A 112,746-nucleotide genomic window follows, 5' to 3' on the forward strand; every position below is an offset into this window, starting at 1 on the left:
CAGTCTAACAAGACCATGAGCAATTAAAGACTCAAGCAAATTTTTCTTCATTGGCATCAGGCATTGGCATGAGTGGTCTCGCCCGTAACTTCTGAAGGCACAAGGCAAGGAGGTGACTGGGAGCGATTCCGTACGCAGTTCCACCATTGAAGGTTGCAGGAAAGGTTTCGCCATCGCCATCGGGCCGTGGTACATCACCTCGATCCAGAAATCGACTGCGTGATTTACAACGGGGCCATTCCCGACACCAATCGTGAACTTCAAAAAGCCCGTGAACTCGATATTCCCGCACTCACTTATTTCCAAGCCCTGGGAGAAATGTCTCGCGACTACCGTGTGATCGCTATCGAAAGCAGTCGGCAAAACCACCACCACCGCCATGCTCACCCACATTTTGGAAGCCGCCGATAAGAAGACCCCACCGTTATTGTGGGCGGCAAACTCAAGAATTCGGAAACAAAAAATGTGCGCGTGGGTGAGAGCGATTTATTCGTCGTGGAAGCCTGTGAATACCGCCGCAACTTCATGAGTCTCAATCCCGACCTCCTGGGCATCACCAATATCGAACTCGACCATCTCGATTACTTCAAAGATCAAGCCGATTATGAAAAAGCCTTCAATCAACTCGCTGCTCAAAGTGAAGAAGTGCTGTGGCCGGACGATTTCAGTGAATACGAAGGGGAGGTGGGAGTGCCCGGTCAACACAATCTTGCAAACGCCGGCCTCGCCGCCGCGCTCGCGCGCCGGCTCGGCTGCCCCGAAGGCGCCATTGCCCAAGCCTTGAGCGACTACCAAGGCGCTTGGCGCCGCTTCGAATTTAAAGGAGAAACCCTTTACGGAGCAAAAATTTACGACGACTACGCCCACCACCCCAGCGAAATCCGTGCGACCTTGGAGAGTACCCGAGAAAAATTCCCAGACGCTCGCCTCGTAGCCGTTTTTCAACCCCATCAATACAGTCGAACCGCAGCCCTGCTCGATGATTTTGCCGAAGCCTTTGAAGACGCCGACGAAGTGCTCATCCCCAATATTTATGCTGCCCGCGACACCGACGAAGACAGGCGCGCAGTTTCCGCCGAATCCCTGGTCGATGCCATTGCTCAGCATCACGACAACGTTCACCACGAAGCCGGCCTCGAAAACACCGCCTCTTACCTCGAAGACTCTCTCGAAGAAGGCGACGTGCTCATTGTGATGGGCGCAGGGGATGTGAACACGATCATTCCTTCTCTTTTAAACGGATGAAGCTTTATCTCTCTTCGTACAAACTGGGCAATGAAGCCGAAACCCTCAAAAGTGGTTATCTTCCACGCAAAAGCGAGTGGGCTACATTTCCAACGCGTTAGATTCCGCCGAAAACGACGAAGAGTGGCGAACTGAATTTACAGGCGAAGACAAAAAAGAACTTGAAAACTTAGGCTTGAAAGTCGAAGAACTTGATCTCAAAAATTATTTTGGCCAAAAAGAGAAACTGCGTGCAAAACTTCAGCAGCTCGATATGCTATGGGTGAGTGGAGGCAATACTTTTATTCTAAGGCAGGCCATGAAACTCTCAGGTCTAGATGAACTTTTACAAGAACTTCGAGGGAATGCTTCTTTTGTTTATGGAGGCTACAGCGCAGCAGGCTGTGTTTTATCTCCAAACCTTGAACACCTACAAACGGTCGATGACCCCACCCAACACCCTTATGCGAATTTTAAAGAGACAATTTGGGAAGGACTTGCTTTTATCGATTATGCTTTTTTACCTCATTATGAATCCGACCATCCTGAATCGGCAGACATCGATAAAGAAGTCGCTTACTGTGAGCACAACAAAATCCCCTACCGTACACTTCGCGATGGGGAAGTGATCCTTCTCTTTTAATAACTCACCACATACAAAATGTCCCTCTTCTACAACCGCACGGAGACCGCTAAAGAAATAACGATTGTTTATAAATACCAGGCTCTCAATTACATTGTAATTTTGGCCCTCATTTTCATGCCAGTATTAACAGAGCCCTTTCTTTCTCTCATTTTATTAGCAGTCATTTCCATAACCCTACTGGCACAAATTATAGGGAAGTGGTCTCCAAACCAAGAGATTAAACGGGCCATGAAAGAGGGGTGCGTCAAAATGTCCGGTTCAAAATTTTCCCTCAAAAATCCACTGACTGTAAGAATTGAGAAATAGTTTATGTAAAAATCAAACTGAATGAAGCAGTAATCCTTATCTCCTAGCTCTCCCCGCTTTGACCCTTTATAGAATTCAAGAAAAAAAAGAAACAACTGGCGCAAATGTTCACGGAGCTCAATCAAGACGACGAAACTTTAGCCTTGGCAGAGGCAGGCATGGGGGATTACAAAGCACAACTCACGATCAACTAGAGCCCACCTCTAAATCCTCGGCCTCACTGTGCTCTCGTCTTTTTTGTCTTCCACGTCATAACCGAGCGCCGCGAGTTGATTGCGTAAATCGTCGCTTTTTGCCCAGTCTTTTCGAGCACGAGCGTCAGCACGCTCAGCGAGCAAAACCTGCGCCTCTTCGCTCACGATAAAATCCACAGGCAAAACATGCAGCACTGCATTCACGGCCTCCAACGTGGCCTGTACCTTTGTGGGTTCGGCCTTCATCCATTCATAAATCACCGAAAGCGCGCCTGCCACATCCACATCGTTGTCCATTTTTTCTTTCAACGCCGCAATCAGGGTTACCTCCGCTTCAACCGAGCCATCCAAATGATTCAAATAAAATTCATCCATGCCTTTCAAAGCGCTGCGGGCTTGCTCCAGCATTTCAATCGAATATTCAATGGGGGAGCGGTAATGTGTGCCCAATAAAAAGAAGCGCACCACACGAGGATGATAACTCTTAAAAATTTCCTTCAGCGTGAAAAAATTCCCCAGCGACTTGCTCATCTTTTCGCTGTCCACCGTGATGTAACCGTTGTGCATCCAAATGTCCGCAAGCAACTCACCGCTGGCCGCTTCACTCTGAGCCAATTCACATTCATGATGAGGGAATTTTAAATCCAGCCCACCGCCGTGGATATCAAAATGGTCGCCCAAAAGCGTAGAACTCATGGCGCTGCATTCAATGTGCCAGCCTGGACGCCCATCGCCCCAAGGGCTTTTCCAAAACGGCTCACCTTCTTTCTTGAATTTCCACAGCACAAAATCTTGATGATTGCGCTTGTCTTTGCGTTCTTCCACTCGAGCCCCTGCATTCAATTCCTCCAACTTTTGATGAGACAATTTTCCATACGCAGGAAAAGTCGTGATATCAAAATACACACCGTCTTCCAAAACATAAGTGCAGCCTTTTTTTTCAAGCGTTTGAATGATGGAAATCATTTGCGGCACAAATTCAGTCGCACGAGGATTGTGCGTAGGGGCTTTCACGCCCAAGGCTCCGTAATCGGCTTTGTATTCAGGAATGATACGCTCAGCCAACTCATCCACACGGATGCTTTCTTTCGCAGCCCTATCGATCATTTTGTCATCGATGTCAGTGGTGTTGAAAGTAAAAACCACTTCGTAGCCTGAAAACTCCAAAAAACGTCGAATCACATCAAAAGCCACGGCACTGCGTCCATGCCCCAAATGCGCAAAATCATACACAGTGGGGCCACACACATAGATGCCCACTTTTTCACCAGGCTTTTTTTTAAAAGCCACTTTTTCACCTTTCAAACTGTCATAAAATTGAATCATAAATAGGCATTGATGAGGGAACGGATGATTTGCATCAAAAGGAGCAAAATGAGCGGTGAAAAGTCCAGCATGCCCATTTGTGGAAGCACGCGTCGCAGCGGAGCTAAAAAAGGCTCCGTGCATTGGTTTAACAGTTGTACCAAAGCGCCTTCGGTTCTAAACCACGAAAAAATCACCCGCAAAAAAACAAGCACAATCAGCAGGTCGATGAGAATATTGAGAGTTTGCTTTAAAAAATCCATACAAAGATGTGCATGGATATTAGAGGTTAAGTCAAAAAAAAACCAGAGCTATGCGCGTGCACGTCGTCTCAACATCACATAACCGAGCGCCCCCAAAGTGCTGAGCAGCACCAAGGCATTCATGGCCGGTCCCGTTTCAGGAGTTCGATCCACATCTTGATCCAGCGTCGTAGACACAGGGTAGGTGGGCACCGTACTGCTTGGAGCACTTGCGCCTTCTTTCATTTCAGGCACCCCAAGCACGGCTTCACCCGCTTCACTTTCATTGCCCTCCACATCCACCGCTGTCACGGTGAAATAATAAAGTTCATTGGAGAGCAAATCACTGATGGTCCAATGTGTGGAGGAATCGGTGGTTTCTGAAACGGCAAAGAGCGCCGCTGGGGAAGGTCCGTAATAAACACGATAATAAGCCAAAGGGAGCGTACTTTCAGGGGTCTCCCAACTCAAAGCCACTAAACCGGGTCCACCGGTCGCACTGAGATTGGTCACGCTGTTCACCATTTTTTCCAAAGCGGGTTCTTGAACGGGCTCCTCATCTTCCACAGGTTCTTCTTCCAAGCTCACTTTCAAAAGAGCTTCATCTCTATATTGCACCTCATTGCCTAAAGCATCCGCAAGCAGCACATCAATAGAATACTCTCCCTCCATTGAAGGAGCGACAAGCAAAACTTCATATTTTCCAGGACTGCTGCTTTCTTCCATACCGTACACTTCACCTTCAAATATCACAGAAGCCTCTTCCAAATCGGCCTCGCTGAGCACCACCACTTTCACATTCCCCTCGGGTTCCACTCCATTTTCAGGATCCATGCTGAGGGAAACCAATTGAGGAGCAGTGCTGTCGATACGCACGCTCTCGTTGCTCGATCTTTCCACCAACGCACCCTCTTCATCTCGAATTTCTACATAAATTTCATAATTTCCATCCTCTAAATTTTGAAGAGTGTAGGCAAAACTGTTGTCGAATTCAATATCCGCTTCACCGGCTTCTTCTTCATTCACAAAAATAAAAGCATGGTGGCCGTATTCCGCTTCACCTTGAATTTCAAGTGTGCCGGAAGAGTAACTACCCGAAGCAGGACTGATGAGTTCAAAGTCTCCTTCGCGAGCAAAATCGGTGGTTTCAAAATCGGGGTTGTAATCGACGCTAGCGTCTTCTTCATTAAGCACTTCCGTGCTGGCTTCGCCGTTCACTCGCACGTTGTCGAGGTCAGTCACGCTCAAAGTTTGCTCCCCGAGAGTGACAAATTTAACGCCCAAACTGAAGGAGTGTTCGCCTTGGTCTTCCGCCAAAAAAGTATAATCGTTGGGCAAGTCGGCCTGTTCATCACTCGAAGAAAAACGAATGCTTCCCGTATAATCTGTCACGGTGAATCCTTCTTCATCAATGGCTTTCACAGTCACACTCAAAGAGTCACCCGTGAGACTTTCATCGTCAAGCCCAAGAATCACAAAGGCATCCACAGGCCCACTTTCAGCGAGTTGCACAGAAGGTTCTAAGAGCAAGCCCTCCGCAGCCACTTGAGCCGGACCCAAAATGGGCTGACCTAAAGTGGAGTCAAAGAGTTGAATTTGAGCAATGCCTTCCGAGGAACCCAGTACCGAAAAGTTCATTTGTCCTTTTTCATTGGTCACAAATTCCGAACTGAACACTTGGACAGAAGGGGAGTCGGCAGTGGCATACAGGGCATGTCCCATCACAGGATTGCCATAGGCATCTTTCAAAAGCACGTTCATTAAAGTGCTTTGTCGACTGGAGAGGACACTGCTGCTGAAATGAATGCGAGACTGAGCAAGATCGGGTTCAGCCGCCACCACCTCAAAACTTTGGGCAGCAGTGAAAGAGTTTCGTTTTTTCTCATAACCCGCTTCCAAAGCATAAGTCCCAGCGCTTTGAAATTCATTGCCGGGCAGGGTTAAAGTTCCCTGACCTTTTTCGTCCAGTTCTACAAGATAAGTTTTTGCGAGTCCATTCACACTGGTCAATTGCACCTCCACGTCCGCTTGAGCTTCACCTTGCAAGATCACTTGTAAATCGCTCCCAGCCACGGTTTCATCCACTTTGGCCAGGCGCAGTTCCTCCGCAGGATGCAGCATTTTCAAGCCCCCGAGCAGCGTCAAAACACCCAACACGACCGCAAGAAGGCGCAAAGTTTTGTTTTGAAGAAGGAAAGAAGCTGCCATACGTACTGAGTTCAATCCGTCCATTATAGCAAAAAATAAGCAAAATCACAAGTCTCTAGAGGCCTCTAGAGAGTAGAACCCGCATTGTGCCAATCGGTAGAGGAAGTTTGAGTACTGGAGTTTTCACAATGTTTCAGCACAATCAAAGTCATGTCATCGAGTTGAACCTCTCCTTCCATAAAACGTCCCACATCGATGGCGATCTTTTCAAACAGTTCGTTGGGAGTGCTTTCTTCACTCGCTTGGTTTTGAATAAAATTCGAAAGACGAGCAAGTCCATACACTTCACCTGTCATGTTTTTAGCTTCCACAATTCCGTCGGAATAAAGCACCACAAAATCATTTTCTTCCAGCACCAAATTTTGTTCTTGCACATAGGCCTTATTGTCCGCCAGCATGCCCACCGCAATCCCACCCGCTTTCAAACTTTGAATCTGCCCATTTTTAGGTTTAAAATGGATCAAATATTCATGACCGGCACCACTCCATTTTAGAGTATGCTGATGAGGCAACCACTCCATTAAAATCATGGTCATGAACATGGTCGGTTTGAGATGAGGTTTCAAATATTTATTCAAGTTCACCAAAATATCCGTCAGCGAATTTTGAAGATCAATAAAGGTCTCAAGCAGTGCATCCACCATCACCATCACAATTCCCGCCGGAATGCCGTGCCCGGTGGAATCTCCAATATAAATGAAATAACGCTCACCCTTTTTATAAAAGTCAAAAGTGTCTCCACCAATTTCAGAGGCAGGACGAGTTTTGGCACTGATGCAAAGCCCGGGAATGGCAGGGGCTTCTTTAGGGATCAGCAACTGTTGAATTTCTTGAGCCGAATCCAATTCTTTGCGTAAACGTTGATGGTTTTTGACTTCACCCGAAATATTTTCAAGATTCCGCGTCACTTCGTTAAAGAAGTGAGCCAAAACACCCACTTCATTTTGCTTGGTGGTCATCACTCGATGGTAGGGCCTACCGGTGAGCAGCGCCTTCATTTCACGGATGATTTTTTTGAAAGGAAGCGCAATGAATTCATAAAAACCCAAGGCAGCCAGCACCGTAAAAAGACCCAAAGCAATGCCCAGACGTCCGCTCTCAGAAACATGTTCGGCAGTGAGAACCCAAATCGCCGCGCAAAACACACTTAAAATAAAGAGGAATAAGACATAAAAACGAAAGAGGTGGCGGCGGAAGAACATCGAACTCCATTATAAGGAGTTCTAATCCGTCGAATCAAGTACCTTTTGAACCTGATGGGCCTCGTGATGGGCTGAAATTTTGGAATAAAGCAGAGACAAAGTCTCCAAATGTTCTCGACTGAGGTCCTGCAAAGTCTTCCCTTGGTAGGGGGCTAAAATTTGATGAATGGTATCTGAAACATAATGATGAAAGGCAAAATTCACCTCCGCTGCAAAGCGACTCGACAAAGAGCCCAGCACCGAATTCATTTCTTCAAACCATTCGTGACTGGGGTCCAAAAAACGATGGATGAGACTGGGAATCACCTCTACATCTTCCAATTGAGCCAAGGACAAAAGAGCGGCTTTTTGCAGATTTTTATCTGAGCTGGCAGTCAGCTCGTGCAAAAGACTTTGGGCCGGTTTATAAACCACTTCGCCGGCAGCAACAACGCCCGCTCGCACGAAATCTTTTTTGGGACTTTTGAGCATTTGCTCCAAATGATGTACTAGAGTGCTGTGCATAGATTCATCCTTCCACAAGGCCACCAAAGCCGCGGCTCGCACTTCAGGGTCTTTATCGTCCAAAGCAGGAGCTAAATAATATTTCAAATTGGGATCGCTGAACAATTTGAGCATGCGAATGAGCTTTGCCCGATGAGCAGAATCTTCGTTGAGTCCACGAAGTACAAAGTCCGTAAAACGCTCCGCATTCATGGTGAAGAGACAATCGACGAGCGCTTCCCTCACAAGAGCATCTTTTTCCAAAAGCAAATGCGCCTCCAAAGTGTGGAGCACGCGAGTGCGAGTGAAAGAATGAGTGAAGGAAGGCTTTTTTAAAATTTCAAAACCATTCAAAGCTTGAATCACGGCAAAACGCAGACGATCGGAGGGAGAATCGAGCAAAGTGAGCAAAGTCTCCACGGCTGTCACATCTTCTCTAAGCCCCAGGGTATGGATGATTTTTTCTTTGAGCACCAAGGGTTCTTGTGGCCGTTTCAAAATGCGTTGCAAAGAACTAGCCAACGGACCGTGGCCCTTTTGACCTAAAATTTCTACCGCATTGAGCCGAGTGGATAAATCCAATTTATGGCTGAGGTTGTGTTCACACATTTCGGTGTAATGGCCAGACATGCGGCGTAGGAAAAAGCCCATGGTGGCAGCAAAAATCAAAATCAAAACGTTGAGCCCCAAAACCATGCGAGCGTCCTGAAACAGCAGCGTAATGCCGAGCACGCAGCCGGTTCCCAAAAGAGCTCCTAAAGGCTTGATCAAACCTTGCAAGACTTCCTTTGCATCGTCTCTGAGTTCATGAGGAATGGCATAATAAGTGGAGTCGTAACCGTTTTTAAAGAAAATATTGGTGAATTCAAAACCTCCCTTTACAAGAGCCGCACTGGCAAAACTGTAATGATAAGTCATGGCGAGTACATTCAAAATCACTCCAATCGGGTGCAGTAGCATGCTCCAAACCACTCCCAAGGAAGTGAGCACCCGGCTGGCCGCAATGAGCTGAATAAAAAGAGCCACTGAATAAAAAACCATGTGCAAAGTTCCCAGTCGAGTCGTGAGATCTTCTTCGTAATGTTCACTGTGAGCCACGGCATTTTGTAAAGCATTCGTGTATTGAAATTCCACAACATTCATCACGGCCAAATGCAAACACACCACAATCAAAAGTCCTTTCAAAAAAGGAATTTTCTTGAGTTCTCTGAGTCTATTCAATAATTTTTTAGGAGCATGCACTCGGCCCTGTTCCAATTTAGGCACTTCTAAAGTTCGAGGATTGAAGAGCAGCACTATGGGCACAATAAGGAGTAGCAAAATCACCCAAAGCACCATGAATTTGTAAGCCGGAAAACTGTGCGAAAAAGTGCTGAGCAAAAATCCACCGATGATTCCTCCTAAAGTTTCAGCCGATTCAATCACGGGGAAAACACGTTGGCTTTCTAAGGGTGAAAACAGCTCTTCATTGAACAAAGAAATAAGAATGCTGAGCTGAGTGACAAACACCGCCTGGCCAATCATGTAAAAAACAAAAAATATGCTGTTGCCTTGAGGTAGAAATGCGACGGATGCAATCAAAAAAGCCGCAGAATAAAGCACGGTGTAAGTGATCAAAAGTTCCCGCCGTACACGGTGCAAAAGCGGGCGGTAAAGCACGGTGCCCAGCATGGCCAAAAGAGCATTCCCCAGAAAGAAAACCGGCAAAAGCTGAACCCCAATTTGACTCAAAAAAGTGGCTAAAAGAATGGTCGAACCAATAATAAAGCCGATGCGAGTCAAAAAAGTCATGCTCCAACTCACCAAAAGGCGCGGCCATTCATGATTTTGCAGGTTGAGTATTCGATTGAGAGTGGCGAGCATGGATGAAATAATTCATAGTATTATAACATATTTTTGACAGAAATGGAAGGGCCGCCCTGTCCTTCTCCTCAAAACTTTGCTAAAATTCCAGACGTGCTTGCTTTCTTAAAAAAAGATCCAGTGCGTTTGGGGGTTATTCTTTTGGCCCTTTCTTCCTTAATCAGTCGTGCATTGGGGCTGCTCAGGGACTTGGTTTTTTCCTCGATTTTTGGGGTAGGAACACAGGCTGGTCCTTTGGCCCTGGATGCCTATTTTGTGGCCTTCAAAATTCCAGACTTTCTCTACACGCTGCTCATTTTTGGAGCCATGTCCGCCTCTTTCATCCCGCTTTACACGCAATTGCGCAAAAAAGAGGGACAAGACAAGGCCTTCGAATTCACCAGCCAAGTGCTCACCGGTTTGATGGGCCTTTTACTCTTTTGTTCGCTGCTCGGCTGGCTCACCGCTCCTTATCTCATTCCTCATTTGGCTTCCGGTTTCGACCCCCAGCTTCAATCCTTGGCCGTGACCCTGACTCGCATCATGCTTTTATCGCCTATTTTCATGGGACTCAGCAGCATTCTGCAAGGAGTCGAAAATGCCAATAAACGCTTTTACGGAACCGCTTTGGCTCCTGTTTTTTATAATCTTAGCATCATTTTAGCTGCGCTCATTTTTGGCCGCACTCATGGAGTTTACGCTTTGGCCTATGGAGTGGCTGCCGGCGCTTTTTTACATTTTTTAATTCAAATTCCCGGTGTCTATGCCAGCGCTTACCGTTATCGTTTTCACTTCAAATGGAAGGACAAAGCATGGAGGGAATTTCTCGCCTTGAGCGTTCCACGCCTGCTCGGCATTTCTTCCATTCAATTGGCTTCCATTGCAGACGTTTTTTTAACAAGCTTTCTAAGCGTGGGGAGTCTTTCGGTTTACAACTACGCCTTCAACTTGCAAAGTTTGCCCTATGGAGTGGTGGCCCTTGCCGTATCCACCGCCGTTTATTCCAGTTTGGCAGAGCAAGTCGATGAACCTCAGCAGTTTATAAACTCCTTGCGACAAAGTCTTTCTCAAATTCTATTTTGGGTTTTACCGGCAGTGCTGGGCCTATATTTGCTTCGAGAGCCATTGATTGAACTGCTTTTAGAACGCGGCGCTTTTGATGCCGAGGCCACGCAGCGCACTGCAGAAACTTTGAAAATTTTTGTTTGGACCGCCTTGCCACTCAGCTTCATTCCCCTGTTCACACGAGCTTTTTATGCCTTTAAAAAAACCTTTTTCCCGGCCAGCGTGGCTTGTGTATCGATGGCGGGAATCATCCTTTTCAACAGCCTGGGCATTTTCGTTTACGGAGGGGATTTAAAAACCTTAGCCCTGGGAAATGTGCTGGGAACGACTTTGAACGCCTTGCTGCTTGTTTTAGGTTTAGCACAGCACTTCAAACGATCCCCCTTGCATTTTTTGGATGCAAAAAAACTCAGCATTCAAATCACTTCCTTAGCCGTAATGATCGCGGTTTTGATGCAAAGCGAATCCCTGCCCTTACTCCTGCAAATAAGCCTGGCCGCGGCGACTTATTTGGGACTTGCACTCTTATTGAATACGGCCCTTCAAAAGAAGATCCGGACCTAGTTTTTTATGAGTCACCTCTTCAAGCGTGAAGGGCAAATCTTCGTCTAAAAAATCCAAAGCTTTTTGGCCCAAAAACACCGGAGCCATGAGCAATTGAACTTCATCCACTGCCTTGGCTTTTACAAAAGCCGTGAAGATTTTTTGCCCCCCTTCCACTAAAAGAGAATGCACATTCTGCTCCGCCAACACTTTCAAGATTTTTTTGATGGAATTTTCTTCCAAAACCAACACATTTTCGTCGCGAAAAATCTGCAAAGCAGAGGGGAGGGGACGATCATCTTTTAAAATCACACGCAAGGGGTCCCGTCCCGGCACCTCACGCACCCCCAAATGAGGATCATCAGCGAGCACGGTGCCCGCTCCGACCAAAATGGCCTGATGTTCATGGCGCAAACCATGCACATAACGTTTGGCCGCCGCGCCGGTGAGCCAGCATTGTTCACCCCGTTTGACCGCAATTTTTCCATCCAAACTCAAAGCCGCTTTAAGGGTCACCCAAGGGCATCCCGTTTCATGGAAATGATAAAAAAAGCGATTGAGTTCTCGCGCTTGTTTTTCCAAAAGTCCCACTTCCACTACGACTCCTGCCTCTCGCAAACGAGCCAGTCCTTTGCCCGCCACTTTAGGGTTGGGATCTTCGGCGGCCACCACCATTCGCTCAATTCCACTCGCGAGCACCGCCTCCACACAAGGAGGCGTTTTTCCATGATGGCAACAAGGCTCCAAAGTCACATAAAGCGTTGCACCACGCGGATCCAGCCCCTTCGCCTCACAGTCTCGCAAAGCCTCCACTTCAGCATGAGCCGCACCGTACTTCGTGTGATACCCCTCACCGATGCGCTTCCCGTCTTTCATCAAAATCGCACCCACCATCGGGTTCGGCTCGGTCCAACCCCGCCCTTTTTCAGCCAAACGCAAAGCACGGTTCATCACCCACGCATCAGGAGGGATCTGGATCATACGTGATTCAATAAATGACCCAATTTATCTTTTTTTGTTTTCAAATAGGCACGACTGCTGGCTCCAGGTTTAATTTCTAAAGGCACTCGCGCCGTCACTTGAAGCCCATGCCCCTCTAGACCCACGATTTTTTGAGGATTGTTGGTCAGCAAATGGATGGTATTTAAGCCCACATCTTTGAGCATTTGAGCTCCAATGCCGTATTCACGCAAGTCCGCTTTGAAGCCGAGTTTCTGATTGGCCTCCACCGTATCCATGCCTTTGCGCTGCAAAACATAAGCCTTGAGTTTATTGATGAGCCCAATGCCACGCCCTTCTTGTCGCAAATACAAAAGCACTCCTTCACCTTTGGCGGCAATTTGCTTCAAAGCGGCATCCAATTGTGCTCCACAGTCACAGTGTTGTGAATGAAACACATCCCCGGTCATGCACTCGGAGTGAGCCCGCACGAGAACGTTTTCTTTTCCCTCCACCTCTCCTTTCACGAGCAAGATGTGTTCGCTGGCATCAATGGCATTGCTATACACCATGATTTTAAACTCTCCATAGTCGGTCTGTATGAGCGTCTCCACTTCACGAGTCACCAAGTGCTCCTTGAGTCGTCGATACGCAATCAAATCTTGAATCGTGATCATCTTTAAATCATGAGCTCGAGCAAATTCCAATAAATCGTCTCGGCGAGCCATTTCACCATCGTCTTTAATGATTTCACAAATCACACCTGCCTCCGAAAATCCTGCAAGGCGAGACAAATCCACGGCCGCCTCGGTATGGCCCGCGCGCACCAAAACCCCTCCTTTGCGAGCTCGAAGAGGGAAGAGGTGACCCGGCTTCACAAAATCGCGAGCAAAGCTTTCAGGGGAAGCAAGGGCTTGAACCGTCTTCGCACGGTCACTGGCCGAAATTCCGGTCGTGGTACCCGCCTTCACATCCACCGAAATCGTGAAGTTGCATCGGCTGGTCTCTGCTTCATCACCCGTCATGGGGGGCAAATCCAAACGATCGGCATCTTCGGAATTCATGGGAACACAAATCAGTCCGCGCCCAAACTTCATCATAAAATTGATGTGAGCTGGAGTACAAAGCTGCGCCGGCATCACCAAATCTCCTTCGTTTTCACGATCTTCGTCGTCCAGAACAATGAGCATTTTGCCCTGACGGAGTTGGTCGAGTGCATCTTCAATGGAGGTCCACATAGGACGCCACTATACCTCAAAGCGCCAAAACCCTTCAATCTTTTCACCGCTGAGCAAATCCTTAATCAATTTTTCAGGATTTTTTACAAAAGCTTGAGTCAAAAGGGCAAACTCTTCACGGAATTTCTTTTCCTTACCTTCCATGATTTTTTCGATGATGGCATCGGGCTTGCCTTCGGCTTTGAGCTGTTCCGTCCAAATTTCCTTTTCCTTAGCAACGAGTTCAGATGAAATGTCTTCAGGGGAGAGGTTTTTGGGGTTCATTGCGGCCACGTGCATGGCAATGTCGCGCACCGTTTCTTCGTCACCGCCACTGGCAGAAACAATCACTCCAATGCGGTTGTTCAGGTGGGTGTAAGCTGCAAGCTTGGGTCCACTCACCACTTTTTTGTCGCTGATCACCACTTTTTCTCCCATCGCCATTCCAAGTTCAGAAATGTCTTGGTCAAAATTGGCATCTTCCCCTTCACGGAGCAGTTTTTCAGCAAGCTCCTGAGCCCTTTTCAAGAAATCAGGGTTTTTCGCTACAAAATCGGTCTCACAACCGAGGGCAATCATCGCGGCTTTGTTGTCTTGTTGCACGATGGAAACCACTCCATTGGCCGTGGCACGATCGGCGCGTTCAGCAGCCTTGGCGGCTCCTTTTTTGCGCAAAATTTCAATGGCCATTTCTTCATCGCCATTCGCTTCTTCTAAAGCGGACTTACATGCGGACATAGAGACCCCGGTTCGTTCACGGAGACTTTTGATTTGATCGATAGAAACTGACATAGGTTTTTAAAATTCAAAAATTAAACAGTAGGAGCAGCCGGAGGCGTAGGTTCAACAGGTTTAGGTGCCTCAGGTGCAGGCATCGGAGCTGTGGCCACGGGAGCTTCTGGGGCTTTCACAGCTTCGGGCATCGGAGCTGGAGTAGGTTCTGGGGTTGGAGCCGGCTCCACAGGAGTTGGAGTAGTCACAGGTTCAGGGCTTGGGGCTGGACTAGCAACAGAAATGCTGACAGCCACGGGGGTGACTACGGAAGCAGCTGGGGCAGCAGGGCTCTTATGAAACCACTTTTCAAGCGGAATCTTTTGACCGATTCCAGAAGCGAGAGGAAGCACGGCTTGTTTTCCATTCCAGGCTTGCCAAAGGGCAAACAGAGTCATGAGGGTCATCAGTACACGAGCTGCCCAGAAAATAAGACCAAAAAGGCCCAGCATGCCAATCGGCATGACAAAAGCAAGAATTTGAAGCACCAAATAAATCGCCACGTCCACCGCAAAAATGCCGGCAGCATTTTTAGCATGCCAAACATAAGAGGGATTGTCCCCGTGTTTCATCATGGTCCAAATGAAAAGAGGACCAATGTAAGCAACGAGAGCGTGACCATCCTTTGCAGGAGTGGGAGCAGGCATTTGTAAAGTTTCAGTCATAAAGCGTGGATTTAAGAATTATTTACGGTTTTTTCGAAGCCCTTCTTGAACAGCACCGCCCAGTTCTCCAACAAAGAATTGGATAGCCTTGATGGCATCGTCGTTTCCAGGAATCACATATTGAATTCCATCGGGATCGGCATTGCTGTCCACCACACCCACGACGGTGACCCTCATTTTAATGGCTTCTTGCACAGCGATTTTATCGCGGTGGCAGTCGAGCACAAACACCGCATCAGGCATGCGTTCAAGAGACGCCACACCCCCCAGCGCGTTTTCCAATTTCTCAATTTGCTTGTTGAATTGAACCACTTCTTTTTTGGTGTACTTGTCGAAACCGCCGTTTTCACGCTGTTCCTTGAGGTCGAGCATGTACTTCACACGAGAGCGGATGGTCTTGAAGTTGGTCAAAAGACCTGGAATCCACTTGGAAGTTACAAAAGGCATTCCGCATTTTTCAGCGGCCTCTTGCACAATTGCCGTGGCTTGAGGTTTGGTGCTCACAAAAAGCACTGTTTTTCCATTCATCGCTGCAGCGGTGAGGAATTCTTTGGCCGCCATCAAGCCTTGATAGCTTTGATTGAGGTCAAAAATATGCACTCCATTTTTTTTGCCGTAGAGGTAAGGAGCAACCTTAGGGTTCCACTTTGCGGTCTTGTGACCGAAGTGAACGGCATTTGCAAGCATTTCTTGCATGACTTTTTTCTGATCGGACATGGTTCCTTGGGGTTAACGCTTCGCACCGTCACTTTCCACCGAGGATCCCCTCAAAGAGCAGGACAGGAAGGCAGAATCAGGAGCAAAACTGAGATAAATACACGCCGATTATACTCATTAACTCCTGTTTTGCAAGTCCCCCTAGCATTTTCAAAAACAATGTGTTACAATTATGAGATTTAAAACTTTAAAAGGTTCCACTCCTATGCCCGATCAAACAAAAAAAGAAATTCCCATCAATGACGTTGAACGTATTACGAATACGGTCAATAGAATTCCAGTCGATCTAGATGTGAAGGTAGCTTTGGAAGGGAAACTAGACACCAAGGGCCTTGCCGATGTGAAAGCAAAGATAGGGATACCTGATACTTGCAAGCTTACACTTGTACAGAATGGAACCTTTACAAAGTTGCTCACCAAGGTGCTAGGGGAAGATGATTTCAGTCAATTGAATCAGAACCAAAAGTATTTTTTGGCAGTTTTAGAACTCATCCTAGAGCAGCAAGGCTTAAATGCGGGCAAAGTGCTTCCAGAAGACGAAATTTCTTTTGATTTCACTCGAGGAACTTTTATATGGACTAGAGGTGGAGAATACCTCGATGGAGGAGATTTACATCTAAAAAATCGCGCTGAAGCTATAAAAGCCACTTCCAGCGATATACAAGCTCTGAATGAAAAGTTGTTGAAAGAGGGAATACTCACCGAAGCCTTAATGGCATACAAGGACGACCCAAGTTTTCAAGCCAGAAAGAACTATCTAAAACAAGAAGGTTTTTGTGAACTAGTCAACGCATATTTACTCCATAAAAATCCGACTGCTCAAGCAATAAGCCCAGAAAATTATAAGGGCACGCCTGAACAAAATTTAGCCTATTTGCAAGCTTATTTGAATTTTGCAGAAAAATATCGCCTCCTTCCAAATACAGGAGGAGTTTCACCAATGTCTGCTCTAGAAGGCAAAGGAGAGGAAGTGCCAGTCATACGATTGGAACTAGGAGTTATTGAGGGCAAAGCCCCCGAAGTAGCAGTCCCCGAAGTAACAGTTGAATGGGAACCAAAGGAGGGACCATTCATTGAAATTCAGCCAGAGGATGTAGAGAAAGTAACAGACTTGGATGGCAATTCTTACAAAGAACCTGAGCCTAAGGGAAACGATACTAAACAAGAAGGAGAAGGGAAGAAAGATGAAGGGAAGAAGGGAGAAGGAACGGAGGGAGAAGAAAAGAAGGAGGAAACTCCTTCAGGTGAAACTCCTTCAGGTGAAACTCCTTCAGGTGAAACTCCAGAGGAACCCGAAGACCCTGAAGCCACTAGGGAAACTAGGAAAACAACGAATGATGCAATACAGGCCCCATTTATTCTAGAAGAATTCGATCCATACGCAGACGAAGAGCAGTTACCCGTTGGCACTAAAGGGCAAAAAAAAACAATTGTACCGGAAACTGCCGAAGCCATTGAAAGCATGAATCCACTGAAGGCAGAATGGGAAAGCATCACAGACAAGTTTAAGGAAAACTATCCTAATGCAGGGATACAAGTAGCTTCTCTCGAAGAGGTACAATTGACCAAAGACCAATGGTCTGAGTTAGGAATTCAAAACTCTGAAAGAAACGGTATCGATAGAGAAAATTCAAAAGTAGTTCTGTTGAAAGGTTCTGGAGGAGAGCGCAAAGTCTTTATTATTGTTCAAGAAGGAGGGGCATCCTACCTCGACAAAGGAGTCACAGCCGTGATAGAACGAGGACCAATTCCCCCTCGATACATCCGAGGAAGTCAGGGAGAAACGATTACTTACCTCCAAGCCATGGAACAGATTTCAGAGACAGAAGGATGGAGCGTATTAACCGGATTAAATCTGGCCGCTGAAGAATTGGGATTGGAAAGATCGCCTTCCGAAGGAGATCAAGAAGCTTGGGCAGATCCGTGGAAAGTCATCTCCAAACTGGAAGGTTATGCAATGGAGGCATATACTTCCCCCAGTGCAGGCCTGCTCCTAAGACTGGACGAAGCAAAAGAGGAATTAGAAAAACATGAAGTCCAAGCAGCTTGGGAGAAAACATTGGGGGCAGATCTTGCCACACAGAAAAGAGAAGAAGCGCTCAAACTGATCAGACAGACGGAACTTCAACCTGCGATGCTTACTGTCAAAGCCGGCTCAACAATTTTCAATAAAATTGTTGAAAAAAGAATAGAAAGGGAAATAAATAAAGAAGATAAAAAGCCAAAACAAGAAAATGAACAATAGAAAAGTAAAGCTTTGTAATCAAGCCCCCTGCCCCCTCCCCGCCACCATGGATCCACTCCCTCAAGAACTCGAACAAACGGTGCCTCAGGCTCAAAAAGAGCTGAGTACGGCCGAACAAATTCCTTTGGATGAACGTCCGACGGAGATTCGCATTGCCATTCCAACTCAAGCCTATTTTCTTTCGGGTATTCGAGATTTTGTAGTCAATTTGACCAAGAATCTTACGGGTTTTTCGTCTCAATGGGCTTATCGCTTTCAAGCTGGTGTGGATGAACTGTGCAACAACGCCATCGAACACGGCAGCAAGGCTGGGGAGTTCATCAAAATCACTCTCATCAGCACCAAAAATAAATCGCTAGAAGTGATTGTAGAAGACACAGGCACGGGTAAAGACAAAATCACAGCAGAACAATTGACCGCTTTGCTTCAAGAGCGCCGTCAAATGATGGGCACTCAATACCTCGGTTTTCGCGGTCGAGGCCTGCCTAAAATCGTGGGGGAATGGACCGACGAATTGATTTTTGAGAACACCGCTGAAGGTGGAATTCGCGTAAAAGTAAAAAAATATTTACGAAAGGAAGAGGACAAGGTAATCTCATCCCAGCAAAATTCTCCTAGCCATCTCTACGTATGACCGACGTTCAAATCACCATCGAAGATCTTTCAGGTGCCCCTCAAGGCAAAGTGCTCAAGTGGATTCGCATTGTGGGCCAATTGGATGAAAGCAACGTGGATGAAAAAGCCAAAGCCATTTATCAAATCATTGAAGGGGCGCCTCAAGGGCTCAGCTTGATTTTTGACTTCACAGGTTTGGAATACATGAACAGCAAATCCATCGGATACTTGACCGATTGGTACAGCAAAGTTTCTGCCAATGGAGGAAAAGTGGTGATCGCCGCTGCCCGAGAAAACATTCTCGATATTTTACAAGTGGTGGGACTCACTCAACTCATTCCCGCTTACGCCACGCTTGACGAAGCAAAACTGGCCGTGCTTCAGTAAGCACCGATGCAAGCTTCATTCGATTCATTAAAGGTTGCCTTGGTGTGCGATTGGCTCACCGTTTTTGCTGGAGCAGAGCGAGTGATTTTAGAATTCCACGAACTTTTTCCAAATGCGCCCATTTACACCACGCTTTATAGCGCTAAAAATTGTCCTCAATTTGCCAAGGCTGAGGTGCGGGAATCCTGGCTGCGCTTCATTCCAGGGGCACGCCGCTTTCATCGTCTCTTTTTGCCGTGGATGCCCAAAACCTTTGAGACCCTAGATTTGGATGGCTACGACTTGGTGCTTTCTTCCTGCCATTCCACTTCTAAAGGCATAGTCACTTCCCCTCGAACCTTGCACGTTTCGTATTGTCATTCGCCCATCCGTTATGTGTGGGATCAATCGCATCGTTATCAAAAAGAATTCAAATCATTTGCTCCTTTTCGGTTTTTATTCTTGCCTTTTTTGAATCGCTTGCGCATCTGGGACCGTCTTGCTGCCGAACGGGTGGACGCTTACCTGACCAATTCCCAGTATGTGGCGCAGCGCATCCAAAAATATTACGGCCGCTCCAGTAAGGTCATTGCGCCTCCGGTGGATCTCTTTAAATTTTCACCTTACGAAGGTCAAAGGCAAGATTATTATTTGGCCGTGGGACGACTGATTCCTTACAAGCGTTTTGATTTGATCGTAGACGCCTGTCGAAAAGCCGGTAAAAGTTTAAAAATCGTCGGGACAGGGCCTTCCTTAAAAAACCTTAAAAAACGTGGCTCGGAGCAAGTGGAGTTTTTAGGCAAAGTGAGTGACGAAGAGTTGAAAACCATTTATCAACATGCAAAAGCCCTCATTTTTCCTCAACTGGAGGATTTTGGCATCGTGCCATTAGAGGCCATGGCCTGTGGCACGCCTGTCTTAGCTTACAAAAAAGGAGGGGCGCTAGAAACCGTAACGGAAAATGTTTCAGGCCTGTTTTTGAGGAGCAAAATGTGGACAGCTTGGTGGATGCCATCCATCGTTTTGAAAAAAAAGAATGGAAGCCTGAAGAGGTGGCGAAAAGCGTGGAATCTTTTTCTTCTTCTCGATTCAAATCGGAACTTCGTCATTTTTTAGAAGCAGAATGGAATTCTCATCAGAGCCGCTTGCATGACTGAACCCCTCTGTATCGCCATCGATTTGAGACCTCTTTTGGATCCCAACGAAAGTGGAGTGCAAGTTTACGTGCGCAGCATTGTGAAACGCCTTCTTCAAGACAGGTCCATCGACTGGCTGCTCTTTTACCAAGCACGCAAACCTTGCCCACGCATCCATACCTTGTTTCCACAAGTGCTGCACTTGCCGCATTCCAATAGCAAGTTTCATTTGGCCGCCGCGTTGCATTTTTCCAAACTGCCCAAAAAGTATTTCCCAAAAACGCCCGACCTTTTGTGGATGCCCGACCGGCGCCCTTTTTACCGGTGCCCTTTCCCGGTCGTAATGACCGTGCACGATCGAATTCCAGAGAAAGACCGCAGCAGCCTTTCTTTAAAAAGTCGCCTTTGGCACCGCCTTTTCCCTTTAAAACGACTTTTAAAACTCAGCGATGGGCTCTTGTTCCCCAGTTTAACGGTGGCCCAAAGCCTCGCTTTCAAAGGTCCCAAGGAAGTGACTTACGAAGGAGTAGAACCTTTTGTAAAACCCAAACGTCCTCAAAGTTTATCCAGCGCCATAACGGCTAAAAATTTTTATTTGGCCCTCAGCCCCGCCGATCCTCGTAAACGCTTGGAATGGATCGCAAGAGCCGCCGCTCGTTTCCCAAAAATGAATTTCGTAGTGGCTGGTTTGAAACCCAAAGACTCACGTTTTAAAAAGCTCGAACTCACTCGCCACAAAAACCTCCATTTTTTATCTTTTGTGAATGAAGAGGAGAAAACTTGGCTCTATAAAAACGCCAAAGCTCTTTTGGCCTTGAGTCGAGCCGAAGGGTTCGACTTGCCTGTCCTCGAAGCGGTGCGGGCCAAGTGTCCCGTTTTGCTTTCAAACATTCCTGTGCACCACGAGCTTTATAAAAATGCCGAGTGGATTCAAACAGAAGAAGATCTTTGGAAAGCCCTTTATTTGGGGCAAAAGGGCAAACTGAAAATCCCAACTCCTCGTGGCAACTACAACTGGGATTTCGCAGCTCAGCGCACTTTACTTTTCTTTTTGCGCGTACTCCGTCACGAAGATGGAAAGCGTGGTCGCCACTGGCACAGCCATGATCATGCCCACGACACCCAAAGTTTCGAGCCCAATGAGCATCGCTAAAATAATGATGATGGGGTTGAGCCCAACGGCTTTTCGCATGACCAAAGGCACCAGAATGTGTCCTTCAATTTGTTGCAGCAGCGCAATAAGACCAATCATCCAAACAGCCAACCAAGGGGATTCGTTAAAGGCCACTAAAACGGCTGGAATTCCTGCGGCAACGGGGCCCACGACAGGCAAAAGTTCTGCAATACCCGTCATCATGGCCAAAGTGAGCGCATTGTCCACACCCAAAATCAAGAGTCCGATGAGACTCATGCCAAACATCAGAAACATGAGCGTGAGCTGTCCTTGCAGCCAAAATCCAACCTTATTTTGAACTGTTTTGATTTTGTGAGCAATGTAATCTCCATGCTTGGAAGGGAAGAGGGAGATAAAAAATTCGCTCACCGAGCGTTCGTTCACCACCAAGAAGAAGGTGAGCACCAAAACCATCACAAAGTTGATCACTCCATTGAAAATAACTTTAATCGCTCCGAAAGTATTGCCCGCCACAGCTTCCAATTGAGTGGAAAGATTTTCCAAAGAACCTTTGATTTGGGCCACCACGGTTTCACGATCGATTTGATTCAAAAAGTCTTGAATGGCCGGTTGAATACTTTCTCCAAAAGGCAGATCCAGTTCATTGCTGCTCAATTTGTCGAGAATGGTCGTCAAACTGTGTGCAAGCTCAGTGAGCTGGGTGGCCACCAAAGGAATGAGTTGCGAAATGAAGAACACCAAGAGGAACAACAGTAGTAAATACATGCCCAAGACGCTGACCGCTCGAGGAACATGTCGTTTTTCCAAGAAATCCGCTGCCGGATTCAAGGCAGAAGCAAACAAAATGGAAATGAAGAACAATATAATAACAGAACTGATCTCTGCCAAAAACTTACTCAAAGCCATGAGCACCAAAACAGTAATGGTCGCTTTGGCCACGTTGCCAATCGAGAAGTAAATGAACGTTTCTCCTGGCTTCGCTTTTTTACTTTCAGGGGCATGAGGCTTTCGTACTGGATGCAGTTGAGCCTCACGTTCATCCTTCAAATTCTTTAAAGTTTTTCTTAGACTTTTTAGATTTTTACTGGTGAATTGAATGAAGTTTGAAAGATTTTTTTCCATGGCTATTGGGTTACAAGAAGAAGAAGAGCATTGACAATGAACCAAGAAACCAGCACCAAAACATAACCACCAATCGCATACGTAATAATGGTTTTTCCTTTTTCTTTGTCTTCAGTGACGGCGCCCAAAATATAATAATATCCACCCACCACAATCATCAGCACCACCAAAATACCCGCCACATTGATGACAAATTCCAGGGCATAATTGATGAAATAAGGCAACATCCAAAATTGCATGTTCCCAGATTTGAGGGCGCAAGTGAGCATTTGCTCGGAACTTACGACAAAGCCATCAATCGTCTGAGACTCAGGCATTCCGTTATAACCATTTTCTGCATAGTCGGCAGTCCAAAGCTCCACCATGTCAAAACACTGCGCGATGCTTAAATTGTCCGCAACAGAATCGTCCCCTCCCGGCAAAAGCCCTGTTGCCGCTTGGCTGAGAGGAACTCCAAAAAGCATCAAAATAAAGACGGAAAGAGGAAGGAACTTTTTAAGAAAATTCATGCAAGTGCGTGTGAATTCACTTTAGAGGCTAAGTCAAAAAAAGACCAGGCCTTTGGGCAACCCTTCTTCAAAAAGCACCGTGCCCAATCGTAGCAAGGTGGCCCCTTCCTCAATTGCCAAAACATAATCTTGACTCATCCCCATAGAACATTCCGGCAAGGCTCCTTGCAAAGACTTTAAAAGCCGAAATTGCTGACGTGCAAGCTCAGGTTCACGAGTGGCCATGCCCATCACGCCTTCCACTTTGAGGCCCGGCAAAACCCAAGCAGCTTCCAATAAATCCTTAAAAGCTTCAGGGGAAACTCCACTGCGTTGCGAAAGGCCCGACACATTCACTTCAATATAAATGCGCAGAGTTTTTCCCAGCTTCAACGCCGCATCCGAAAGTTTTTGTGCCTGCTCTAAATTTTCTACGCTTTGTACCCCATCAAAAAGTCGAGCCACGTCCTTAATCTTGCGCGATTGCAACTTGCCAATGAAGTATTTTTCAAGCCGCTCAAACCTGTCACCAAGCAAAATGCGTAGCTCCTCGAATTTTTCCGACGCCTCTTCCACCCGATTCTCTCCAATGCGAAAAAGCACGGGGTTTTCGCGCAGCAACTTCACAATTTCAGCCGCGCTGCGTCCTTTAGTCACGGCAAGCACCTTGTACCTGGAAGAAGAATCCGTTATCATCTGCAATATATGTCAGCTGTCGTCGCCATTGTAGGCCGCCCCAACGTGGGCAAGTCAACCCTCTTCAATCGTTTGGTCGGTAAACGCCGTGCCATCGAATCCAATATTCCCGGGACCACTCGCGACCGTCTTTACGATAAAACTCTCATCGATGATTATGAAGTTCTTCTGGTGGACACGGGGGGGCTGGAACTGGGTAAAGAAGGGGAAAGCATTGAGGCCAGCGTGCAAGAACAGTCCCACATCGCCATCGACGGCGCAGACGTGATTCTTTTTGTGGTGGATGTGCGTGAAGATCCCACGGCCGAAGATTTTCATGCCGCAGACCTTTTGCGCAAATCTAAAAAACCCGTATTGCTTGTAGCCAACAAATGCGACAACCCTCGTTTTGAGGAACAACGCTACAATCTTTACGAACTCGGTTTTGGCGAACCCATCCCTGTGACCGCGCTGCACTCTTTTGGCATTGATGAACTCGAGAGTCGCGTGGGCGACGAACTCAAGGATCAAGGCTTTGAACGCGATGAAAAAGCCGCAAAACCCCATGAAGAACGCATCCGCATCGCTTTTTTAGGCCGCCCCAATGTGGGCAAGTCCACCATGGTCAATGCCCTGTTTGGTAAAAAAATGGTCGTGGTTTCAGATGTGCCCGGCACCACCCGCGACGCCACCGAAATCGACTTTGAATACAAAGATTTCAAATTCACCCTTGTGGACACCGCCGGCATTCGCCGTCGCGGAAAAATTGAACAAGGCATCGAAAAATACAGCATCCTGCGCACCATGCAATCGGTCGACGAAGCCGACATTTGCGTGCTCATGCTCGGTTTCGACGAAGGCATCACCAACCAAGATTGCCACGTCAGCCAATACATCCTCGAACAGAAGAAAGGACTCATTCTAGTTGTAAACAAAATGGACCTCGTTGACCCAAAAAAACGAGATCAAGGGGAGCACATGTTTGTGCACCGGCTCAAAACCAAAATGGCTTATTTGCCCTGGGCACCTGTCATTTTTGCCTCCGCGCTCGAACGTCGCAACATTTTCCAAGTGCTGGAACTCAGCGCCGAAATTTCAGAGGAGCGCCGAAAAACCGTTCCAACGAAAGATCTTCGTGTGTGGCTGCAACTGGCGCTCGACAAACATCCACCCAACATGTCCCGAGGTAAGCACCGCTTCACCGTCTCCAGCGTAGAACAAGTCAGCACACAACCTCCGACTTTCGTCTTTCGCTGCAATTGGCCCGAAGTCATGCACTTTTCCTATGGACGTTATTTAGAAAATGGCCTGCGCGAAACCTTTGGCTTTGTGGGAACCGCCCTCAAACTCATTTTCCGCAAACCTGGGGATGAAGGCAAGCAGCACAGAAAGGATGAAGCTGCGGTTGAAGCCGACGACATTGTACTGACCGAAGAATTTGCAGGCAGCGAACTTCCCACCGAAGAAGAATTGGCTGAAGGGGAGGAGGATTTTTTTGAGGAGCAGTAGGGACTACGTCAAAAATTATGTTGACAGTAAGTGTAAGCTGTGCTTTAATAACAAACCCTAGCATGCGGCCCTGCATCAACTCAAAAATCCGATGAACTCAACTAAAAACATTTACCACAATTTAGACCAAGCAAATGCAGCCCTAGCTATGAGCTTAGCTCCTATAAGAGGCGCTAGGGCTGAAGAGCCTTTTTATGAATGCTCTAGAGCATTCAACGCTCTCTTAAATGGAGCCATCCAAAATGCACCTCATGTTTTAGGTGGCGTGGAAGTAGAGTTTGTGGGCCTGGACAAAAGGGATAGTAATGTCCCTCGTTGGCTACAAGCCATTGAGCAAGATGTGACTCAACCCGACCCTGTTCGTGAAGCTGCCAAAGAAGGCCGCGTCATCATGCCTTTGCCCTTGGTCGTCGTAACCAGTAGAGCAAGTCATGGTTCAGGAGTGAGAGCAGATGCCATGGCATCGTTCGAATCGATTAAAGCAGACTGGATCCACCGCTCTGGGGAGGGGCTTCCAGCCATGAGTCTAGCAATGGAGCCTCCTTTATTTGGCACAAAGCATACAAGCGTACCAATAGGTTCTGTAGAGGCTGTGCGCTTTCTTCCATTCGGGGAATTCAACTTTTCACCCGCTTTGAAACCCTATGGTGGATTGGAAGATCGAGGCACTCCATTCACTTATTATATCAAATCGGTGGGCTTTAGGCCGATAAATGACACTACATTGAACCATCTTGACGACACGGCGAAACCTATAGTGGCAAATTGGTTGACCTGTAGGCCAGGCAACTATCGTCAAGATCCCAGACCTAAAATGATTATCCTTCCCGGAGAAGAGTCCCGGTTGCTAACGCTTGATGAAACCATTAGTGACCTCAGAGATCCTCGTGGTATGGAGGTCCGCACAACAGTGGTGGACCAACTGGTACATGGTCAAAAAAACCGAATAGATGAGGACCTGGTCAATGAGATTCGTGACAAGGAAGGCCTGAAGTGGTCTACAATGACGCGCGAAGAAAAGAGCGCGCTTCTTGCGCCGTCTAGGAGCCCTGTCCACTCGGTTCAAACAGTTCAAGGGAAAAGAGAGATAGTGGAATACTTGTGGCGCAGTACGCGACAGTCTCTTGCCTAGGTGGCTCCTGAAATGTTAAAATGAACTTGCCGATCCGCCCAGAGTCACCAGAGCTAGCCCCGTACTGAACAAATCGAGCTTAGCAAAGCCTTTGTCAAAAGTCTCTGAATAAAACATGAATCGCAGATTCATGCAAGGGGCACCATCGAAGATGGTTTTGCTGAAATGATATTGTGCAGAATTAGCGGCCCTAAATCATCTTCTCCACCTTCGCACGCCACGCCTCACGCACCTCAAGCCGTGCATCTTTGTCATGAAACTTGAGCATGGAGTCCGAAATCACCGTACCCCTTTTATCTTCCAGCTCATGAAACTTCGCCAGCGCGCGTCCCCACTGTTTTTCCCGGCACCAACGTTCCACCTTGTCGGAGTCGAGAAGCCACTCAAGGAGGCGATGTGCAAGTTTAACCCATCCGCGGCTTGCCCTAAAGTAGCGTTTGCGTCGAACAGGCGCAGCAAAATAAGTGGAAAGCCAAGGCCAATTGAGCGCAATAAAATCCTCATAAACACTATAATCTCCCGCCACAGGCTGTAAGCTTTGCGCCCAAAACCCTAAGTAAATGTCATAAGGTTTCAAGAGCAGGGGGCTCAAATCCAGCGCTTCTTCCGTCACATAAAAACTCAAACAAAAGCGCTCGCGAATTTTCTGTCCATGCCGCCGAAGTCCAAAAAGAGAAGTCAGTAGCGTCAAAGCCAGACGGGCCGTAAAAAGTCGCCCCGGCTCAGCCACCACAAACAAATCGATGTCGCTGTTTTTGCGCGTGTCGCCCATTGTCACGCTGTTGCACACCGCAACGAGTCGCACAAAAGGGCAGAGTTGAAAAAGCCACCGCCACCGTGCCACTTTCGCAAAAGCGGCTCGAGTGCGCGCCTGTTTTTCCTCCCACTCTTTCCAAAACTCAGGGTTCCAGTGAAAACTCAAAAAGCCCTCGCGACGCATCACATAAGAGCTGTCTTTTAAATAAAGATCCAGGGCTCGCTCATCTGGCTTCTGGAAAAGCAAATAGTCGCTGAGTTCCTCGCGCGTCAAGGGCACTTCAAAAAGATCAAAATAGGCGAGGGTCGCCAGCACCGACTGTTTCACCGTCAATTGTTTAGGAAGCTCCATTGCCATACACGAGGTTCTTATTTTACCATGGGTATATGGCAAAGTCCCACATTGAATCACTTTTGGAAAAACTTCCGCAAACCCCGGGTGTGTATAAAATGAAGGATGAGGAGGGGCGTATCCTTTACGTGGGCAAAGCCAAAAATTTGAGTCGTCGTGTGCGCTCCTACTTTCGCAAACAGCAAAATCGCCCCATGCGCACGCAAAAATTGGTGGAGTGCATCGCAGACCTCGAATGGATCGAAGTGGGCAGCGATCTCGAAGCTCTTTTCCTAGAAACCAACCTAATCAAGGAATATCGGCCCAAGTACAACATCTTGATGAAGGACGACAAAACTACATCTACATCAAAATCACTAAGGAAGATTTCCCACAAATTCAACTGGTGCGGAAGGTGGAAAAGGATGGCGCGCGTTACTTTGGCCCCAAAACCGCCGCCGGCACCGTGCGCAAAACTCTCATGCTCCTGCAAAAACTATTCATGTTTCGCAGCTGCGACCTGGGCATCACCTGGACTCCCGACAGCGAATTTCCCGAAAAAGGCCTCGCCACCGTCACAAAAAAAACCATCGCCTACCCCTGTCTGGATTATCACATCAAACGCTGCGCGGCCCCTTGCATCGGAAAAATCACGCCGGAGGACTATAAAAAATCCATCGACAAAATCAGCCTTTTCCTCGAAGGAAAATCCAGCGAAATCGAACAGCAACTCAAGGATCAAATGGCCCTCTGCGCCGCTGAAAAACAGTTTGAAAAAGCCGCGCTGCTCCGTGACAAACTCCTTGCGCTTCAAGAGCTCATGGTGCCCAACAAACAGGTGGTCACTTCACCCGAACAGGACAGCATGGACGTTTTTGCCTTTGTGCTCGAAGGGGGAAAGGCCTATTTCAACCTCTTCATGCTGCGTGAAGGCAAGCTCATCAATCAAGAAAACTTCATTGCAGACGCCTTTGGTTTTGAGCCTGGGGAGGAGGAGCAAGCCGTGGAAGTCATGGAAGCTTTTCTTTACCAATATTATGGCAAAGCCACCGATTTCCCCAAACGGTGCTGATTCCTCACGAATTCGAAGAGCCCGACTTTCTCGAAGATTTTCTCAGCAGCCAAGCCGACTGCCGCGTTTATGTAAAAGTGCCTGAGCGGGGTCGCAAGCACCAACTTCTCGAACTTGCCGAAAAGAACGCCCGCAGCTTTCAAAAGCAGCACAAAGCTCGCTGGGAAGGCTTTGAAGAACGCGATGAAGAAGCTTTGGAGGAACTGGCAAAATACCTCAGCCTCCCCAAAAAACCCAAGCGCATGGAATGCTATGACATTTCCCACCTGGGTGGTTCCGACACCGTGGCGAGTATGGTGGTTTTTGAAAATGGAAAATCCAAAAAGAGCGATTATCGTAAATTTCATCTCAAATCTTTAGCAGAAGGGGAGATCGACGACTTCAAATCCATGAAAGAAATTTTGTATCGCCGCCTTTCTTATCTCTACCGGGCACCCGCCGGCCTCACTTTTAAAAAGGCCGCCAAAACGCACAAGGCGGGCATCGAAGAATTGCTCACGGAGTGGCGCAAAGAACCGCAAATCGTGGGCAATGAACTCAGTGAATTCACAGTGGCGCTCAAAGATAAAAAAGTGATAGCTCTCCTTCGCCTCACCGAAAGCAGTCCAGCTTGCTACCTGCAAAAATCGCTTTACGTGCTGCCGAGCGAACGTGAACAAGGCATTGCCAAAGCCCTAATGCGCTGGACCTTCGACCACAAAAAAGCCAAACGTGTTTACCTGAGCTGCGACGAAGATAGGTGCGCGTACTACAAAGATTTTGGCTTCGAAGAAGTCAAAAAAATACCTGAAGAATTTCTACTCCAACTCGAGACTGAACCCTATATGAAGGTCAAAAAATACCTGCTGGCTTACGACCCCACCAAGCACAAAGATGCCTCTTTTGAATCTAAACCTGACCTCATTGTCATCGATGGGGGAAAGGGCCAACTCAGTCACGCTCAAGAGAGTGCCCAAGAACTCGCTTGCACCATCCCTATGATCGGTCTCGCCAAACGCGAAGAGGAGGTCTTTGTGCCCGGCAAACCTTTTCCGATTTTAATGCCGAGCGACTCCAAAGCTTCTTACCTTTTGCAGCGCATCCGCAATGAAGCCCATCGCTTCGCCATAACCTTCCAACGCTCCACCCGCAAACAACACCTCACTGAATCCGCCCTGGATAAAGTGAGTGGCCTCGGGGACGTCGGAAAAATGAAACTTCTGGAATACTTCGGCTCCGTCGAACAGATCAAAAAAGCCAGTGAAGCCGACATCGCCAGTGTGGTGGGCAAAAGTTTGGCAGGGAAGATTTTGGAGGAATTATATGAAGAGCTTGATGTTTAGTACTATTCATAGTACTATTCATAGTATTATTAAAAGCACTAAATACAGTATTATGAATAACACCCTCACCGCACAAGAACTAAAAACCAAAGGCACACAAATTTTAAAGGAAAGGACGAAGAGATTTAAAGAAGCAGTTGTATCCGTCCGCGGGAAAAACACTTACGTGGTTTTAACCATAGAACATTACAATCACCTAAGGGAATGTGAATTGGAAGCTGCTTTAGCAGCAACTGAAAAAGATATCTCTGAGGGTAATTTTAAGATCAAGAGTATAGAAGATCACATCAAAGAATTGAGACATGCTTAAATTACTTCTAACGGACTCATATCAAAAGAAGGCTAAGAAGTTTTTTGCAAAAAATCCTACAGTTCTCAATTCATATGAAAAAACATTAAAGCTTTTGTGCATCAACCCTAGACATCCTTCATTGAGACTCCATAAGCTCAAAAGAAATTTAGAAGGACTCTTCAGCGTATCAATAAATATTTCTTACCGACTTCTCATTTACTTTATTTTTAAAGATGATCAAATTGTGCCGGTGGACATTGGCTCTCACGACGAAGTATATTGAAGGCAATTTAACCAATCCTATGAACCTCACCGAACTCCAAGAAAACCTCAAACAGGCCATGCTCGCAAAGGATGAGCTCAAAACCTCTGTGCTTCGCATGCTCAAGGCTGAAATCATGAAAATTCAAACGGATGGATCTGGCACCGAAATCACCGAAGAAATCATTCAAAATACTCTCCAAAAACTGGTGAAACAACGCAAAGACGCCGCTCAGCAATTCAAAGATGGTGGTCGCCCCGAACTCGCTGAAAAGGAAGAAGCAGAAATCGCACTTCTACAAGCCTATTTGCCCGAGCAAATGTCCGAAGACGCCATTCGTGCGGAAGTCAAAGCCACCAAAGAAGCACTCGGTATCACCGACAAAAGTGGCCTTGGAAAGCTCATGGGGGCTCTGATGGGCAAGCTCAAAGGCAAGGCGGATGGAGGACTCATCAAGAAGATTGTGGAAGAGGAACTTTAAACGTTCCTTTTAAGCCACACTTTTTTCACCGCAGGAATCGTGAGCGTCGACAAAAAGAATCCGACACTCGGCACGATGGCGTTCACGAAAATATTTCCAATCCCCGTCGTCCAAAACACCAATACCATCACGGTGTAGGTCAAAATCAAAACAAGCACTTTGCGCGTCCAACTCGTTTCCCATGCCTTATCGGCCTCCACTTTTTTATTGCGGGCCTTGAGTTGATCGATCTCAGACAGTAGGTCTTCTATCGTAGCCATAAGTTTTGGTGCCGAAAGTGGGGGTCGAACCCACACTCCCGATGAAGGGAACGGGATTTTGAGTCCCGCGCGTCTGCCAGTTTCGCCATTTCGGCACGGGCGCAAAATTACAGCATTTTTCCGTGCAAAACAAGAAGCATTGTGCTATCTTGCCCGCACACTTATCCACTCGCTATGGCTTCAAAGTCCAACAACACTCAAACTCTTGTAATCGGTCTCAGTTTTTTGGCCGTCGGTCTCATCTTAGGCCTGATGCTCGCAAATAAAGTGGTCGTCGACAGTCAAAGCACAGAAAGTAACGAGACGGTGAATGTGGAACAACTGGAAACAGTTTCCGTCAGTGAAGACGATGACGCTTCCATCGGTTCTGATGATGCACCCGTAACCATTATTGAATTCAGCGATTTTCAATGTTACTGGTGTGGACGCTTCCATGCAGACACGCTTCCTTCTCTCCTTAAGAACTATGTAGATGCAGGCATTGTGCGCCTCGTGATTCGGGACTTCCCCGCGGGAAGCCACCCTGAAGCCAAGTTGGCCGCTCAATCGGCTGAATGTGTGAGGGCTTATACTATGGAGGAAGATCCAGACCTCGCGTACTTTGAAATGCACGATCTTTTATTCAACAATCAAACCGCTTGGTCCGGCAAATCCGACGCCAAGGAGCAACTCATTGCCTTAGCTAAAGACAATTTGGACGTCGACATTAAAAACTGTCTCGATACAGAAGAGATGCAAGCAGAAGTGGAAGCCGATTATGTAGCGGGTAGGAGTTATGGCATAGGCGGTACGCCCACTTTCTTCGTGAACGGAAAGAAATTGGTGGGAGCTTGGCCTTATGAAACCTTCGAAACCGTGATCAAGGCCCTTCGCTAAATCAAGATCAAAATTTAATCCGAATCTTATGTTTTTCGATGAAGTGTCCCTAGAATTGGAAGGAGGAAAAGGCGGCAATGGAGCCCTATTTTTTCACCGCGAAAAATACGTGGAAGCCGGCGGGCCTGACGGAGGAGACGGGGGCAATGGAGGCAGCCTGGTTTTAGAAGCGGATGAAAACTACAACACCCTCCAGCACTTCATGGGGAAGAAGCATTACAAAGCTCACAATGGAGAAAATGGCTTCAAAAACGATATGGCCGGCCATGCAGGGGAAGACTTGGTTTTAAAGGTGCCCGTGGGCACTCTTGTGCACGATAAAGAATCGGACGAAGTGATTGCAGATCTCGATAAAAATGGTCTCAAACTCAAAGTCGCCGCAGGGGGGCGAGGGGGTTACGGGAATGGACACTTTGGTTCCAGTACACGGCAAGCCCCCATGTTTGCGGAGCTCGGAGACATTGGGGAATTTCGCAGTGTACGCCTGGAGCTCCGCTTGGTTGCGGATGTGGGTCTAGTGGGTTTTCCCTCCGCAGGCAAATCGACCCTCATTTCTCACGTCTCAGCAGCCAAACCCAAAGTGGCGGCTTACCCTTTCACCACCCTCATCCCCAACCTTGGAGTGGTGCACCTAAGTCAATTCGGCGGCAGCGAGCAGCAAAGTTTTGTGATCGCCGACATGCCGGGAATCATTGAGGGCGCTTCCGAAGGCAAGGGGCTGGGAGATGCTTTTTTAAAACACATTTCGCGCACCGCAACCCTTGTATTTGTGCTCGATCCTTTCTGTTACGAAAACCTCACTTTGATTCAGCAATTTGAAATTCTACAAAAAGAACTCAAAGCTCACAATCCAGCCCTGCTTAAAAAAGATTATTTCGTGGTCATGAATAAAATCGATTCCATCCCTGAAGCCGATCGTGAAGCTCTTAAAAAAGAATTCCTCAAAGCTTATCCCAAACTCAAATCCAAGTTCCGACTCATTTCGGGTGTCAGTGGGGAAGGTTTGGAAAAATTCATCTTTGAACTCGAAAAAACCGTCAGCGAAACGCGTGAAAAAAATGAAACACCCCGTACCGTGAATGAAGATTTTATGGAATACGTGCCCACACGTTTTGTGGATGAAAACAACTTTGACGTCGAAGCAATGTACGAAGTAGACGCCCTTACTTTTGAAGAACCCGTCTTAGGTCAAATTCTAGATGCCGAGACCTTGCCCAAGCGTAATCTTTATAAAGTGACAGGAAAACGCATCGAACAAATTTCCCGCATGACCAGTCCAGAGTACCCCGATGCCATCATGCGCGTGGCCGACGTTCTTAAAAAAATGGGCATTCATAAAATGCTCATTAGAAAAGGAGCCATGAACGGAGATTTCGTTAAAATAGGGCCACGCTTTTACGAATTTCACGAACTTTAATACCCATGAAAGTGATCTGCGGCCTGGGGAACCCAGGGGAAAAATATGAAAAAACTCGCCACAACGTGGGCTTTCGTGCCCTGGATGCTTTTGCTCAAAAAAACGAATTTCCACCTTTTGAATTGCGTGGCAAAGCCTGGATCTCTGAAAAGGGGCAAGGTTTTAAAAAAGTTCTGCTGCTCAAACCGGTCACATTCATGAATCTTTCAGGCGAAGCGGTTCAAGAAGTGCTACAATTTTATAAACTGGAACCCAAAAACTTGCTTGTGGTTTACGACGATGTCGATTTGCCACTCGGCACCTTGCGTTATCGTGAAAAAGGTTCTGCGGGCACTCACAATGGAATGAAATCGCTCATTCAAAATCTCGCAACCCTCGACTTCCCACGTTTGCGCATCGGCATTGAATCTCGAGGTCAAAGCGCTCCCGAGCAAATGCCCCTGGATGCCTTTGTTCTGGCTCCTTTTACCGAAGAAGAAGAAAGCGTGCTTAAAAATGAAATTCCCAAAGTCTGTCTGCAAATGGAAGAATGGCTCGTAAAATAAAATAAGCTTGCAAAGGCCCATATTTTTCCTTAAAGTAACCCAGCATTTATCTAAATTCTTATGTTCGCAGTCGTTTATTTTGGAGGTAAGCAGTACAAAGTTCGTGAAAAAGATGAGCTTGAAGTGGAAAAATTAGATTTGGAAGCGGGAAAAAACTTCAAAATCAACGAGGTGCTTTTGATGGCGGAAGAAGATGGGAGTGAAGTGAAGCTCGGCATGCCTTTTGTGGTTGGGGCTCATGTAGAATGCCAGGTGGTGGAACAAGGTTTGGGTGAAAAGATCCGTGTGTTCAAGATGAAAGCCAAAAAGCGTTATCACAAAACTCAAGGGCACCGTCAAGCTTTCACGGCCATTAAAGTCTTGAAAATTTCTGCGGTAGAAAGGAAGACGTCTGTTCCAGCAAAAGAAGAAGAAGACAAAGAGGTGAAAGCCGAGCCTAAAGCAGAAAAGGTAGAAAAAAAGACGGTGGCTAAGAAACCAGCAGCTAAAAAAACGGCGAAAAAGGATTAAAGGTCCTCTAAAGGCTAAGGCAAAACACTTTTCCTGGTTCTTGCTATTGACTTGCAGATTTTTTTTTGGTCTAATATCTGGGATATGGAAACCAACACAGAATCAAACAGCAGCTTCGAACATTTAGGACTCCATCCCAAACTCCTCGACGCCCTTCAACGCCTCAAACTCAGCACTCCTACGCCGATTCAACATCAGGCTATTCCTGTGGCAACCGCCGGAAAAGACATGATAGGAATTGCGCAAACCGGTACGGGTAAAACCTTTGCATTTGGATTGCCCATGTTGCAACGCTTGATGGGTGGCACTGGTTTTCAAGGATTGATCTTAGTTCCAACCCGTGAATTGGCCATTCAAGTGGAAGAAGGCCTTCTTAAAGTGGCCGGACATTTGGGACTGTGCACCGCTTTGCTCATTGGCGGAGCCCCCATTTTCAAACAAAAGCGTCAACTCAAAGCTCGGGTGAATGTTATTATTGCAACGCCTGGACGACTCATCGATCATCTCAAGCAAAAAAACTTAAATCTCGCCAAGGTGAGCATTTTGGTTTTGGACGAAGCGGATCGCATGCTCGACATGGGTTTTGAACCTCAAATTCGTGAAATTTTAAAACAAGTACCTCAAGAACGCCAAACCATGATGTTCTCGGCCACCATGCCCGCCAACCTCACACAAATGGCACACTCTTACATGAAGAGCCCACTCCGCATTGAATTGGCCCCTGCGGGAACCGCTTCTGAGCAGGTGGAACAAGCTTTTCTAGTGCTTCCTAAAGAGGAGAAAATCAAAGAACTCAGAGCTTTACTCACCACGTTTAAAGAGACTGTTTTAGTTTTCACTCGCACCAAGCACGGAGCCTCAAAGCTCACTCGCGCTTTGCAAGACGCCGGATTCACAGCGGCTGAAATTCATTCCGACCGCACGCTCGGTCAAAGGAGAAAGGCCTTGGAGGGATTTAAAACAGGTTATTATCGAATTTTAGTGGCCACCGACATTGCCGCTCGTGGCATCGACGTGAAGGAAATTGGAATGGTGGTGAATTTCGACCTGCCTGAAAATGCAGAGGATTACGTGCATCGCATCGGACGCACGGGCCGAGCAGGCCACGAAGGGGTTGCACTTTCTTTTGCCACACCTGATCAACGCAAAGATCTAGAACTCATTCAACGCCTGATTCGAAAGGAATTGGACGTGCATTTTAGAGTTCCCTTTGAAGCGCACGCTCCTCGTTCTCGTGGAGCTAAATTTCGACGCAATCCTCGAGGGGGTTATTCCGCCGGAACTTCATCTAGACCTTCTCGCTCTCGTGGAGCTTCCCATCATCGTCGCCGTCGCTAAAGCCAAAGAAAGGACGAGGACAATGCATTTGACTCCGACTGACTTTATGCTAAGATTCAGTCTTTAACACCTCTTATGCAAACTAAAAAACGCCTTTCATTCTTTGCTTTGGCCTTGAGTTTCGTTTTAGTCCTTCCGGTTCAAGCGGTTTCTTTGACCAGCACCTCAGAGGGTGGTTACGCCATTCAAGAATTTGTCGGAGAATGGACTTCTGATCTTGCTGGAGCCAGTGTGGCAGCTGCAGGGGACGTGGATGGTGATGGTTACGATGATTTTTTGGTAGGTGCTCCTCAAAATAGTGATGCCGCTACTAATGCAGGGGCTACTTATTTAGTGTATGGCCCTATTTACCAAACGGCTAACGAAACTCGCATACCCAATTTTCCATTATTGGGTGGTAGCTCAATAGTTGCAGAATTCTCTGGTGAAGCGGAGTCGTCTTATTCAGGTTCATCCGTAGCGGGCGTAGGAGATGTCAATGCGGATGGATACGACGATTTTGTGATTGGCGCTTACGCTTACTCCTCCGGAGAAGAAACCTACGAAGGGGCAGCGTACCTTGTGTATGGGCAATCCACCCGTTATACCTCTGTTTCCTTAAGCTCTAGTTCTGTCGTTCGTTTTCTTGGGGAGGCTGAAAGTTCAGCTGGAACTTCAGTTTCGGCTGCTGGTGATGTGAACAACGATGGCTATGAAGATTTTCTTATTGGAGCCCCTTATTACAGCAATACCAATGGTTGGGTTGGAGCCACCTATTTGGTTTTAGGACGAAGTACGCGCTATCAAGATAGAACTTTAGGCAGTGCCAACTCTATTAAACGTTTTGTAGGAGCCACCACGGACAGCCTTTCAGGCACTTCGGTGGCTGGGGGTGACATTGATGCCGATGGATACAGTGATGTCATCATTGGAGCTCCAGCAGGTAGAGGTGCTGTTTATGTGGTGTACGGAGGTGCCAGCATTGCTTCTCGTTCTTTATCTGCCACCTCTGTTTATAAATTTGTGGGTGAAAATACGGGAGATAACGCTGGAGATGAGATTGCTTTTGCGGGAGATGTGAATGGTGACGGTTATGGAGAAATTTTGGTGGGCGCTCCACTAAATAGCGATGGTGGTTTGAATCAGACGGGTGCGGTCTATTTAGTGTATGGAACTTCAAGGCAAAATGCCACTCGAGTGACAAGTTTGGGTTCAAGCTCCATTGTAGAGATTATGGGAGTTGACCTGCAAGAACGCCTTGGTGAAGGTGATTTGGCAGGGTTGGGTGATTTAAATGGAGACGGCTATGGGGAGATTTTGCTCGGTAGCCGTAGTGTAGACTCCTCTGTTGGAACCAATGCGGGTGCTGCCTATCTTTTATATGGTCAAAGCGCTGCTTTTAGCGCAATGGCCACCACAGACCCTCTTTTCACTGCTTTCAATGGTGAGCTTACGGGTGACCAAGCGGGATCCAGCGTCTCTTTTGGAGGAACTTTGATCAATAACGATCTTTGTTTCATCGTTGGAGCACTAGCTAATGACGACTCAGGCTATAGCAATGCCGGCGCGGCTTATGTAATTTGGGCGGAGTAATTAAAAAATTAACTTATGAAATCTCAAGAATTCAATGACAGGCTTCGTGAAGGAGGTATACATCCGGATGAGAATCCAAAAACACTTACATGCACTTTAAGAAAACTGTTTTTCCCTCAAACTGATGATGAGAGGATTTTAAGATCTTTGTTATGTCCACAGGTATTTCCAACCAATAGTCCTTTTAACGATAATTTTGCTCAACATGGTTCACCTATTGCAACAGTTCGAACATTAATAAGTAGCGTGTCAGCTCTGAAGGGTAACAACCATGAAGACCAACCGTGTTATCGAGAAGGTATTCCAGAAAAATTGCTGAACCAACTTTATGCAGAGGGTATGGAAGCAGTTAAGCCTATCATAGAGAAACCCTTACAGGGAGATTGCCCTCCACCAACAGAAGAAGATTTAAAGAAGTTTTTAACTGCATTGCCAGAGAATGTTTATCAAAATCTTCAAAAGGGAGAAGCTTGGTTACTTTTTACCCCATTGGGACGAGGGGAAGAAATGCGGAAGAGACTATTTGGCTTTGCTGTAAATTGGTCTGTTCATCCAGAGCACAATAAAAGCTATATGGGGATCTTGGTACAGCGTTCCATGCTAGCTGGTTTAGATGAAGTTTCAACTTTGGTTGGTTTATCACCTTGGGGTCATTACGCTGCAATCCCAACGTGGGGGATTACTTGCATTCCAAAACCTAGACCTATGCCCGACCATTCTGGTGTTGCTGTCATTCAGAAGAGGTTTCTAGCTGAATCGATCACCAATCCACAGTCGGCCTGGGTGTGTTTGAACAGAATCATGCGTGAAATATATTCCAATAATGAGATAATAGATGCAAGAGTTCCCATGTATGTAGAACTAAAAACAGACTGTAGGTTAATCTTAACACGAAAAACGTTGTTCCATTATGAGCAGTATTGTCACGACAGATCGGGTCGCTGCTCGTCATCCTCTACTATGATTAACAAATGCGAAGATGATCATGTACCGTTGACTTTAATCCTCGAACGTCGCCCCTTGAATTCAAGTGACTTAGAAGAGGTAACGCAACTGCAAAGCAAAATAGATGAATTAAGAAACAGCCCAATCGTTCACCAACTTGGTTCAGTTGACACTCCGGAAGGGGAAATATCAGTGGTCAAACCAGTGGATCCAAGGGTTAAAGCAATAATAGACGACATGCAATCGGTACAATTTACTCGGGCAATACAGAGATTGGAAGCATTAAAAGCTCAGCATAGAGGATTCTTCTCAGCTTGTTTCGTTAAGTCAGAAAAGCCATTGACCACACCTGAAGCGGAAAATCCAGTTCATGCCATGGTCATTGAACGATTTGGTTGGACATCTCCTCGGGCTGAATTAAAAGCTTCTAGATCTTCAATTCCACGGATAAGAGAAAGCTTTCGAGGCAAGCTTTTATATTTCTTGCACACACATTTACCCTCTCCTGAGCGTCTTGATACAAGTCTCTCAAGGCGGTTGCTATCTGGTTCTTATGGAGCAGAGTGGGATCGAGTCGAGCCAAACAATCTGGCAACTCAAATCGTAGGACAAATTTCTGAGGGAAAACTGGGAGCGTCTCGCTTACATGTCTCGAATGGGCTGGGGGCCACAGCCCGTTCATTTAAGGCAAGACCGGCTTTCAATATTAGCTTGCGGCAAGCCTTCTTACTTGGGGGTTCCTCTTGAGAATGATGATATCCTTAAGTTCGGATGGGGCTCCTTTGGCGTTGATCCAATAAGTGCATTGTCTGAGTTTGGGTTCACTATACCTGATTGGCATCAATATTTGAAGCCTGCTGTCTATTTCAACATGCTAACACCTGCTATAGACCCCCTTGGGCGACGGGAGGCAATTTATTGTTCAGAGAGAGAAAGCCTAGTAGTGTATCCTTATACTAATCTAACAGATCCGTGCGTGAGATTGGTGTATGGTGCAGAGCTAGTAGACAAATCTATTCTCAGTTATAAGAGGATGAATAGTCAATTGGTGGAGTCTTACCGACCTTTATTATCAATTCCCTTGAGAGACATGCCCTCGGTGAGTGTGCATGTAGAAACCAATTCAAGCTTAAGAGATGAAATAAAACTACCCTTACCTCTTACTTGTGCAGTCAGGTAAAAAACAGTGGATAGCAACTGAGCTTGGACGCATTTTCTTAAAGTCGCAAAAAATCATCAATTTCCCCCATTACTTTGCGCAATGCAGCAGTGAATGTTGGCAAATATTGTTCAACCGTTTCTAGTAAAGCTTCGAACCTTGTAGGCGTGAGTTGTTCAGGAAGGAGTGGAGCCCCATGGAGACTCGGCTGAGAAGGTTCAGGATCATCTGTAAGAGATGCAGGGTTTGAAGGGGGTTGAGGATTAGAGGTGCGGTCAGCACAGTTTTTTCTGATTCTCATAAGTTCTATGGCATCGGTATCTCCTGCTGTTGCTAATTTTTCCACCGTATCCAGTGAGAGAACATTATCTCCAGGGACTTCCTCTTCTAGCAATGCGTATGCTCCGGCTAGGTTAAATAAATTTGGTGAAACCGCTGTGATAGGTGGGGGAGTTCTTCCTCTTAAATTTGTAGTCTTGGGAGCCGGAGCTTTTAACGACATCACTAGAGTAGGCTCATCAGGTCCCACTACACCTCTCCCTAGTAGACCTTCATCCCCTTCCAAACCTCCAAAGACACCTGTTTCTTCACTATCTCCTTCCGCTTCTATTAAAGCAGTAGCCAATCTATTTCGCGTATTTTCAAAACTCAAATATCTTTCAGTAGGAGATAAAGACTCCTTACCTTCCCTCAGTCTTATTTCATTGATTTGAGCGTAAATCATTCCTAAAGTTACTCCTTGTATCGAAGGATCTTTTGCCATCTTCTCTGCCAGCTCCTCCAAAGCAGCCTCAACTGCATCACGAGACGCGCCCAAAATTTTCGCATAAACCAAAAGATCATCCGGTCTTTCACCCTGACCCCTCCCACCGTCCTCAACATGACTATCCAAAGCAGATGCCATACACAAACGGTTAGCTTATCCTTGAGTATAGAACAACCGAACCACATGTCAAATTTTTCTTCGCAGGTGCTTTCTCCGCAGAACTAATACCCTTTTGAACTGCCTCTAAAAATCCCAATAACCGAAATCAAAGCGGCCAAGGTGGCTACCAAGAATACGACGGAAAGCACAGATTCCGAAACAGGCCATTCATAAAGACGGGCCAAATCGTAGTAAACGTAAATGCCAAAGGTGAGGGCAAGGCCCATCATGTAAAAGCGTCCGCGCACAGCAATGAAGAGCGCCAAAATAGCGATGACAAGCTCCAAAACAATGGAGAGGATGGGTATAGTATTCATTTTTATGAGTGGACTAGAGTATTATATCAAAGTGAAAAAGTGAAACAATTAGATTTTAACCCTCTCACGTATGGCAGAACTCAAAACTAAAAAGACCAAGGCAAGTGTCTCTGCATTTTTGGCTGCAGTGGAAGATGAGAAAAAACGTAAAGACTGCCAAGAACTAGCGAAAATTTTCGAAGAAATAACAGAGGAAAAACCGGCCATGTGGGGGGACAGCATTGTGGGCTTTGGTTCTTACCATTACAAATCTGAACGAAGCAAGCAAGAAGGGGACTGGCCACTGACGGGATTCTCCCCTAGAAAGAAAAACATCACCCTCTACATCATGTGCGGGTTCAAAGACCAAGAAAAGTTTTTGAAAAAAATAGGAAAACACAAAGTGAGTGGCGGGTCCTGCCTTTACATCAAACATTTATCGGACATTGATCTGGGAATATTAAAGGAACTTATCAAAGCTTCCTTAAAAGTCATGAAGGAAAGATATAAACTTGCTGTATTATAAAACCCATGGACAATACAAGAATTTTCGCCATTTCCTTTGCCAGCGTTTATCCGCTTTATGTTAAAAAGGCAGAGAAAAAAGGCCGCTCAAAGGCAGAGGTGGACGCCATCATTTGCTGGTTGACGGGCTACAATGAGCAAGAACTGGAGCAGCAAATCAACAAAGCGCTTGATTTCAAAACCTTTTTTGCAGAGGCACCGCAGATCCATCCCAACGCCTCAAAAATCACAGGGGTTATTTGCGGTTGGCGTGTGGAAGAAATGAAGGATAAACTCATGCAAAAAATCCGCTATTTGGACAAATTGATCGATGAATTGGCCAAAGGGAAGGCCATGGAAAAGATTTTGAGGAAATAGAGCGAGTCAATTTTTCAGAATGCGATTTAAACCCAAAGCCAGAAGATAGGGAAGCACTAAAAGGATCCCAAAGGCACTCAGCCAAGTCCAAATCGTAAGAATGGGGCCGTAGTAAGGGTCCCCGGGGAAAAGGAATTTTCCGTCTTCATCAATCAAAGCGCACAGAGAAAAATAGTATCCTTGAGTGGAGTCCCAAATAAAAGTTTCACAAGGGAAGATTTGCAAATGGGTAAGGCTCAATACAAGGAGAAAGGCAAGAACCAAAGGGATGAAAAACTTAAAAACGCGTTTTTTCATAAAAATTCTGAATTAAAGCTTAGAAGAACAGCATAAAATTCCTCGTCGCTGGCTTCCTCTCCCTCCAGACAAGCATTGGGATGCGTTTTCCAATAAGGAGAATTTTTCATATTTTTTCGAGTCAGACGTTCACCCATGGCTCGATCGCTCACTCCTTCAATCGTCATGAAAAATTGAATGCCACCTTCAAAGATTTCGGCACAGTCTTTGATTTTGCCGTCACTGCCTAAACAGTACTGGCAAACCTGACCGAACTCAGTAGCGGTGCCAAAACCGTGCGCCTCATCCAGAGGCATGGAACAGGAAGCACAAGTGTTCATAAGTAGAGTAATTTAAACCTGATGATTCACAAAACTCTGGAACCCTCCATACGCCATGCGATTCATGTCCATCGGCATTTCCATGTCTTTGTATTGCTCCGGACTCATTTCAGGATCGGCCATCACTTTGGCGTTCACTTCATCACGATGTTCGCGTGACTTGAAAATGATAAATGAAAACACAGGCACTTCCTCTACACTTGTTTTGAGCATTTCAGGAAAAGTCATCATCTTGCCCATGTCTGGATGGTCTTCAGGCATCTCCATCTGAGGAGGCGTCATGTCCTCACCCACGCATTCATAATACGCCAGAGCGCCATGCTTCATCCAAATCTTTCCACCGAGGGAAGCCATTTGTTTATAAGCATCGAGTTTATCCTTTTTAATAGCCAAGACAAAGCCATCAACGTAGGGTGCCATAGAAAAAATAAAGAATACTAGCCCCATGCTATACTGAACTCACAAATTCGTAAACCAACTTCGCATAGATTGGGGATTACTCTCCAAAGCTATTGGCTGGCCACTCGGGTCTAGGAGCTGTTAACATAAATAGAGGAGTGGTGTAGAGTGAAGTTACTCTAACCCTAACGCCATGTACCAGATGCTAACGGATGAACAGTTCAAACTGATCCAGCCTTATTTTCCAAAGCCCAGAAAGCCTGAAAAGATTCCACTGAAACGTTGCATGGATGCCATTTGTTATGTACTTAAAACAGGGTGCGCATGGAGACAAATGCCCTACGATTACAGAGAAAAAGAGAATGACTGGCACACGATTTATACAAGATACAAACGGTGGAGCGAATCTGGACTTTTTGGACAAATGCTTAGAGCACTTGAAGTAGCAGATGTACTTCAAGTGCGAATAGCTTTCCTGGACAGTACAACAAATAGAGCGCACCACAGTGCAGCGGGAGCCATGAAAAAGGGGCCACAAGCGTTAGGCCGAAGTAGAGGTGGGTACACTACAAAAATTCACATGATTGCTGGAGATCCAGATCATGGGATGCACTTTGTTTTAACAGGTGGTGAAGTGAGCGATGTGAAAGTTGGAAAACAAATTTTGAGAGATTATTCGTTTCCAAAAACAGTAGATCATTTGGCTATGGACAAAGGTTATTCATGCTACAAAGTTCTGGAGCTGTGCAAAGAAAAAGGCATAACTCCAGTCGTTCCTCCAAAGGCAAAAATGAAATTTCCGTGGGAATACAACAAGAACATTTATGCCTACCGCAACGAGATTGAACGCCTATTTCACCGAATGAAAAATTACAGAAGAATTTCAACTCGCTATGACAAATTAGACCTGATGTATGCCTCCTTTATCTCCCTCTGCCTTGTGGCACTTTTACTCAAAGTCTTATGTTAACAGCTCCTAGTACCCTTTGGCCTGTTTCATTGTAGTGCCTCTTGTCGTGAGACACAATTGTGGTGTTTCAGGCTAAATGAGACATTTGAGGCAGTATAAAAAGGAGATGGATTATTGATGAATCGAAGTGGTGGAATTATTTTTCATGTGCTAAACTGAGCCAACTCTTTGCCCCCTAAATGAACATAATAACTTTTCTTCGCTCTTTCAGGATAGGGCCATTCGCGATTTTTGATTTTGCTCTTACGTACTTAATAGCCTATGCAGTCGGTCCATATTTGAAAAAAATTGGAATTCCTCTTTCTCGTGAGCAATTCATGTATTTGATATTACCGATAAGCCTTATTGTTCATTACGTTTTTAAGCAGGAGACCCCTTTAACCCAAATGGTGCTTATGCCAAATGATTATTTCATTTGGAAAGGGGTTATCGTTCTTATGATAGTAATGGCTATTGTAAGACGAAAAAAGTAACAGATATATTTTAAATTTAAAACGCTATGGGAAAAACCATTAAACTAATTGCGTCAATACTCCTCTGCGAAACGGCTGGAATTATAGGTGTTGGATTTACAACGTCAGCTATTCCAACTTGGTACGACGCCCTCAATAAACCCTCTTTTAATCCACCATCGTGGATATTTGGTCCGGTATGGACGGCGCTCTATTTCTTTATGGGTCTGTCTCTATTCTTAGTATGGATTAACCCTTCTAAGACAAAACAAAAAGCTTTCCTCTTCTTCTTTATCCAACTTTTACTGAATGCAATATGGTCTCCGGTTTTCTTTGGCTTGCGATCCACTTCCATGGGTTTGATCGTCATTATTTTTCTATGGATTTTCATCCTGCTAACACTAATCCACTTCTACAAGATATCTAAACCCTCCGCTGCACTGCTAGCCCCATATTTTCTGTGGGTAAGTTTTGCAACCGTCCTCAATTTTTCAATATGGCAACTTAACTTATGAGATAGCCTCTAGTACAAGTAAATGGCAAAATACAAGAAGGGTATACCTATGAACTTGTTGAGCCAGAAGTAAAGAATTTTGATCCCGAATTCAAACCGGAACTTACTCCAAAGCTCACAATTAAATCCTTTAGCCGCGCCTCCATGCCAAAAAAATTATTCTCTAATCATAAAAAAATGAATATACTCTGGATGATAGCCATCATCGCGGCTGCTCTCTTCTTGGTCTGGGTCGCCTTCGGTTACTTCGGAAGCCGCGTAGAAACACTCTCTTACACCGTTTTGAGCAGCGACAAAGAATATGAAATCAGAGAGCTGCCGGAGCACATCATTGCCGAAACCACGGTCAGCGGCAATTTTGACGACGCCAGCGGGGAGGCCTTTAACATTCTGGCCGGATATATTTTCGGGAACAATGAAAAGAAACAATCCATAAGTATGACCAGTCCGGTGGTTGAAAATGAATACAAAAAGATCGCCATGACTGCCCCGGTTGTTGAACAAGATTCGGGGGCAAATCAAAAGATTTTTTCATTTGTCATGCCGGCCGAATACACAATGGAAACACTACCCGAGCCATTGGATAAAAGGATCACCATAAAAAAAGTGGAAAGTAAAAAAATAGCGGTTCTCACTTTCAGCGGTTTTTATTCTGAAAAGAAAATTAATGAAAAAAAACAACTGCTCAAACAATATCTGGATCGTGATGGCCTGGAATATTCCACCGTATCTTGGGCGGGTTATAATCCACCCTGGACTCCGCCTTTTATGCGCCGACTGGAGGTCTGGGCGGAGCTAAAATAATTTTTAAATATGATAACACTCGATTTCATTGGCCTATTTATTTTTCTTGCCGGGTTTGTCATAGGCCTCGGGGCGGTAACGGTCATTGATATTCATGGTTTTCTGGGAAGAAAGTCCGCCTATTGGACCGAAGCAACCACACGAACACACAAAGTGACCAAACCGTTGATCTGGATTGGAATAATACTGGCGATCATAGGAGGAGCGATCTTGTATCGACATCAATCCTTTACGGGTGTGCCTTTCATGCACGCAATTATCGCGGTGATATTAATTTTAAACGGAATTTTCTTATCATTCAAAGTCAGCCCATTTCTTCTGCAGCAGGAAAAAGAAGGAAAAGCCGGAACACTGCTTCCAAAATCATTACAGAGAAAAATCGTGGTAAGCTTGATTGTTTCCGATCTTGGTTGGTGGGGAGGGCTGCTTTTGTTTGTCTTTTATCTGGTGAATCAAAACTGATATGCGAAAAAGATAGTCATTGTGAATGACAAGATGCAAAAAAATTACAAATATGTTTTAACTGAGCCTGTCGGAAAAATTTTTGATCCCGAATTCAAGCCGGAACTTACTCCGAAACAAATGCTGGAACTTGGTGTTTTTGGAGGTAAATATATGACCGATTGTCAAAATGAATTCCCCGCAGATTGGTTTGAAAAAGCAAAACTTTGCTCAACCCATCATGAAGCGAAATTAAATTACTTTGGAATAAATGCGTCACAAGCTCTTTCCGTTTGGCAGAAAAAAGGCTGGATTTATCCTTTAGATCCTCGCGGATGGTTCCAGTGGTATTGCCGTTATTACATGGGACGACGCATTGAGGAGGAAGACCGAAGACAAATCAAAAGATGGAAAGCCATCCAAAGACACATCGCACAGGTACGAAAAAACTGCCTAAAAGGCGATTTAAATTGCAGACCAAAACAACGACAAGCCATTTTGCATTGGGCTTATGATTCTAGAAAAATATAAATGCATAGCCTCTAGTACCATTGTAGACTTTCTTATCCTAGCGTTTCTTGTCATGAGTCACAACGGCGGCCTTTCAGGATAAATGAGACATTTGAGACAGTGTAAAAAGGGTTGACGTTAAAGCACTTATTGCAACCTATTTGCAATAGTATTCAACTTGTCGCATTCACAAACATCCGATATGATCCTGCCATCCATGCACTCGATCAAATCGATTAATTCGCCCTGGTTAGAAAACTGGAGGTCCACGCGCCAATCAGCACAGTTGTCTCAAAATCTTGAAACGGAAATATTAATTGTAGGAGGGGGTATTGCCGGGCTTATGACTGCTTTTTTTGTGCTTCAAAAAACACGAAAAAATGTGGTTTTGTTGGAAGGAAACAGAGTCGCTCACGGGGCAACAGGTCACAATGCTGGCCAGCTGGTGACTTACTTTGAAACAGACTTTTATCGCCTTGTTCAAAACTATGGACTCACCTTGGCTGCTAAAGCGTATCAAGATGTTTTAAGCGCGTGGGACCTATTAGAGGAAGTACAAAAAATCGTCCAGTTCAAAACTCCAATCCATATTTTTACGGGGTATGCAGGGATCTGTTCAAAGGAAGAGCTGTATGGTTACATGCAGAACCGTTTGTTGTTCAAGGAGGCAGGTCTGCAAACAGAGGCAATATTGATTTCCAGTGAATACAAAGGCCTCAAATCCATTCCAAAAAAATACGCCTCTACATTTGCATGTGTACCACCTGGACAACTGATGAATCTCTTGCAAACAGAAAACATAAATTATTTTGCGGCAGGAGTTGCCAAAGCTGGAGTGACCAACAGCGCTCATCTCACCGAAGAACTCGCCATCTTCTTAACGGAAAAGTATCCAGATCGTTTCAAGATTTTTGAACACAGCATAGTGGACCGTTTGAAACTGAGAGAAGATGACGCGGTGGCAGAAGTTCGCGATGGACATCATGTGCAAGCTAAAAAAGTAGTTTTATGCACAAACGGATTCGAAAATATCAGTATATTAGATCATGGCCAATCAGATTTAGATACACATTTTCATGAAAGTGTGTATGGGGTGATAGGGTATATGGCCGCTTATGTGGAAAATGTACAAAACGAGGCCACGGCCATCACGTATCATGATACAGATTCAATCAAAACACGCAGTGATGCAGAAATCGTTCCTTATTTTTATTTGACGCGTCGGCCTCATGGAAACGAAGCGCAAAATAGTTTGGTGTGCCTTGGCGGTCCAGAAACTCGTCTGGAAGACAAAAAAGATTATCATGCTCAAGATCATGCTTATCCAGAAATGGCGCTTGCTGATTTAAGTGATGGGCTTAAAAAAAATTACGCCCCTGTCCCCAAAGGAACACTACGCTTTAAGTATGAGTGGCATGGCCTCATGGGATACACCCCGAGTGGACTACGTTGTGTGGGCCCCGAACCCTTGAATCCAGTATTGCTTTATAATCTGGGTTGCAATGGAGTGGGAATCCTCCCCTCTATTTTTGGTGGGAAGAGGGTCTCAGATTTCCTGCTCCATAAAAACTTAGACACATCGATTTTTGATCCACAAGCTACAGCATCTAAAGCTAAAAAGGGGCTTTGCCAGTGATCAAAACCGCCAAATAACAAAGATAAATAAAGATCATGACACCTCCTTGCCATCGTTCTATAACGTGTTTTTTTCCAACAAACATGATCAAGAACAAAACCAAACTGGCAGATATGGCCACCAAAATATCAAAATTAGAACTGTCACTGAAGGGCAAAGGACGAATGAGCGCACTACAACCCAGAATCCAAAATATATTAAAAATATTAGATCCAACGACATTCCCAATAGCAATATCAGTTTGTTTTTTATAGGCCGCAACTGCTGAAGTAGCTAATTCTGGCAACGAGGTTCCAATCGCTACAATCGTTAAACCAATGACAGATTGACTGATGTTGAATGCTTCAGCCATTTTCACCGCTCCATCCACAATCCACTTGCCTCCAACTAAAAGGCCCAAGAGGCCCATAAGAATATATAGCGAAGATTTTAATATGCTGAGTTTCTTGATATCCGTCTCACTGCTGACTGGGCCCGTCACCTTTGATATCCCAAAGGTGTAATACAAAAAAATAATAAAAAATGCGATGAACACGAGGCCATCAATCCGCGTCAGTCCCGAGTTAAGATCCCCGTCAATCCATGCATCGTTTGCGAGTATGCCTAATAAAATAGCGGCCAATAAACTGAGGGGAATTTCTTTCCAAACCGTATTCTCTTTAGTCGCCAGTGGATAGATTACAGCAGCAATCCCTAGTATAAGGAATATATTTGCAATGTTACTCCCAAGTACGTTTCCAATAGCGATTTCTGTATTTCCTTGCGCACTCGCTAGGATATTCACAATCAACTCCGGTGCAGAAGTTCCGAATGCTACAATAGTCAAACCAATCACCAAGCTTGAAATATTGAATTTCCGAGCTACTGAAGAAGCTCCATCTACCAAAAGATCCGCCCCCTTAATCAGTAAAGGGAACCCAAGAATGAACAGAATGGCTGAAACCATAGAGAAAGGAAAATTTTTTGAGAGCATGCATGAAAACCTTTTAACCATCAAGTTTATTTTTCATACTTCATGAGAATTGGCACTCGGGAGTGACCCAATAAACTGTTAAAACCTACTTCTGCCGTCCGTACCACTCTTGGGAGAAAGGTACGATTGAAAACACCAACGGAAGAATCCGTAGGTTCATTCCCAAGGGAGCCGATCTGTCCAAGTATTCAGCTGCAGACGTACAAATCGTTGAGGACTGGTTAAACCACACCCCACGAAAATGCTTGAACTACCAAACCCCCTATAAAATCATGCAAAAGAACCTGCGCTTTATTTCAACTCATCCAAGTGGTGCATTTGAGGGGTAAATGCAGGAAAGACATCATTTGGGTGTTAAGACATATTTTTTTTACATTGCAATACAAGGCGCTTGAGCTGCCTCCAGCTTCTTCTTAGAATCCGGTTTGCCTCTCACTTATATTCATGAAAAAATACCTCGTCAAAAATTACATGCGGGACAAAGTTGTTACTTTGAATCCTACGGATACTGTTAAACACGCCGTTGAAGTGATGCTGAATCATAAGACGAATGGGTTGGTGGTCATCGATGATAGCCGTCATGTATTAGGAATCCTTTCCAGTTGGGATGTCATTGCTTATTTAGTTCCAGATTATTTGGAGAACGATAAACATCTTGCTTCTTTTGAAGCAGGGGATGTTTTTGAGGAGCGTGTAAAAGAGATCCAAAATGATTCGGTTTCTAAGTTTATGTCCAGTCATGTTCATACCACTCGTCCGGAACATTCTCTCATAGAAGCAGCCACTCTTCTTTCGGAATTCCAAATTAGGCAATTGCCGGTTGTCGATGAGAATGGAATTCTTGTGGGATATTTGAATCGTACGGATATCAAGAAGGCTATCGGAGACGTGCTTCACCTTTCTTAACATTCTCTAACATCCATTTTGCTATGACATTGGATTTTACTCTGATTGCGGCTTTGATAATCTTTGTGGCTACCTATGGCCTGATTATTTCTGAAAAAATTCACCGCACTGTTTTGGCTCTTTTTGGGGCCGTGCTCATGATTTTATTGGGTATTATCAATCAAGAATTGGCTCTTGAATCAGTAGATTTTAACACCTTGGGTCTGCTTATAGGAATGATGGTGATTGTGGGAATCGCGAAGGATTCAGGCATGTTTCAGTTTGTAGCCCTGTGGGCGGCTCGTTTAGCAAAAGGGAAGCCCATTTCCATTTTTCTTTTACTCGGTTTTATTACAGCACTTTTTTCGGCATTCTTGGATAACGTGACTACCGTTCTTTTGATGGTTCCTGTGACTTTTGTGGTTTGTAATAACCTAAAAGTCAATCCTATGCCTTTTTTAATTGGGACTATCCTCCTCTCGAACATTGGAGGAACTGCCACGCTTATTGGAGATCCGCCCAATATTTTAATCGGAAGTGCTGCTCAGATTCCCTTCAATGATTTTTTGATTCATCTTGGACCAGTGATTTTAATCGTAACCTTTGTTACTTTAGCCATGCTTTATGGAATTTATAGGAAAGAACTAGTTGCTACTAAAGAAGCTCAGCTGTCTATTCTGAGTTTTAATCCTAAAGACGCGATTTCTGACTATCCTCTTCTTTACAGGTCTCTTTTTGTACTGGCCTTAGTTCTGATTGGTTTTTTCACGCACTCCATGACGCACTTTGAGGGAGCTACAATCGCATTGGGAGGAGCAGCTTTATTATTGCTACTCACCTTGAATGATCCTGAACATCATTTAAGAGATGTGGAGTGGACCACCATTTTCTTCTTTTTGGGATTGTTTATTCTGGTAGGGGGTTTAGAGAAGGTTGGTGTCATCCATTTTTTGGCAGAAAAGTTAGTGGAGGTGACGGATGGACAGCAGGTTCCTCTCACCCTTTCTGTGCTGTGGGGTTCTGCTTTCTTTTCTGCCGCTATCGATAATATTCCCTTTGTAGCCACAATGATCCCATTGATTCAAAGTATTGGGGAATTTTCTCCCGGAGTGGACGTGATGCCTCTTTGGTGGGCCCTTGCTTTAGGGGCGGATATTGGCGGAAATGCAACTCTGGTGGGAGCTTCTGCGAATGTGGTGGTGAGTGGGCTTGCTGGTAAACATGGTCATCGCATTGGTTTCTTTCAGTATATGAAAATCGCCGTTCCTTTAACCCTGGTTGCGTTGCTTATTTGTACGGTTTATATTTATCTTCGTTATTTGATGTAAGCTTTTCTTTTGCAGATTTCTCCTAATGCCACTGCGCCTCAGGGGAACGGGAATTGAACCCTTTGCTGGACTTCCAAGGAAAGATCATCCTTAAACAGGGGTGATCTTTTACTTCGTACAACGAAAATTCGAGTATCTATCGCCATAGCTACTCGGGTCATAGGCTTTCAAACTGCCCGTAATGGCTGGCCACTCGGGTCTAGTATCCAAGCAAATGGGTGACAAGAATTTTTATCCCTAGAAAGATCAAGATGATTCCTCCAAGCTTTTCTGCATAAGAGGAAAGCGTTTTTTGGAATACTCGACTCAAACAAAGTCCTAAGAAAGACATCAAAAGCGTGACCACACCAATCATCAAAATACTACTCATAAAGTCGAGGTCAAGAGCATGAAATCCAACTCCTACAACCAAGGCATCAATGCTGGTTGCTAAGGCCAATACTCCGATTGTTCCAAAAGAGAGAGGCCCTGACTTTTCTTCAATTTCATGCTCTTTTTTAAGATCAAATATCATATTTACTCCCAAGCCGCTTAGAACAAAAAAGGCAATCCAATGGTCCACAGGCGCAATCCATCCTTCAAAGGGCATTCCCAGAAGATAGCCAAAGGCAGGCATCACCATTTGAAAAACAGCAAAACTGATCGCAGCAAAAAAAAGCTTTGGGAAGGATCTATATTTGGAGCTTAAAGCTATTGAAGCAGCACAAGCATCCATGCTGAGGCCAAGGGCAGTGAGGAAAACAACATTCATAATGGAATTAAACCTAAATAAAAAACTCGGGTCTAGTAATAGGAGCTATTCCCAGAGACTCCATAAGGAGTAAACCCAGCAAAGTTCTCCGCATGCACACCCAAGCTGGCATTGCGGGGAGACACAATTGTGGCACTTCGGGCTAAATGGGACGTTTGTCTCGTACAAGGACTTGCTAATGCTCCTTCACATCTATTCCATCCAAAGAGAATGTCCTGCTAGAATGCCAACGTTTTTTCTCAAACCCATCCCACGAAAAATGATGGCATTTCTAAACTCAGATAAACTTGCCCCCGCTCTAGTTATTCTTGGGTACTTTTTAGTCATAGGTCTCATAGGTGCCTACAGTCACCGCTTTTTAAAAAAAACCGCGGAAGATTATTTTTTGGGAGGAAGGGCCACCAAAACTTTGGTACTGCTCTTCACCATGGCGGCCACTAATTTTAGCGCCGTCACCATTTATGGATTTTCTGGAACGGCCTACCGCCAAGGTTATAGTTTTTTCCCCATCATGGCCTTTGGAACGGGTTTCATGGCACTCACCTTTTATTTTATCGGTAGACGCGTATGGGAACTGGGAAAAGAAAAAGGCTACATGACCCCCCCTCAGCTCATGGGAGATGAGATGAAGAGCCCTTGGCTCCGCCGTTTAGTTTTTTTGGTGATGCTTGTGTTCTCTCTCCCCTATATCGCTATTCAGCCCATCGCCGGAGGGTACACCCTAGAAGCGCTCTTGGGCATTCCCTATTTTTTGGGAGCAAGCTTAGTAACGGGTATGATTCTTCTTTATACATTTTGGGGAGGATATCGCTCCGTTGCGTGGACCGATGTGGCACAAGGCATAATTATGCTCACGGTTATGCTGCTTACCGTGTGGGGCATCGCGGAAGCAGAGGGGGGGGTTGTGGCAGCCAACACAGCGGTATTTGAAAAAATGCCGGAGCTTTTTTCCCGTCCCGGTGCCGGTGAAGTTTATACTCCGGCGCTATGGTTCAGTTACATGATTCTTTGGTTTTTTTGTGACCCTCTATTCCCACAACTGTTCCAACGATTCTTTGTGGCTAAAGAAAAAAAAGCTTTGAACCGAACGATGATTTGGTACCCCCTCGTGACTGGCGTTTTCTTTTTACTACCCATGGTGATAGGAGTTTTAGGTCACTTGAGCATCCCCGGCCTAGAGGGCAAAGAAGCCGATAGAATTTTCCCGATGCTCGCAGAGCTGCATTTTTCTCCGGTCACTGCGGCCTTTATTGTAACAGCAGGTCTCGCAGCACTCATGTCCACTATGGATTCACAAATGCTCACCCTCAGCTCCATGTTCACTAAAGATGTTTATGAACCACTCACCGGTCGGCCAGTGAAGGGCAATGGTGTGGGTCGAGCTTTTAGTGTGCTTTTAGCTGGCCTGGGTTTGCTCATTGCCTACTTCAACCCGAGCTCAATCCTGCAGATAACAACAGAAACCTTCACAGGGCTTGCAGTTCTCTTCCCAGCCTTAGTGGCCATTTTATATTGGCCACGTACCCATGCTGGGGCTGCTTGCACTTCGATATTGATGGGAGAACTCTTGGTTATTTTGTACCATTTCAAACTCTTACCAACGGGCGGCTTTTTATCAGTTATTCCCATCTTAGGATGCACCACAGTGATTTTGGTCTTGGGAAGTTACCTTGGGAAGGCAAAACCTCGTACCCTACCCAAAGTGCCTAAGTCCACTTGGATTTGGGGCATGCTTTTTTACAGGGATTTTTGCTTTATCCTTAGATTTTTGGAATTGGAGTCAGACTCCTACTTTATGGGGGGGCTTGCCTCTATGGGTGTGGGCTACTTTAGCCTTAAATGGGATCACCGCATTGGCTTTTTGGGTCTTGAGTTCAAGGAAGCAAATCAAAGAAAACTAACACCTTTTCTCAGGATTGAAAGTATCTTTATAGGATACTCGTTGACTTTTGGAAAGTTTAAAAATTCCCACATGGATCGTTCAATGGGAAATACAAACTGCACGTGATGGCTGGCCACTCGGGTCTAGTACCCTTTTGACCTGTCTCATTGTAGTGTCTCTTGCCGTGAGACACAACTATGGCGTTTCAGGATAAATGAGACACTTGAGACAGTATAAAAAAGCTAGGAAGAACGAGCCGCCCACCGAACTTTGGTAGGTCTAAATCCTTGTCGCTCATAAAAATGCAGAGCAGACTCGTTCCCCACAGCAGCGCTGGTCCAAAATCGCCCCACTTGCCGTTCAGCAGCCCAGGTTTCAGCAGACTTCAAAAGACTTTTTCCATAGCCCTTGCCGCGAACTTTTTCGAGCACCATGAGTTCCAAAAGATAAGCCGAGCCATCGTCCTCCAGTTCCACCACGCTGAACCCCAGCAACTCTCCAGCCTCAAACACCCCATAAGCCGCCGCCGTCCCGTCTTGAAGTTTTTCATCGATCTCTACAAGGTAAGCATCGATTTCAAAAACCGCCGGATCAGCAAAATACTCAGTATCCAATTGATAGTGAAAAGCTTGCTGTTCAAAAAGCAAATCTTTGAACTGACGAACATCAGACAAAGGAACTATCTCCGGACTGACAACATGGACTTGAGGAATTTTCTCAATAAAAAGAAGCCGCTTTCGAAAGCCAGCGGGAGCTTCCACCTCTAGCGGTAAGTCGATTTGAATCCATTGTTTGGAAGCTGCAGGGACAGTAAAATCCGACCCAATTTTTTGTGACAAATCCAAGTACAAATAATCCGAAAAACTCAGATCGGTGACGAAGATGTGAACAGTCTCAAAAGGATGCATGCATCCACTTTATTCTTTTAGCAAAGAGTGGTAAACTCCTAACCTGTTAATAACAGACTATGCCAGAAAGACCAAATAGATATGATCGCCACATGAATAAAAAAGCTTTGGCAGCAAAAAAAACTTCTCCAGGTAGGCCTTCTTCCTGCAAAACACTTCTGAATTCACCAATATTCTCTGCAATTTGCTCAGGGAAAACCACATGAAACGGTGTCCCAATAGATCGGGCAAGAGTGGCAAGAGTGGCGCGTTCATTGAGAAGATCAGAAACATTCCTTGATTGCAGTGCTGGGAAACGGCCTGGAGAATCACTCATACCAGTTTGATCAAAATGGGGATTATTTTATGTTTTCTTTACAGATAAAACAAGAGGTTATTTCAGTTCGAAGAACAGATTGACACTGCGGTACTAGCACTTCATAAGGAGTAAAACCAGCGAAGGCTCCGCATGCACGTCCAAACCAGCCTTGCGGATCACAAGGCTTTGTCATGCAACTGATGGCTGGCCACTCGGGTCTAGTACCCTTGGGACTGTCTCATTTTACCTATTCTTGCCGTGAGACACAATTGTGGCGTTTCAGGCTAAATGAGACATTTGAGACAGTATAAAAAGGGCGACTCAAATTTGTTTTATTTGACAGTTCATAGTATAACCACTAACCTAGGTAGTAGGTTATTTAACAAATCTTATTTATGATGGACCCCTACAAAACCAAAGCAGAGCTTGGTACTAAGAAAGCTCTTGGTCAGCTCAAGAAAGTCCTTGAAATGATTGAACAGGAAGCCTACTGCATGGATATTTTGCAGCAAGTGAGTGCCGTGGAGGGACTACTCGCCTCCGTCTCTTCCCTCGCCTTAGACAGTCACCTCCACACCTGCGGAAAGCGAGCCTTCTCTAGTTCAAATGAAAAAGAACAGGAGAAAATCATTCAAGAACTCCTTTTAGCATTTAAGAAATCAAAAAAGTAATATGACTCATCAAACCTACAAGATTAAAGGCATGCACTGCGCCTCCTGCGCTGGAATCATTGAGCGAACCTTTAAGAAAACGGAGGGAGTTAGCTCCGCTGAAGTGAATTATGGCACGGAAACCGCAAAGGTAGCCTTTGACGAACATAAAGTGCATGCAACCGACCTTTCCAAGAAGATCGAACCCTTGGGCTACTCTTTAGTTCTAGAAGACCATTCTAAACATACAGGGATCGGACAATCGAAAGACGACAAACTGAAGGAACTATCCGAACTAAAGAACAAGGTCATTTCAGCCATCCCTCTGGCTGCTTTCAGCATTGTGCTCATGACTTGGGAAATCCTTATCCAGTTTGAAGTGCTTCCAGCTATGCCCGAAATTTGGGGGGAATTCTTCCATCATCTTTTGCCCTTGATGGCGACCTACGTTCTATTTGTGGTCGGTAAACCGTACTTACTGGGCTTCTACCGCTTCCTCCGCTACGGGAAAGCCAATATGGACACTCTGATTGGAATCGGAACTGTGGCTGCGTACCTCTACAGCTTCATCATAGCCGCCTTCGAGGAACCTCTCTCCGCGTACATCAACACCGAGCATAGCTACTACGACGTGACCATCGTTGTGATTACTTTTATTACTCTCGGTAAGTACATGGAGGCACGCTCAAAACTGAAAACGGGAGATGCCATTGAACAACTTCTGAATCTTCAGGCTAAAACAGCCCTTGTGCTCCGTGACGGCAAAGAAGTCGAGCTGCCCATCGACCAAGTGCTTCATGGGGATCTGATTATTGTGAAGCCTGCAGGTAAAATTCCCGTGGATGGCGAGCTAACCGAAGGCTCTTCCTACATTGACGAATCGATGGTCACAGGAGAACCCATGCCCGTGCATAAGACCATCGGCGATAAGGTAGTAGGAGGAACCATGAACACCAGCGGGTCTTTCACTTTCAAGGCAAGCAAAGTGGGAGCTGAAACCATGCTCGCGCACATCATCAAGATGGTGGAAGAGGCTCAAGGCAGCAAAGCGCCTATTCAAGCCTTAGCAGATAAAATATCCAGCGTCTTTGTACCCGTGGTACTTGTTTTTGCTTTCGTTGCCCTTGCAGCTTGGCTCATTATTGGAACGCAGTATCTTGGCTTCTCACAAGCCCTCTCCTACGGGCTGGTTTCTTTTGTAAGCATCCTCGTCATTGCGTGTCCTTGTGCGCTTGGACTGGCAACCCCAACCGCTATCATTGTGGGGGTGGGGAAAGGAGCCAAGGAAGGAATTTTAATCAAAGACGCAGCCACCCTTGAAAAGCTCCATAAGGTGAATACGGTGGTGGTGGACAAAACAGGGACCATCACCAAAGGCAAACCTGAACTCATTTCAATCCTCAACTTTTCCAAGAAAAGCGATAACGACCTCCTCACGATTCTTGCTTCACTCGAAAAGAAATCGGAGCACCCCATTGCGCATGCTCTTTTGAGTGCTGCGACCGAGAAACACCTGACTATGCACACGGTCTCGGACTTTGAAGGGATCAAAGGGAAAGGTCTCAAAGCGTCGATTGACGGCACGGTTTACTACGCAGGAAACGAAAAGCTGATCCACGATCTAAAACTTTCTTTTGACCTCCATGTGATTGAGAAAGAAACCGCAGAAGGCAAAACACCCATCGTTCTTGCAAGCAAAGAGGAAGTCCTTGGAATAGCTCTTGTTGCCGATGCTATTAAACCAGAAGCGAAGAAGGCAGTAGCCCAGCTCCACAAGATGGGACTTGAAGTGGTCATGCTGACGGGGGACAATAAAAACACTGCCAACTTTATAGCCAAGGAAGCGGGAATCGACACCGTGGTCGCTGAAGTGCTTCCCGAAGATAAGCTCAACACCATTAAGAAACTCCAAGCAGAAGGAAAAATTGTAGCTATGGCGGGAGACGGTGTGAATGACGCGCCAGCCCTCGCTCAAGCGGACGTGGGTGTTGCGATGGCAACGGGTACAGACGTAGCGATTGAGTCGGCTGGAATCACCCTCCTTCATGGAGACATTTCCAAACTGGTGAAAGCCATCCACCTCTCAAAGATGACCATGCGAGGAATCAAGCAAAACCTCTTCTGGGCTTTCTTTTATAACATCATAGGCATCCCCTTAGCGGCTGGAGCCTTCTACCCCATCTTCCAGTGGCTTCTAAGCCCCGTGTTCGCAGGACTCGCTATGGCGTTCTCCAGTGTGTCTGTAGTGGGAAATTCACTACGACTTAAGGCTAAAAAGTTATAACAACTTCCTATGATAATGAATCGAATTGAGTTCTGGCTCATGAACAACCCCATCCGCGCGCTCATTCAAAGATATGAAGCAAGCCGCATGCGCCATATGACCGACTTCAAGGGTGGAGAAGTCCTCGAAATAGGATGCGGGCAAGGAGTGGGGACATTATTGATCGTCCGACTCTTTAAGCCTCGGAAAATCACTGCCCTTGATCTTGATCCAAAAATGGTTGAAAGAGCGAAGCGAAAAGTTCGGCTTTCACACATTCACTTTGAACAAGGGGACGCCTCTGCCCTAAGGTTCAAGGAAGAGGAGTTCGATGCAGTATTTGACTTCGGAATACTCCACCACATCCCTAACTGGGAAGATGCGCTAAAGGAAGTCCATCGGGTACTAAAGCCAAAGGGACTGTTCATTTTGGAAGATTTATCGATAGAAAGTTTCAAACTGCCACTCTTAGGATGGGTTTTAAGGGTTCTACTGGATCATCCCTATAAGCAGATGTACAAACGAGAAGAGCTTTTGGATTTTACGAAGAAAAATGGCTTTAAGATTGTAGCAAAAAGAATGAATCCATTTTGGTTCAACCTTATTTTAGAGAAGGAATGACATTTGAGAGACTCTTATTTCTAGTAATTAGATGCCAAATTGGCTAATCTACTTCCATGAGAAATTTTAGAGTTTTTCTTGTCGCCTTTCTCTTCCTCCAGATTTTCTGCCTGATGCAGTTCAGCGTGACAATGAACCATGCTAGAGACATGGGGGACCACTGCCCTGTAGAACACTGCTTGGCTCACAGTGGCGAAGACAGTCCAGCACTCAATACTTTCAATCCGCCCGATCCTGTTGATAAAGCTACTTCTTTCGACGACGGTGACTACTTAACCTACGCTGAACCCAAACTTTTAATTAAAAACCCTAGAGAACTCTCTAGTTTTTTGCTTCAGACTCAAAACATCGTTTTAAGGTTATAGAAAGTCAAACCAGCTTTCTTATTCCTTAAAATGTCTGTTATGAAGCATTTTCTAACTGCCAAAACTTTCCTCTACATAGCTTGGATTCAATCCTTGCTCGCCCTTGTAGGAAGCCTCTACTTTAGTGAAGTCATGGATTTGCCACCCTGTGTACTTTGTTGGTATCAACGCATCCTCATGTATCCGCTCGCACTCATTTTTGCCATTGGCATGCTAAGAAAAGATCAGGGCTTGCACCTTTATGTCCTCCCATTCTCGATCTTGGGCTTTGCCGTCGCCGTTTACCATAACCTTCTGTATTGGCAAATCCTCCCTGAAAGTGTTGCGCCTTGTGAGGCAGGCATTTCCTGCACCACCAAATTCTTTGAATGGTTTGGCTTCATTACTATTCCATTCATGTCCCTAACCGCATTCACCGTCATAACGGTTTGCATGCTTTTATTCAGAAAATTTAACCATAAATAATATGTCAGAAGACTCAAAAGTCATTACAGGAATCTTAGCCTTCACAGCACTCATAGTGATCGGCATGTTTTTATTCACCTCAAACACGGCCTCCAACTCTGTAGAGGAAGTCGCCAGTACTCCTCCAGCCGATACTACTCTCTTAATCCGTGAAGACAGCCAGAAGATCGAAGCCAGTGATGATCGAATAACCATTGTAGAATTTGCTGACTTGGAATGTGAGGCATGTAAAATTGCCCATCCCATCTTGAAACAAATTCTTGATGAGTATGAAGGTCAGGTGAACTTTGTGTTCCGTAACTTTCCCTTTCACAACAACTCTGTGCTAGCAGCAAAATCGGCTGAAGCAGCGGGAGAGCAAGGGAAGTTCTGGGAGATGCATGACCTTCTCTTTGAAAACCAGATGGAATGGGGCGAAAAAACCACTCCTCAAACCGAACTTTTCATCTCCTATGCTGAAGAACTCGGTTTAGACATTGAAGCCTTTACAGCAGTTATAAACAGCACCAAATACGAAGACAAGATTCTAAGGGACCAAGCCGATGGAAAAGCCTTGGGAGTGAACAGCACTCCCACCATTTTCTTCAACGGGCAAAAGCTCGATGGCATCCCAAGTGTTGAAGAACTCGAGGCTTTAATCGAAGCTGAACTCAAATAACATGCGAGGCATATTTTCTTTTTACAAGAAGCCCTCTGTTGTTTTTCTGACCTTAGCTTTGGGTGTTTTGCTTTCCTCTCTCTATGCGTACTTTCTTGACACACTTCCAGGCAGTGATCCGAATGGTCTCGCATGCATGGAGGGAGGAAACCTTACGCCTTTCAACTTAATATACGGGGCCATTCTAAGTTTCCTCGTGAGTGTCTTCGTGGTTGTTTCCCTCTTTTCCTACAAACGAAAAAGAAAAGGAAGCCTCTTGAGTGGTTCTGCCTTCAGTCTTTCTGCAATGCTCGCATTTTTGAGTGCATTCTGTACCCTTTGCGTATTTCCAAGCCTCGCTTTTTTTGGGGCTTGGGGTCAGTTTGAGCTTTCTTACATCGTACGGAGGCGTACTGAAGATATTAAGCATTCTTTTTATTCTAGCTGCCCTTTATTTGATGGATCGAAGACTCCGTATCGCTTGCGACTGTTAAAACCCAAGGTAGAGGAGCACAAAGAAAAGACACGCTATGCCTATCCTATAGAACCCAAAGGCACTGAAGGTTTGCTTCCGCAGCGTAGCGAGCAGGAACTTGATGCTCACGAGTGCCATGAGGAAGGAAGTGAAGAACCCCACGCTTAGCAGCGCGATTTGGTCGGATGTGAAACTTTGAGCGTTTTTATAAAGATCCAAGGTGGTGGCTGCAAGCATTGTGGGCACGGCTAACAGGAAGGAAAATTCAACGATGGTTTTCTTTTGTAGACCAAGGAGTAAACCACCTACGATGGTAGCGGCTGATCGAGAAACTCCTGGGATCATGGCTACCGACTGGAAAAGACCTAGGAGGATGCAAGTTTTGTAGGGAATCGAAGATAGTTCTTGGGTTTCTGTACTTTTCTCCCTATGAGTTCTCTCAAAGATGATCAAAAGTAGTCCTCCAACGAGCAGTGCCCACAGCATTACGTTGAAGTCCTCGAGAAGATACTGCTTGACCAGTTTATAAAATAGCAAGCCTAAGATTCCTGTAGGCAGAAAAGCCAACAGTAGGCGGTTGATAACCTCCCACTTGAGAAGGCTCTGCCAGTAGAGAAAGACCACCGCTAAGATAGCTCCTAATTGAATGATGATCTCAAAACTTTTCAAATACTCACTTTGATCGAGTCCGAGCAATTTGCCCGTAAGAGCGAGATGCGCGGTTGAAGATATGGGAAGAAACTCTGTAAAGCCTTCAACCAATCCTAAAATGAGTGCGTGCAGTAAATTCATAGTTTAGCAGTCACACATTTTTTCTTCCTTCAGCGTGGTATACCCCTCCTTGAAGGTCAGACCGGTGAAGAAAATGCCTGCAAAAGCATCTGCCCACCATAGCTCAAAGAAGTAATTCAGTCCCAGACCCACAAAAAGTGCAACGGACATCATGGTACAGATGAAGGTCTGCTGTGAATCTGCAACAAGACTTTTACTGTTGAGTAGCTTTCCAACCTTTCGTTTGGAGTGGGCTAGCCACGGCATGATGATCAAAGACAAAACCGCAATTACAATTCCAACCGCACTCGGCTCTGGACCCTCCCCAAGGTAAAGGTCTCTCAAAGATTCAAAGAGGATATAAGCCCCCAAAAGGAAGAAGCTGTACCCAACGAGCTTTGCTGCCTTCTTCTCGATCTTCTCTTCCTCTACTTCACTCACCGTCCGCTGGGTAAATCTCCAAATCATGACACTGCCTGAAAGAGATTCAATGAAGCTGTCTGCACCAAAGCCTATCAAGGCAATGCTTCCCGTCCCGATGCCCAAGGCAATAGAAATAATACCCTCCACGACGTTATAAATGACCGTGAAGTACGAAAGGAACCGAGCTTTTCTTTGCAAAAGGTGTTTCATATCAACATTTTTCTAGGTTACATTCTTCCTTGCCCCTTTCAAGCTCCAGCGTGGCATGAGGGATGCCATAAGATTGGAGGAGTAATTGTTTGGCGTCGCACTTAACTTCAAACACACGCTCTTCAGAAAGAGCATTTTCCACTATGAGATGGCTGGTTAGAACGCTTTCCTCTCCATCCAAAGACCATACATGAGAATCGTGTACAGTCAAAACACCCTTAATACCGAGCAGACTCTTTTCAATCTCTTTGATTTTCAGGTTATCTGGCACTCCTTGCAGGAAAACTTTTACCACGCTTTTGAGGTTCTTTAAAACTTTAGAAAGGACAAACAACGTGATTAAAATGGAAAGAATTGGATCAAGAATGTGGGTGTCTTGAATGCTCATAACGATGCTAGTCACCAACACCGCTACCCAGCCCAAAACATCCTCCATCATATGCCATGTAAGAACCTTTTCGGTGAGTCCCTTACCTGACCTTAATCGAAGAGCAGTGAGACCATTGAGCAGTATTCCAACGACTGCCAAAATGAACATACCCTTAGCATCGGTGTGTTCGGGTGCGAGCAAACGAGGAACCGCTTCTGAAAGAATAAGCAGCGAGCCACTAATGAGCACAATGCTGGAGATGAAGGCTCCAATCAGAGAGAAACGCTTATATCCATAGGTAAAAGACTCACTCCGAGGTTTCTTGGAGACTCTTTCAAAATACCAAGATGTGCCGAGAGAAATGCTGTCGCCAAAATCATGCATGGCGTCCGAAAGGATGGCTAAACTGTTGGTATAAAGCCCACCCACCAGTTCGATGCAAGTGAACAGGATGTTGATACCAAAAGCGATTTTGATGTTTCCTTCCGTACTGTGGTGATGTTTTTCCATTTTTGAATGGATGATAGCAGATCACGCTACTTATTGAAATTGCTTTAAAACCAAAAAAAGCTAGAATAAACAGGTGAAAAAAATGACACAAAAAATTCTACTATTCCTTCTTATCGGACTCTTTGGTTCATTTTTCTGTGTCAAATCCATGGAGGGAATGCACAGCCAAGCCTTGGAGGATTCTACCTCGTTCGAGCAAAATTGTTGTGACTCACTGCACAGCCCATCAATAACAAAGTTATTGCCAAATAATCTTACTCCACAAATAGTTCTCGCTTGGGTTCCTGTTTATTTGTTCACAGGTTTAATACTTCTCTCAAAAACATTCAGAGAAAAGTTTTCCGAGTCACCTCCATTAGCACTTTCACTGGCTCGTTTCTCAAAAGGCGTAGTTCAAAGGGAGTGAAGTTTTTGACTTCTACTCTCTTTAAATTTAACGCCTTTTATGATGAAAAAAAGTAAAAACCAGTTTTCAAAAATCTTACCGCTGTTAACAGTCCCCGTTTTAGTTGGGATTGGTGTTTTGCTCGGGCAGCAATTGGGAAACGGACAAGTGATTGAAGTTGCCCAAACTACAAATCAAGCTCAAGCACCTTCGCTTGCACAAGTGGAGAATCCACCGGATGCTGATAATGATCCTTTCATAGGATCAGAAGATGCCCCAATTACAATGATAGAATTTTCAGATTATCAATGCCCTTTTTGTAGGAGCTTTTTTGATGAAACGCTGCCTTTAATAAAGGAAAATTATATCGACAAAGGTTTGGTGAAATTTGTTTATCGAGACATGCCGCTGACTTCTTTAGGTCACACGGACGCACTGCCCGCAGCCAACGCGGCAGAGTGTGCGCGAGAACAGGGTGGGGATGAAATTTACTTTGCATACCACGACCTTATTTTCGAGGGCGAAAATAAGCTGGGATACGGAACCGTTCAAATTCCAGAAGAGAGTATCTACTCCTACGCAAAGGAGCTGAGTCTAGATGAAGATGCTTTTAGGGAATGCCAAGAGGGGGAAAAGTACTATGACGAAATTGCGGCAGACTCTGCAGCAGGCAGAGCGGCAGGAATGAACGGGACTCCAAGCTTTGTCATTAATGGGCAAATCATGGTGGGAGCCTATCCTTACGAAACTTTTGAGCAAGTACTTAACGATCTTTTAAAATGAACATGACAAACAAAGAGCTCGTGAAAATCATCCTAATTTCAGCGGCAGTCTTCCTTGTGCTGGGTGCAGTGACTGCAGTTTATGAAAATCCATTTTTCCAACGCATGACTCCTTTGTATTGGTTTGATTATGTCTTCCTAGGTCTGGAGTCCATGCTGATGGGGCTTTTTTGGGGGATAAATGCACCTGCTTGTGCGCTTAAAAAAGCAGGATTCGGAGGTGTGTTTGGGTTCCTGGGCTTCGCGTGTCCTGTTTGTAATAAGTTGCTTTTATTACTCTTTGGTTCCGGACTCTTGCTCACCTACTTTGAACCTATCCGGCCTTTTGTCGGAGCGCTAGGAATAGTGCTTATAAGTTTTGCAGTTTATAAAAAACTTTCATTGAAGTCATTAACGTTGCAAAGCCTCTAAAAATTTAATCCAAATTTCATGTCATCATTTTTTCAAAAACGGTGGGTCCAGGATACGCTTGTTTATGGAACCATCGGAATCGTCATCTTTCTCATTATTTTTGGCATAGTAAGAAGTTTTCAAAAGGTTACAAATCCGGTCACAGGTGCCGAAGTTCATTGGCATGCTCCGATTTCCTATGAAGCATGCGGAGAAACTTTGAATTTGAGCGATTCAGGAAGTCACAGCATCATCCATGGTCACGATGATGATCAAGTTCACGTCGAAGGACTCGTTTTAAGTGAAGAAGACATCACCTTAGTTCAGTTCTTTAAAAATGCAGGTTTGAGTATTACGAGCGCAAACCTAGAAGAATATAAAAACGGTGACATCTGTGAAAACACTGGCACCCCTGGCCAAGTGAGTTTTGAAGTGGATGGTAAAAGTTACACAGATCCAAGTCAAATCATCATTCAAGACAAGCAAAATATTCTCGTAAAATTTGAATAATGAAAGGCCTACAAAAAATTCATGAAGAACCATTGCAGTGGCTGTATACCATAACTTTAGCAGCGATTATTTTTTATTCTTACTATCTAGTAATGAGGCTTTTACCAGGGGTTGGCAGCACTCCAGCCTGTCTCGTGGGAGGGTCACTCACTCTTCAAAATCTTATTTTTTCCGCCCTCCTCAGTTTTTTGACAGCTTTGATAATATCTGGATTATTTCGCCTCTATTTAAAAAGGAAATCCATGATCAAAAACGTAAAGACTGGGTCTGTAATGGGATTTGGATTCTTGCTTGGTTTCTTCACAGTCTTTTGTACGCTTTGCACCATTCCAGTGATATCTGTTTTCGGCTTTGCCGTGGGTCTAGGATTTCTCACAACCTACAACCTAGCATTTAAAATACTCAGCCTAGTACTAATGTTCATGGCTTTAACATTACTCGACAAGCAGTTGAATTTTTGCGAAACGTGCGTACTTGACGGTGATACACGCAATAGGGTATAGGGGTATTGGCTATTAACCACTTCCTATGATCAATCAAACTATTAAAAAAAGATCGATACATCGTGTAAAAATTCTCATGGGTCAATTTGAGGCCTTACTGAGGAGTATAGAAAGCGAAGAATATTGCACGGAACTCCTCCATCAGTCTCATTCCATACAAAGCTCTCTTAAAAGCCTGGACAAACTTCTGCTCGAAAATCATTTGAATTCGCACGTTAAACATCAAATGCAAGATAAAAAACAGCAAGAAAAAGCCATCAAAGAACTTATAGAAATATATACTTCTTCACACCGTTAAACTCAAGAAGCATGAACCTTGAAAATTCAAAAATCTAACTTTTCATTATGAAAAAAACACTTTCACTCCTTCTTGGCACCGCTCTATTTTTGAGTGCTTGCCAAACAAAACCTTTAGACGAGCCACAAGAAGAAAGCTCACTAGACAAAAAAATCTACGTTGCCGTAGAGAATGATAATCAAGTAGCGGTAGTGGATCCTGTATCTGGCCTGGTGACAACAAGAATTGAACTCTCAGGAATGCCCCACAATGTTCAAGTTTCTCCAGATGGAGAAACGGTTTGGGTGACGGTCAATGCAATGGAAGAAGACGAAGCTGAAATGCATGGCAACGACGACGCTCTTGGAACAGAAGACCAACTTATAGTTATATCTACAAAAACGGACGAAATCATTCAGCAAATAGATTTGGGTGCTGACCTTCATCTGGCTCACGTAGTCTTAAGCCCCAACAGTGCATGGGCCTACGCCAACGCACAAGAAGCAAATAAAGTTTTTGTAGTGAATGCACAAACCTATACGTTTGAAAAAACAATTGAACTGCCTGAAGATGCAGAGCCACATGGCCTGCGGATAGATCCACAAGGCGACTTAGCTTACCTTGCTTTAATGGGTGCCAAAGGCATGGGCATTCTAAATTTAGAAACCGAAGCGTTTGAAATCGTTGATTTTGGAGACGCCGTGGTACAAACCGGAATCACTCCGGACGGCAAATACGCCTTTGCTTCCTTGTACTCCACCAAACAATTGGGAATCTATAATGTAGAAACAAAAGAAACGAGCACGGTTCTCCTTCCTGATGCCAAGGGGCCTGTTCAAGTCTACCCAACTCCCGATTCTCGCTATGCTTATGTGGCAGACCAAGGTTACTACTTTGACCAGCCTACAAGCGATAAAGTTTACAAAATCGACCTAGAATCTAAGGAAGTAGTTGCCACCATCATCGCAGGAGAAGGACCTCATGGCGTGGCTCTTTCCTCCGATGGCTCCGAAGCATACATCACGAACATTGTGAGTGGAGACCTCTCCATCATTGACACTAAAACCGATCAAGTAATTAAGACCATCGACATTGGTGAAGCCCCAAACGGCGTCAGCGTGTGGGAAAGGGATATAAGTGAACCATCCGTTTCACTGACCCCAGTTGACTCCATTTCCCATCCCCACGGTATAGCGGTGGATCTCGAAGACTCTAATAAAGTATATATCGCTACCCATGAAGGACTACTTCTACTCCAAGACGAAAAAGATTTGTATCGAATTGGAGAAACCACGAATGATCTCATGGGCTTCACCATTGACGCAAAGGACCCAACAACTTTCTACATCAGCGGTCATCCCTCTTACGGAGGAAACATTGGTTTTCAAAAAACAATGGATGGTGGAGAAACTTGGCAAAAAATATCAGACGGAATAAATGGACCGGTTGATTTTCATACCATGACCGTGAGTCCTATTGATTCAAACACAGTTTATGGATTATTCAGTGGGCAAATACAAAAAAGTACGGATGGAGGGACATCGTGGACGCTCCTGAATAATCAACCAGAAAAAATCATCGCGCTTGTAGCAGACGTGGTTGATGCAAAAACGGTCTACGTAAGTACTCAGCAAGGGATTTGGGTGAGCACGGATGGCGGTGAAAATTGGAACGAACTTTCCGGTCAACTCAAATCCAGCGTAGTCATTTCTTTGTCGCAAAATCCAAAAGATGGGGCTCAAATGCTAAGCTTTTCAGACACCTTAGGTCTAGCCTCAAGTAGTGATGGTGGGAAAACCTGGGCCTCACTAGCGGGCGCGCCCAATGCGGTTCTTTATTTTATCGCCTTTTCAGCAAGCAATCCTGAGACGGTTTATGCCATCGATGAAAACAACCAAATTTACAAAAGTGAGGATAGCGGACTCACATGGGAGAAAATCTATTAACCCTTTTTAACTCTATGAAAAAATTACCGCTTTTCATCGCCCTTCTCGGTATTTCCCTGCTCACCGCTTGTCAAACGAGTACCAATAAAACAGAGGACGAAGTAGTCACCGAACTGCCCCTGGCTTCAAGTACATCCATCGTAGAACTAGCAGATGGAGACACTTACAATCTCGAAGCCTCTTTTGTAGAAAAGGAAATCGACGGTTCCGTTTATAAAATGCTCGCCTACAACGGCTCCATTCCTGGACCAACCCTCAAAGTTCAGCAAGGCTCGACCATAACCGTCAACTTCACAAACAACACCGATATTGAAACCACGCTTCACTCACATGGCGTACGTCTCGACAATGCTTTTGACGGTGTCCCCGATGTGACTCAGGAACCCATTCAAACTGGAGAAAGCTTCACTTATGAAATGCGTTTCGATGATGCTGGAGTATTTTGGTATCACCCCCATTTGAGAGAGGATTACGCACAAGACATGGGTCTTTATGGAAATTATATCGTGGTGTCTGGCCCTAAAGACGAATGGTCTCCAGTCAACCGAGAAGAGACGCTTATCGTGGATGATATTCTTATCGACGACGACTCAATCGTCCCTTATTCACTTCAAGAAGTCACTCATACCCTCATGGGACGTTTTGGAAACACGATGCTCGTCAACGGAAGCACCGACTACAACTTAAACGTTAACAAAGGAGAGGTACTGCGTTTTTACATCACCAACACGGCAAACACACGCGTTTTCAACTTGAGTATTCCAGGCGCACAGGTGAAATTGGTCGGAGCCGACAATGGACTCTACGAGCGCGATGAATGGACTGACGAAGTTTTGCTTGGGCCTTCCGAACGTGCAATTGTAGAAGTTTTATTTGCAGACTCAGGCGAGTTTTCGATCGTGCACAAAACTCCTGAAAAAAACTATACCATGGGCAAGTTTCTTGTTTCCGACGAAGAAGTCACGGAGTCTTATGCAGCTGATTTCAATACACTCAAGACTCATCAAAGCACTATCGCAAGCATTGATCCCTACCGAGATAGCTTCTCCAATGAACCAGATAAATTTTTAACCATTGATTTAGACATGAAAAGTATGGGAGGCATGCACTCCATGCACGGAGGGGGAATGATGGAAGACTCCATGATGAGCATGAGCGACGGTGAGCCCATCGAATGGGAGGATACGATGAGCATGATGAACAGCACGTCCAACACAGACACATTGGAGTGGCAGCTCATGGATGAGGAGACCGAAAAAACAAACGAAAACATCGATGACTGGAATTTCAAACAAGGTGACCTTGTAAAAATTCGTGTCTCAAATCCGGACGACACGATGCACCCCATGCAGCACCCTGTGCACATTCATGGGCAACGATTTCTTATCTTATCCACCGACGGTGAGCCTTCAGGCAATTTAGTTTGGAAAGACACCACTCTTATCCCAGCTGGAAGTACGGTCGACCTTCTGGTGGAAATGAGCAATCCGGGCGACTGGATGCTTCACTGTCACATCCCCGAGCATCTTGAAAGTGGCATGATGCTGGAATTCAAGGTTTCCTCACTTTAATTCTTTAATCCTAAAAATATGAAATTCTCAAAATTACTACATATCATCAGTGTTTTAGTGGGACTCACCGGGGTACTCAGCTTTGCCGCTGCCATCCTCGGTGGAGCTGATAACCTTGTGTTCGGAATTACAAAAGCAGACGCTTTAGCTTGTACGGCCATTCTTATCCTGATTGCAATTTGGGCTCAGATTGCAACGATTCACCACATGATGTTGGAGAAAAAAGGAGAGCTTATTTAAGGAGAGCCTATAACTTTTATTTTATGCACAAACACAACGAAACACATGGTAACCATATGGACTGGATGATGCTAATGTGCGCTGTTCCTATGATAGTGCTTTTAGTGTCGGGAGAAGCGAGCGGAAAATTAACAATAGTATTTGTGATCGGGCTGGGTATTTTTCTTCTGGGACATTTCTGGCCCATGATCAAAAAACTGTATCATTAACCTCAAAATATGAAACTAGGAATCGTAATTTATTCAAACGACGACGAAACGATCTGGAACGCCTTCCGTTTCGCAAATTTTTCACTTAAGGAAGGGGATGACGTTAAGGTTTTCCTACTGGCAAAAGGAGTCGAATACGAATCGCTTGATGGCGAAAAGTTTAACATCAAAGAACTAGCAAAATCTTTTGTCGACCACAAGGGGCAAATTTTTGCTTGCGGCACTTGTTTGAAATCCCGCGACTCGGAAGGTTCTGACCTGTGTCCGATGTCAACGATGAAAGATTTATATGAATTGGTGAAAGAAAGCGACAAAGTCCTTTCATTTTAAATACAAGATGAATCAAATCATTCCACTATTAGTTTTTCCGCCTTAGTGACGATAAGTCACGGGGCTGCCTTGCTCTTGGCAAAATCTCAACAGAACTACTCTTATAAAAAGCGGGAGAAACTATGGCAGATCCACTCTCTTATAAACGGCTCTTTGTGGGTAGTCTTACTAATCTGGATTTTACTATTTCAATGGACGGCACTTCACAGCGTTTACCCTTCATGGATGAGAGTAATTGGATTGATTACGCTAATAGCAGGCCTGTATTTAAGCGTAAAATCAAGAATACTCCTTGGACGCCATCAAGCCATGGGCATTAGGTTTTTCTTGCCTGAAAAAGCTACAAAAATCACAGGCTCACTTTACAGTTTTCTGAACAACCCCATGTACGATGGCTTCATTTTTATCTTTATTGGGCTGGGTTTAATCCTTGGGATCAAGATCGATTTCTATTTAGCAGCTTGGAGCTTCCTCCTACTGAACATCTTTCTCGCAAGTATCGAAAACTATAAATGGAGATGTAGCCCATTCTAAGTACCACAACGTCAAATAAAAATCCTGATGAGTTGGCTACAATTTCGGCACGATTGAGAATGAATCTCTAATCAAACTGAATAGTTCTTTCCTCCTGACGAGTACTGAAAAAACCGTTTTCATGTTTGACCAAGATGGACTTCGGTTTTGAGCCTAGGATTGGGTTCTCCTTGATGAGAAAAACAAAACAGTAAGCGGCGTCGCCTTGAGATGTGATGACTCTGGCTTTCAACTTGCCTTGTCGGATGAGCTTCCGCACAGTTTGATGTTTAATCTTGAAGTAGTGATCCAGTTCCCACATTGAGTACCACGAGTCTTTGTCCTGACAGATTTTCCCAGGCACTACCCGCTTCTCCACAGCACGCTGGCAGACCAAGCACTTGATTCCATATTTATCGTACCAAGTCTCTTCGTCGCTCACATATTGACCGCAGATGAAACAAGTATATGGGCCACCATTGATATGGAAGCCTTTAGGCTCATCTTTCAGCCTCAGTTTTCTAGCACGCTCTACCTGAGCCCCTTTGAGTAGAACTTCAAAAAGGCCTAAAAGCCTACTTCCAGACTCGTAAGCTTCAGCATGAGAAATTTCTTTTCCGTACTCCTTTTTATAAATTTCCTGAAATTCACGGACAGCTTCATCAGATAATTTCATAGAGGTTAAAAGTTAATGAAATAAATTTAGCCCTAAAACAGCACTAATAGTTTTTTCATAAGCCTCCTGACATTCTTTCTCGTCTTCGCAAAAAGTAACCGTCACATTGAACCTGTCCTTGTCCTTGTTTTTGGTGTGTTTGGTCATAGGCGTGAACAAACCGTGGTATATTTTAGCAGGATTACCATAAAAACGTGACCAAAATCAAAATCAGCAAGGATGAACACATACGAATGGAAACATTCGTAGAAGTTATGAAAGAAGCTGCTGCCTCAAAATACAACGAAGAACATCGTCATATATCTATGACCGAAGAGATATTGACTAATACGGTGATAAAAAGTGAGCTTCCTAACGAGGAATCGACGAGTCACATCTGTTCTAAAATTCGTCCCTTTCTCCTGACGGACGATCACTACTCAAAGATCATAAAAATCTTACGGGACCTTATTGGAATTGAACCCGATGCGCAGAAAGAAAAACATGAAAGCCAACTCTTAAAATCTGAAAAGATTTTGAAGGAAAATTACAAACATAAAGAACTAAACACGTTTACTTTGTATATGTATGGCAAATATGTGAAAGCAGATTCTGATAAAAGAGAAATAATAAAACAAATGCCCCATATGCTTGAAGTTGGCTTCCATAAAAGTCTCGGCTTGGTGTTTAGAGCATTAGTAAATTTAGCCAATTTATATGAATTCCTAAAAAAAGAGCATTCATTTGAAGTCACAGAATCAGAGCCCAGAAAAACTACCCGCACCTTCGGTATATAAACTATTTATTATGAAAATAGGCTTAACGGAAGTCATTCAGATACAGGAAAGTATAAAAATCACAACTGAGATAAGCTCGATTATTTATTTAAATGAATTTCTGAAATACAAGGAGGCTTATGAAAGAGATGGTAGGAGTGAAATGTTGATTTTTACATTAATTTTCCTTCAAATTTATATTGAGTGTTTTCTCCATCAAAATATGAGGCAAATAATGGAAATGGAATTTGAGTTCAAAAATCCAGATTTATTTAAGCAATGGGATTCAAAGGAAGAAGAAATGTATGTAGGTAAAAAAGTAAGCTTTTTTACGAACTTCTTCTTCGCTAAGGGGGAAAACATAGAGTCGCTGGAACTTATCAAGGATTCTTTAAGAGAGATCGGGGGCATGAGGAATAAGATTGTACATGGATACAAATTAAGGAGAGTGGTTGTGAACGGAAAGACGGAAAAATCTGAAACTCTTTCTCTGTTGAGCGAAGAAAGTTTGAGGGAATATTTACATTCAGCCAATACACTTGGTAATGCTTGGAATACTCTGTTAGACGAGGTCGCTAAAAAATGTAGGGCCCTCAGGTCAGTAGGTGACTTCAAGTTGGCCCCGTTCAAAATTGATCAATAAATAGCCCATGTCATATCCATCGCACTTAGATCAATTCCATATAGACCGTAATACAAAGGCTTTTTACAAATCGCAAAGTTTTCGGAAATTATTAAATTCCTTCGAGGATTTCACGAAGAAAGAAGAATTCCAAGAGTTTATCTTGGGATTAAGAGAGAAATACAAAATTCCGCCAAATGGATTCTTAATTAAAGGTAGTACTTGGACTACACCTCCAAAAGAATGGATAAGTGAAATGTGGAGTGTTGAACATAGAGAAGTTCAAACTGTTATAAAAGAATTCTGTGAAAACCAACAAATCCCCAATAAAGACTGGAAATTTGTGATCGAACAATACTTGTTTTTTAATAAGATATTCTTATCACAAGAGCCAAACTCTCATAACCTGTGTTATGTCACAGACATATCAACAAGAAAAGATTCCTTAGGACAAGATTTGACGGAGGATTTAATCATCGCCTATCCAGTAGGGTTGTTGATTAGTCCATATGCCTCGAAGAGAGACATTTTGGATTACATCGAACGGATTTTTACCACTGAGATTAAGCCTCTACAAGAAAAGTATGAGAACGAAGATTCTTTTATAGGGAAAAGCCGCCAAAAAATGACATTAACAAAAAAAAGAGCCAACTTAGTTTGGGAAAATCAGGATAAGCCTCTAAAAGAAATTGCAGAACTCATTAAGACTGTATTGGGAACAGATATAGATGTAGGCACAGTCGGAAAACTCCTCTCATTGGAAAGAAAAAAACGTAAGAAACAAGTGTAGGTCACTTGTTTCTTAGATCAGGAATTAAGACAGATGTAGGTTCAAAATGTCTTAATTTTTACTATGCAGAAAAAAATACCGTTAGAAATCGTTCACATAGACGTAGAGGCCCTCAACCCTGCCCCTTACAATCCCCGTAGATGGGACAAAAAGGCAGAAGCAGATCTTACGGACAGTATAAAAAGATTTGGACTCATAGATCCAATACTCGTTAATTCCGCCACCGAGAGACGCAACATCGTGATCGGAGGTCATTTCAGACTGAAAATAGCCAAGGAATTGGGCTACAAAGAAGTGCCTGTGGTCTTTATTAAGATCACAGAGGAGGAAAGAGAGCGGGAACTCAACCTTCGACTCAATAGGAATCAAGGAGCCTGGGATATGGAGTTACTACGGAATTTCGATATCTCACTCTTATTGGATGTTGGATTTGATGATTCAGATCTCCAACACATATGGGACGACGTGATAGAAACGGAAGACGACAACTTTAATGTAGATGAGGAACTCAAGAATATTACGCCTTTCGTTCAGGATGGTGACCTCTGGGAGCTTGGAAGCCATAGATTGATTTGTGGAGACTCCACAAACAAAGAAACGTTAGACAAGCTTCTTGAAGGAAGAAAGGTGGGGTTCGTCACAGCGGATCCTCCATACAATATCGGACTGGATTACAACAAAGGCATAGGGACCAAAGGAAAGTATGGCGGAACCAAAGTGGATGACGATAAAACAGATACTCAATATGAAGAGTTTTTAGAAAACTGCCTAAGCAATGCGAAAGACCACACTCTTCTTGATGCCCACTTCTTTTGTTGGTCGGACGAAAGGTACATCGGCTTGATCCAAAGGGTTTATCAAAAACTAGAAATAGGAAACAAGAGAGTTTGCATCTGGCTGAAGAACAATCAAATGAGCACTCCACAGGTGGCTTTTCATAAAGTCTTTGAACCTTGTATCTACGGCATTCGAGGAGACCCATTCCTATCCCAGTACCACACAGCCTTCAACGAAGTGATGAACAAGGAGGTGGGTACAGGAAATAAACTCCATGGAGATGTTTTAGACATGATGAGTGTCTGGCTCGAAAAACGCCTCCCCTCAAACGCGTATGAACATCCAACGGCAAAACCACCGACTCTTTATGAAAAAGCTATTAGACGGTGCACAAAGCCAGGAGATTTTATCTTAGAACTCTTTGGCGGATCAGGCTCAACCCTCATCGCAGCAGAACAACTCAAACGCAGCTGCTTTCTAGTAGAGCTAGACCCCCTCTTTTGCTCATTAATCATCAAACGCTATGAAAAACTCACAGGACAAACCGCAAAAAAACTCAATTAAAAAGGGTGATCTCTTCCAGCTCGGAGAACACACCTTGCTATGTGGTGACTCAACAAAAAAGTCAGATGTAGAGACTCTTCTCAAAGGAAAAACCGTAAGACTCCTCCTTACAGACCCACCTTATGGTGTCGCCTATGTCGAAGGAAGAATGGAGAAGTCAAAGCAAGAGCATAAGGTGATACAAAATGACCATCTCCAATCCGAAGAAGATTATTCCAATTTCTCAAGCCATTGGCTCGAGGCCATAAAGCCCTATTTGGAGGCTAAAAATTCTTACTACATTTTCAACAGTGACCGGATGCTGTTTAGCCTCCGAGAAGGGATTAAAAGTCAGGGGTTCAAGATGTCACAGCTCCTTATTTGGGTGAAAACGGGAGCGGTGATCGGAAGATTGGACTACAACCCACAGCATGAACTCATTGCCTATGGTTGGCTTGGAACTCATGAAGCATTAAAAGGAAGAGATAAGACAGTTTTAGTCGCACCAAAGCCGCTTAAGAATGATCTTCATCCAACGATGAAACCAGTCTCTTTGTTGCGACGGCTTGTTTTAAATAGCACCACGAGAGGAGACACCGTTTACGATCCCTTCTTAGGAAGTGGGTCAACGCTTATAGCCTGCGAGCAGACAAAAAGAAGATGTATCGGAATTGAGATCGAACCAGATTATTGCAAAGTCATTATCGATCGTTTTGAAAAAATGACAGGTTCGAAAGCGATAAAATTAGCCCCTCATCTATGAAAGATTCAATCACCTTAAAGACGGCAGAAAATAAGCAGACTCTTTTGGAGCATCTAAAGAAAACTCCAATTGTACAAGTTGCTTGTGAGAAAACTGGCATAGCCAGAGCCACTTATTACCGCTGGAGAAAAGAAGGTGAAAACTTCGCCGACGAGGCAGATGAAGCTTTATCTGCGGGAAAAAAGATCGTCAACGACATTGCCGAATCACAACTCATGAAGGCAGTGAGGGACGGGAACATGACTGGGATTATCTTCTGGCTCAAAAACAACCATCCAGATTACAAAACGAAAGTTGAGGTCTCAGGGAAATTAGAAAATCAGAACAAACTTTCTGCGGAGGAAGAAGCGCAGATAAAAGCTGCCCTCGGTCACGGAGGCTATTACAACTCTAAACACTATAAATATGACAAAAAATCACGTTCCAAAAAATCTCAAAACAATAATTAAAGATAGGAAGCTACGAAGAGCTATGACGTTTGAAAGTCACTTCATGTTTTTCCATGTCTATTTCAGCCATTATATCGAACATGCCACGGCAGATTTTCAAAAAGAGATGTTCGCACTGACAGAAGATCCAAAGGTGAAAAACATCGTCGTTGTAGCCTTTCGAGGATCGGGTAAGTCCACCATCATGAATACGAGCCTTCCCCTGTGGTCCATCTTAGGCAAACCCCAGTGCAAACACGTGATTATTGTGGGCCTGACCCAAGACCAAGCGAAGAGACATTTAAAGAATATAAAGCAGGAACTTGAGAGCAACGAATTGCTAAGAAAAGACTTGGGACCCTTCAAAGAGATTGAAAACGAATGGAGTGCGTACACATTAGAAATTCCAAATTTAGGAGCAAGGATCACTGCCGTTTCGGTAGATCAAAGTATCCGAGGCATTCGACATGGGGCGTATAGACCAGACCTCATCATATGCGATGACGTAGAAGATCTAAGTTCCACAAAAACCTTAGAAAGCAGAGACAAGGTGGATGAAGTGATTACCAGTGAAATCATCCCATCTGGTACCCCAAAGACACGACTTGTGGTGATTGGGAACCTTCTACATGAAGACTCGTTCATCATGCGTTTAAGGAAACGAATCGTGAATAAGGATTTCAATGGCGAGTTTCGTGCTTATCCCTTACTTGATGAGGCTAATAAATGTCTATGGCCTGGGAAATTTCCAAACCAAGAAAGCATTCAAGATGAAAAGACGCGAAGCGGAAAAGAGTCCTCATGGCAGCGGGAATACATGCTTAACATTGTGACAAGTACGGATCGGATCATCTTCCCAGAGTGGATTCATACTTATCCAGAACTTCCTGAGAAAAGCGGTAGAAAAAGTAAATTCAGAAAACTTTATACTTCAGTAGATTTGGCTATTTCTCAGCACGACAGGGCAGACTGCACGGCAATGGTGACGGCACAGGTGCATGGCTATGGCGAAGAAATGATCATTTACGTTCTACCGAATCCAATCAATTTAAGATTAACGTTTGAAGAAACAATCAACACTGCTAAAGGCCTTCACGACAACCATAAATCCACGCTGATAGTTGAAGACGTAGCCTATCAAAAAGCAGCAATAGAGACTTTGAAAGGAAGAGGGTGCATCGTTGAAGGCGTTACTCCAAAAGGAGATAAAAGCTCCCGCCTCACTTTGGTTTCCTATCTCTTTGAAAGAGGGCAAATACTATTTCCTGAGCAAGGTTGCGAGCGTTTAATTCAACAGTTACTCAATTTTGGATTAGAGAGACATGATGATTTAGTGGATGCACTAACGATGCTTATTTCATTTGTATCTCAGGAACAAGAAAAATCAAATTTACTGTTTGGATTCTGGAATATGGATGGCTCATCTAAACTTGTATATCGAGATCATGTGGAATACACAGATGATTATGGTGGCACCAGAGAGGTCTGGTACGATGAGAAAGCTTAAAAAAGCGGGCTGGGTATCCAGCCCGCTTTTAAGGTAGAGACTTAGTCTATCGTGATTTCCCAGTCCCCATCGGCATCCACATTCATAATGTAATCTCCTGCATCTAGATATTCGGCGGTGTCTCCGTCAAAATCACCAATCTCATTGGCAAGGTAAGCTACGGTATCCCCATCAGAATCTAAGAGATGAACAATGAAGTTGCTATCTCCAGAGTGGCTCAAATTGAATGTTTTAAGGCCAGCAGTCGAAATATGGAAGACTTGAGTGGCAGCATTCCCTTCTCCGCTGAATTCTGAAGTGGAGGTGCTGTCATTGAAGTCGACTTGGTCCCAATCAAATGTCCATTCTCCATCCGCTTCAACATGAAGGACATAAGTACGCTCATCCACATATTCTGCTACAGAGCCTTCTGTCTCCCCGATCTCATTGGTAAGATAGCTAACGGTCTCGCCACTTTCATCAAGCAAATGAACGATGAAATTGGAATTTCCGTCGTGAGTGAAATTAAAAACGGAAAGACCTTCTTCTATCTTAATAAAGTCGGTGACGGTTGACCCCTCACCACTGAACTCTTTGGTATATTCGGCATTTGAAGTGTCTCGCGGCTGTTCAATTTTGACTGTCCATGAACCGTCATCTCCATCAACTTCCAAAACATATTCCCCAGCTTCTTCTATAGAGACGGCAGTCACACCTTCGTAATCGCCAATCTCATTTGAGAGATACTCTGTTGTATCTTCAGTAGTAGAAAGGAGATGAACGATAAAATTGCTATCTCCATTATAAGTGAGAGTGACAACAGCCAGGCCTTCTTCGAGGTCAAAAGATCCAGTTACCTCAGAGTCAGAACCAGAGAAAGTGATATCTTCAATAGAAATGACTGGCTCTTGAACAACAGGTTCCTCAGGTGTGTCAGTTTCTTCTGGGGCTGTTTCTTCAGTCTCAATCAAAGAAGTGAGGCCTTTCACTGTCAGGAAGTTAGTTTGAGCAGCTTCGCTAAATTCACTTACAGCCATTTCTTGTACCACCAAGGTACGATAAATGTTTTCTGCCACTCCGCTACGATCCATCTCTCCTGAAGGACTGAAGTTTCCACTGGTCGTTTCAAGTAGGTTTAAGTCCTTTGCAACATAGACGTAAGGAGCGTACCAAGCGGAGCTGTCGGTGTCGCTAAATAGGGTCGAAGAAACAGTAGTGGGAAGCATGGAACTTAAGCCCAAAGCATTCACCAGCATTTTGATGGCTTCTACTTTATTCACCGTACTAGAAGGTGCAAAGTTTCCGTCAGGATAGCCATCCACCCACCCTTCTTCATGGGCATAGCAAACGTACTTTGCGTACCAATCAGTGGTGACATCTGGGAAACAGTTCTTGTAGATGTTTGCATCTGGTTCTATTCCTTGTCCTGAGACCAAAACCTTCATAAGTTCCGCTCTATTTATAGTTTGATTTGGCTTAAAGCTGCCGTCTGAATAGCCTTCTAAAGTCCCAATGCTGACGAGGTATTCGATGGCAACGTAATTGGTGTTGCTGGAAGCGACATCCTCAAAACTAGAGGCTGATGTGTTAGGGATAAAAAGAGCCGTCATAAGAACGGCTAGGAAGCCTTTCTTAAGATATTTATAGACCTGTGCCATAGGATTTGGGGTTAGGAAACAAAAAAGGGCACCTAGGTCGCCCAACAACACTTGCTCCGCGAGGAGTAGCCGATATTGGCTAGGTACCCGTCATTGCCCAATATCTGGGTTTGACGAGCAACAAGCCTCGCGGTAGGAGCTGAAAAAATGTGTTGTAGAGCGACAGGAGAAGTGTAGCAGGTACAACTAAAAAAGAAAGTCAATATTAATCTGTTAAAGATAACTCTAAGAGTTAAGCTCAATGATGTTTTTTGCCCTTTGGTAGAGTTGATCAAATGTGATGATCTCAGGTGAGGACAGGTTTTTCCTAAAATGCTCGAAACAAGATAATTTATCTGGATTTAAAACCTTCCCACCTGCATCTAAGAAGTCCTTCTCAGTTGTGCCTATAATGAGAAAGGATTTTGGCTTAAATTGAAAAACTTGCTGTCCAATAAGATTGCCATCTTTATCTTTCAGATCAACGATCTCACCTAAATGATTTTCAGATATTCTCACATACTGGTGACACTGTGACACTGCGCCGATAAGTTCAGAACTTGGTGCCCATACTCTGCTAGTCCTATACATCTTCTCTTCCAAAAGAGGAGTTTTATGAGTCTTAATTTCAACAATATTTAGAAAATTAATAAGTCCCAATGTTTTCAATATCCCATCGGGTCTCTTTCCAGGATCATTAAAATCTGCACCTCTTAGCACCTGCTCAAATTTGCCTTTTTCTATCGGAGCATTAAAGACATATTCTAAACCATAGCCAAATATCCACTTATTTTCTTCGAAAAAATGCTGCCAAACATCTTCATCTTTTGATTTTCCCCACTCAGTTTTCTTTGCCTCAAAGAAAACATCATCTGTAAGAAGCCCTTTAAAAGTATCAAGCGCAGACCGTTTATGGGCAATGTTGGTAACATCCCCTTCTTGGACAGAGCTGTTTGTGGCAAGTTCAGCTAAAATCCTTTGCCCCTTAGTGTCCGCTAGTATTGTCTTAAGGTGCATCTTGAGCGCCGCCTCATCCTGTATGATGCTTGCATCAAGAATGAGAGATTTATCTGCGATTGATTTTAAATCGAGTCCACTGAAAATTTGAAGTAGAGCTAAAATATTTTCGAAACCCATCGTAGAAAAGTTCATTTTCTCAACAGTCTTCCCAGTAGCTTTAGTCAACTGGACCCCTGTAATTTTCTCGTCATTAAAAATATAAGTCAGACGAAGCTCGACCCTTTTGGAGACTTGAAGCTTTACATCGTAGGGATCAGTTCCTTCATCAAATACAACACTTATATACTTGCCACCTCCACCAGGAAAATCTGAAGCATAAATACGGCCTTCCTTTCGATTTTGAAGGATGGAAGCAATCTCAAATGCGGCAACCTCTGCTTGACTGGGTAGAGTAATCATATTTTTTAGGCAATCATATGTGTAGCAGATTTATGCTTAAACCACTAGCTCTAGCTATCACGATCCATTGTGTCATCTATGTGGGCAGACCTTAACCCATATAAGATATGACAGACAACTTGGTAGATCTAAAATACTGTCTTTACGCCCGTAAATCCTCGGAGTCAGATGAAAGACAGGCCTTGTCGATCGATTCACAAATTACTGAGATGGAGACCTTAGCTAGAAGAGAAAACATTAAAATTGTCGACATTAAAAGAGAAAGTAAGTCAGCTAAAGGATCTGGAGAACGTCGAGCTTTTAACGAGTTGATCAAGGGGCTTGAGATGCAGGAATTCAATGCAATACTAACCTGGCAGCCAGATCGATTAAGTAGAAATGCGGGTGACCTCGGTTCTTTGGTAGATTTAATGGACCGTGGCTTTCTAAGACAAATCAGAACTTTTGGGCAGACTTTCACGAATAACCCCAACGAAAAGTTCTTACTGATGATCCTCTGTAGCCAGGCAAAACTAGAAAATGATAATCGTGGAATCAATGTAAAAAGAGGCCTTAGAGCAAAGTGTGAGCGTGGAACAAGACCTGGTGGGGTTCCAATAGGCTATAAACTAATCCGAAGTACGAACTTCAGGGAATCAAGTAAAATCATCGTAGACGAAGAGAGGGCTCCTTTTGTGAAAAAGATGTTTCAATACGTGATTAAAAATGACTTTAGCGGAAGACAAGTGAATGAATTTCTATCAGATGAAGGATTTCGAACAAGCAGTGGGAAAACGATGGCCTTAAGCGCAACCTATCGAGTCTTTAAAGAGGCATTTTATTATGGTGAGTTTGAATTTCCGAGAGGCAGTGGGAATTGGTACAAAGGTTCTCATACTCCACTCATCACAAAGGAAGACTTCGTTGAAGCAAACAAAAGACTGCAAACGACTCCCAAAGGTAAATGGGGAAGGAAAGAATTTTATTTCAGTAAACTGTTCAAATGTGGAACTTGCGGATCTGGAATAACTGGCGAAGAAAGGGTCAATCGTTTCGGTAAACATTACACTTACTACAAATGCAATAAATATGGCGGTAGAGGAAGATGCAGAGAAAAATACATTCGTGAAGAAAACCTGATCGAATCCATTGCAAAACTTGTTGATCAACTCCGCGCAGATCACTTTCGGCTTAGCTCCAGAGTTGAAAGAGAGGTAGAGAAGCTCAATGATTTAAGGAAAATTTCCGGCGATGCTATGACCAATCCATTAACAACACAAGACTACATCGCTTATATCCTTAAAAATGGCACAGCTGAGGAAAAAAGAGATCTGTTAAGGTGCGTAAATGGAAAGCTTTTTCTAATAAAAGGTGACATCCAGCACAATTACTAGCAATCAATAAACGGGAGTGCTAAAATCGCTCCATGCTTGATGTAATTATTTTCAACGTTGAACTGGGGCAAAGCATTTTCTTTTACCCAAGAAATAATCCTGAGTATGGAATGTTTGTTGACTGCGGACATACACAGGATTTTCACCCACTAGATTTTTTGCTTGAGGCAAATTTGATCCATTTGAATGAAAACGTACACACTTTAGGAAATTTGACCCTTACCAATTACGATCATGATCATTTTTCTGGATTGCCATACCTTCTGGAAAAGACAAATATCTGGACGGTAAGACTGCCCAAGAATATTCACGAAGATGAGCTGGAGAAAATTAAACCGGAGAAAACAGAGGCACTAGAAAAAGTGTGCCATTTGAAGCGAACCTACACGGGAAGCGCAGAAAATCACGTGCCACCCTATAAAATCAGCACTTTTTCTCTTGAGAAAAAAGATTTCCCCGGCGCAGAAATCAACACGAATCATCTTAGCCAGGTTGTTTTTGTGGAATATGGAGGAAGCACGATATGTATTTCTGGTGATCTGGAAGTGCCAGCGTGGGAAAAAATCTTAATGGATAGAGAAGTCAAGGAATGGCTCCAAAAAACCGATATTTATGTTGCGGCCCACCATGGTCGGGAAAATGGTTATGCTGAGGAAATTTTCGAACATTGTTCTCCAGAATGCATAATTTTATCTGACAAAAAAATTATGCACGGTACTCAGGAAGGAATGGTCCAACGTTATTCAAATCGAGTCCTTGGTGACGGTGTTGCTTTTAACAGGGGCTCGAGCCGAAAAGTACTAACGACCAGAAGTGATGGACACATTTGGATTCGATTCAAAGAGGGTGGCGTTCGGGAATATGCATCAGTATAAAAATCCATGAACTACTCCCTAAAAGCACGTTACTTTCCGGCCGTTATATCGATTCTACCAATCGTGGTATTCAACTACTTTTATCTAAGCCCCTACATCGCAGGCCTTCTCAACGACTTCAATGGTGTTTCGCTCGTCGTAAGCAACGTTTCAATACCAGCAATCGCCATATACTTCGTGGTTCAACTTAATCGCTTCACGTCCAAGGAGTTATTTGAAAAAAGGATATTTAAAGATGAATTGCACATGCCTACGACCAATTTAATGCTATTCTCAACCAAGTTTCTTACGGACGGTTTAAAAGAAGCCTTACATAGAAAGATAACGCATGACTTTGGTATAGTACTTCTGGGAAAAACTGAAGAAGCTGGGAATGAAAAATTGGCCAGAAAGAAAATCGTAGAGGCTATGGGGCAAGTGAGATTGAAGGTAAAAAATGGAAGGCTCGTTTTACAGCACAATATTGAATATGGTTTTGTAAGAAACTTGCTTGGTGGCTCGATCCTTGGAGTTCTAAGCTCAATATGGAATATAATTTTCTTCGATGAAATCAATCATAATGATTTCGCCTTTAAGGTTTCTGCAGTAATGCTGGTAGCCTTCACACTAATTCTACTTTTCAACAAAATTATTATGGAGTCTTTTGGCTACAATTACGCAAAAGTACTGATAAACGAATACCAGCAGAGCTAATGCCAATACTGCCCAACACACAGAGGTTCACGGGATGCGAACCCTATAAGGCTTCCAAATAGTTCAGCAGAGAGGCCAGTCACACAAAATCCGCCTGCCCTTTTGCCTAGGTGCATGGGTATTGAGTGCTAATAGTGCCCTATTTGGCTGGGGCGGTAGGATTCGAACCCACGAATGGCGGGACCAAAACCCGCTGCCTTACCACTTGGCGACGCCCCACCATGTTCCGCCGAAGCGGGCACTAAAAAGTGCGGTGACAATCTAAACAAAGGGAGGGGGCAAGTCAATTCCTAATCAAGGTCTTTATCTGAGATTCTAAGGCTGATTGAACTTGATTCATGTAATCCGCAGGAATCTTTGAAAGATCCAATTCCTCCAAAGGCAAATATTTCAGCGGGTCCACTCGCACCCCATCCTGCCACACCTCAAAGTGCAAGTGAGGTCCTGTGGTTCGCGCTCCGGCACCCATGCTGCCCGGATTCCCGCCACTGTACCCGAGCAACTGTCCTCGAGTCACATAATCGCCAATCGCCACTGCCGGCGCAGAAATATGTCCATACAAAGTGACCACTCCCATGCGATGAGCCACCGTAATATAGGCGTAACGCGTGGACTCTGGATCGTAAACCACATTTTGAACCACTCCTTCTGCCGGAGCAAAAATGGAAGACCCCTGTTTGGATCGAATGTCGAGCGCATAATGGTCCACTCCAAACGTAGCCTGATACCCACCATCATGAAAAAAAGCCGTCAAACCGCCCGCCGGGGGGGTGGGCCAATCCAAATCCAATATGTTGGAGGCATCGGTCACGCTGAATTCCGCTGCCATGTCTGCTTGAATTTGAGCGATCACAGCTTTTTGATCTTCCGAAAGCAAGGCATTGGAGTCTGCAAGTTTTTTCTCAAGCAGATCAATATTGTTTTGATAAATGCGAATCTCACTTTCCAAATCGCCTTCGCGTTGATCCGCAGAGCCGAGCATGGCCTCCAAAATGGATTTTTCAGCCTGAGTCTCATCCAAAATTTCACTTTGATGCATTTTTTCCACCTCAAGCGCGGCCAATTCTTCCATCAATTTCACTTCACTTTCACTCAGTTCACTTTGTTTTTGACGGATGGCCTCCCAATGGTCACCCAATTCCTGGGTGAGTGCCGTCAAATTTCCAATGTGTTTTTTGGTTTCTCCGGCCACGACATTCAAATAAGTGATTTCTTGCAAAGTTTGTGAAACCGAGTCGGGGCTGGCCAAAATCTTAACTGGATTCACCCCTTCTTTGTTGTAATAAACATCGCGTTTCATATACAAGAGCATCATCAGCTCTTTTACGATTTGTTTTTCTTCTTCCCTTTGAATTTCCAAATTTTTAACCTTATTTTGCAAATCTTGCAGCTCCATATTCTTGGCTTCTTCTTGAGTTTTAACGTTTAAAATCTGACGCTGCGTGTCTTCAATTTGTTCCTCCAAATTCTCTAGAATTTTTTCCAAATTGGCGATGGATTCAAGGGCTTCCTCCATGTTTTTTGAGCGGTCTCCAAGTTCTCCTCCAATAAGGTGTAGCGATATTGAATTTGAGCCACTTTTTGCTTGAGTTGCAGCAGTAAAGTGTTTTGTTCCACAATGCCCGTCAGAGTTTGTGTACTCACGCCTTCCGCCTCATCAGCTCGAACAGGAGGGACAAAGAGGGAAAGCAATAGCCCCAAAATCACGACGATAGCAAAGATCTTTTTCATTTGTGTTTTAATCTGTTGATGATAACACAAATACCTCAGGAATTCAAGGGACCCAGTCCCAAATAACGTTCAATCAATTTCACGTTCGCCGCCGGAAAGGCCATATCTTTCAATTCCTGAGGAGGCACAAAGCGCCACTCGCTGGCGGCCGTAAGGCGAACCTGGTCGCCAAGAGGTTCAGCCAAATAACAGTGCAAATCCACCTGATAGCGAGTGTAAGCGTGTTGCAGATTCATGAGGAAGCGCAAAGGACCTAAACTCAAGCCCGTTTCTTCTAAAACTTCACGTCGCAAGGCCTCTTCAATGCTCTCACCGGGCTCCACTTTTCCACCTGGAAATTCCCAAAGCCCACCCATCAGACCTTTTTCATGCCGTTTTTGCACAAAAACTTTGCCTTCTTTTTCTAAAATCGCAATCGCCACTTGAATTTTCACCTTGCTGGGCCCGGGACCCTTGTTTGGCAAACTCACTACCGTGCCGGCTTCAAAAGCCTTGCAATGTGCCTGAACCGGGCAGCTCGAGCATTTGGGATTTTTAGGTGCACAAATGAGGGCTCCGAGTTCCATGAGTCCTTGATTGAAATCCCTAGCCTGACCCGGAGGCAATAACTCTGCTGCTCGAGTCCAAAAAAAGTTCATGTTTTTCTTCACATCTCCTTTAAAATTTTCCAGACGACTGAGCACACGCACCACATTGCCATCCACTGCCGCTTGATTTTGATTGAAGGCGATGCTGCAAATGGCTCCTGCGGTGTAAGGTCCAATGCCGGGCAAGGACAAAACCACCTCAAAATTCGAAGGAAAAACACCGCCGTGTTTTTCTACAATCTGCCTCGCTGCTTTTTGCAAATTGCGAGCGCGGGAATAATAACCCAGCCCTTCCCACAGTTTCAGCACCTGTTCTTCGGGGGCCGCCGCCAGTGCTTCCAAGTTTGGAAAAACCTTCATCCAACGGTCAAAATAGGGGAGCACGGTCGCCACCTGGGTTTGCTGCAGCATGATTTCTGAGATCCAAACCTGATAGGGCTCGTAATGAAGCCGCCAAGGCAGCTTTCTTTGCTCTGTTTTGAACCAAGATAAAAGATCGTCTTGAAACATGGGAGCAGTGTAGCACGAATTTCAGCTTGCAAAACGCTCAAAATACCCTTAAAATCCACCCGCTTATTGAAGCGAAACTTATTTTTTCCCTACTATGTCACACAAAAAAGCTGGAGGTTCGAGTAAAAATGGACGCGATTCAAACGCGAAGCGCCTCGGCGTGAAGCGTTTTGGAGGGGAAACGGTAACAACGGGCACGGTTTTGATTCGTCAAAAAGGAACAAAATGGCACCCCGGTGAAAACGTGGGAGTGGGGCGCGACTTTACGCTCTTTGCTTTGACCGACGGAGTGGTGTCTTACGCTGAAAAACGCCTTAAAAAATTCGACCGTCGCAGCAAATTCAACACGGTGGTGAGCATCCTCACAAAATAATTGCTTTTCCTCCTGGAAATGAGTATTCTTTGAGGGATTTTTAACGTTTCACGCCATGAAAACAACTCTAAATCCTTTAGCTGCAGCCCTTTCGATGGGAGTCGCTTGGGCGATCAGCCTTTTTGTGATGACACTCATCGGCTCTCAAACGGGCTTTTTGGGCAACTTTTTGCATATCTTGGAAGACGTGTATCCTTGGTATGAATTGTCTCCAAAAGGGGCCGTTATTGGCCTGGTCTGGGGCTTTTTAGATGGATTCATTGGGGTCTACGTTTTGGTTTGGCTTTACAACTTTTTCGTTAAAAAACTCAAGTAAATGTCTTTGGAGTCCTTTTTCGGTTTAGACACGCAAGGAACAGCTCCGGGTAGTGCGGAATCGCGCGAAGCGTTTCAGGAAATGATGCGTGAAAGCGCAAAAGCCGCAGCCGCCATCGGAGCGCATCAGGCTGCCCAAAAAAAGCAAGAAGACAAGCTCGCAAAAGTGCTGATGAAAATGTTGAAAGATCCCAAAAAAGCAGACATCGTTTTTTTGGTCATCAAGCTTTTGCAAGAAAATGTTCCAGGAGCTTTCGTGCTTGCCATGCTCTTGATTTCAGATTCGGAATTGGAAAAGAACTTTTAAAAGACGCAAACCAAGACTCAACTGAGAAAAACAGCGATGCGGCTGAACTGACTCAATTTGCAGGGGAAGCTCTAATTCCTGACTCCATAAAAAAAGAACTCAATGCTTGGGGTGAAGCCATTCTAAAAGCAGGTCTGCTCATGCCTGGCAAAACTTTGCAAGGGGTGCTCACTCCCGATCAAAAACTCAAATCGCTCATCCTCGACTTGCTCCAATTTTCACTTGAGGAATACTTCCACCGTCACGGACTGGAATTCTCTGAAGAAAAAATCCGTGAAGTGGCACTGCTCAGCATTCAAACAGTGCTCCTCAAACTTCGGACAATGAATCAAGAAAAATCAGACATCGAAATCATTGAAACTCCGCTCAAAGATTAACCTCCACGCAAATGGCTTCTCACATCGGAATCATGGGTCTAGGCACCATGGGCACTGCCTTGGCACGCAATATCGCCTCGCGCGGTTATAAAGTGAGCGTATGGAATCGCTCTCACGAAAAAGTCACCGATTTCATTTCAAAATACGGGGATCAATCTTTTTATGGAGCCGAACACATCGAAGATTTCGTGGAAAGTTTGGAAAAACCTCGAAAAATCATCATGCTGGTGCCTGCTGGTGCGCCCACCGAAGAAGCTCTTCAAAACGTGACTCGGGCCTTGGAAGAAGGCGACTGTTTGATGGATGGAGGCAATGCGCACTTCAAAGACACGGAGCGTTTCCAGGCCCAGTTGAAGGAGCAAGGCATTATTTTTTTGGGTTGTGGTGTGTCAGGCGGAGAGCAGGGAGCACTCTACGGTCCTAGCCTCATGCCCGGAGGGGAGCGAGAAGCCTATGGGCATTTTGAAGAAATCCTTTCTAAAATCGCCGCAGAAGATTTCAGTGGCAAAGCATGCGTGGCCTACATGGGCAAGGGAGGAGCCGGTCATTATGTTAAAATGGTGCACAACGGAATTGAATATGCCGAAATGCAAATGCTTGCGGAGGCCTATGATTTGCTGACACGCATTTACAAATTGCCTCAGGAAGAATTGATCGACATTTTTCAAAGCTGGGACCGTGGCCCCTTGGATTCTTTTTTAACCGGGATCACGGTTGAAGTTTTAGAGAAAAAAGAAGGAGAGAAACCTTTGCTGAATTTGATTTTAGACAAGGCGGGGCAAAAGGGAACGGGTCGCTGGACCAGCGAAGAAAGTTTGGCTTTAGGTGCGCCAACACCCGCCCTCACCGAGGCTGTTTTCGCCCGCAGTTTGTCCGCTTTAAAAGAGCTGCGACTCGAATTGGCTGAAAAAATTGTAAGCACCGACTTAGCGCCCTCCCTTTTGCTTTCAGATTTTGTAAACGACTTGGAAAAAGCTTTGCTTTTGAGTCGCACTTTGAATTTTGTTCAAGGCTTGGAACTGCTGCGACTTGCAAATCAAGAATACGACTATGAATTGAATTTTCCAGAAATCATTCGCGTGTGGCAAGGGGGATGCATCATTCGTTGTGAGCGGCTCAAAGACATGCACGAAGCCTTGCTCCAAAATGAATCTCTTTTGCAATCGACTTGGTTCCAAAAAACCATGCAAGAAAATTTACAAAATTTAAGGCGAATCGTCTCCACCGCTGCCGCTCGTGGCATTCCACTTTTCGTGCTCGGAGCCAATCTGACTTATGCAGAAGCTTTGCGCAGCGCGGTGCTTCCGGCTCGTCTCATTCAAGGGCTTCGAGATCGCTTCGGTGCGCACGGCTTTGAACGTGTCGATCAGCCCGGTCACTTTCACGCTCAATGGTAAAAATGCCAAAAAAAGAAATCCCATTTCAAATCGCTAAAACGCCATTCACTTTGGTGATTTTTGGCGCTTCGGGTTCATTGGCCAGGCTCAAATTGTTCCCCGCCATTTATGAATTGCTCAAAGAAAAACGTCTGACCAAAGAATTCAAAATTGTAGGCTATGCCCGAACGCCCATGAGCAATGAAAAATTCAGAGCCTTTTTCTCAAAATCCATTCATGAACACAATTCTAACGTGGATGAAAAACTGCTCAAAGAATTGTTGAGCCAGGTTTTTTATTTTTCAGGATCTTACGAAGCCGCTGAGGATTATCAAAATTTTAAAAAAGAATTGGAGTCGCTAGAACAAGAAAAAAAACGCATCCGCATCGCTTATTTTTCAGTGCCACCCACCGTCTTTCCGGCCGTGTTTGAAAATTTGGCCAAGGTTAATTTTGACACACCCAAGACCTCCTTGCGTCTGGTCATCGAAAAACCTTTTGGCACCGATTTGAAAAGCGCCAAAACTCTGCAAAAACTTTTAAAAAAACGCTTCAAAAGCGAACAAATTTTCCTGCTGGATCACTACCTGGGCAAAGAGGCCGTCAGCAACTTGCTTTCGCTGCGTTATGCCAATTCCATTCTCACTTCCTTGTTGAGTTCCGAATACGTCGCCAACATTCAAATTTCAGCGCTTGAAAGCAAAGATATTGAAGGTCGCGCCAACTATTTCGATCAAGTTGGGGTTTTAAAAGACATGATCCAATCTCACCTTTTACAGGTCTTGGCATATTTTGCCATTTACGCTCCACGCGAAAAAACGGCTGCTGCCATTCATCATGAAAAAGCACGAGTGCTGCGAGGTGTGACTTTGTATCCCTTGGATGAATCCGTCGTGCGTGGACAATATCGCGGTTATACAAAGAAAAAGGGGTTCCGATCCACTCGCAAACCGAAACCTACGCGGCGCTCAAACTCAAGCTCAAACATGGACTCTGGAAAAACGTGCCCATCTACATTCGTAGTGGAAAATCCTTGAGCCAAAAATGGACTGCAGTAACGATTGAATTCAAGCCCAGAAAAGCTCAGAGAGAGACGCCCAATCTTCCACCGAATCGCATCGTGATCCAACTTCAGCCCTATGAAAAAATTGAATTTCATTTGCTCACCAAATTGGGCGGAAAAACATTCGACTTCCATGAACTCACCACCGGTCGCCCTATTTATTGCAGCGGCGATTGCTTGGTGGAACACGGGCGTTTGCTCCTAGATGTACTCGAAGGACGACAAGATCTGTTTCTCAATTTTGAAGAAATTTTTGAAGCTTGGCGCATCGTCGATCCCATTCAAAAAACTTGTGATCGTATGAAACGCGACCACTGCAAATTGCACATTTATAAAAAAGGCGAGCTGGGCCCCAAAGCCGCCGACCAGCTACTCAAAAAAGATGGATTTAAATGGTTTAACCCTGAAAAATGACCCTACATTCTTTCAGCGACGAAAATGACTTTTGGAAGGCGACTTTGAAGAGCAGCTTGAAAATCATTGAAGAGGCATTGAAAAAGCACGGCCAAGTGCGCATCGGCTTAGCCGGAGGAAGCACGCCTAAAAAACTCTACGAAGACTTGGCTCAAGAAAATTTACCCTGGCAAAAAATCACATGGATTGTAGTGGATGAACGTTATGTGCCCGACGAAGATCCAGAGAGCAATCGGCACATGCTGCGCCAAGCTCTGTTTGAGCCTGCTCACATTCCGCATGAGAATCAAGTCACTTTTGATATCACTTTGAGTCCTGAAGAAGCCACAATAGGAATGAGTCAAAAACTTAAGCGTTTGGAAGAGGCTCGCATGCCCCTCTTCGATTTGCTCATTTTAGGTGCAGGCAAAGACGGTCACATCGCTTCACTATTTGAAGGTGATCCTCATTTGCACACCAAGGAACTGGCCTACACAGTGCACGCTCCAGCTGAATATAAAACCACTCAACGACTCACTCTTTCTTTAAGAATCCTCAGTCATTCCACTCGTGGGCTACTCTTGTTGAAAGGGAAGGAAAAAAGATCTGTACTGAAAACCCTTGAAGGGGAACCCATTCTTCCTCTCACAGCTTTGAAAAGTCTCACCGCAAAAGTACCTACGGAAGTGTTTTTTTGCCCTTAAAAGAGGGCTTTAGTGGCTTCCACAACAGCCTCAATCCCGAGTCCCGCTTTCCCATAGAGTTCATCCGAGCTTCCCGACAGTTGATACTTTGAAACGCCCAGTCGCTTCACGGGTACCAGAACTCCCGCTTCAAACAAAGCTTCTTGCACAAAACTGCCGAGTCCGGTGTCAATATTGTGATCATGCACCGTCACTACGCGTCCCGTTTTCTTAGCGCTGGCCGCTACTGTTTCGAAATCAAAAGGGATGAAGCTACTCACAGCAATCACCTCGATGTCGCCACCCAGTTGTTCTGCCGCCTTCAGCGCATAGATCACCATGGGTCCGCTCGCGACGATCGTCGCTCGCTTGCCCTCTCTAAGCACATCCGCCTTGCCAGGGTTAAACTCATAGTCACCCGCAAAGAACGGAGTGCCATCTTCGCGCAAAATCACAGGGATTTTGGAACGCCCCATGCGCACATAAACATTGCCAGGATGACTCGCCACGTAACGAATAATGCGGTCGCATTGGTTGGGGTCGGCGGGTTCAAAAATCTGAGTGTGAAAAAATCCAGCAAAGGAACTGATGTCATCAATCGCTTGGTGGGTCGGTCCATCTTCGCCAACCGAAAGTCCGCAGTGCGTGGCCACCATTTTCACATTGGTTTCATTGATGTCGTTGACACGCGCTTGATCCTTAGCACGACTCGTCATGAAGGCACCGAAAGTGCTGCAGAAGGGCACAAAGCCGCGCAGTGAAAGTCCACCCGCAGCGCTGACCATATGTTGCTCCGCAATGCCACATTCAATGTGCCGCTGCGGGAAAAGTTTTTTCACACCATCGGTTTTCACACTTTCCGCAAGGTCTGCCGTCATCGCCAGCACATGCGGATTCAAAGTCGCAAGCTCAGCCAGTGCTGCTCCATACGCACCGCGGCAGTCGGTCATCACATCGGCGGCATAGGTTTTAGCTTCGCCTGGATTCACCGGCGCCACTTCCACGTCCATAGGAGTTTTGATCGCGATCTTCAAGCCAGCAAGCCCTCTATCCAAAACCCCCTGTTCTTCTGCTGAAAGTTCAATGATCCCTACCGCCGCAGCTGCTTCCTCTTTTTTAGGAGATTTTCCATGCCAGTCCGATTTTTTTTCCAGACCTTTGCCTTCCATGAATTCGATGCCTTTACCCATCACGGTTTTGCCCAAAATCACGCTGGGTCGGTCCGTCACTGCCTCTGCCTCTTGAATAGCTGCCCACAGCGCTTGCAAATCATGGCCGTCGACTTCTTGCACGTGCCACCCGGCCGCTTCATAGTGACCGCGAATGTTGATCGGCATAATCGCCTCCAGTGAATCCGTGAGTTGCACTTCGTTATAGTCCACAAAGAGCAGCAAATTGTTGAGCTTGTATTTCGCAGCAAAATTCATCATTTCATAAGCTTGGCCTTCTTGTTGCTCCCCATCACCCATCAGCAAAAATACCATTCCCTCCCGCTTCGCGAGTTGATCTCCAAGGGCGAAAGCGCTCGCTACGCTCGCGCCAATCCCCAGCGGCCCCGTTCCATAAAAAATACCAGGAATTTTGCGGTTCACATGCCCTTCATAAATATCCGTCGGACGTCTGAAATTCGAAATCACCCTTTCTTTCGGAATCACTTTGAGTTCCGCCAAAACCGAATACACAGCCGGTGAAATGTGTCCGTTCGAAACCACCACCGCTTCGTTGCTTTCCGCAATGCGCTGGGTGTAAATCAGCGAAAGGTAGTCGATACACGACAAAGAGCCGCCCGGATGCCCCGATTGCGCCTGAGCCACCATCCTCAGAATGCTTTGACGACAGGACTTGGCGAAGGCCTGGGTGAAAGCGATTTGATCGGAGGAAAGGGGAGTCATGAGGGCCTAAGTGAGGAGTTGCCGAGTGAGCTTTTTGCTGAGCTCCACTCCCGGTTGGTCGAACGCGTTTATCTTATAATACTCGCCCAAAAAGGCAATGCTACATTCAAAAAACATGAAGAGCTGGCCAAGTTCATAAGCATTCACTTCCGGAATTTCAATCGTGAGGTTGGGCTTTTTATACTCTGAAACCGCCTGGCGTGTGCCCTTCAATTCTGTCGCCATGAGTTCTGCAAAACGCAGTCCCGACAAATAACGCATTCTAGTATTGTCGACTTCTGGAATAAGAGGAGAGTCTTGATGCAAAACTTCGAGGAAGCAAAACAGTTTATCCGTCGGACCTTCATTATAAAGTTGCAGTTGAGAGTGTTGATCCGTCACACCCAGCGCCGTCACCGGTGTGAGTCCGCGCCCCTCTTTACCAATGCTTTCGGCCAACAACTGCCGGTACCAATCGGCCAAACTGTGCAGCCGCGTAGAATAAGGCATCATCACGGTCATGGGGATGCCTCGTTCCCATTCCAGCAAATATTGCACCGCAGCCATTTGAAAGGGCAGGTTCAATTCCATTTCGTGAGCCTCAAAGTTTCGCTCCATGTCTTCCGCTCCTTTCAAAAGTGCTTCCACATCCAGACCTAAAAGAGCAGCAGGGAAGAGGCCCACCGGGCTCAGCACAGAAAAGCGCCCCCCCACACTTTTGGGAATATCGAGCATGGGAATCCCCAGCGCTCGTCCCATTTTGCGCAGCTCACCTTCTTCAGGATCAGTGATGAACACAAAATTGTCCTTCGAAACTTTTTCTTTAAAATAAAAATACTGAGCCATGGTTTCAGGAGTCGTGCCACTTTTTGTAATGACCACAAACAAAGTTTTATCTAAGTTTAAAAGGCTTTCCACCGCCCCCACGGTGTCTAAATTGTCGAGCACAAAAAGACGAGGTCCCGCTCCAAAATTCCAAAAAGAACCCAAAAGCGCATCGCGCAAACAAGTCACTCCAAGGGCGCTTCCGCCAATGCCAAGCACCACAATGTCTTTAAAACGGACCTCCAGTTTCTTTGCCAGTTTTAAGCTCGAAAGCAAAGCGCTTTTAACTTTGGGCAATTGATGAAAACTTTGTTCTCGTCTGAAAAAATTCTCTAAAAAAACAGGGATTTTGGCCTCCTCTTCTTTCAATTTGGACCAAGGAAGGCCATGAAAACCAAGTTCAATGAGGGCGTCGAGTTTCAGTTTCATCGTTGGGTGGATTTCCAATCTTTTAAAAATTTTTCAAGCCCCACGTCGGTCAAAGGATGGTGCAAGAGTTTTTCAAAAACACCATAGGGAAGGGTCACAATATCTGCACCCATGCGAGCCACCTCCGTAACCTGGCGAGGATGGCGCACGCTGGCCACCAAAATTTCAGTTTCAAAGCCGTAATTGTCAAAATTTGGATGATTTCAGAGACCAAACTCAGTCCATCTTCTCCATTTTCATCCAGCCGTCCAATGAAAGGGCTCACATAACGAGCCCCCGCCTTTGCTGCCAAAAGTGCCTGATTCGCCGAAAAAATCAAAGTGACATTGGTCGAAACTCCAAAACGCCTCAACTCCCTCACGGCTTGGAGCCCCTCTACCGTCATCGGCACCTTCACCACGATGTTCTCAGCCCATTTGGCATATTTCTTGCCTTCTTCCACCATAGTTTTTACATCTTCACTCAGCACTTCCATGCTCACGGGCCCCACGGCTTGCTTGCAAATGGCCTTCAAATGCTTTTCCACATTCACTTTCCCCTCCTTAGAAAGCAGAGTAGGATTGGTCGTAACGCCATCCAAAATGCCCCACGCCGAAACCGTTTCAATTTCCTTCAAATTCGCAGTGTCTAAAAAGAGTTTCATGGCACGGGATGAGAGGTACATTGACCATAGCATTTCTTCCTAAATTTTGCTATAATAAAAAGATTAATTTCATCACCATGGATCCACTCCCCTTTGAATTGCAAGAAGAATTGCTCCAAAACGAATTTCGCGTCACCATTTTTGGCTCCGCAAGAGTCAAACCCGAAGACCCCGTTTATAAAGACGTTTTCAATCTGGCTAAAGGGGTAGGGGAAATGGGGGCTGACGTGATCACAGGAGGAGGCCCAGGCCTGATGGAGGCGGCCAGCATGGGACACAAGGCCGGGGATAAGGAAAATAAATTCAAAAGCATTGGGATCAACATCGTGCTGCCCTTCGAACAAAAACCCAATCCAGGTTTAGAATACGTAGAAAATCATGAACTCTTCTCAACCCGTTTGGATGAATTCATGCTGCTGTCGAACGTCGTGATCGTCACACCCGGTGGCATTGGAACTTGTTTAGAGCTTTTTTACACTTGGCAACTTTTGCAAGTGCGTCACATTTGTCAAATGCCCATTGTCCTGGTGGGAAAAATGTGGAGAAAGCTTGTGGAATGGGTTATAGACAATCCGCTCAAAGATCATTATCTCGATTCCAAAGATCTGCATTTTGTGGTGATCGTAGACAATTATAAGCAAGCCTTGACTGTGGTAAAAGAGGCTAAAAAACACTTCGACCAAGGCACCCATCAAAGTTGCCAAAATTGGCAGCAGTACGGGAAGAAAATCCCCAAGTTGGAAGCTTTCCTTTCCCAGAGTGAGAAGGAGTAGAGCTGCATTTGGACTTCCCTCATGCTTTTAGGTTGCCAAACCATAAAATTGCTGTAGAGTCTTTGGGCAGCCTCTTTAAAAGCACCCTCAATGGAAATTCGAAACATCGCCATCATCGCCCACGTAGACCATGGTAAAACCACCCTCGTGGATGCACTTTTGAAAGCCGGCGGTGCCTTTGAAGCCCATGAAACCGTAGAGATTTGCGTGATGGACAGCAACGACCAAGAAAAAGAACGGGGCATCACCATTTATGCTAAAAACTGTGCCATCTCTTACAAAGGGACCAAAATCAACATCGTGGACACCCCAGGCCACGCCGATTTCGGATCGGAAGTGGAACGAGTGCTCCGCACTGTGGACGCTGTAGTCCTGGTGGTGGACGCCTACGAAGGCCCCATGCCTCAGACCAAATTCGTGCTCCGCAAATCCCTTGAACTCGGACTCAAAGTGCTCGTGGTCATCAACAAAATCGATAAACCCACTGCTCGCCCTGATCAAGTGCTCAACGAAATCTTTGACCTTTTCGTGACTCTTGGTGCCAACGACGCTCAGCTCGACTTCCCTTACATTTACGCAATCGCTCGTGAAGGAGTGGCCATCCGCCAGCTCACCGATGAACGCAAGGACATCACCCCTTTGCTCGACTTCGTGCTCGAACACGTGAAGCCCGCACCCGCAGACCTCGAAAAAGCTTTTCGCATGCAACCTGCTACCTTGGCCTACGACAACTTCCTAGGTCGCATGGGGGTGGGACGCGTCTACGAAGGAAAAATTCAAACCGGAAAAATGGTGACTATCATCAACAGAGATGGGGAACGCCGCCAAGCGCGCATCAGCAAACTCTTCACTTATAAGGGCCTCCAACGTGTAGAAGTGTCAGAAATCGTAGCCGGAGACATTGTAGCGATGGCCGGAATCCCTGACATTGACGTGGGCGAAACCATCGCCAGCGAAGCCACTGCCGAAGCCCTTCCTTCCATCGGAATCGATCCTCCATCCCTCGCCATCGAGTTCATGGTGAACGATTCCCCTTTTGCCGGTAAAGAAGGGAAATTCGTGACCAGCCGCCACATCAAGGAACGCCTCGAACGCGAAATGGAGACGAATGTGGGACTCAAAATCGAAGGCGTGGACAACAGCGACACCATCAAGGTCTACGGACGTGGAGAAATGCAAATCGCCGTTTTGATCGAAACCATGCGTCGCGAAGGCTATGAGCTTCAAATATCTCAGCCCGAAGTCGTGATGCACCAAGAGGAAGGCAAACTCATGGAACCGATTGAAACCGCCGTGATCAACGTGCCCGATGAGATGGCCGGAAAAGTGATCGAAATGATGGGGAAACGAAAAGGAGAAATGAAGAACATGCGTTCTGAAAATGGAAACACGCTGCTTGAATTTGAAGTGCCCACTCGTGGGCTGCTCGGCTTTCGCTCCGTGTTCATGATTGTGACCAGTGGGGAAGGAACCGTATACCACTCTTTCGAACGTTTTGCACCTCACAAAGGAACCATCGACAAGCGCAGCGTGGGCTCCATGATTTCGGGTGAACCGGGAACCGCCATGGCTTATTCCATCTGGAAACTTCAAGAACGTGGACCTTTCTTTATTGGACCTCAAACTGAAGTTTACGAAGGCATGATCATTGGAGAACACAACCAAGGCACCGACATCGTGGTGAACGTGACCAAAAACAAGAAACTCACCAACGTGCGCGCTTCTGGTACCGACGAAGCCCTCACCCTGACCCCCGTCATCCCCATGACTTTGGAACGGGCCATCGAGTACATCAAGGACGACGAACTTGTAGAAATCACACCAAAAAACATCCGTCTTCGCAAAAAATACCTAAGCGAGAACGAGCGAAAACGTTTTGGGAACAAAAATGCATAGAAATATGCCCTACAAGACACGCCAACTCATTGCCGATCTTTGGACCTACATTCAACCTTACAAGCAACGCTTTTTTGCGGGAAGTTTTTTAAGAATTTCCAGCGACGTGATTTGGCTTTACCCACCTTGGGCGCTCAGCCAGATCATCAATTTTGCGACCACTTATGAGTCCGGCCAATCCTTGCAAGAATTTTGGATGCTCTGGGCCAGCGTCTGTATTTTGGCCGTTTATCATTATTTGACGCACGACGGAGCCAAGTACCTCATTTATCAACTCTCAGAACGGATGCGTCTCGATGCCATTCAAAAAGCAGTGCGGCACATTTTTAAATTAGATCCCGATTGGCATGAAAAAGAAAACAGTGGAAACAAAATTCAGCGCATCCACAAAGCAGGTGAAAGTTTGGATCAAATGATGCGGCTTTACGTGGATCTTTGCATCGAATCCACCATCAACGTCATTGGAATCACCATCGTTCTTTTAACAATGGGAACTTGGGTGGGAGGCATCATGCTGCTGTTCTTTCTGACCTATTATTTAATTTCGCGCAAAATGATGCACAGAGCCTCACAGCGTTCCTTGGAATGTAATGTGGAATGGGAACAATACGAAGGCGTGCTCTTTGAATCAGTGAACAACATCGCCACCATTCGTTCGCTTGGATTTTGGAAACCCATCATGGCCTGGCTGCAAAGACGATCAGTGACCCTGTATGCCACCATTCGCCGCCGCATTTTTTGGTATCGCACGCGTTCCGCCACTCTCAATTTATGGAGAGAAGCGTTTAGACAATGCCTCATTTGGTACGTAGTTTTTCAGGTTCTTCAAGGCCATTTGGAAGTGGGCAGCATCGCCCTTGTGCTTTTGTATTTTCAAAAATCACCGATTCCGCCAGTGAACTTTCGGAAGTGGCCTATCAATTCGAATTGGGCCGCATTGCCCTGATGCGTTTTCATGAAATGCTCGATGCCCTTCCCACTGCAGAACTTTCCGGCACAGAAGCGTTTCCTAAAAAGTGGAGTCAACTCACCGTGAACCATTTGAGTTTCGCCTACGAAAGCAACAAGGTTTTAAAAGAGCTTTCTTTCACCGTGAAGCGCGGTGAAAAAATAGGGATAGTGGGTCTTTCGGGAGCGGGAAAATCCACTCTTTTTAAATTGCTGCTCAAACTTTACGACCGCTATGAAGGTTCCATCACTTTTGAAGGACAGGAGCTCAAAGACATAAAGCGAGAATCTTACCTGCAGCATTTTTCTTACGTTCCTCAAGAAACAGAACTTTTCAACCTTTCTTTAAAAGACAACATCACCTTGGCCTTGGATCAGGAAGTGAATGAAGAACATTTTAAAAAAGCCATCGAAATCGCTCACGTTAAAGATTTTCTTCACAAATTGCCCAAGGGGGTCGACTCTTTGATCGGTGAAAAAGGAGTGAAACTTTCGGGGGGCGAGAGGCAGCGAGTGGGCATCGCACGGGCCGTTTATAAAAATCCTGAGCTGCTTTTTTTTGGATGAAGCCACTTCTCATCTAGATGCAGAATCGGAATCCAAAATTCAGGAAACTCTGCATGAATTTTTTAAAGGAGTCACGGCCATAGTCATTGCACATCGCCTCTCCACACTCAAAGAAATGGATCGCATTTTAGTGCTATCGAAAGGTCAAATTTTGGAAGAAGGAACTTTCAAATCCTTGCTTGAAAAGAAAGGGATTTTTCACAGCTTGTGGGAAAAGCAAGCGCTTTGAGATGGCCTCTAGTGTAGCTCTAATAATCACTCGGCTTATTCAAAGGGGAATAAGCATTTTCACCATTGTCCAAAACCGTGATGAAGCGATAAATGACTTCGGCAACCTCTGCACGGCTCATGGGCTCAGCAGGTTCAAAAGTGGATCCTTCTAAGGGGAAGATGTTTTTTTCTTTGGCATAAGCCACATAAGGAGCATACCAAGAGAGCTTGTTCACATCTTCATAAGGATTTTCTACAACGGCAGGATCGACATTCACATCCAGCACATTGAAGAGCATTTTAAGGAATTCCACGCGATTCACCCCTTGAGTGGGTTTAAAACTTCCATCCGAATATCCTTCCACCACGCCCAAAGAATGGGCAGTCGCGAGGTAGGGGTAATACCATTCTCCTTTTTGAGTGTCTGAGAAAGTAACCTTCAATTTAGAACTGACAGGTTCTTCCAAGCCCGAGAAAATAAACTTCAAAGCCTCCACTCGCGAAACCGTGCGGCTGGCTTGAAAAGTGCCATCGGGGTAGCCCTGAATGGTTCCCTGACGGTACAAATAATTCACGGCTTCATAAAAATCATCGTCTTCTGAAAAATCATTGAAAAGACGAGCTGTCAATACTTCAGAAACGCCGGTTTTAAGTCCATGTTTGAACTGAAGAATCACGCTTTCGCTCGATTTCCCGACAAAACGAATTTCCGCAACGCCGCGATCAAAATCTTCATTGCGCACCTGGTCGGGTTCCAGCGTCCCATCTCCTTGGAGCAAAGAAATCTCAATGGTTCCATATTCTTCAAAATTCACCACTCGGTTTCCATCTTTATCCAAAGCTTGAACTTGGATGATTTCATTTTTACCGGGTACAAAAGTTCCGTCGTGAACAATGGAAAAGTGGTCAAAATCCCCTTCTTCAGCCAGCAATTCTATGTCCGAAGAGTCCACACTTATGCCTCCAAAATGTGCACTCACGCTCACTTTGCCCTTGCGATCTCCATACACTTTCACGGTGGCCTCACCATCATCAAAGGCATAGCGATCCAAACTGCTGCGATTCAAAGAAGCCACGGAGCTGTCTGAGAGGCTCACATTCACCGTTCCCTCAAAAGTCGCGTCGTCTTCAACGACTTCTCCTTCTTCATCGAGCAAATAGAGGTGCACGGTTTCTTGCTCACCCACTTCAATCAAAGAAGGCACTTGAATCAGCAAACGAGAAAAATCTTCCCCTTGGATTTGTTCTGGGGCAGCCTGCGGCTCTTCTTCTTTGGGTTCTTCAGGGTCTTCCTCTTGCACCTCATCCTCTTCGTCTGGCTTCACTTCGGGTTCGTCGTCAAAAGTCGCCTCAGAGTCCAAGTGCTCTTGAACGAATTCCATCGGATTTTCTGTATACGCATAAAGATTGTCTTGCCCCACTCCATAGTTCACCGCATCCCAAAAATCATAGCCAGCCGCACTGGCCTGCGCACTGGTGAAAGGCCAGTAAGGGTGCCAAGGGGCAGAGTCGTTGTCGATTTGAAAATGCAAATGAAAAGTGGTTGCCGTTCCGGTATCTCCCACTTCTCCTAAAATCTCCCCTTTATTGATTTTACTGCCTTCACTCACAAAAATTTGATCCAAGTGAGCATAGGTCGAAAAAAGCGTGGTGGTCTGGCTGGGACTGTCGGGATTGGGTACACCGCTGTGTCGAATCACCACATAATTCCCCCAACTGCCGGAGCTACTGGCCGTCTCAACCACTCCATTGGCAATGGCATAAATCGGAGTGTCCTTAAGAGTTTTGATGTCCACGGCGGGATGACTTCCACAGTCTTCTCCACACGAATTGAGCTCATAGTTCCCGGCATAAGGCACCGAATAGGTGATTTGTGCATTGCGAATTTTCTTATCTTTGTCAGACCAACTCAAACCTTCCAAAGGCACAGTCAAAACGTCATTGTCATACTCTGGAAGAGCCAAAAACTTGGAGGAAGGAAGTTCAGAATAAATCAGCGCATTTTGCCCGCTAGAAAGATTGCTCCAATCGGGCACTTTTTGTATGGGCATCACTGTGCCATCAAAAGGATCTTGCTTCACCGTGCTGCTCACAGAGCTGAGATAATTGTCTCCGCCGCCAATACTCACGGTAAAAACCGAAGTGGCGAGCAAAGACAAAATTCCCAGCCAATGACGGCGATTTGCGGTGGCTAAGAGTAGGCGGACTTTTCCCATATTTGTTTTTGTTTATATAAATCTATAAATTATAGCGGATTTCCATTTTTTTTTCAATGCTACAAAGGACCCACAGTCCCGAAGAAACCAAAGCCCTGGCTCGGCAGTGGATCGCGGCTCACCCCACAATAAAGCTTTGGTTTTTAAAAGGGGACTTGGGGGCGGGCAAAACCTGCTTTGTAAAAGGCATCGCTACTTTTTTTGGAAGCCCAGAAAATCAGGTTAAAAGCCCCACGTTTTCTTTCATTGAAGTGCACGACAACTGGGTGCATGTGGATCTTTATCGTTTACAGGAAGAAGACGTTTTCTTAAACCAAGAATTGGAAGAGCATCTGCAAGCCGGGCGCACATTGTTCATTGAATGGCCTCAGCGCCTACTCAGTTGGCAAAATCGTCCGCATGCCGAAATTCAATTCACTCATCAAGGCGAAACGGAGCGGGAATTGAAGCTCACTCTTCTTTCTTAAGCGCGGCTATCCTTTCATTCGGCAAAGAGAGCGTCTTTCGTCCAGTGGAAATTTCTTCGCGTTGATAAGCAAACTGCATTTTAGCCGAGTAACGAGCCTCAACAATAGCATTCAAAAGGCTTCGCGTTTGAGGCCCCAAATAACCAGCACCCGCATCACTTTTAGTCGCCACTAAACCTTGAGCTTGTTGAAATTTAAAGAGGGCATGTTCGGTGCTTTCCCCAAAATAGCCGGTGGCAGCTAGGCGTAAATAGCCCAAGCGATTCAATTCTTCCTGAAGCAAAGTCACACTTTCTCCAGAATCTCCCAAGCCCAGCGCATTCGAAAAGAGGATTTTTTGCTCATACAAATCATGATGTTTCATGAGCAGATTCTCTCCTTGTTTTTCTTCCAAAAGATTCGCGCCTTGTTCAGGATTTTTGATCAAAGCATCAAATTGGCGACGGGTCTTGATGCCAAAATGGCCGGCACCCAGTTCATCGGGGCCCGCGACGATCCCAAAATCCAATTGAAAGGCATAAATGGCCTCAGCCGTGGATGCGCCATAAAATCCATCTGGTTCCATGTTCAAATAACCCCACTCTTTTAAATGAGTTTGCATCTTTCGAATGGATTCACTGCTTTTTCCAAAATAAAGATCATCGGGGAATTCCAAAGGGCTTAAGAAGATTTGAGTGGCCAAGTTTTCAACACTGGAATAGGCGTCAAAATAGACCAGTTCCTCCAATTCTTCATTCATTCCATAAACATAGACTTCCACAGTGCGTTTCCCCCAACCCAGGGCGTCTCTAAGGCCTTCGTCGCCCTTTCCCATCCAAACATCCAGGCGGTCATAACCGTTCCCTCGGTTCCCAGCCGTCACAATAGCCCCTCCTCGATCGTGCACAGAGGTCAGACCAATGCCGGGAATATACATTTTCGTTCCAAAAGCATAAGTTTTAGGTGCGGCAATCATTCCTGGGAAAACCGGAGTTCCATCCGCTCCGTTGGTTCCATTTCCATTGAGGCGAATATCACCTTCATAGGAGCCCGTCACATAATATTCCTGACCCGGTAAAGGCGAGTAATAAGCCGTAATGATGAAGGTTTGCACGGTGTAATCCGGTTGATCTGCAGGTGGAGGAGGCACTTCGGTAGCCTGAGCAGTCGCTTCCAAAACGCCCGGGCAAACTTGCAGGGCGAGTACAGCAGCTATATAGAGCAGTGCAGAGCTTCGTTTGAACTTCATTTTTGTTTTGGTTTTATTTTTGAATTTCTTCTAATTATAGCAGAAAACTCCCTTCTCTGCCGCCAAGTACTGTAGACAAATATAAGGAAAATGCTCAAATATTCCCTGCTTCACTCTGTTTTTTTGAGAGGGTCTCTAAACCAAAGTCCCCAATCTTCTAAAGATTTCACGTTCCACAAATTCCTTATCGCGCCCAAATTTTAGGCGAGAGAGTTGCTTGTAAGCCTCGGCGGCCTCGGCATCGCCTTTCTCCAAATAAGGGTTCACAGGAATAATACTGAACGGCTTTGAAGGCTGAGTATCGATGGAAAGTTTCATCACAGCCTTGAATTTATCTATGTTGATCAAGTCTTGATCGCTGAAGACCGGGGCCATTTCTTTGGCCATGTACTCGGCATCCTGGGCGCCAATTTTATAAGCCATCATGCTCCCCACGTTACCGAAGATGGCATCTTTAAGGTTTGCGCCCTTCTTGCCCTTGTCTTGCTCCAACTGAGCCAGATACTGATGGGCCATCACAAGCCCCAGGCGGTATTTACGCGCTTCAGATAAAATCACTTCAATAGAGTCGGTCACATAGTTTTGGAACTCATCGATGTAAAGAAAGAAGTCGCGACGCTCCTCTTTGGGCAAGCGCTGACGACGCAAGGCAGCCACCTGTAATTTGGACACAATGATCATACCGAGCAGTTTACTGTTGATGTCTCCGGTTTCCCCTTTGGACAGATTCATGAGCAAAATTTTGCCCTTATTCATGATTTCAGCAAAATCGAAGGCACTGCGGGTTTGACCAATAATATTGCGCATCAATCCATTGGTCACGAATTGACCGAATTTGGCCGCAAAATAGGGAATCATTTCTTGCTTTTCACGAGCACCGGTCTTGGCCATTTGCTGCTCCCAGAACGATTTCACAATGGGGTTTTTCAAATCTTTGGTGCGTTCGTATTGAAAGTCGTCATCGGTAAAGAGACGCACCATGTCGGTGAGACAGCCTCCGTCTTTATATTCCATCAACGTGAGACAGCCGTTGCGGAAATAATCCTGAATACGAGGGCCAAAAATCTCTTCGTCAAAAAGTTTGATCATAATATTCATCGCATCCAGTGCCACCATGTCGCGCTCTTCCGGGCTTTCTGCTTCAAGCAAGTTGAGGCCCATCGGTCGCTCCAAATCGGCTGGATTGAAATAGATCACATCATCGGCACGCTCACGAGGAATGAAAGGTAAAATGTCATCAATGAGCTGCCCATGCGGATCAATGATGGCGCAGCCTTTTCCATTCTTAAAATCTTGGCGAATCATCACCTGCAAAATCGAAGATTTACCAGTACCTGTTTGTCCAATCACGTAAAAGTGACGAAAGCGATCTTCATTCTTCATGTGAATTTCGGTGCTCACTCCACGATAGATGTTGTGACCCAATAAAATCCCTTCTTTAGGAACGTTGGCAGGCACAGGGGCAATCTTATAATTCTGCCAATTGATGGTGGGTGCTTTATTGTAACGAATATTGGGCAAATGAAACACGCTGACGATTTCTTCCGGACACAAAATCATCTTATGCACATGAAAAGGTTTGCGCATGTCTCGCATCAAAAAACGCTGCACAATGGGGCCAATGTAATTTTCTTTATGATGAAAAGCATTGTTGTCGGTGGTGCTGTACTGAGCAAAGGCCCCTTTCATGCTCGAAAGCAGAGCCTCCGCCTTATGATGGGAATCGGAAACGGCAATCAGGCGCAGCACCGCTTCATAACCGATTTGAGTGTTCTTCTCTTCAATCGCCTTCACCTGTTCATCCACCATCGGCGTGGAGCGATTGGGGCTGTCGTGACCGGCCACAGCTTCCCCTCTAAATAGAATGCTGAGCATGTCTCCGAACCAAACAAAAGGATTGAGAGAATGAAAGAAACCACCATGCTTGCCCTCTAAAATATTTTTAGCTTCTTCACGGCCCTTTTTTTGCCAGCCATTTTTAAGTGGACGAAGCATGAGTTGAATGGCGGCACTTTCTTGAGGTTCCAGCTTGGAAAGCACATTGGTCATGTTATTGAGAGGGTCCGCCGTCATGCGCTGATAAGTGCGGATGGGGAAGGGGTAATGCTTAGCCAAACACAAGTAAGCAGCCGCCACCTTGGAGCCCTTTTGAAACAGATTGTAATCCGATTCTTCTTCCACATAACTGTCAGGGAAAAATGAAGTGATTTGCTTTTCCACGAGCACAATGAGCGGACGGGGCACCACAAGATAAAAATCAATCAAATTGTTTCGTGCTACATATTCACAAGAAAGAAAATCGTTTCCAAAAAAATGATAGCGCCAAGTGGAGTCATCAATCGCCGCCAAAGCCTCAAAAAACTGCTTCATAATACCCGCCGTATCCTTAAAATCTCGATTCGCACCCATGGAGTCCGACTCACTTTCACGATCCTCTTTAGATTCTTTCTTTGGAATACGAATCTTTAAAAAAGTCATATTCAAAGATCGGCGGTGGTCAGCATGATGGTGCAGCCACCACAGGGTGCCCCAAAGAGTCACGAGTACAAGGAAAACAATGAAGGCGTAGATCATGTCGAAAACAACTTAACACAGAAGCTGAATCTCGACCAGTAACTATTTTTCAAGAATCTTAATGTGCATTTCGCGCACTGCTGCTTCTGGTAAAGAAGAGGGTGCTCCCGTGCGCAGATCCTTGGCTTTAGAGTCTTTGGGGAAGGAAATGACTTCGCGAATATTGGGTTCGTCACGAAGCAACATCAGAATGCGATCCAGGCCCCAAGCGATGCCTCCGTGGGGAGGTGCTCCATAAGAAAAGGCTTCCAGCAAGTGACCGAATCGGCGTTCAATTTCCACTTCTTCAATGCCGAGCACTTGAAAGATTTTTTTCTGAACTTCAGGGGAGTGGATACGAATAGAGCCCCCGCCGATTTCACTTCCATTCATGGCAATGTCATAGGCTTTGGCGAGCACATTTTTAGGATCGGTATCGAGCATATCCAGCATTTCGAGCTTGGGCGAAGTGAAGGGGTGGTGCGCAGAGGCAAGGCGGTTCTCTTCTTTGCTGTACTCAAAAAGAGGGAAGTCCACCACCCAAAGCAGTGCGAGCACGTTGGGGTCGCGCAGTTGAAAATGATCTCCACAGGCAAGACGCACATAGCCTAGGGCGTTGCACGCGATTTCAAATTCATCCGCTGCAAAGAAGACGATGTCTCCTTTTTGAGCCCCGCAGCGGTCCACGAGAGCAGCCAATTCTTCCTCCTTGAAAAATTTCGTAATGGGTCCTTTGATGCCTTCCTCTTCCAAAGTGATGTAGGCCAGGCCCTTCGCACCATAAACTTTGGCGATTTCGGTCAAATCATCGATCATTTTGCGGCTGAACTCAGCTCCTTTTGGAGCGCGAAGGCACTTCACCACGCCGCCATTCGCAAGGGCACCGGTGAACACTTGGAAGCCGCAGTCTTTCACAAGATCAGAAACATCCACAATTTCCATGCCAAATCTCATATCAGGTTTATCGGTTCCAAAACGACTCATCGCCTCCTTCCAAGTCAGGCGAGGAAAGGGGCTTTGCATTATTTTTTTCTCAGGAACAAGTTCGGTCAAAAGCTGGGTCAAAACCGCTTCGTTCAGTGAAATCACATCTTCCTCTTCCACAAAAGACATTTCCAAGTCCATCTGGGTGAACTCGGGTTGACGATCTCCACGACTGTCTTCATCGCGGAAACAACGTGCAATTTGAAAATAGCGATCCATTCCTGACACCATTAAAAGTTGCTTGAGCTGTTGAGGAGATTGGGGCAAAACATAAAAAGTTCCAGGGTAAAGGCGCGCGGGCACAATAAATTCGCGGGATCCTTCCGGCGTGCCTTTCATGAGCATGGGAGTTTCCACCTCACAAAAACCGCGTTCATCCATGAGGTCGCGCAGGCGTTTGATGAATTTGTGGCGGAACACAAGGTTGTTCTTCATACGCTCCTTGCGCAAATCGAGATAACGATATTTGAGACGAGTTTCTTCATTCACTTCCTTATTTTGATCGATTTCAAACGGGGGAGTTTTAGCCTTATTCAAAATCGTGAGCTCCGTCGCTAGCACTTCAATGGCTCCTGTAGCAAATTCGGCATTGGTCTGGCCTGTCGGGCGAGGACGCACGGTTCCCGTCACTTTCAAAACATATTCCGAGCGCACCGAATTCACAGCTGCATGAGCTTCAGGGGCAGTGGACGGATCAAAAACCACTTGAGTCAATCCGTAGCGATCGCGCAGATCAATAAAAACCAAATCTCCGTGATCTCGGCGGCGATGCACCCAACCGCTCAACGTGAGGGTTTGACCTTCATGATCTTTTCGGAGTTCACCGCAAGTGTGTGTTCTGTACATAGGCAATAAAGAAACTAAGTGGGCCTATTCTAGAGGTCTTGGAAGAAAAATCCAATTGAATTCTCATTGGAGGATTTTTTTGACTTCTTCTTGTAGCAAGGGATGCACATCCACTCCAAAAGGCACTTTGATGCGTTTTAACGTTTGCCCATTGGGAATGTGAATTTCCACCACCGTTTCACCCTTATTTTCTTCGAGCAGGGTTTTGAGTTTTTTCAAAAGCTCAGGCGAACTGCCTTCATTCAGCGAGACAATAAAAGGTTCATTTCTTATTTCTACAGGTGCGGCATTTTCCAAGCCCTCGGTGACTTCAGAAACTTCACTTTCTTCCACAGCATTTTCAGAACGAAGTGGAGGCACGCCAATGATGCGATCTTCGGCATCAAAAACCTGTTTTTCTTTCGCCGATTTGATCATGTTTTCAAGCGAAAGAGTTTTCAACGAATCCAAAATGAATTGAAAATCTTCCCCTCGTTTATCCAAACGCCCTTCCATGGTATAAACTCGTTCCTCAGCCAATTCTTGGCCAAAAGCGTCGTAAGCCCGAGGGAACAGCACAAACGGGACTCGCGCCGTGGGGTCTTCTATTTCCCCCATGGCCATGTATTTTCCGGCCTTGGTCATGATTTTTCGAACTTGTGTCACAAAACCGGTGAGCTGAATTTTTTTATCCACCTCTTTTTCAGTTAAAGAACCGATGAGTTTGCCTTTGCTTTGGAAATAACGCTTCATTCCTTGCAAAGGATGGCCGCTCACATAAAGCCCCACAAAATCCTTTTCCCAACGGAAGCGTTGAGCACTGTCGGCAGGAGGCACCTCTCTCATATGCAAGGGCTCAATGGAGCTATCGTCCATCATACCAAAAATGTCGGTTTGCCCCTCGGCACTGGAGGCTTGGATATTTTTGGCATAAGTGTTAATTTCATCATAATTGGACGCCAGCTGAGCACGTTCGCCCAATTCATCCATAGCTCCCGAATAAGCCAAACATTCGATGGTCTTTTTATTCAAAATTTTTGCCGGAACTCGTCTCGCCAAGTCTTCCAAAGAGCTGAAAGGCCCTCCTTCCTCACGCACACGAATGATCTCGTAAACAGGGCCATCGCCCATTCCTTTGATGGCCATCAGCCCAAAACGAATCGTTTTATCATCAATCACCGTGAAGTGAGCGCGCGATTCATTGACGCTCGGGGGCAAAACTTCAATGCCCATGTTGCGACATTCTTCAATCTCAATCACGATGCGATCGGTGTTATCGGCATCAGAAGTCAATAAAGCTGCCATGAATTCAGCAGGGTAATGAGCCTTAAGATAAGCCGTTTGATAGGCAATGTAGGCGTAACACGCAGCGTGGGATTTATTGAATCCATAACCTGCAAAAGGCTCCACAACTTCATCGAAAATTTTCGATGCCAGTTTGGCTTCACGCCCTTGCGCCACAGCTCCTTGAATGAACTTTTCACGTTGAGCCACCAGTTCAGAAGCAATTTTCTTCCCAATGGCTCGGCGCAAAAGATCAGCTTCACCCAGTGAAAACCCGGCAAAAACCTTGGCGATTTCCAAAATCTGTTCCTGGTAAATAGCAATGCCATACGTTTCTTTCAACACAGCCTCTAAAGATTCGTGCAAATACGTCACTTTTTTCTTGCCGTGTTTGCCGTCAATATAGCTCGAAATGAACTGCATGGGGCCGGGACGATACAGCGAAACCATGGCAATGATATCGGTGAATTCAGTAGGCTTGAGTTCACGCAAATAGCGCTTCATGCCCGCCGATTCCATTTGAAACACTCCGGTGGTCTCCCCGCGTTGAAGCAACTCGTAAGCCTTTTTGTCATCCATGGGCAGGCCGGCCAAATCCACCGTCAATTCAGGTCTCGTTCGTTTTAAAACACCCAAAGTGGTTTGCAAAATAGTCAGATTGCTGAGCCCCAAAAAATCCATTTTAAGCAGGCCCAATTCTTCACAAGGTTTCATGGAATACTGAGTCACTATTCCTTCTCCGTCGCCCGTGGCTTTTTGCAGGGGAGTGTAAAGGTCCAAAGGATCGCGAGAAATAATCACGGCACACGCATGAGTCCCAACCTGTCGAATGGTGCCCTCCAATTTCACGGCTGTGTCCAAAATTTCTTTGGCATGTTCATCCTCTTTATAAAGTTTGGAAAGTTCAGGATCATCGGTCAAAGACTCTTCTAAAGGGGCATATTTGCCTAAAATGGCCGGGGGAACCATTTTAGCCACACGATCCACCTCAGAATAACTGAAGCCGAGTGCCCGCCCTGCATCTCGAATGGCGGCCTTGGGAGCCAAGGTTCCAAAAGTGATGATTTGAGCGACATGATCTTCTCCATACTTTTCGGTAACATATTTCAAAACTTCATCGCGTCGAAGGTCATCGAAATCCACGTCAATATCGGGCATGGAAATGCGTTCCGGATTCAAAAATCGTTCAAACAGCAATTTGTATTGAAGAGGATCCAGTTCCGTAATTTTCAAACAATAAGAAATGATTGAACCTGCCGCCGATCCACGACCGGGTCCCACCACAATGCCATTTTCTTTGGCGTAACGAATGAAATCGTGCACGATCAAAAAATAAGCATCAAAACCCATTTTATGAATGGTTTCCAACTCAAAATCCAAACGCTCCAAAGCCCCTTCCGGGGGTGAATCTCCATAACGTTCCTTAAAGCCTTTTTCACAGAGTTGCCTCAAATAAGCTTCCGGGGTTTCTGAACCCGTATCGAAATAAGGAATCAAATGTTCTCCAAATTTAATGTCCACTGTGCACATTTCCGCGATTTTCAAAGTATTTTCATAAGCTTCCGGACAAAAACGAAAAGATTCCTTCATGTCTTCAGGTGAACGCATCGAAAAATTCCCATTGTAACGGAAGCGATGCTCATCCTTCACTGTCTTTTGATTTTGAATGCAGATGAGCACATCGTGAGCTTCGGCATCTTCAGGTTTTAAATAGTGGCAATCATTGGCTGCCACCAAGGGAGCTCCCGTTTCCTTCGAGAGTTCGATCAATTTGCTGTTCACAATGCTCCAGTTGGCTATTTCAGGATGATGCTGCAATTCCAAATAAAAAAACTCTTTTCCAAAAATTTCCTGGTATTTTTTAATCTTTTCTCGAGCCACATCCATTTGATTCTCAAGAATGAGTTTAGGGATCAATCCCCCCAAACTTCCCGTCAAAGCAATCAACCCTGAGCTGTATTTCTCCAAAACCTCTTCATCAATACGAGGTTTATAATAAAATCCCTCCAAAGCAGCCACACTGCACAATTTAAGCAGGTTTTGATAACCTTCGTTGTTCCTAGCCAAAAGCACCAAAGAAGAATAGCGATTTTCAGGGGTTTTAAGGTGACGTCCCAAAGGAGCCACATACGCTTCCACTCCTAAAATAGGCTTAATGCCTTCTGCTTTGGCTGCTTTATAAAATTCCAAAGCCCCATAAAAAACTCCACTGTCGGTAAGGGCCACAGCAGGGCTGCCTTGCTCCTTCGCCAATTTCACATAATCCTTAGGCTTCGCCAAACCTGTCAAAATGCTGTAATGCGTGTGATTGTGAAGATGAACGAAACTCATTATTCAGAGTGTAACACGCTTTCCATCCATGTTTGAATCGCTACGGAAAAATCAGAAACGAAGGGGATTTCCCCTAAAACTTGTTTAAGAATGAAACTCGCTAAGGATAAAAAAAGAGCAGTGCCGAATAAAATGCCCAGACCTTGAAAGGTTCCAGCTAAAAAATTCCTCCATGCAATAGACAAAGGATGAGATAGATAACGGATGAAAAGAGAAAATTCTTTCTCCTTTTCTAAGTTGAAGTGAATATCGGCCACCGAAACAGAAGACTTTTTCTTACGGAAGAGAGGCATGGTTGTAGGGGTTGGTGCTCGGGGAGAGACTTGAACTCTCACACCCGAAGGTACTAGCTCCTAAGGCTAGCGCGTCTGCCATTTCGCCACCCGAGCACATGGGGATTCTAAACGAGGAGAAAGTGTTGACGCAACTATTGACAAAACCATTTTTTAGTCTTATGTTAAGCCCTTACTAGTTGGAAAATCTGAAAAATGAAGGATAAATATTCTATTGACGTTTACAAAAAGGAACAATATCGTAGGAATACATAGTTCAGTTTTCCGGCCCACTTAACAGAAGAAAAATGACCCATACGTCTAAGCTCGGTACCCCTATCCTCAAGCTCAATCTCAGTGAAATCATCGAAGATATCTTCATGGTACTCACCGATAAAGAAAAAAAAGTAGTGGTCCAACGATTTTCCTTAGACAATAAGGAGCGCCGCACCTTAGAAAGCATTGGACAAAGCTTTAACGTGACTCGAGAACGCGTGCGTCAGATCGAAAAAATTGCTCTTGGAAAACTGCGCCGCACCGTTACGAGCAGCAAACTGCATTACATTCATGAAGTGGCCGAAGCCATTTTGCGTGAAAATGGAGGCTTGCTTCTTGAGGACGAATTGGTAAAGAACATTCTCAATCTCATTGAAAAAACCGTGGATGTGGACGCTCAAATCGTGCGTTTGGCTTTGACCATCTGTCCTGGCATTCAATCCATCGAAAAAAACAATCTTTACCGTTTGTCTTGGCATTTGAACAGTATTCCCGAAAGTGCCGTTGCAGCCGTGAGCGAAGCCGCACACGATGCCCTCAAACAACACAAAGATATTTTGAGCGCGGAAGAACTGCTCAGAGCCATGTCCAAGACCAAAGTCATTCAAGAATTCAAGCTCACCGACGAGTTTTTCTTGGCCGCACTTCGCATGGATGAACGCACCAAGAAAGTAGAAGAGGGTTACGGACTGGTGGTGTGGAGGCACATCAACCCAAAGAGCATCCGAGACAAAGCCCTCATTGTGCTTCGTCAGGAAGAAAAACCGTTGCATTTCGTGGACATCGCTAAAAAAATCACCGACAACCGTTTCGATTCCAAAAAAGTGACCGTGCAAGCCGTGCATAATGAATTGATCCGCTACCCTCAATTCGTCTTAGTAGGACGTGGACTCTATGCTCTTAAAGAATGGGGCTATGAAGATGGAACCGTGACCGACATCATCGAAGCTTTGCTCGCAAAAAAGAGTCCTCTGAGCAAGCAAGACATCATCAAAGGCGTGCTCAAACAACGCCGTGTAAAAAAAGGAACCATCTCTTTAAACCTGCAAAAGAACCCTCAATTCGCTCGTGTGGGTCGTGCCGTTTACAGTTTGGATCTTTCCAAGAAAAAGAAATAATTTCCCGCCAACGCCATGGCTGAAAAAACTCTCTTTCAAAAAATCATAGACAAAGAAATCCCTGCCGATTTTGTGTATGAAGACGATCTTTGCGTGGCCATCAAAGATCTTTACCCCAAGGCCCCGGTTCATTTTCTCATCATTCCTCGCAAATTCATTCCAAGCTTTGCTGAAGTCACTGAAGCCGATAAAGACCTGGTTTCACACCTCATGTTCGTGGGGCAAAAACTTGCTGAAGAGTACAAATGCGAAGGCTACCGCCTACAGTTCAATGTGGGTGAAAAAGGCGGACAAGTCATTTTTCACTTGCACCTCCACCTAATGGGGTGGCATTGACCTCGAGCTTAACTCCAACTAAGCAAAACGGTGCACCACCTTCAGCCAAATTTCTTTTAAAAGCTCATAACTGGCATGGGCCACCAGTTCAATTTGTCGAACGAGGCGGCGCAGTTCCGCAATGG

118 protein-coding genes, 3 tRNA genes and 3 pseudogenes (1 of these 124 only partly in view) are annotated in these 112,746 nt (G+C 45.2%); 78 read left to right on the forward strand and 46 right to left on the reverse strand.

Going from position 1 to position 112,746, the window contains the following annotated elements; all coding sequences use genetic code 11:
* The first annotated feature begins 186 nt into the window (after nucleotides 1-186).
* The 3 genes from IPG41_00005 to IPG41_00015 all read left to right on the forward strand — a co-directional run bounded on the left by IPG41_00005 (nucleotide 187) and on the right by IPG41_00015 (nucleotide 1,867).
* A complete protein-coding gene (locus IPG41_00005; protein ID QQR54952.1) occupies nucleotides 187-411 on the forward strand; it encodes a hypothetical protein in 225 nt (74 codons plus the stop codon).
* Nucleotides 412-429: 18 nt separating this feature from the next.
* Entirely contained in the window at nucleotides 430-1,245 is an 816-nt protein-coding gene (locus IPG41_00010) for a hypothetical protein (GenBank protein QQR54953.1), read from the forward strand.
* A gap of 76 nt (nucleotides 1,246-1,321) precedes the next feature.
* Nucleotides 1,322-1,867: a Type 1 glutamine amidotransferase-like domain-containing protein gene (locus tag IPG41_00015; GenBank protein QQR54954.1), complete on the forward strand. Its 546-nt coding sequence runs from the start codon at nucleotides 1,322-1,324 to the stop codon at nucleotides 1,865-1,867.
* A gap of 512 nt (nucleotides 1,868-2,379) precedes the next feature.
* On the opposite strand, the gene IPG41_00020 is transcribed toward IPG41_00015, so the two are convergent.
* From IPG41_00020 to IPG41_00040, 5 genes are all read right to left on the reverse strand, one after another.
* Nucleotides 2,380-3,696: a cysteine--tRNA ligase gene (locus IPG41_00020; GenBank protein ID QQR54955.1), complete on the reverse strand. Its 1,317-nt coding sequence runs from the start codon at nucleotides 3,694-3,696 to the stop codon at nucleotides 2,380-2,382.
* Nucleotides 3,693-3,938 (reverse strand): YggT family protein, encoded by a 246-nt coding sequence (locus tag IPG41_00025; protein ID QQR54956.1) that lies wholly within the window; start codon nucleotides 3,936-3,938, stop codon nucleotides 3,693-3,695. Before IPG41_00025 ends, IPG41_00020 begins: the two co-directional genes overlap by 4 nt.
* Nucleotides 3,939-3,986: 48 nt before the next feature.
* Nucleotides 3,987-6,125: a fibronectin type III domain-containing protein gene (locus IPG41_00030; protein ID QQR54957.1), complete on the reverse strand. Its 2,139-nt coding sequence runs from the start codon at nucleotides 6,123-6,125 to the stop codon at nucleotides 3,987-3,989.
* A 65-nt stretch (nucleotides 6,126-6,190) separates the two neighbouring features.
* Entirely contained in the window at nucleotides 6,191-7,327 is a 1,137-nt protein-coding gene (locus IPG41_00035; protein ID QQR54958.1) for a SpoIIE family protein phosphatase, read from the reverse strand.
* Nucleotides 7,328-7,348: 21 nt separating this feature from the next.
* Nucleotides 7,349-9,673 carry a HEAT repeat domain-containing protein gene (locus tag IPG41_00040; protein ID QQR54959.1) on the reverse strand — a complete coding sequence of 775 codons (2,325 nt, stop codon included), beginning with the start codon at nucleotides 9,671-9,673 and terminating at the stop codon, nucleotides 7,349-7,351.
* 33 nt (nucleotides 9,674-9,706) lie between these two features.
* On the opposite strand from IPG41_00040, the gene murJ reads away from it, so the two are divergent.
* Complete coding sequence (gene murJ / locus IPG41_00045) at nucleotides 9,707-11,281, forward strand: murein biosynthesis integral membrane protein MurJ (protein QQR54960.1); 1,575 nt, start codon at nucleotides 9,707-9,709, stop codon at nucleotides 11,279-11,281.
* Here the strand turns inward: murJ and ribD are convergent.
* The 5 genes from ribD to rpsB are packed head-to-tail and all read right to left on the reverse strand — an operon-like array spanning nucleotide 11,243 to nucleotide 15,569.
* On the reverse strand, nucleotides 11,243-12,241 hold the full coding sequence (gene ribD / locus IPG41_00050) for a bifunctional diaminohydroxyphosphoribosylaminopyrimidine deaminase/5-amino-6-(5-phosphoribosylamino)uracil reductase RibD (protein QQR54961.1): 999 nt from the start codon (nucleotides 12,239-12,241) through the stop codon (nucleotides 11,243-11,245). The two genes, murJ and ribD, sit on opposite strands and share 39 nt — an antisense overlap.
* Complete coding sequence (locus IPG41_00055; protein QQR54962.1) at nucleotides 12,238-13,437, reverse strand: bifunctional 3,4-dihydroxy-2-butanone-4-phosphate synthase/GTP cyclohydrolase II; 1,200 nt, start codon at nucleotides 13,435-13,437, stop codon at nucleotides 12,238-12,240. The genes ribD and IPG41_00055 overlap by 4 nt, the downstream gene beginning before the upstream one ends.
* Nucleotides 13,438-13,446: 9 nt before the next feature.
* A complete protein-coding gene (gene tsf, locus IPG41_00060; GenBank protein QQR54963.1) occupies nucleotides 13,447-14,208 on the reverse strand; it encodes a translation elongation factor Ts in 762 nt (253 codons plus the stop codon).
* A 20-nt stretch (nucleotides 14,209-14,228) separates the two neighbouring features.
* Nucleotides 14,229-14,852 (reverse strand): hypothetical protein, encoded by a 624-nt coding sequence (locus IPG41_00065; protein QQR54964.1) that lies wholly within the window; start codon nucleotides 14,850-14,852, stop codon nucleotides 14,229-14,231.
* An 18-nt stretch (nucleotides 14,853-14,870) separates the two neighbouring features.
* Nucleotides 14,871-15,569, reverse strand: a complete 699-nt coding sequence (gene rpsB, locus IPG41_00070) for a 30S ribosomal protein S2 (protein ID QQR54965.1) — start codon at nucleotides 15,567-15,569, stop codon at nucleotides 14,871-14,873.
* A gap of 712 nt (nucleotides 15,570-16,281) precedes the next feature.
* Here rpsB and IPG41_00075 point away from each other — a divergent pair.
* From IPG41_00075 to IPG41_00095, 5 genes are read left to right on the forward strand one after another with little or no spacing between them, the layout of a single operon-like run.
* Nucleotides 16,282-17,814: a hypothetical protein gene (locus tag IPG41_00075; protein QQR54966.1), complete on the forward strand. Its 1,533-nt coding sequence runs from the start codon at nucleotides 16,282-16,284 to the stop codon at nucleotides 17,812-17,814.
* Nucleotides 17,815-17,860: 46 nt separating this feature from the next.
* Nucleotides 17,861-18,448: an ATP-binding protein gene (locus IPG41_00080; GenBank protein QQR54967.1), complete on the forward strand. Its 588-nt coding sequence runs from the start codon at nucleotides 17,861-17,863 to the stop codon at nucleotides 18,446-18,448.
* Nucleotides 18,445-18,816: an STAS domain-containing protein gene (locus IPG41_00085; GenBank protein QQR54968.1), complete on the forward strand. Its 372-nt coding sequence runs from the start codon at nucleotides 18,445-18,447 to the stop codon at nucleotides 18,814-18,816. Before IPG41_00080 ends, IPG41_00085 begins: the two co-directional genes overlap by 4 nt.
* Nucleotides 18,817-18,822: 6 nt before the next feature.
* The gene (locus IPG41_00090) at nucleotides 18,823-19,911 is read left to right on the forward strand and encodes a glycosyltransferase (protein ID QQR54969.1); all 1,089 of its coding nucleotides are present in this window, start codon (nucleotides 18,823-18,825) and stop codon (nucleotides 19,909-19,911) included.
* Between the two features lie 33 nt (nucleotides 19,912-19,944).
* Nucleotides 19,945-21,084, forward strand: coding sequence for a glycosyltransferase family 4 protein (locus IPG41_00095; GenBank protein ID QQR54970.1), 1,140 nt, complete (start codon nucleotides 19,945-19,947; stop codon nucleotides 21,082-21,084).
* Here the strand turns inward: IPG41_00095 and IPG41_00100 are convergent.
* The 3 genes from IPG41_00100 to IPG41_00110 are packed head-to-tail and all read right to left on the reverse strand — an operon-like array spanning nucleotide 20,971 to nucleotide 23,372.
* Nucleotides 20,971-22,188: an AI-2E family transporter gene (locus tag IPG41_00100; GenBank protein QQR54971.1), complete on the reverse strand. Its 1,218-nt coding sequence runs from the start codon at nucleotides 22,186-22,188 to the stop codon at nucleotides 20,971-20,973. The two genes, IPG41_00095 and IPG41_00100, sit on opposite strands and share 114 nt — an antisense overlap.
* A gap of 2 nt (nucleotides 22,189-22,190) precedes the next feature.
* Entirely contained in the window at nucleotides 22,191-22,697 is a 507-nt protein-coding gene (locus tag IPG41_00105) for a hypothetical protein (GenBank protein ID QQR54972.1), read from the reverse strand.
* Nucleotides 22,698-22,730: 33 nt separating this feature from the next.
* The gene (locus IPG41_00110; protein ID QQR54973.1) at nucleotides 22,731-23,372 is read right to left on the reverse strand and encodes a YggS family pyridoxal phosphate-dependent enzyme; all 642 of its coding nucleotides are present in this window, start codon (nucleotides 23,370-23,372) and stop codon (nucleotides 22,731-22,733) included.
* Between the two features lie 9 nt (nucleotides 23,373-23,381).
* Here IPG41_00110 and der point away from each other — a divergent pair, with 9 nt between their 5' ends.
* Together der and IPG41_00120 are read left to right on the forward strand one after the other, a co-directional pair.
* On the forward strand, nucleotides 23,382-24,860 hold the full coding sequence (gene der / locus IPG41_00115; protein ID QQR54974.1) for a ribosome biogenesis GTPase Der: 1,479 nt from the start codon (nucleotides 23,382-23,384) through the stop codon (nucleotides 24,858-24,860).
* A gap of 91 nt (nucleotides 24,861-24,951) precedes the next feature.
* The gene (locus IPG41_00120; protein ID QQR54975.1) at nucleotides 24,952-25,992 is read left to right on the forward strand and encodes a hypothetical protein; all 1,041 of its coding nucleotides are present in this window, start codon (nucleotides 24,952-24,954) and stop codon (nucleotides 25,990-25,992) included.
* A gap of 190 nt (nucleotides 25,993-26,182) precedes the next feature.
* On the opposite strand, the gene IPG41_00125 is transcribed toward IPG41_00120, so the two are convergent.
* Nucleotides 26,183-27,106 carry a hypothetical protein gene (locus IPG41_00125; protein ID QQR54976.1) on the reverse strand — a complete coding sequence of 308 codons (924 nt, stop codon included), beginning with the start codon at nucleotides 27,104-27,106 and terminating at the stop codon, nucleotides 26,183-26,185.
* A gap of 29 nt (nucleotides 27,107-27,135) precedes the next feature.
* On the opposite strand from IPG41_00125, the pseudogene IPG41_00130 reads away from it, so the two are divergent.
* The 6 genes and pseudogenes from IPG41_00130 to IPG41_00155 all read left to right on the forward strand — a co-directional run bounded on the left by IPG41_00130 (nucleotide 27,136) and on the right by IPG41_00155 (nucleotide 30,508).
* A pseudogene (locus IPG41_00130) lies at nucleotides 27,136-27,414 on the forward strand (GIY-YIG nuclease family protein).
* Complete coding sequence (locus tag IPG41_00135) at nucleotides 27,336-28,151, forward strand: UvrB/UvrC motif-containing protein (GenBank protein ID QQR54977.1); 816 nt, start codon at nucleotides 27,336-27,338, stop codon at nucleotides 28,149-28,151. The pseudogene IPG41_00130 and the gene IPG41_00135 overlap by 79 nt, the downstream one beginning before the upstream one ends.
* The gene (locus IPG41_00140; GenBank protein QQR54978.1) at nucleotides 28,145-29,473 is read left to right on the forward strand and encodes a GNAT family N-acetyltransferase; all 1,329 of its coding nucleotides are present in this window, start codon (nucleotides 28,145-28,147) and stop codon (nucleotides 29,471-29,473) included. Before IPG41_00135 ends, IPG41_00140 begins: the two co-directional genes overlap by 7 nt.
* Nucleotides 29,474-29,525: 52 nt before the next feature.
* The gene (locus IPG41_00145; GenBank protein QQR54979.1) at nucleotides 29,526-29,783 is read left to right on the forward strand and encodes a type II toxin-antitoxin system prevent-host-death family antitoxin; all 258 of its coding nucleotides are present in this window, start codon (nucleotides 29,526-29,528) and stop codon (nucleotides 29,781-29,783) included.
* Nucleotides 29,776-30,048, forward strand: a complete 273-nt coding sequence (locus tag IPG41_00150; GenBank protein QQR54980.1) for a type II toxin-antitoxin system RelE/ParE family toxin — start codon at nucleotides 29,776-29,778, stop codon at nucleotides 30,046-30,048. Before IPG41_00145 ends, IPG41_00150 begins: the two co-directional genes overlap by 8 nt.
* A gap of 19 nt (nucleotides 30,049-30,067) precedes the next feature.
* Entirely contained in the window at nucleotides 30,068-30,508 is a 441-nt protein-coding gene (locus tag IPG41_00155) for a GatB/YqeY domain-containing protein (GenBank protein ID QQR54981.1), read from the forward strand.
* Here the strand turns inward: IPG41_00155 and IPG41_00160 are convergent.
* Both IPG41_00160 and IPG41_00165 read right to left on the reverse strand, forming a co-directional pair.
* Nucleotides 30,505-30,768 carry a hypothetical protein gene (locus IPG41_00160; GenBank protein ID QQR54982.1) on the reverse strand — a complete coding sequence of 88 codons (264 nt, stop codon included), beginning with the start codon at nucleotides 30,766-30,768 and terminating at the stop codon, nucleotides 30,505-30,507. The two genes, IPG41_00155 and IPG41_00160, sit on opposite strands and share 4 nt — an antisense overlap.
* A gap of 6 nt (nucleotides 30,769-30,774) precedes the next feature.
* Nucleotides 30,775-30,863 (reverse strand) — tRNA-Leu (locus IPG41_00165).
* 79 nt (nucleotides 30,864-30,942) lie between these two features.
* Here IPG41_00165 and IPG41_00170 point away from each other — a divergent pair.
* The 7 genes from IPG41_00170 (at nucleotide 30,943) to IPG41_00200 (ending at nucleotide 38,718) form a co-directional block, all read left to right on the forward strand.
* A complete protein-coding gene (locus IPG41_00170) occupies nucleotides 30,943-31,644 on the forward strand; it encodes a DsbA family protein (protein ID QQR54983.1) in 702 nt (233 codons plus the stop codon).
* A gap of 28 nt (nucleotides 31,645-31,672) precedes the next feature.
* Entirely contained in the window at nucleotides 31,673-33,061 is a 1,389-nt protein-coding gene (obgE, locus tag IPG41_00175; GenBank protein ID QQR54984.1) for a GTPase ObgE, read from the forward strand.
* A gap of 5 nt (nucleotides 33,062-33,066) precedes the next feature.
* Nucleotides 33,067-33,606 carry an aminoacyl-tRNA hydrolase gene (locus IPG41_00180; protein ID QQR54985.1) on the forward strand — a complete coding sequence of 180 codons (540 nt, stop codon included), beginning with the start codon at nucleotides 33,067-33,069 and terminating at the stop codon, nucleotides 33,604-33,606.
* Between the two features lie 60 nt (nucleotides 33,607-33,666).
* Complete coding sequence (rplU, locus tag IPG41_00185; GenBank protein ID QQR54986.1) at nucleotides 33,667-34,116, forward strand: 50S ribosomal protein L21; 450 nt, start codon at nucleotides 33,667-33,669, stop codon at nucleotides 34,114-34,116.
* An 84-nt stretch (nucleotides 34,117-34,200) separates the two neighbouring features.
* Nucleotides 34,201-35,454 carry a DEAD/DEAH box helicase gene (locus IPG41_00190; protein QQR54987.1) on the forward strand — a complete coding sequence of 418 codons (1,254 nt, stop codon included), beginning with the start codon at nucleotides 34,201-34,203 and terminating at the stop codon, nucleotides 35,452-35,454.
* A gap of 75 nt (nucleotides 35,455-35,529) precedes the next feature.
* Complete coding sequence (locus IPG41_00195; GenBank protein ID QQR54988.1) at nucleotides 35,530-37,026, forward strand: FG-GAP repeat protein; 1,497 nt, start codon at nucleotides 35,530-35,532, stop codon at nucleotides 37,024-37,026.
* A gap of 15 nt (nucleotides 37,027-37,041) precedes the next feature.
* The gene (locus IPG41_00200; GenBank protein QQR54989.1) at nucleotides 37,042-38,718 is read left to right on the forward strand and encodes a hypothetical protein; all 1,677 of its coding nucleotides are present in this window, start codon (nucleotides 37,042-37,044) and stop codon (nucleotides 38,716-38,718) included.
* A gap of 470 nt (nucleotides 38,719-39,188) precedes the next feature.
* On the opposite strand, the gene IPG41_00205 is transcribed toward IPG41_00200, so the two are convergent.
* A complete protein-coding gene (locus IPG41_00205; protein QQR54990.1) occupies nucleotides 39,189-40,034 on the reverse strand; it encodes a hypothetical protein in 846 nt (281 codons plus the stop codon).
* Between the two features lie 83 nt (nucleotides 40,035-40,117).
* Nucleotides 40,118-40,372 carry a hypothetical protein gene (locus IPG41_00210; GenBank protein QQR54991.1) on the reverse strand — a complete coding sequence of 85 codons (255 nt, stop codon included), beginning with the start codon at nucleotides 40,370-40,372 and terminating at the stop codon, nucleotides 40,118-40,120.
* A 70-nt stretch (nucleotides 40,373-40,442) separates the two neighbouring features.
* Between IPG41_00210 and IPG41_00215 the strand changes: the two genes are divergently transcribed.
* Complete coding sequence (locus IPG41_00215; GenBank protein ID QQR54992.1) at nucleotides 40,443-40,877, forward strand: DUF1801 domain-containing protein; 435 nt, start codon at nucleotides 40,443-40,445, stop codon at nucleotides 40,875-40,877.
* Between the two features lie 5 nt (nucleotides 40,878-40,882).
* The gene (locus IPG41_00220; GenBank protein QQR54993.1) at nucleotides 40,883-41,233 is read left to right on the forward strand and encodes a DUF2200 domain-containing protein; all 351 of its coding nucleotides are present in this window, start codon (nucleotides 40,883-40,885) and stop codon (nucleotides 41,231-41,233) included.
* A gap of 6 nt (nucleotides 41,234-41,239) precedes the next feature.
* Here IPG41_00220 and IPG41_00225 read toward each other — a convergent pair whose 3' ends face one another.
* From IPG41_00225 to IPG41_00235, 3 genes are read right to left on the reverse strand one after another with little or no spacing between them, the layout of a single operon-like run.
* Nucleotides 41,240-41,530, reverse strand: a complete 291-nt coding sequence (locus IPG41_00225) for a hypothetical protein (protein ID QQR54994.1) — start codon at nucleotides 41,528-41,530, stop codon at nucleotides 41,240-41,242.
* Entirely contained in the window at nucleotides 41,527-41,850 is a 324-nt protein-coding gene (locus IPG41_00230; GenBank protein ID QQR54995.1) for a hypothetical protein, read from the reverse strand. Before IPG41_00230 ends, IPG41_00225 begins: the two co-directional genes overlap by 4 nt.
* Before the next feature lie 12 nt (nucleotides 41,851-41,862).
* Complete coding sequence (locus IPG41_00235; protein QQR54996.1) at nucleotides 41,863-42,270, reverse strand: DUF1428 domain-containing protein; 408 nt, start codon at nucleotides 42,268-42,270, stop codon at nucleotides 41,863-41,865.
* Between the two features lie 172 nt (nucleotides 42,271-42,442).
* Here IPG41_00235 and IPG41_00240 point away from each other — a divergent pair, with 172 nt between their 5' ends.
* The 6 genes from IPG41_00240 (at nucleotide 42,443) to IPG41_00265 (ending at nucleotide 47,576) form a co-directional block, all read left to right on the forward strand.
* Nucleotides 42,443-43,219, forward strand: coding sequence for an IS5 family transposase (locus IPG41_00240; protein ID QQR54997.1), 777 nt, complete (start codon nucleotides 42,443-42,445; stop codon nucleotides 43,217-43,219).
* A gap of 499 nt (nucleotides 43,220-43,718) precedes the next feature.
* Nucleotides 43,719-44,186 carry a tryptophan-rich sensory protein gene (locus tag IPG41_00245; GenBank protein QQR54998.1) on the forward strand — a complete coding sequence of 156 codons (468 nt, stop codon included), beginning with the start codon at nucleotides 43,719-43,721 and terminating at the stop codon, nucleotides 44,184-44,186.
* A gap of 143 nt (nucleotides 44,187-44,329) precedes the next feature.
* Nucleotides 44,330-44,989, forward strand: a complete 660-nt coding sequence (locus IPG41_00250) for a heme-binding protein (protein QQR54999.1) — start codon at nucleotides 44,330-44,332, stop codon at nucleotides 44,987-44,989.
* A gap of 9 nt (nucleotides 44,990-44,998) precedes the next feature.
* The gene (locus tag IPG41_00255) at nucleotides 44,999-45,451 is read left to right on the forward strand and encodes a hypothetical protein (protein QQR55000.1); all 453 of its coding nucleotides are present in this window, start codon (nucleotides 44,999-45,001) and stop codon (nucleotides 45,449-45,451) included.
* 33 nt (nucleotides 45,452-45,484) lie between these two features.
* Nucleotides 45,485-45,961 (forward strand): hypothetical protein, encoded by a 477-nt coding sequence (locus tag IPG41_00260; protein ID QQR55634.1) that lies wholly within the window; start codon nucleotides 45,485-45,487, stop codon nucleotides 45,959-45,961.
* Nucleotides 45,962-46,283: 322 nt separating this feature from the next.
* Nucleotides 46,284-47,576, forward strand: coding sequence for an FAD-binding oxidoreductase (locus IPG41_00265; GenBank protein QQR55001.1), 1,293 nt, complete (start codon nucleotides 46,284-46,286; stop codon nucleotides 47,574-47,576).
* On the opposite strand, the gene IPG41_00270 is transcribed toward IPG41_00265, so the two are convergent.
* Entirely contained in the window at nucleotides 47,554-48,522 is a 969-nt protein-coding gene (locus IPG41_00270; GenBank protein ID QQR55002.1) for a calcium/sodium antiporter, read from the reverse strand. The two genes, IPG41_00265 and IPG41_00270, sit on opposite strands and share 23 nt — an antisense overlap.
* A gap of 104 nt (nucleotides 48,523-48,626) precedes the next feature.
* Here IPG41_00270 and IPG41_00275 point away from each other — a divergent pair.
* The 3 genes and pseudogenes from IPG41_00275 (at nucleotide 48,627) to IPG41_00285 (ending at nucleotide 50,762) form a co-directional block, all read left to right on the forward strand.
* Nucleotides 48,627-48,878 (forward strand): annotated as a pseudogene (locus IPG41_00275) (IS30 family transposase).
* Nucleotides 48,879-48,993: 115 nt separating this feature from the next.
* Nucleotides 48,994-49,455: a CBS domain-containing protein gene (locus tag IPG41_00280; GenBank protein ID QQR55003.1), complete on the forward strand. Its 462-nt coding sequence runs from the start codon at nucleotides 48,994-48,996 to the stop codon at nucleotides 49,453-49,455.
* A gap of 23 nt (nucleotides 49,456-49,478) precedes the next feature.
* Nucleotides 49,479-50,762 (forward strand): ArsB/NhaD family transporter, encoded by a 1,284-nt coding sequence (locus IPG41_00285; GenBank protein ID QQR55004.1) that lies wholly within the window; start codon nucleotides 49,479-49,481, stop codon nucleotides 50,760-50,762.
* A 199-nt stretch (nucleotides 50,763-50,961) separates the two neighbouring features.
* Here IPG41_00285 and IPG41_00290 read toward each other — a convergent pair whose 3' ends face one another.
* Nucleotides 50,962-51,513 (reverse strand): manganese efflux pump, encoded by a 552-nt coding sequence (locus tag IPG41_00290; protein QQR55005.1) that lies wholly within the window; start codon nucleotides 51,511-51,513, stop codon nucleotides 50,962-50,964.
* A gap of 259 nt (nucleotides 51,514-51,772) precedes the next feature.
* Here IPG41_00290 and IPG41_00295 point away from each other — a divergent pair, with 259 nt between their 5' ends.
* The gene (locus IPG41_00295; GenBank protein ID QQR55006.1) at nucleotides 51,773-53,521 is read left to right on the forward strand and encodes a sodium:solute symporter family protein; all 1,749 of its coding nucleotides are present in this window, start codon (nucleotides 51,773-51,775) and stop codon (nucleotides 53,519-53,521) included.
* A gap of 116 nt (nucleotides 53,522-53,637) precedes the next feature.
* On the opposite strand, the gene IPG41_00300 is transcribed toward IPG41_00295, so the two are convergent.
* Nucleotides 53,638-54,303, reverse strand: a complete 666-nt coding sequence (locus IPG41_00300; GenBank protein ID QQR55007.1) for a GNAT family N-acetyltransferase — start codon at nucleotides 54,301-54,303, stop codon at nucleotides 53,638-53,640.
* Between the two features lie 46 nt (nucleotides 54,304-54,349).
* On the reverse strand, nucleotides 54,350-54,619 hold the full coding sequence (locus IPG41_00305; protein ID QQR55008.1) for a hypothetical protein: 270 nt from the start codon (nucleotides 54,617-54,619) through the stop codon (nucleotides 54,350-54,352).
* Nucleotides 54,620-54,996: 377 nt separating this feature from the next.
* Here IPG41_00305 and IPG41_00310 point away from each other — a divergent pair, with 377 nt between their 5' ends.
* From IPG41_00310 to IPG41_00335, 6 genes are all read left to right on the forward strand, one after another.
* Nucleotides 54,997-55,272 carry a metal-sensitive transcriptional regulator gene (locus IPG41_00310; protein QQR55009.1) on the forward strand — a complete coding sequence of 92 codons (276 nt, stop codon included), beginning with the start codon at nucleotides 54,997-54,999 and terminating at the stop codon, nucleotides 55,270-55,272.
* Nucleotide 55,273: 1 nt separating this feature from the next.
* Nucleotides 55,274-57,535, forward strand: coding sequence for a copper-translocating P-type ATPase (locus tag IPG41_00315; protein QQR55010.1), 2,262 nt, complete (start codon nucleotides 55,274-55,276; stop codon nucleotides 57,533-57,535).
* 15 nt (nucleotides 57,536-57,550) lie between these two features.
* The gene (locus tag IPG41_00320; GenBank protein QQR55011.1) at nucleotides 57,551-58,135 is read left to right on the forward strand and encodes a class I SAM-dependent methyltransferase; all 585 of its coding nucleotides are present in this window, start codon (nucleotides 57,551-57,553) and stop codon (nucleotides 58,133-58,135) included.
* A 131-nt stretch (nucleotides 58,136-58,266) separates the two neighbouring features.
* Complete coding sequence (locus tag IPG41_00325; GenBank protein ID QQR55012.1) at nucleotides 58,267-58,500, forward strand: hypothetical protein; 234 nt, start codon at nucleotides 58,267-58,269, stop codon at nucleotides 58,498-58,500.
* A gap of 30 nt (nucleotides 58,501-58,530) precedes the next feature.
* The gene (locus IPG41_00330) at nucleotides 58,531-58,965 is read left to right on the forward strand and encodes a disulfide bond formation protein B (protein QQR55013.1); all 435 of its coding nucleotides are present in this window, start codon (nucleotides 58,531-58,533) and stop codon (nucleotides 58,963-58,965) included.
* Nucleotide 58,966: 1 nt separating this feature from the next.
* Entirely contained in the window at nucleotides 58,967-59,623 is a 657-nt protein-coding gene (locus tag IPG41_00335; GenBank protein QQR55014.1) for a thioredoxin domain-containing protein, read from the forward strand.
* Nucleotides 59,624-60,092: 469 nt separating this feature from the next.
* Here the strand turns inward: IPG41_00335 and IPG41_00340 are convergent, their stop codons facing one another.
* From IPG41_00340 to IPG41_00350, 3 genes are read right to left on the reverse strand one after another with little or no spacing between them, the layout of a single operon-like run.
* Nucleotides 60,093-60,869, reverse strand: coding sequence for an undecaprenyl-diphosphate phosphatase (locus IPG41_00340; GenBank protein QQR55015.1), 777 nt, complete (start codon nucleotides 60,867-60,869; stop codon nucleotides 60,093-60,095).
* A gap of 3 nt (nucleotides 60,870-60,872) precedes the next feature.
* Entirely contained in the window at nucleotides 60,873-61,481 is a 609-nt protein-coding gene (locus IPG41_00345) for a cation transporter (GenBank protein QQR55016.1), read from the reverse strand.
* A 1-nt stretch (nucleotide 61,482) separates the two neighbouring features.
* Entirely contained in the window at nucleotides 61,483-62,361 is an 879-nt protein-coding gene (locus IPG41_00350; protein QQR55017.1) for a cation transporter, read from the reverse strand.
* A 445-nt stretch (nucleotides 62,362-62,806) separates the two neighbouring features.
* On the opposite strand from IPG41_00350, the gene IPG41_00355 reads away from it, so the two are divergent.
* The 10 genes from IPG41_00355 (at nucleotide 62,807) to IPG41_00400 (ending at nucleotide 70,038) form a co-directional block, all read left to right on the forward strand.
* On the forward strand, nucleotides 62,807-63,529 hold the full coding sequence (locus tag IPG41_00355; protein QQR55018.1) for a DsbA family protein: 723 nt from the start codon (nucleotides 62,807-62,809) through the stop codon (nucleotides 63,527-63,529).
* Nucleotides 63,530-63,531: 2 nt separating this feature from the next.
* A complete protein-coding gene (locus IPG41_00360; GenBank protein QQR55019.1) occupies nucleotides 63,532-63,939 on the forward strand; it encodes a hypothetical protein in 408 nt (135 codons plus the stop codon).
* An 18-nt stretch (nucleotides 63,940-63,957) separates the two neighbouring features.
* Nucleotides 63,958-64,428 carry a hypothetical protein gene (locus tag IPG41_00365; GenBank protein ID QQR55020.1) on the forward strand — a complete coding sequence of 157 codons (471 nt, stop codon included), beginning with the start codon at nucleotides 63,958-63,960 and terminating at the stop codon, nucleotides 64,426-64,428.
* Complete coding sequence (locus tag IPG41_00370; protein ID QQR55021.1) at nucleotides 64,428-64,931, forward strand: hypothetical protein; 504 nt, start codon at nucleotides 64,428-64,430, stop codon at nucleotides 64,929-64,931. Before IPG41_00365 ends, IPG41_00370 begins: the two co-directional genes overlap by 1 nt.
* Nucleotides 64,932-64,956: 25 nt before the next feature.
* Entirely contained in the window at nucleotides 64,957-65,229 is a 273-nt protein-coding gene (locus IPG41_00375; protein ID QQR55022.1) for a metal-sensing transcriptional repressor, read from the forward strand.
* A 47-nt stretch (nucleotides 65,230-65,276) separates the two neighbouring features.
* The gene (locus IPG41_00380; protein QQR55023.1) at nucleotides 65,277-67,154 is read left to right on the forward strand and encodes a hypothetical protein; all 1,878 of its coding nucleotides are present in this window, start codon (nucleotides 65,277-65,279) and stop codon (nucleotides 67,152-67,154) included.
* Between the two features lie 14 nt (nucleotides 67,155-67,168).
* A complete protein-coding gene (locus IPG41_00385; protein ID QQR55024.1) occupies nucleotides 67,169-68,725 on the forward strand; it encodes a multicopper oxidase family protein in 1,557 nt (518 codons plus the stop codon).
* Between the two features lie 18 nt (nucleotides 68,726-68,743).
* On the forward strand, nucleotides 68,744-68,965 hold the full coding sequence (locus IPG41_00390) for a hypothetical protein (protein QQR55025.1): 222 nt from the start codon (nucleotides 68,744-68,746) through the stop codon (nucleotides 68,963-68,965).
* A gap of 218 nt (nucleotides 68,966-69,183) precedes the next feature.
* Nucleotides 69,184-69,504 (forward strand): DsrE family protein, encoded by a 321-nt coding sequence (locus IPG41_00395; GenBank protein QQR55026.1) that lies wholly within the window; start codon nucleotides 69,184-69,186, stop codon nucleotides 69,502-69,504.
* 225 nt (nucleotides 69,505-69,729) lie between these two features.
* Nucleotides 69,730-70,038, forward strand: coding sequence for a hypothetical protein (locus IPG41_00400; protein QQR55027.1), 309 nt, complete (start codon nucleotides 69,730-69,732; stop codon nucleotides 70,036-70,038).
* 67 nt (nucleotides 70,039-70,105) lie between these two features.
* Here IPG41_00400 and IPG41_00405 read toward each other — a convergent pair whose 3' ends face one another.
* Nucleotides 70,106-70,693 carry a hypothetical protein gene (locus IPG41_00405; GenBank protein ID QQR55028.1) on the reverse strand — a complete coding sequence of 196 codons (588 nt, stop codon included), beginning with the start codon at nucleotides 70,691-70,693 and terminating at the stop codon, nucleotides 70,106-70,108.
* A 194-nt stretch (nucleotides 70,694-70,887) separates the two neighbouring features.
* Between IPG41_00405 and IPG41_00410 the strand changes: the two genes are divergently transcribed.
* The 7 genes from IPG41_00410 (at nucleotide 70,888) to terL (ending at nucleotide 76,878) form a co-directional block, all read left to right on the forward strand.
* Nucleotides 70,888-71,469, forward strand: a complete 582-nt coding sequence (locus IPG41_00410; protein QQR55029.1) for a hypothetical protein — start codon at nucleotides 70,888-70,890, stop codon at nucleotides 71,467-71,469.
* A 10-nt stretch (nucleotides 71,470-71,479) separates the two neighbouring features.
* The gene (locus IPG41_00415) at nucleotides 71,480-72,091 is read left to right on the forward strand and encodes a hypothetical protein (protein ID QQR55030.1); all 612 of its coding nucleotides are present in this window, start codon (nucleotides 71,480-71,482) and stop codon (nucleotides 72,089-72,091) included.
* A 7-nt stretch (nucleotides 72,092-72,098) separates the two neighbouring features.
* Nucleotides 72,099-72,860, forward strand: a complete 762-nt coding sequence (locus tag IPG41_00420; GenBank protein ID QQR55031.1) for a hypothetical protein — start codon at nucleotides 72,099-72,101, stop codon at nucleotides 72,858-72,860.
* 63 nt (nucleotides 72,861-72,923) lie between these two features.
* Complete coding sequence (locus IPG41_00425; GenBank protein QQR55032.1) at nucleotides 72,924-74,201, forward strand: DNA modification methylase; 1,278 nt, start codon at nucleotides 72,924-72,926, stop codon at nucleotides 74,199-74,201.
* Nucleotides 74,161-74,943, forward strand: a complete 783-nt coding sequence (locus IPG41_00430; GenBank protein ID QQR55033.1) for a site-specific DNA-methyltransferase — start codon at nucleotides 74,161-74,163, stop codon at nucleotides 74,941-74,943. Before IPG41_00425 ends, IPG41_00430 begins: the two co-directional genes overlap by 41 nt.
* On the forward strand, nucleotides 74,940-75,392 hold the full coding sequence (locus IPG41_00435) for a hypothetical protein (GenBank protein ID QQR55034.1): 453 nt from the start codon (nucleotides 74,940-74,942) through the stop codon (nucleotides 75,390-75,392). The genes IPG41_00430 and IPG41_00435 overlap by 4 nt, the downstream gene beginning before the upstream one ends.
* Nucleotides 75,349-76,878, forward strand: coding sequence for a phage terminase large subunit (gene terL, locus IPG41_00440; GenBank protein ID QQR55035.1), 1,530 nt, complete (start codon nucleotides 75,349-75,351; stop codon nucleotides 76,876-76,878). Before IPG41_00435 ends, terL begins: the two co-directional genes overlap by 44 nt.
* Nucleotides 76,879-76,919: 41 nt before the next feature.
* Here terL and IPG41_00445 read toward each other — a convergent pair whose 3' ends face one another.
* Complete coding sequence (locus tag IPG41_00445) at nucleotides 76,920-78,515, reverse strand: S-layer homology domain-containing protein (GenBank protein ID QQR55036.1); 1,596 nt, start codon at nucleotides 78,513-78,515, stop codon at nucleotides 76,920-76,922.
* A 225-nt stretch (nucleotides 78,516-78,740) separates the two neighbouring features.
* Nucleotides 78,741-79,913: a DUF4263 domain-containing protein gene (locus IPG41_00450; GenBank protein ID QQR55037.1), complete on the reverse strand. Its 1,173-nt coding sequence runs from the start codon at nucleotides 79,911-79,913 to the stop codon at nucleotides 78,741-78,743.
* Nucleotides 79,914-80,020: 107 nt separating this feature from the next.
* On the opposite strand from IPG41_00450, the gene IPG41_00455 reads away from it, so the two are divergent.
* The 3 genes from IPG41_00455 to IPG41_00465 are packed head-to-tail and all read left to right on the forward strand — an operon-like array spanning nucleotide 80,021 to nucleotide 82,854.
* Nucleotides 80,021-81,286: a recombinase family protein gene (locus IPG41_00455; GenBank protein ID QQR55038.1), complete on the forward strand. Its 1,266-nt coding sequence runs from the start codon at nucleotides 80,021-80,023 to the stop codon at nucleotides 81,284-81,286.
* A gap of 32 nt (nucleotides 81,287-81,318) precedes the next feature.
* The gene (locus IPG41_00460) at nucleotides 81,319-82,161 is read left to right on the forward strand and encodes a hypothetical protein (protein ID QQR55039.1); all 843 of its coding nucleotides are present in this window, start codon (nucleotides 81,319-81,321) and stop codon (nucleotides 82,159-82,161) included.
* Between the two features lie 6 nt (nucleotides 82,162-82,167).
* Nucleotides 82,168-82,854: a hypothetical protein gene (locus IPG41_00465; protein QQR55040.1), complete on the forward strand. Its 687-nt coding sequence runs from the start codon at nucleotides 82,168-82,170 to the stop codon at nucleotides 82,852-82,854.
* 144 nt (nucleotides 82,855-82,998) lie between these two features.
* Here IPG41_00465 and IPG41_00470 read toward each other — a convergent pair.
* The 4 genes from IPG41_00470 to mutY all read right to left on the reverse strand — a co-directional run bounded on the left by IPG41_00470 (nucleotide 82,999) and on the right by mutY (nucleotide 85,682).
* A tRNA-Gln gene (locus tag IPG41_00470) sits at nucleotides 82,999-83,073 on the reverse strand.
* A gap of 64 nt (nucleotides 83,074-83,137) precedes the next feature.
* Complete coding sequence (locus tag IPG41_00475) at nucleotides 83,138-84,370, reverse strand: peptidoglycan DD-metalloendopeptidase family protein (protein QQR55041.1); 1,233 nt, start codon at nucleotides 84,368-84,370, stop codon at nucleotides 83,138-83,140.
* On the reverse strand, nucleotides 84,325-84,585 hold the full coding sequence (locus tag IPG41_00480; protein QQR55042.1) for a hypothetical protein: 261 nt from the start codon (nucleotides 84,583-84,585) through the stop codon (nucleotides 84,325-84,327). The genes IPG41_00475 and IPG41_00480 overlap by 46 nt, the downstream gene beginning before the upstream one ends.
* Before the next feature lie 35 nt (nucleotides 84,586-84,620).
* Entirely contained in the window at nucleotides 84,621-85,682 is a 1,062-nt protein-coding gene (mutY, locus tag IPG41_00485) for an A/G-specific adenine glycosylase (protein QQR55043.1), read from the reverse strand.
* A gap of 94 nt (nucleotides 85,683-85,776) precedes the next feature.
* On the opposite strand from mutY, the gene rpmA reads away from it, so the two are divergent.
* The 8 genes from rpmA (at nucleotide 85,777) to pgl (ending at nucleotide 90,590) form a co-directional block, all read left to right on the forward strand.
* The gene (rpmA, locus tag IPG41_00490; protein ID QQR55044.1) at nucleotides 85,777-86,055 is read left to right on the forward strand and encodes a 50S ribosomal protein L27; all 279 of its coding nucleotides are present in this window, start codon (nucleotides 85,777-85,779) and stop codon (nucleotides 86,053-86,055) included.
* 55 nt (nucleotides 86,056-86,110) lie between these two features.
* Nucleotides 86,111-86,371 carry a bacteriophage holin gene (locus IPG41_00495; protein ID QQR55045.1) on the forward strand — a complete coding sequence of 87 codons (261 nt, stop codon included), beginning with the start codon at nucleotides 86,111-86,113 and terminating at the stop codon, nucleotides 86,369-86,371.
* Nucleotides 86,372-86,677, forward strand: coding sequence for a hypothetical protein (locus IPG41_00500; GenBank protein QQR55046.1), 306 nt, complete (start codon nucleotides 86,372-86,374; stop codon nucleotides 86,675-86,677).
* A 140-nt stretch (nucleotides 86,678-86,817) separates the two neighbouring features.
* A complete protein-coding gene (locus tag IPG41_00505; protein ID QQR55047.1) occupies nucleotides 86,818-87,054 on the forward strand; it encodes a hypothetical protein in 237 nt (78 codons plus the stop codon).
* Between the two features lie 11 nt (nucleotides 87,055-87,065).
* Entirely contained in the window at nucleotides 87,066-88,451 is a 1,386-nt protein-coding gene (gene gndA / locus IPG41_00510; GenBank protein ID QQR55048.1) for an NADP-dependent phosphogluconate dehydrogenase, read from the forward strand.
* Between the two features lie 2 nt (nucleotides 88,452-88,453).
* Entirely contained in the window at nucleotides 88,454-89,467 is a 1,014-nt protein-coding gene (locus IPG41_00515; protein ID QQR55049.1) for a hypothetical protein, read from the forward strand.
* The gene (locus IPG41_00520; protein ID QQR55635.1) at nucleotides 89,368-89,907 is read left to right on the forward strand and encodes a hypothetical protein; all 540 of its coding nucleotides are present in this window, start codon (nucleotides 89,368-89,370) and stop codon (nucleotides 89,905-89,907) included. The genes IPG41_00515 and IPG41_00520 overlap by 100 nt, the downstream gene beginning before the upstream one ends.
* Nucleotides 89,904-90,590 carry a 6-phosphogluconolactonase gene (gene pgl, locus IPG41_00525; protein QQR55050.1) on the forward strand — a complete coding sequence of 229 codons (687 nt, stop codon included), beginning with the start codon at nucleotides 89,904-89,906 and terminating at the stop codon, nucleotides 90,588-90,590. The genes IPG41_00520 and pgl overlap by 4 nt, the downstream gene beginning before the upstream one ends.
* Here the strand turns inward: pgl and IPG41_00530 are convergent.
* From IPG41_00530 to fsa, 3 genes and pseudogenes are all read right to left on the reverse strand, one after another.
* Nucleotides 90,587-92,461: a transketolase gene (locus IPG41_00530; GenBank protein QQR55051.1), complete on the reverse strand. Its 1,875-nt coding sequence runs from the start codon at nucleotides 92,459-92,461 to the stop codon at nucleotides 90,587-90,589. The genes pgl and IPG41_00530 overlap by 4 nt on opposite strands.
* 6 nt (nucleotides 92,462-92,467) lie before the next feature.
* On the reverse strand, nucleotides 92,468-93,694 hold the full coding sequence (locus IPG41_00535) for a glucose-6-phosphate isomerase (protein ID QQR55052.1): 1,227 nt from the start codon (nucleotides 93,692-93,694) through the stop codon (nucleotides 92,468-92,470).
* Nucleotides 93,691-94,337: pseudogene (fsa, locus tag IPG41_00540) on the reverse strand (fructose-6-phosphate aldolase). The gene IPG41_00535 and the pseudogene fsa overlap by 4 nt, the downstream one beginning before the upstream one ends.
* A gap of 77 nt (nucleotides 94,338-94,414) precedes the next feature.
* Between fsa and IPG41_00545 the strand changes: the two are divergent.
* The 5 genes from IPG41_00545 (at nucleotide 94,415) to IPG41_00565 (ending at nucleotide 98,750) form a co-directional block, all read left to right on the forward strand.
* Entirely contained in the window at nucleotides 94,415-95,110 is a 696-nt protein-coding gene (locus tag IPG41_00545; GenBank protein QQR55053.1) for an LOG family protein, read from the forward strand.
* A 90-nt stretch (nucleotides 95,111-95,200) separates the two neighbouring features.
* On the forward strand, nucleotides 95,201-97,006 hold the full coding sequence (typA, locus tag IPG41_00550) for a translational GTPase TypA (protein QQR55054.1): 1,806 nt from the start codon (nucleotides 95,201-95,203) through the stop codon (nucleotides 97,004-97,006).
* Nucleotides 97,007-97,010: 4 nt separating this feature from the next.
* Nucleotides 97,011-97,952, forward strand: a complete 942-nt coding sequence (locus IPG41_00555; GenBank protein QQR55055.1) for an ABC transporter ATP-binding protein — start codon at nucleotides 97,011-97,013, stop codon at nucleotides 97,950-97,952.
* Nucleotides 97,916-98,521 carry an ABC transporter ATP-binding protein gene (locus IPG41_00560; GenBank protein ID QQR55056.1) on the forward strand — a complete coding sequence of 202 codons (606 nt, stop codon included), beginning with the start codon at nucleotides 97,916-97,918 and terminating at the stop codon, nucleotides 98,519-98,521. Before IPG41_00555 ends, IPG41_00560 begins: the two co-directional genes overlap by 37 nt.
* Nucleotides 98,514-98,750, forward strand: coding sequence for a hypothetical protein (locus tag IPG41_00565; GenBank protein QQR55057.1), 237 nt, complete (start codon nucleotides 98,514-98,516; stop codon nucleotides 98,748-98,750). Before IPG41_00560 ends, IPG41_00565 begins: the two co-directional genes overlap by 8 nt.
* A gap of 19 nt (nucleotides 98,751-98,769) precedes the next feature.
* Here IPG41_00565 and IPG41_00570 read toward each other — a convergent pair whose 3' ends face one another.
* Nucleotides 98,770-100,947, reverse strand: a complete 2,178-nt coding sequence (locus IPG41_00570; GenBank protein QQR55058.1) for an S-layer homology domain-containing protein — start codon at nucleotides 100,945-100,947, stop codon at nucleotides 98,770-98,772.
* A 56-nt stretch (nucleotides 100,948-101,003) separates the two neighbouring features.
* Here IPG41_00570 and tsaE point away from each other — a divergent pair, with 56 nt between their 5' ends.
* Nucleotides 101,004-101,414, forward strand: a complete 411-nt coding sequence (gene tsaE, locus IPG41_00575) for a tRNA (adenosine(37)-N6)-threonylcarbamoyltransferase complex ATPase subunit type 1 TsaE (protein ID QQR55059.1) — start codon at nucleotides 101,004-101,006, stop codon at nucleotides 101,412-101,414.
* Here the strand turns inward: tsaE and IPG41_00580 are convergent.
* From IPG41_00580 to IPG41_00605, 6 genes are all read right to left on the reverse strand, one after another.
* Nucleotides 101,398-102,642, reverse strand: coding sequence for a peptidoglycan-binding protein (locus tag IPG41_00580; protein ID QQR55060.1), 1,245 nt, complete (start codon nucleotides 102,640-102,642; stop codon nucleotides 101,398-101,400). The genes tsaE and IPG41_00580 overlap by 17 nt on opposite strands.
* Before the next feature lie 135 nt (nucleotides 102,643-102,777).
* A complete protein-coding gene (locus tag IPG41_00585; GenBank protein QQR55061.1) occupies nucleotides 102,778-105,216 on the reverse strand; it encodes a type IV secretion system DNA-binding domain-containing protein in 2,439 nt (812 codons plus the stop codon).
* Nucleotides 105,217-105,258: 42 nt separating this feature from the next.
* A complete protein-coding gene (aspS, locus tag IPG41_00590; GenBank protein ID QQR55062.1) occupies nucleotides 105,259-107,025 on the reverse strand; it encodes an aspartate--tRNA ligase in 1,767 nt (588 codons plus the stop codon).
* 63 nt (nucleotides 107,026-107,088) lie between these two features.
* On the reverse strand, nucleotides 107,089-110,619 hold the full coding sequence (dnaE, locus tag IPG41_00595) for a DNA polymerase III subunit alpha (GenBank protein QQR55063.1): 3,531 nt from the start codon (nucleotides 110,617-110,619) through the stop codon (nucleotides 107,089-107,091).
* A complete protein-coding gene (locus tag IPG41_00600) occupies nucleotides 110,619-110,912 on the reverse strand; it encodes a hypothetical protein (protein QQR55064.1) in 294 nt (97 codons plus the stop codon). Before IPG41_00600 ends, dnaE begins: the two co-directional genes overlap by 1 nt.
* Before the next feature lie 12 nt (nucleotides 110,913-110,924).
* Nucleotides 110,925-111,008 (reverse strand) — tRNA-Leu (locus IPG41_00605).
* A 191-nt stretch (nucleotides 111,009-111,199) separates the two neighbouring features.
* Here IPG41_00605 and IPG41_00610 point away from each other — a divergent pair.
* Both IPG41_00610 and IPG41_00615 read left to right on the forward strand, forming a co-directional pair.
* Nucleotides 111,200-112,285 (forward strand): hypothetical protein, encoded by a 1,086-nt coding sequence (locus IPG41_00610; GenBank protein QQR55065.1) that lies wholly within the window; start codon nucleotides 111,200-111,202, stop codon nucleotides 112,283-112,285.
* 15 nt (nucleotides 112,286-112,300) lie between these two features.
* Entirely contained in the window at nucleotides 112,301-112,621 is a 321-nt protein-coding gene (locus tag IPG41_00615) for a histidine triad nucleotide-binding protein (GenBank protein ID QQR55066.1), read from the forward strand.
* Nucleotides 112,622-112,639: 18 nt separating this feature from the next.
* Here the strand turns inward: IPG41_00615 and IPG41_00620 are convergent, their stop codons facing one another.
* Nucleotides 112,640-112,746, reverse strand: partial view of a hypothetical protein gene (locus tag IPG41_00620; protein ID QQR55067.1) — the 3' end only. 379 nt of this gene lie beyond the right edge of the window; the window shows 107 of its 486 coding nt (coding positions 380-486); the start codon falls outside the window, past its right edge; it ends in the stop codon at nucleotides 112,640-112,642.

Source organism: Candidatus Peregrinibacteria bacterium (assembly GCA_016699145.1).
In the GTDB taxonomy this organism is placed as follows: domain Bacteria; phylum Patescibacteriota; class Gracilibacteria; order UBA1369; family 2-02-FULL-48-14.

Excerpts from the sequence above, each read along its gene's own strand:
- IPG41_00500 (QQR55046.1), top strand. The coding sequence starts at position 86,372 with ATGTCTTTGGAGTCCTTTTTCGGTTTAGACACGCAAGGAACAGCTCCG.
- IPG41_00125 (QQR54976.1), bottom strand. The coding sequence starts at position 27,106 with ATGGCAATGGAGCTTCCTAAACAATTGACGGTGAAACAGTCGGTGCTG.
- IPG41_00170 (QQR54983.1), top strand. The coding sequence starts at position 30,943 with ATGGCTTCAAAGTCCAACAACACTCAAACTCTTGTAATCGGTCTCAGT.
- IPG41_00150 (QQR54980.1), top strand. The coding sequence starts at position 29,776 with ATGCTTAAATTACTTCTAACGGACTCATATCAAAAGAAGGCTAAGAAG.
- IPG41_00505 (QQR55047.1), top strand. The coding sequence starts at position 86,818 with ATGCCTGGCAAAACTTTGCAAGGGGTGCTCACTCCCGATCAAAAACTC.
- IPG41_00265 (QQR55001.1), top strand. The coding sequence starts at position 46,284 with ATGACTGCTTTTTTTGTGCTTCAAAAAACACGAAAAAATGTGGTTTTG.
- IPG41_00135 (QQR54977.1), top strand. The coding sequence starts at position 27,336 with ATGGATCGAAGTGGGCAGCGATCTCGAAGCTCTTTTCCTAGAAACCAA.
- IPG41_00435 (QQR55034.1), top strand. The coding sequence starts at position 74,940 with ATGAAAGATTCAATCACCTTAAAGACGGCAGAAAATAAGCAGACTCTT.
- IPG41_00250 (QQR54999.1), top strand. The coding sequence starts at position 44,330 with ATGCCAAAAAAATTATTCTCTAATCATAAAAAAATGAATATACTCTGG.
- IPG41_00055 (QQR54962.1), bottom strand. The coding sequence starts at position 13,437 with ATGTGGACCTCCATTGAAGATGCACTCGACCAACTCCGTCAGGGCAAA.
- IPG41_00295 (QQR55006.1), top strand. The coding sequence starts at position 51,773 with ATGATGGCATTTCTAAACTCAGATAAACTTGCCCCCGCTCTAGTTATT.
- IPG41_00345 (QQR55016.1), bottom strand. The coding sequence starts at position 61,481 with ATGAAACACCTTTTGCAAAGAAAAGCTCGGTTCCTTTCGTACTTCACG.
- pgl (QQR55050.1), top strand. The coding sequence starts at position 89,904 with ATGACCCTACATTCTTTCAGCGACGAAAATGACTTTTGGAAGGCGACT.
- IPG41_00610 (QQR55065.1), top strand. The coding sequence starts at position 111,200 with ATGACCCATACGTCTAAGCTCGGTACCCCTATCCTCAAGCTCAATCTC.
- IPG41_00255 (QQR55000.1), top strand. The coding sequence starts at position 44,999 with ATGATAACACTCGATTTCATTGGCCTATTTATTTTTCTTGCCGGGTTT.
- IPG41_00085 (QQR54968.1), top strand. The coding sequence starts at position 18,445 with ATGACCGACGTTCAAATCACCATCGAAGATCTTTCAGGTGCCCCTCAA.
- IPG41_00040 (QQR54959.1), bottom strand. The coding sequence starts at position 9,673 with ATGCTCGCCACTCTCAATCGAATACTCAACCTGCAAAATCATGAATGG.
- IPG41_00555 (QQR55055.1), top strand. The coding sequence starts at position 97,011 with ATGCCCTACAAGACACGCCAACTCATTGCCGATCTTTGGACCTACATT.
- tsaE (QQR55059.1), top strand. The coding sequence starts at position 101,004 with ATGCTACAAAGGACCCACAGTCCCGAAGAAACCAAAGCCCTGGCTCGG.
- IPG41_00310 (QQR55009.1), top strand. The coding sequence starts at position 54,997 with ATGATGGACCCCTACAAAACCAAAGCAGAGCTTGGTACTAAGAAAGCT.
- IPG41_00095 (QQR54970.1), top strand. The coding sequence starts at position 19,945 with ATGACTGAACCCCTCTGTATCGCCATCGATTTGAGACCTCTTTTGGAT.
- IPG41_00090 (QQR54969.1), top strand. The coding sequence starts at position 18,823 with ATGCAAGCTTCATTCGATTCATTAAAGGTTGCCTTGGTGTGCGATTGG.
- IPG41_00190 (QQR54987.1), top strand. The coding sequence starts at position 34,201 with ATGGAAACCAACACAGAATCAAACAGCAGCTTCGAACATTTAGGACTC.
- IPG41_00430 (QQR55033.1), top strand. The coding sequence starts at position 74,161 with ATGAAAAACTCACAGGACAAACCGCAAAAAAACTCAATTAAAAAGGGT.
- IPG41_00105 (QQR54972.1), bottom strand. The coding sequence starts at position 22,697 with ATGAATTTTCTTAAAAAGTTCCTTCCTCTTTCCGTCTTTATTTTGATG.
- IPG41_00400 (QQR55027.1), top strand. The coding sequence starts at position 69,730 with ATGAGAGTAATTGGATTGATTACGCTAATAGCAGGCCTGTATTTAAGC.
- IPG41_00450 (QQR55037.1), bottom strand. The coding sequence starts at position 79,913 with ATGATTACTCTACCCAGTCAAGCAGAGGTTGCCGCATTTGAGATTGCT.
- rplU (QQR54986.1), top strand. The coding sequence starts at position 33,667 with ATGTTCGCAGTCGTTTATTTTGGAGGTAAGCAGTACAAAGTTCGTGAA.
- typA (QQR55054.1), top strand. The coding sequence starts at position 95,201 with ATGGAAATTCGAAACATCGCCATCATCGCCCACGTAGACCATGGTAAA.
- IPG41_00110 (QQR54973.1), bottom strand. The coding sequence starts at position 23,372 with ATGATAACGGATTCTTCTTCCAGGTACAAGGTGCTTGCCGTGACTAAA.
- IPG41_00340 (QQR55015.1), bottom strand. The coding sequence starts at position 60,869 with ATGAATTTACTGCACGCACTCATTTTAGGATTGGTTGAAGGCTTTACA.
- IPG41_00375 (QQR55022.1), top strand. The coding sequence starts at position 64,957 with ATGATCAATCAAACTATTAAAAAAAGATCGATACATCGTGTAAAAATT.
- IPG41_00155 (QQR54981.1), top strand. The coding sequence starts at position 30,068 with ATGAACCTCACCGAACTCCAAGAAAACCTCAAACAGGCCATGCTCGCA.
- IPG41_00580 (QQR55060.1), bottom strand. The coding sequence starts at position 102,642 with ATGAAGTTCAAACGAAGCTCTGCACTGCTCTATATAGCTGCTGTACTC.
- IPG41_00325 (QQR55012.1), top strand. The coding sequence starts at position 58,267 with ATGAACCATGCTAGAGACATGGGGGACCACTGCCCTGTAGAACACTGC.
- IPG41_00350 (QQR55017.1), bottom strand. The coding sequence starts at position 62,361 with ATGGAAAAACATCACCACAGTACGGAAGGAAACATCAAAATCGCTTTT.
- IPG41_00300 (QQR55007.1), bottom strand. The coding sequence starts at position 54,303 with ATGCATCCTTTTGAGACTGTTCACATCTTCGTCACCGATCTGAGTTTT.
- aspS (QQR55062.1), bottom strand. The coding sequence starts at position 107,025 with ATGTACAGAACACACACTTGCGGTGAACTCCGAAAAGATCATGAAGGT.
- IPG41_00290 (QQR55005.1), bottom strand. The coding sequence starts at position 51,513 with ATGAATGTTGTTTTCCTCACTGCCCTTGGCCTCAGCATGGATGCTTGT.
- IPG41_00285 (QQR55004.1), top strand. The coding sequence starts at position 49,479 with ATGACATTGGATTTTACTCTGATTGCGGCTTTGATAATCTTTGTGGCT.
- IPG41_00120 (QQR54975.1), top strand. The coding sequence starts at position 24,952 with ATGAACTCAACTAAAAACATTTACCACAATTTAGACCAAGCAAATGCA.
- IPG41_00020 (QQR54955.1), bottom strand. The coding sequence starts at position 3,696 with ATGATTCAATTTTATGACAGTTTGAAAGGTGAAAAAGTGGCTTTTAAA.
- gndA (QQR55048.1), top strand. The coding sequence starts at position 87,066 with ATGGCTTCTCACATCGGAATCATGGGTCTAGGCACCATGGGCACTGCC.
- IPG41_00360 (QQR55019.1), top strand. The coding sequence starts at position 63,532 with ATGACAAACAAAGAGCTCGTGAAAATCATCCTAATTTCAGCGGCAGTC.
- IPG41_00220 (QQR54993.1), top strand. The coding sequence starts at position 40,883 with ATGGACAATACAAGAATTTTCGCCATTTCCTTTGCCAGCGTTTATCCG.
- IPG41_00035 (QQR54958.1), bottom strand. The coding sequence starts at position 7,327 with ATGTTCTTCCGCCGCCACCTCTTTCGTTTTTATGTCTTATTCCTCTTT.
- dnaE (QQR55063.1), bottom strand. The coding sequence starts at position 110,619 with ATGAGTTTCGTTCATCTTCACAATCACACGCATTACAGCATTTTGACA.
- IPG41_00280 (QQR55003.1), top strand. The coding sequence starts at position 48,994 with ATGAAAAAATACCTCGTCAAAAATTACATGCGGGACAAAGTTGTTACT.
- IPG41_00235 (QQR54996.1), bottom strand. The coding sequence starts at position 42,270 with ATGGCACCCTACGTTGATGGCTTTGTCTTGGCTATTAAAAAGGATAAA.
- IPG41_00080 (QQR54967.1), top strand. The coding sequence starts at position 17,861 with ATGGATCCACTCCCTCAAGAACTCGAACAAACGGTGCCTCAGGCTCAA.
- IPG41_00025 (QQR54956.1), bottom strand. The coding sequence starts at position 3,938 with ATGGATTTTTTAAAGCAAACTCTCAATATTCTCATCGACCTGCTGATT.
- IPG41_00600 (QQR55064.1), bottom strand. The coding sequence starts at position 110,912 with ATGCCTCTCTTCCGTAAGAAAAAGTCTTCTGTTTCGGTGGCCGATATT.
- IPG41_00100 (QQR54971.1), bottom strand. The coding sequence starts at position 22,188 with ATGGAAAAAAATCTTTCAAACTTCATTCAATTCACCAGTAAAAATCTA.
- IPG41_00535 (QQR55052.1), bottom strand. The coding sequence starts at position 93,694 with ATGAAACTGAAACTCGACGCCCTCATTGAACTTGGTTTTCATGGCCTT.
- IPG41_00205 (QQR54990.1), bottom strand. The coding sequence starts at position 40,034 with ATGGCATCTGCTTTGGATAGTCATGTTGAGGACGGTGGGAGGGGTCAG.
- IPG41_00145 (QQR54979.1), top strand. The coding sequence starts at position 29,526 with ATGAATAACACCCTCACCGCACAAGAACTAAAAACCAAAGGCACACAA.
- IPG41_00240 (QQR54997.1), top strand. The coding sequence starts at position 42,443 with ATGTACCAGATGCTAACGGATGAACAGTTCAAACTGATCCAGCCTTAT.
- IPG41_00215 (QQR54992.1), top strand. The coding sequence starts at position 40,443 with ATGGCAGAACTCAAAACTAAAAAGACCAAGGCAAGTGTCTCTGCATTT.
- IPG41_00615 (QQR55066.1), top strand. The coding sequence starts at position 112,301 with ATGGCTGAAAAAACTCTCTTTCAAAAAATCATAGACAAAGAAATCCCT.
- IPG41_00260 (QQR55634.1), top strand. The coding sequence starts at position 45,485 with ATGCAAAAAAATTACAAATATGTTTTAACTGAGCCTGTCGGAAAAATT.
- IPG41_00420 (QQR55031.1), top strand. The coding sequence starts at position 72,099 with ATGTCATATCCATCGCACTTAGATCAATTCCATATAGACCGTAATACA.
- IPG41_00390 (QQR55025.1), top strand. The coding sequence starts at position 68,744 with ATGAAATTCTCAAAATTACTACATATCATCAGTGTTTTAGTGGGACTC.
- IPG41_00195 (QQR54988.1), top strand. The coding sequence starts at position 35,530 with ATGCAAACTAAAAAACGCCTTTCATTCTTTGCTTTGGCCTTGAGTTTC.
- IPG41_00200 (QQR54989.1), top strand. The coding sequence starts at position 37,042 with ATGAAATCTCAAGAATTCAATGACAGGCTTCGTGAAGGAGGTATACAT.
- IPG41_00180 (QQR54985.1), top strand. The coding sequence starts at position 33,067 with ATGAAAGTGATCTGCGGCCTGGGGAACCCAGGGGAAAAATATGAAAAA.
- IPG41_00395 (QQR55026.1), top strand. The coding sequence starts at position 69,184 with ATGAAACTAGGAATCGTAATTTATTCAAACGACGACGAAACGATCTGG.
- IPG41_00355 (QQR55018.1), top strand. The coding sequence starts at position 62,807 with ATGATGAAAAAAAGTAAAAACCAGTTTTCAAAAATCTTACCGCTGTTA.
- rpsB (QQR54965.1), bottom strand. The coding sequence starts at position 15,569 with ATGTCCGATCAGAAAAAAGTCATGCAAGAAATGCTTGCAAATGCCGTT.
- IPG41_00230 (QQR54995.1), bottom strand. The coding sequence starts at position 41,850 with ATGAACACTTGTGCTTCCTGTTCCATGCCTCTGGATGAGGCGCACGGT.
- IPG41_00160 (QQR54982.1), bottom strand. The coding sequence starts at position 30,768 with ATGGCTACGATAGAAGACCTACTGTCTGAGATCGATCAACTCAAGGCC.
- IPG41_00370 (QQR55021.1), top strand. The coding sequence starts at position 64,428 with ATGAAAGGCCTACAAAAAATTCATGAAGAACCATTGCAGTGGCTGTAT.
- IPG41_00570 (QQR55058.1), bottom strand. The coding sequence starts at position 100,947 with ATGGGAAAAGTCCGCCTACTCTTAGCCACCGCAAATCGCCGTCATTGG.
- IPG41_00330 (QQR55013.1), top strand. The coding sequence starts at position 58,531 with ATGTCTGTTATGAAGCATTTTCTAACTGCCAAAACTTTCCTCTACATA.
- IPG41_00030 (QQR54957.1), bottom strand. The coding sequence starts at position 6,125 with ATGGCAGCTTCTTTCCTTCTTCAAAACAAAACTTTGCGCCTTCTTGCG.
- IPG41_00465 (QQR55040.1), top strand. The coding sequence starts at position 82,168 with ATGAACTACTCCCTAAAAGCACGTTACTTTCCGGCCGTTATATCGATT.
- IPG41_00315 (QQR55010.1), top strand. The coding sequence starts at position 55,274 with ATGACTCATCAAACCTACAAGATTAAAGGCATGCACTGCGCCTCCTGC.
- IPG41_00415 (QQR55030.1), top strand. The coding sequence starts at position 71,480 with ATGAAAATAGGCTTAACGGAAGTCATTCAGATACAGGAAAGTATAAAA.
- IPG41_00320 (QQR55011.1), top strand. The coding sequence starts at position 57,551 with ATGAATCGAATTGAGTTCTGGCTCATGAACAACCCCATCCGCGCGCTC.
- IPG41_00380 (QQR55023.1), top strand. The coding sequence starts at position 65,277 with ATGAAAAAAACACTTTCACTCCTTCTTGGCACCGCTCTATTTTTGAGT.
- ribD (QQR54961.1), bottom strand. The coding sequence starts at position 12,241 with ATGATCCAGATCCCTCCTGATGCGTGGGTGATGAACCGTGCTTTGCGT.
- IPG41_00445 (QQR55036.1), bottom strand. The coding sequence starts at position 78,515 with ATGGCACAGGTCTATAAATATCTTAAGAAAGGCTTCCTAGCCGTTCTT.
- IPG41_00530 (QQR55051.1), bottom strand. The coding sequence starts at position 92,461 with ATGACTCCCCTTTCCTCCGATCAAATCGCTTTCACCCAGGCCTTCGCC.
- IPG41_00545 (QQR55053.1), top strand. The coding sequence starts at position 94,415 with ATGGATCCACTCCCCTTTGAATTGCAAGAAGAATTGCTCCAAAACGAA.
- IPG41_00515 (QQR55049.1), top strand. The coding sequence starts at position 88,454 with ATGCCAAAAAAAGAAATCCCATTTCAAATCGCTAAAACGCCATTCACT.
- IPG41_00425 (QQR55032.1), top strand. The coding sequence starts at position 72,924 with ATGCAGAAAAAAATACCGTTAGAAATCGTTCACATAGACGTAGAGGCC.
- IPG41_00210 (QQR54991.1), bottom strand. The coding sequence starts at position 40,372 with ATGAATACTATACCCATCCTCTCCATTGTTTTGGAGCTTGTCATCGCT.
- terL (QQR55035.1), top strand. The coding sequence starts at position 75,349 with ATGACAAAAAATCACGTTCCAAAAAATCTCAAAACAATAATTAAAGAT.
- rpmA (QQR55044.1), top strand. The coding sequence starts at position 85,777 with ATGTCACACAAAAAAGCTGGAGGTTCGAGTAAAAATGGACGCGATTCA.
- IPG41_00385 (QQR55024.1), top strand. The coding sequence starts at position 67,169 with ATGAAAAAATTACCGCTTTTCATCGCCCTTCTCGGTATTTCCCTGCTC.
- IPG41_00480 (QQR55042.1), bottom strand. The coding sequence starts at position 84,585 with ATGAAAAAGATCTTTGCTATCGTCGTGATTTTGGGGCTATTGCTTTCC.
- IPG41_00585 (QQR55061.1), bottom strand. The coding sequence starts at position 105,216 with ATGATCTACGCCTTCATTGTTTTCCTTGTACTCGTGACTCTTTGGGGC.
- IPG41_00460 (QQR55039.1), top strand. The coding sequence starts at position 81,319 with ATGCTTGATGTAATTATTTTCAACGTTGAACTGGGGCAAAGCATTTTC.
- der (QQR54974.1), top strand. The coding sequence starts at position 23,382 with ATGTCAGCTGTCGTCGCCATTGTAGGCCGCCCCAACGTGGGCAAGTCA.
- IPG41_00075 (QQR54966.1), top strand. The coding sequence starts at position 16,282 with ATGGCATACAAGGACGACCCAAGTTTTCAAGCCAGAAAGAACTATCTA.
- IPG41_00065 (QQR54964.1), bottom strand. The coding sequence starts at position 14,852 with ATGACTGAAACTTTACAAATGCCTGCTCCCACTCCTGCAAAGGATGGT.
- IPG41_00305 (QQR55008.1), bottom strand. The coding sequence starts at position 54,619 with ATGAGTGATTCTCCAGGCCGTTTCCCAGCACTGCAATCAAGGAATGTT.
- IPG41_00335 (QQR55014.1), top strand. The coding sequence starts at position 58,967 with ATGTCAGAAGACTCAAAAGTCATTACAGGAATCTTAGCCTTCACAGCA.
- IPG41_00270 (QQR55002.1), bottom strand. The coding sequence starts at position 48,522 with ATGGTTTCAGCCATTCTGTTCATTCTTGGGTTCCCTTTACTGATTAAG.
- IPG41_00455 (QQR55038.1), top strand. The coding sequence starts at position 80,021 with ATGACAGACAACTTGGTAGATCTAAAATACTGTCTTTACGCCCGTAAA.
- IPG41_00475 (QQR55041.1), bottom strand. The coding sequence starts at position 84,370 with ATGGAGGAAGCCCTTGAATCCATCGCCAATTTGGAAAAAATTCTAGAG.
- IPG41_00495 (QQR55045.1), top strand. The coding sequence starts at position 86,111 with ATGAAAACAACTCTAAATCCTTTAGCTGCAGCCCTTTCGATGGGAGTC.
- IPG41_00405 (QQR55028.1), bottom strand. The coding sequence starts at position 70,693 with ATGAAATTATCTGATGAAGCTGTCCGTGAATTTCAGGAAATTTATAAA.
- obgE (QQR54984.1), top strand. The coding sequence starts at position 31,673 with ATGTTTTTCGATGAAGTGTCCCTAGAATTGGAAGGAGGAAAAGGCGGC.
- mutY (QQR55043.1), bottom strand. The coding sequence starts at position 85,682 with ATGTTTCAAGACGATCTTTTATCTTGGTTCAAAACAGAGCAAAGAAAG.
- IPG41_00245 (QQR54998.1), top strand. The coding sequence starts at position 43,719 with ATGGGAAAAACCATTAAACTAATTGCGTCAATACTCCTCTGCGAAACG.
- IPG41_00365 (QQR55020.1), top strand. The coding sequence starts at position 63,958 with ATGTCATCATTTTTTCAAAAACGGTGGGTCCAGGATACGCTTGTTTAT.
- IPG41_00225 (QQR54994.1), bottom strand. The coding sequence starts at position 41,530 with ATGAAAAAACGCGTTTTTAAGTTTTTCATCCCTTTGGTTCTTGCCTTT.
- tsf (QQR54963.1), bottom strand. The coding sequence starts at position 14,208 with ATGTCAGTTTCTATCGATCAAATCAAAAGTCTCCGTGAACGAACCGGG.